Source organism: Ruegeria sp. ANG10 (assembly GCF_040705255.1).
Lineage (GTDB): Bacteria > Pseudomonadota > Alphaproteobacteria > Rhodobacterales > Rhodobacteraceae > Ruegeria.
On the sequence record NZ_JBFCVU010000003.1, the window covers coordinates 226,727 to 342,069 of the forward strand.

General features: G+C 57.9%; 107 protein-coding genes (1 of these 107 cut by a window edge). 59 read left to right on the forward strand and 48 right to left on the reverse strand.

The features are described 5' to 3' along the window. The 4 genes from AB1A64_RS08245 to AB1A64_RS08260 all read left to right on the forward strand — a co-directional run. On the forward strand, positions 1–483 hold the 3' portion of the coding sequence (locus AB1A64_RS08245) for a nucleotidyltransferase family protein (protein ID WP_366550967.1). It extends 117 nt beyond the left edge of the window; the window shows 483 of its 600 coding nt (coding positions 118–600); its start codon lies off the left edge, out of view; it ends in the stop codon at positions 481–483. A gap of 767 nt (positions 484–1,250) precedes the next feature. Beyond that, positions 1,251–2,687: a Do family serine endopeptidase gene (locus AB1A64_RS08250; RefSeq protein ID WP_366550968.1), complete on the forward strand. Its 1,437-nt coding sequence runs from the start codon at positions 1,251–1,253 to the stop codon at positions 2,685–2,687. A 181-nt stretch (positions 2,688–2,868) separates the two neighbouring features. After that, the gene (locus AB1A64_RS08255) at positions 2,869–3,549 is read left to right on the forward strand and encodes a response regulator transcription factor (RefSeq protein WP_366550969.1); all 681 of its coding nucleotides are present in this window, start codon (positions 2,869–2,871) and stop codon (positions 3,547–3,549) included. Beyond that, positions 3,542–4,912: an ATP-binding protein gene (locus AB1A64_RS08260; RefSeq protein WP_366550970.1), complete on the forward strand. Its 1,371-nt coding sequence runs from the start codon at positions 3,542–3,544 to the stop codon at positions 4,910–4,912. Before AB1A64_RS08255 ends, AB1A64_RS08260 begins: the two co-directional genes overlap by 8 nt. On the opposite strand, the gene AB1A64_RS08265 is transcribed toward AB1A64_RS08260, so the two are convergent. Genes AB1A64_RS08265 through AB1A64_RS08275 form a run of 3 tightly spaced genes read right to left on the reverse strand, consistent with a single transcriptional unit; the run spans position 4,909 to position 7,364 of the window. Continuing rightward, positions 4,909–5,376, reverse strand: coding sequence for a CYTH domain-containing protein (locus AB1A64_RS08265; RefSeq protein WP_366550971.1), 468 nt, complete (start codon positions 5,374–5,376; stop codon positions 4,909–4,911). The genes AB1A64_RS08260 and AB1A64_RS08265 overlap by 4 nt on opposite strands. Further along, on the reverse strand, positions 5,373–6,128 hold the full coding sequence (locus AB1A64_RS08270) for an AAA family ATPase (protein ID WP_366550972.1): 756 nt from the start codon (positions 6,126–6,128) through the stop codon (positions 5,373–5,375). The genes AB1A64_RS08265 and AB1A64_RS08270 overlap by 4 nt, the downstream gene beginning before the upstream one ends. 3 nt (positions 6,129–6,131) lie before the next feature. Further along, positions 6,132–7,364, reverse strand: a complete 1,233-nt coding sequence (locus AB1A64_RS08275) for a CHAD domain-containing protein (RefSeq protein ID WP_366550973.1) — start codon at positions 7,362–7,364, stop codon at positions 6,132–6,134. Between the two features lie 508 nt (positions 7,365–7,872). Between AB1A64_RS08275 and AB1A64_RS08280 the strand changes: the two genes are divergently transcribed. Next, a complete protein-coding gene (locus AB1A64_RS08280) occupies positions 7,873–8,220 on the forward strand; it encodes a TfoX/Sxy family protein (protein ID WP_366550974.1) in 348 nt (115 codons plus the stop codon). Between the two features lie 53 nt (positions 8,221–8,273). Here AB1A64_RS08280 and ndk read toward each other — a convergent pair whose 3' ends face one another. Together ndk and AB1A64_RS08290 are read right to left on the reverse strand one after the other, a co-directional pair. Next, the gene (ndk, locus tag AB1A64_RS08285) at positions 8,274–8,696 is read right to left on the reverse strand and encodes a nucleoside-diphosphate kinase (RefSeq protein ID WP_050603574.1); all 423 of its coding nucleotides are present in this window, start codon (positions 8,694–8,696) and stop codon (positions 8,274–8,276) included. A 102-nt stretch (positions 8,697–8,798) separates the two neighbouring features. Next, a complete protein-coding gene (locus AB1A64_RS08290; RefSeq protein ID WP_366550975.1) occupies positions 8,799–10,001 on the reverse strand; it encodes a multidrug effflux MFS transporter in 1,203 nt (400 codons plus the stop codon). A gap of 104 nt (positions 10,002–10,105) precedes the next feature. Between AB1A64_RS08290 and AB1A64_RS08295 the strand changes: the two genes are divergently transcribed. The 7 genes from AB1A64_RS08295 to AB1A64_RS08325 all read left to right on the forward strand — a co-directional run bounded on the left by AB1A64_RS08295 (position 10,106) and on the right by AB1A64_RS08325 (position 17,045). Beyond that, entirely contained in the window at positions 10,106–11,959 is a 1,854-nt protein-coding gene (locus tag AB1A64_RS08295; RefSeq protein ID WP_366550976.1) for an ABC-F family ATP-binding cassette domain-containing protein, read from the forward strand. Beyond that, entirely contained in the window at positions 11,956–12,579 is a 624-nt protein-coding gene (locus tag AB1A64_RS08300) for a MarC family protein (RefSeq protein WP_366550977.1), read from the forward strand. The genes AB1A64_RS08295 and AB1A64_RS08300 overlap by 4 nt, the downstream gene beginning before the upstream one ends. Positions 12,580–12,620: 41 nt before the next feature. Then, a complete protein-coding gene (locus AB1A64_RS08305; protein WP_366550978.1) occupies positions 12,621–13,202 on the forward strand; it encodes a TIGR02281 family clan AA aspartic protease in 582 nt (193 codons plus the stop codon). A gap of 59 nt (positions 13,203–13,261) precedes the next feature. Continuing rightward, a complete protein-coding gene (locus AB1A64_RS08310; RefSeq protein WP_366550979.1) occupies positions 13,262–13,882 on the forward strand; it encodes a hypothetical protein in 621 nt (206 codons plus the stop codon). A 64-nt stretch (positions 13,883–13,946) separates the two neighbouring features. Then, a complete protein-coding gene (locus AB1A64_RS08315; RefSeq protein ID WP_366550980.1) occupies positions 13,947–15,161 on the forward strand; it encodes an MFS transporter in 1,215 nt (404 codons plus the stop codon). Continuing rightward, positions 15,158–15,754, forward strand: a complete 597-nt coding sequence (locus tag AB1A64_RS08320) for a YceI family protein (RefSeq protein ID WP_366550981.1) — start codon at positions 15,158–15,160, stop codon at positions 15,752–15,754. The genes AB1A64_RS08315 and AB1A64_RS08320 overlap by 4 nt, the downstream gene beginning before the upstream one ends. 70 nt (positions 15,755–15,824) lie before the next feature. After that, positions 15,825–17,045, forward strand: a complete 1,221-nt coding sequence (locus AB1A64_RS08325) for an MFS transporter (RefSeq protein ID WP_366550982.1) — start codon at positions 15,825–15,827, stop codon at positions 17,043–17,045. A 30-nt stretch (positions 17,046–17,075) separates the two neighbouring features. Here AB1A64_RS08325 and AB1A64_RS08330 read toward each other — a convergent pair whose 3' ends face one another. Together AB1A64_RS08330 and AB1A64_RS08335 are read right to left on the reverse strand one after the other, a co-directional pair. Beyond that, the gene (locus AB1A64_RS08330) at positions 17,076–18,749 is read right to left on the reverse strand and encodes a flotillin domain-containing protein (RefSeq protein WP_366550983.1); all 1,674 of its coding nucleotides are present in this window, start codon (positions 18,747–18,749) and stop codon (positions 17,076–17,078) included. A 32-nt stretch (positions 18,750–18,781) separates the two neighbouring features. Further along, positions 18,782–19,498, reverse strand: a complete 717-nt coding sequence (locus AB1A64_RS08335) for an OB-fold-containig protein (RefSeq protein ID WP_366550984.1) — start codon at positions 19,496–19,498, stop codon at positions 18,782–18,784. Between the two features lie 254 nt (positions 19,499–19,752). Here AB1A64_RS08335 and metG point away from each other — a divergent pair, with 254 nt between their 5' ends. The 3 genes from metG to AB1A64_RS08350 all read left to right on the forward strand — a co-directional run bounded on the left by metG (position 19,753) and on the right by AB1A64_RS08350 (position 26,044). Then, entirely contained in the window at positions 19,753–21,471 is a 1,719-nt protein-coding gene (gene metG, locus AB1A64_RS08340) for a methionine--tRNA ligase (protein ID WP_366550985.1), read from the forward strand. A gap of 265 nt (positions 21,472–21,736) precedes the next feature. After that, entirely contained in the window at positions 21,737–22,903 is a 1,167-nt protein-coding gene (locus tag AB1A64_RS08345; protein WP_366550986.1) for an efflux RND transporter periplasmic adaptor subunit, read from the forward strand. Between the two features lie 3 nt (positions 22,904–22,906). Then, complete coding sequence (locus AB1A64_RS08350; RefSeq protein ID WP_366550987.1) at positions 22,907–26,044, forward strand: multidrug efflux RND transporter permease subunit; 3,138 nt, start codon at positions 22,907–22,909, stop codon at positions 26,042–26,044. A gap of 34 nt (positions 26,045–26,078) precedes the next feature. On the opposite strand, the gene glpD is transcribed toward AB1A64_RS08350, so the two are convergent. Further along, positions 26,079–27,665: a glycerol-3-phosphate dehydrogenase gene (gene glpD / locus AB1A64_RS08355; RefSeq protein WP_366550988.1), complete on the reverse strand. Its 1,587-nt coding sequence runs from the start codon at positions 27,663–27,665 to the stop codon at positions 26,079–26,081. Between the two features lie 188 nt (positions 27,666–27,853). On the opposite strand from glpD, the gene AB1A64_RS08360 reads away from it, so the two are divergent. The 6 genes from AB1A64_RS08360 to AB1A64_RS08385 all read left to right on the forward strand — a co-directional run bounded on the left by AB1A64_RS08360 (position 27,854) and on the right by AB1A64_RS08385 (position 32,599). Then, positions 27,854–28,615, forward strand: coding sequence for a DeoR/GlpR family DNA-binding transcription regulator (locus tag AB1A64_RS08360; RefSeq protein ID WP_366550989.1), 762 nt, complete (start codon positions 27,854–27,856; stop codon positions 28,613–28,615). Positions 28,616–28,729: 114 nt separating this feature from the next. Further along, positions 28,730–28,885: a DUF5993 family protein gene (locus AB1A64_RS08365; protein WP_366550990.1), complete on the forward strand. Its 156-nt coding sequence runs from the start codon at positions 28,730–28,732 to the stop codon at positions 28,883–28,885. A 9-nt stretch (positions 28,886–28,894) separates the two neighbouring features. Further along, a complete protein-coding gene (locus AB1A64_RS08370) occupies positions 28,895–29,461 on the forward strand; it encodes a disulfide bond formation protein B (RefSeq protein WP_366550991.1) in 567 nt (188 codons plus the stop codon). Positions 29,462–29,495: 34 nt separating this feature from the next. Then, positions 29,496–29,858, forward strand: a complete 363-nt coding sequence (locus AB1A64_RS08375; RefSeq protein WP_170348435.1) for a DUF3302 domain-containing protein — start codon at positions 29,496–29,498, stop codon at positions 29,856–29,858. A 21-nt stretch (positions 29,859–29,879) separates the two neighbouring features. Then, the gene (locus tag AB1A64_RS08380; protein ID WP_366550992.1) at positions 29,880–31,025 is read left to right on the forward strand and encodes an HlyD family secretion protein; all 1,146 of its coding nucleotides are present in this window, start codon (positions 29,880–29,882) and stop codon (positions 31,023–31,025) included. An 11-nt stretch (positions 31,026–31,036) separates the two neighbouring features. Further along, positions 31,037–32,599 carry an efflux transporter outer membrane subunit gene (locus AB1A64_RS08385; protein WP_366550993.1) on the forward strand — a complete coding sequence of 521 codons (1,563 nt, stop codon included), beginning with the start codon at positions 31,037–31,039 and terminating at the stop codon, positions 32,597–32,599. 3 nt (positions 32,600–32,602) lie between these two features. On the opposite strand, the gene mprF is transcribed toward AB1A64_RS08385, so the two are convergent. After that, positions 32,603–35,212, reverse strand: a complete 2,610-nt coding sequence (mprF, locus tag AB1A64_RS08390) for a bifunctional lysylphosphatidylglycerol flippase/synthetase MprF (protein ID WP_366550994.1) — start codon at positions 35,210–35,212, stop codon at positions 32,603–32,605. A 102-nt stretch (positions 35,213–35,314) separates the two neighbouring features. Further along, positions 35,315–35,743: an Lrp/AsnC family transcriptional regulator gene (locus AB1A64_RS08395; protein ID WP_058280995.1), complete on the reverse strand. Its 429-nt coding sequence runs from the start codon at positions 35,741–35,743 to the stop codon at positions 35,315–35,317. Positions 35,744–35,829: 86 nt separating this feature from the next. Here AB1A64_RS08395 and rocF point away from each other — a divergent pair, with 86 nt between their 5' ends. The 3 genes from rocF to AB1A64_RS08410 are packed head-to-tail and all read left to right on the forward strand — an operon-like array spanning position 35,830 to position 38,720. After that, complete coding sequence (rocF, locus tag AB1A64_RS08400; protein WP_366550995.1) at positions 35,830–36,750, forward strand: arginase; 921 nt, start codon at positions 35,830–35,832, stop codon at positions 36,748–36,750. Next, positions 36,750–37,670 (forward strand): citrulline utilization hydrolase CtlX, encoded by a 921-nt coding sequence (gene ctlX / locus AB1A64_RS08405; RefSeq protein WP_366550996.1) that lies wholly within the window; start codon positions 36,750–36,752, stop codon positions 37,668–37,670. Before rocF ends, ctlX begins: the two co-directional genes overlap by 1 nt. Before the next feature lie 9 nt (positions 37,671–37,679). Continuing rightward, complete coding sequence (locus AB1A64_RS08410; RefSeq protein ID WP_366550997.1) at positions 37,680–38,720, forward strand: ornithine cyclodeaminase; 1,041 nt, start codon at positions 37,680–37,682, stop codon at positions 38,718–38,720. Positions 38,721–38,773: 53 nt separating this feature from the next. Here AB1A64_RS08410 and AB1A64_RS08415 read toward each other — a convergent pair whose 3' ends face one another. The 3 genes from AB1A64_RS08415 to AB1A64_RS08425 form a co-directional block, all read right to left on the reverse strand. Then, positions 38,774–40,177, reverse strand: a complete 1,404-nt coding sequence (locus AB1A64_RS08415) for a TRAP transporter large permease (protein WP_366550998.1) — start codon at positions 40,175–40,177, stop codon at positions 38,774–38,776. 3 nt (positions 40,178–40,180) lie between these two features. Further along, positions 40,181–40,810 (reverse strand): TRAP transporter small permease, encoded by a 630-nt coding sequence (locus tag AB1A64_RS08420; RefSeq protein WP_366550999.1) that lies wholly within the window; start codon positions 40,808–40,810, stop codon positions 40,181–40,183. 63 nt (positions 40,811–40,873) lie between these two features. Further along, a complete protein-coding gene (locus tag AB1A64_RS08425) occupies positions 40,874–41,890 on the reverse strand; it encodes a C4-dicarboxylate TRAP transporter substrate-binding protein (protein WP_170349382.1) in 1,017 nt (338 codons plus the stop codon). 418 nt (positions 41,891–42,308) lie between these two features. On the opposite strand from AB1A64_RS08425, the gene acs reads away from it, so the two are divergent. The 8 genes from acs to AB1A64_RS08465 all read left to right on the forward strand — a co-directional run bounded on the left by acs (position 42,309) and on the right by AB1A64_RS08465 (position 51,722). Continuing rightward, the gene (gene acs / locus AB1A64_RS08430) at positions 42,309–44,273 is read left to right on the forward strand and encodes an acetate--CoA ligase (RefSeq protein ID WP_366551000.1); all 1,965 of its coding nucleotides are present in this window, start codon (positions 42,309–42,311) and stop codon (positions 44,271–44,273) included. 7 nt (positions 44,274–44,280) lie between these two features. Further along, positions 44,281–44,964 carry an adenylate kinase gene (locus AB1A64_RS08435; protein ID WP_366551001.1) on the forward strand — a complete coding sequence of 228 codons (684 nt, stop codon included), beginning with the start codon at positions 44,281–44,283 and terminating at the stop codon, positions 44,962–44,964. Positions 44,965–45,148: 184 nt separating this feature from the next. Continuing rightward, complete coding sequence (locus tag AB1A64_RS08440) at positions 45,149–45,433, forward strand: DUF4212 domain-containing protein (RefSeq protein WP_058274238.1); 285 nt, start codon at positions 45,149–45,151, stop codon at positions 45,431–45,433. A 5-nt stretch (positions 45,434–45,438) separates the two neighbouring features. Continuing rightward, positions 45,439–47,223, forward strand: a complete 1,785-nt coding sequence (locus tag AB1A64_RS08445; RefSeq protein ID WP_366551002.1) for a sodium:solute symporter family protein — start codon at positions 45,439–45,441, stop codon at positions 47,221–47,223. Positions 47,224–47,332: 109 nt separating this feature from the next. Further along, complete coding sequence (locus tag AB1A64_RS08450; protein ID WP_366551003.1) at positions 47,333–49,156, forward strand: DUF294 nucleotidyltransferase-like domain-containing protein; 1,824 nt, start codon at positions 47,333–47,335, stop codon at positions 49,154–49,156. 43 nt (positions 49,157–49,199) lie between these two features. Then, entirely contained in the window at positions 49,200–49,718 is a 519-nt protein-coding gene (locus tag AB1A64_RS08455; protein WP_366551004.1) for a hypothetical protein, read from the forward strand. A 1-nt stretch (position 49,719) separates the two neighbouring features. Continuing rightward, a complete protein-coding gene (locus tag AB1A64_RS08460) occupies positions 49,720–51,132 on the forward strand; it encodes a 3'-5' exonuclease (protein WP_366551005.1) in 1,413 nt (470 codons plus the stop codon). Between the two features lie 89 nt (positions 51,133–51,221). Beyond that, on the forward strand, positions 51,222–51,722 hold the full coding sequence (locus AB1A64_RS08465; RefSeq protein WP_366551006.1) for a flavin reductase family protein: 501 nt from the start codon (positions 51,222–51,224) through the stop codon (positions 51,720–51,722). 3 nt (positions 51,723–51,725) lie between these two features. Here the strand turns inward: AB1A64_RS08465 and AB1A64_RS08470 are convergent, their stop codons facing one another. From AB1A64_RS08470 to AB1A64_RS08480, 3 genes are read right to left on the reverse strand one after another with little or no spacing between them, the layout of a single operon-like run. Beyond that, positions 51,726–52,205, reverse strand: coding sequence for a DUF6505 family protein (locus AB1A64_RS08470; RefSeq protein WP_366551259.1), 480 nt, complete (start codon positions 52,203–52,205; stop codon positions 51,726–51,728). Beyond that, on the reverse strand, positions 52,205–52,900 hold the full coding sequence (locus AB1A64_RS08475; RefSeq protein ID WP_366551007.1) for a DUF4444 domain-containing protein: 696 nt from the start codon (positions 52,898–52,900) through the stop codon (positions 52,205–52,207). The genes AB1A64_RS08470 and AB1A64_RS08475 overlap by 1 nt, the downstream gene beginning before the upstream one ends. Beyond that, positions 52,897–53,958, reverse strand: a complete 1,062-nt coding sequence (locus tag AB1A64_RS08480) for an Mrp/NBP35 family ATP-binding protein (protein WP_366551008.1) — start codon at positions 53,956–53,958, stop codon at positions 52,897–52,899. The genes AB1A64_RS08475 and AB1A64_RS08480 overlap by 4 nt, the downstream gene beginning before the upstream one ends. A 108-nt stretch (positions 53,959–54,066) precedes the next feature. On the opposite strand from AB1A64_RS08480, the gene AB1A64_RS08485 reads away from it, so the two are divergent. Further along, complete coding sequence (locus AB1A64_RS08485; protein ID WP_366551009.1) at positions 54,067–54,795, forward strand: hypothetical protein; 729 nt, start codon at positions 54,067–54,069, stop codon at positions 54,793–54,795. On the opposite strand, the gene AB1A64_RS08490 is transcribed toward AB1A64_RS08485, so the two are convergent. Further along, entirely contained in the window at positions 54,789–56,741 is a 1,953-nt protein-coding gene (locus AB1A64_RS08490; protein ID WP_366551010.1) for a 4Fe-4S binding protein, read from the reverse strand. The genes AB1A64_RS08485 and AB1A64_RS08490 overlap by 7 nt on opposite strands. Before the next feature lie 221 nt (positions 56,742–56,962). On the opposite strand from AB1A64_RS08490, the gene AB1A64_RS08495 reads away from it, so the two are divergent. From AB1A64_RS08495 to AB1A64_RS08545, 11 genes are all read left to right on the forward strand, one after another. Continuing rightward, positions 56,963–57,517 carry a DUF3305 domain-containing protein gene (locus AB1A64_RS08495; RefSeq protein ID WP_170348414.1) on the forward strand — a complete coding sequence of 185 codons (555 nt, stop codon included), beginning with the start codon at positions 56,963–56,965 and terminating at the stop codon, positions 57,515–57,517. After that, complete coding sequence (locus tag AB1A64_RS08500; protein ID WP_366551011.1) at positions 57,514–58,101, forward strand: DUF3306 domain-containing protein; 588 nt, start codon at positions 57,514–57,516, stop codon at positions 58,099–58,101. Before AB1A64_RS08495 ends, AB1A64_RS08500 begins: the two co-directional genes overlap by 4 nt. 4 nt (positions 58,102–58,105) lie before the next feature. Then, positions 58,106–58,717, forward strand: coding sequence for a molecular chaperone TorD family protein (locus AB1A64_RS08505; protein WP_366551012.1), 612 nt, complete (start codon positions 58,106–58,108; stop codon positions 58,715–58,717). Between the two features lie 61 nt (positions 58,718–58,778). Continuing rightward, positions 58,779–58,967, forward strand: coding sequence for a ubiquinol-cytochrome c reductase iron-sulfur subunit N-terminal domain-containing protein (locus AB1A64_RS08510; RefSeq protein ID WP_170393361.1), 189 nt, complete (start codon positions 58,779–58,781; stop codon positions 58,965–58,967). Between the two features lie 132 nt (positions 58,968–59,099). Then, positions 59,100–61,994 carry a formate dehydrogenase subunit alpha gene (locus AB1A64_RS08515; RefSeq protein WP_366551013.1) on the forward strand — a complete coding sequence of 965 codons (2,895 nt, stop codon included), beginning with the start codon at positions 59,100–59,102 and terminating at the stop codon, positions 61,992–61,994. 12 nt (positions 61,995–62,006) lie between these two features. After that, positions 62,007–62,600 (forward strand): formate dehydrogenase FDH3 subunit beta, encoded by a 594-nt coding sequence (fdh3B, locus tag AB1A64_RS08520; RefSeq protein ID WP_037307340.1) that lies wholly within the window; start codon positions 62,007–62,009, stop codon positions 62,598–62,600. A gap of 110 nt (positions 62,601–62,710) precedes the next feature. After that, complete coding sequence (locus AB1A64_RS08525; RefSeq protein WP_366551014.1) at positions 62,711–63,061, forward strand: antibiotic biosynthesis monooxygenase; 351 nt, start codon at positions 62,711–62,713, stop codon at positions 63,059–63,061. A 27-nt stretch (positions 63,062–63,088) separates the two neighbouring features. Beyond that, positions 63,089–64,288 carry a formate dehydrogenase subunit gamma gene (locus AB1A64_RS08530; protein ID WP_366551015.1) on the forward strand — a complete coding sequence of 400 codons (1,200 nt, stop codon included), beginning with the start codon at positions 63,089–63,091 and terminating at the stop codon, positions 64,286–64,288. Beyond that, positions 64,289–65,566 (forward strand): c-type cytochrome, encoded by a 1,278-nt coding sequence (locus AB1A64_RS08535; protein ID WP_366551016.1) that lies wholly within the window; start codon positions 64,289–64,291, stop codon positions 65,564–65,566. Beyond that, complete coding sequence (locus AB1A64_RS08540) at positions 65,563–65,688, forward strand: hypothetical protein (RefSeq protein WP_366551017.1); 126 nt, start codon at positions 65,563–65,565, stop codon at positions 65,686–65,688. The genes AB1A64_RS08535 and AB1A64_RS08540 overlap by 4 nt, the downstream gene beginning before the upstream one ends. Further along, a complete protein-coding gene (locus tag AB1A64_RS08545) occupies positions 65,689–66,561 on the forward strand; it encodes a helix-turn-helix transcriptional regulator (RefSeq protein WP_366551018.1) in 873 nt (290 codons plus the stop codon). A 6-nt stretch (positions 66,562–66,567) separates the two neighbouring features. Here the strand turns inward: AB1A64_RS08545 and AB1A64_RS08550 are convergent, their stop codons facing one another. The 9 genes from AB1A64_RS08550 to AB1A64_RS08590 all read right to left on the reverse strand — a co-directional run bounded on the left by AB1A64_RS08550 (position 66,568) and on the right by AB1A64_RS08590 (position 75,457). Beyond that, on the reverse strand, positions 66,568–67,383 hold the full coding sequence (locus AB1A64_RS08550; protein WP_366551019.1) for an extracellular solute-binding protein: 816 nt from the start codon (positions 67,381–67,383) through the stop codon (positions 66,568–66,570). An 18-nt stretch (positions 67,384–67,401) separates the two neighbouring features. Next, a complete protein-coding gene (locus AB1A64_RS08555; protein ID WP_366551020.1) occupies positions 67,402–68,136 on the reverse strand; it encodes an ATP-binding cassette domain-containing protein in 735 nt (244 codons plus the stop codon). Continuing rightward, entirely contained in the window at positions 68,129–68,842 is a 714-nt protein-coding gene (locus AB1A64_RS08560; RefSeq protein ID WP_366551021.1) for an ABC transporter permease, read from the reverse strand. The genes AB1A64_RS08555 and AB1A64_RS08560 overlap by 8 nt, the downstream gene beginning before the upstream one ends. A gap of 154 nt (positions 68,843–68,996) precedes the next feature. Then, positions 68,997–69,986, reverse strand: a complete 990-nt coding sequence (locus tag AB1A64_RS08565) for an ABC transporter substrate-binding protein (protein ID WP_366551022.1) — start codon at positions 69,984–69,986, stop codon at positions 68,997–68,999. A gap of 56 nt (positions 69,987–70,042) precedes the next feature. Continuing rightward, on the reverse strand, positions 70,043–70,888 hold the full coding sequence (locus AB1A64_RS08570; RefSeq protein ID WP_366551023.1) for an ABC transporter permease: 846 nt from the start codon (positions 70,886–70,888) through the stop codon (positions 70,043–70,045). After that, entirely contained in the window at positions 70,885–71,802 is a 918-nt protein-coding gene (locus tag AB1A64_RS08575) for an ABC transporter permease (protein ID WP_170349379.1), read from the reverse strand. The genes AB1A64_RS08570 and AB1A64_RS08575 overlap by 4 nt, the downstream gene beginning before the upstream one ends. 7 nt (positions 71,803–71,809) lie before the next feature. Next, on the reverse strand, positions 71,810–72,604 hold the full coding sequence (locus tag AB1A64_RS08580; protein ID WP_366551024.1) for an ABC transporter ATP-binding protein: 795 nt from the start codon (positions 72,602–72,604) through the stop codon (positions 71,810–71,812). 56 nt (positions 72,605–72,660) lie between these two features. Then, positions 72,661–74,115, reverse strand: a complete 1,455-nt coding sequence (hydA, locus tag AB1A64_RS08585) for a dihydropyrimidinase (RefSeq protein ID WP_366551025.1) — start codon at positions 74,113–74,115, stop codon at positions 72,661–72,663. A 91-nt stretch (positions 74,116–74,206) separates the two neighbouring features. Beyond that, on the reverse strand, positions 74,207–75,457 hold the full coding sequence (locus AB1A64_RS08590; protein ID WP_366551026.1) for a Zn-dependent hydrolase: 1,251 nt from the start codon (positions 75,455–75,457) through the stop codon (positions 74,207–74,209). 171 nt (positions 75,458–75,628) lie between these two features. Between AB1A64_RS08590 and AB1A64_RS08595 the strand changes: the two genes are divergently transcribed. Together AB1A64_RS08595 and AB1A64_RS08600 are read left to right on the forward strand one after the other, a co-directional pair. After that, a complete protein-coding gene (locus AB1A64_RS08595; RefSeq protein WP_366551027.1) occupies positions 75,629–76,237 on the forward strand; it encodes a TetR family transcriptional regulator C-terminal domain-containing protein in 609 nt (202 codons plus the stop codon). A 108-nt stretch (positions 76,238–76,345) separates the two neighbouring features. After that, entirely contained in the window at positions 76,346–76,642 is a 297-nt protein-coding gene (locus AB1A64_RS08600) for an antibiotic biosynthesis monooxygenase (RefSeq protein WP_366551028.1), read from the forward strand. A gap of 212 nt (positions 76,643–76,854) precedes the next feature. On the opposite strand, the gene preA is transcribed toward AB1A64_RS08600, so the two are convergent. Genes preA through AB1A64_RS08615 form a run of 3 tightly spaced genes read right to left on the reverse strand, consistent with a single transcriptional unit; the run spans position 76,855 to position 80,395 of the window. Next, positions 76,855–78,159 (reverse strand): NAD-dependent dihydropyrimidine dehydrogenase subunit PreA, encoded by a 1,305-nt coding sequence (gene preA, locus AB1A64_RS08605; RefSeq protein ID WP_366551029.1) that lies wholly within the window; start codon positions 78,157–78,159, stop codon positions 76,855–76,857. Positions 78,160–78,177: 18 nt separating this feature from the next. Further along, entirely contained in the window at positions 78,178–79,014 is an 837-nt protein-coding gene (locus AB1A64_RS08610; RefSeq protein WP_366551030.1) for a methyltransferase domain-containing protein, read from the reverse strand. 46 nt (positions 79,015–79,060) lie between these two features. Beyond that, positions 79,061–80,395 carry an NAD(P)-dependent oxidoreductase gene (locus tag AB1A64_RS08615; RefSeq protein WP_366551031.1) on the reverse strand — a complete coding sequence of 445 codons (1,335 nt, stop codon included), beginning with the start codon at positions 80,393–80,395 and terminating at the stop codon, positions 79,061–79,063. 312 nt (positions 80,396–80,707) lie between these two features. On the opposite strand from AB1A64_RS08615, the gene AB1A64_RS08620 reads away from it, so the two are divergent. The 3 genes from AB1A64_RS08620 (at position 80,708) to AB1A64_RS08630 (ending at position 83,830) form a co-directional block, all read left to right on the forward strand. Beyond that, positions 80,708–81,703 carry a hypothetical protein gene (locus tag AB1A64_RS08620; RefSeq protein ID WP_366551032.1) on the forward strand — a complete coding sequence of 332 codons (996 nt, stop codon included), beginning with the start codon at positions 80,708–80,710 and terminating at the stop codon, positions 81,701–81,703. A gap of 72 nt (positions 81,704–81,775) precedes the next feature. Further along, complete coding sequence (locus AB1A64_RS08625; protein ID WP_366551033.1) at positions 81,776–83,068, forward strand: O-acetylhomoserine aminocarboxypropyltransferase/cysteine synthase family protein; 1,293 nt, start codon at positions 81,776–81,778, stop codon at positions 83,066–83,068. A 3-nt stretch (positions 83,069–83,071) separates the two neighbouring features. After that, complete coding sequence (locus tag AB1A64_RS08630) at positions 83,072–83,830, forward strand: GNAT family protein (RefSeq protein WP_366551034.1); 759 nt, start codon at positions 83,072–83,074, stop codon at positions 83,828–83,830. On the opposite strand, the gene AB1A64_RS08635 is transcribed toward AB1A64_RS08630, so the two are convergent. Beyond that, on the reverse strand, positions 83,786–84,481 hold the full coding sequence (locus AB1A64_RS08635; protein WP_366551035.1) for an SIMPL domain-containing protein: 696 nt from the start codon (positions 84,479–84,481) through the stop codon (positions 83,786–83,788). The two genes, AB1A64_RS08630 and AB1A64_RS08635, sit on opposite strands and share 45 nt — an antisense overlap. 164 nt (positions 84,482–84,645) lie before the next feature. On the opposite strand from AB1A64_RS08635, the gene AB1A64_RS08640 reads away from it, so the two are divergent. After that, on the forward strand, positions 84,646–86,538 hold the full coding sequence (locus AB1A64_RS08640; protein WP_366551036.1) for a hypothetical protein: 1,893 nt from the start codon (positions 84,646–84,648) through the stop codon (positions 86,536–86,538). Between the two features lie 41 nt (positions 86,539–86,579). On the opposite strand, the gene hppD is transcribed toward AB1A64_RS08640, so the two are convergent. Continuing rightward, a complete protein-coding gene (hppD, locus tag AB1A64_RS08645; RefSeq protein ID WP_366551037.1) occupies positions 86,580–87,677 on the reverse strand; it encodes a 4-hydroxyphenylpyruvate dioxygenase in 1,098 nt (365 codons plus the stop codon). Positions 87,678–87,822: 145 nt separating this feature from the next. On the opposite strand from hppD, the gene AB1A64_RS08650 reads away from it, so the two are divergent. After that, a complete protein-coding gene (locus tag AB1A64_RS08650; protein ID WP_366551038.1) occupies positions 87,823–88,278 on the forward strand; it encodes an Lrp/AsnC family transcriptional regulator in 456 nt (151 codons plus the stop codon). A 19-nt stretch (positions 88,279–88,297) separates the two neighbouring features. Beyond that, positions 88,298–90,178, forward strand: coding sequence for a monovalent cation:proton antiporter-2 (CPA2) family protein (locus AB1A64_RS08655; RefSeq protein WP_366551039.1), 1,881 nt, complete (start codon positions 88,298–88,300; stop codon positions 90,176–90,178). A gap of 28 nt (positions 90,179–90,206) precedes the next feature. Here AB1A64_RS08655 and cobT read toward each other — a convergent pair whose 3' ends face one another. Beyond that, a complete protein-coding gene (gene cobT, locus AB1A64_RS08660; protein WP_366551040.1) occupies positions 90,207–91,220 on the reverse strand; it encodes a nicotinate-nucleotide--dimethylbenzimidazole phosphoribosyltransferase in 1,014 nt (337 codons plus the stop codon). A gap of 79 nt (positions 91,221–91,299) precedes the next feature. Here cobT and cobS point away from each other — a divergent pair, with 79 nt between their 5' ends. Then, positions 91,300–92,064 carry an adenosylcobinamide-GDP ribazoletransferase gene (cobS, locus tag AB1A64_RS08665; RefSeq protein ID WP_366551041.1) on the forward strand — a complete coding sequence of 255 codons (765 nt, stop codon included), beginning with the start codon at positions 91,300–91,302 and terminating at the stop codon, positions 92,062–92,064. Here cobS and AB1A64_RS08670 read toward each other — a convergent pair. The 6 genes from AB1A64_RS08670 to AB1A64_RS08695 all read right to left on the reverse strand — a co-directional run bounded on the left by AB1A64_RS08670 (position 92,061) and on the right by AB1A64_RS08695 (position 97,957). After that, positions 92,061–92,831, reverse strand: coding sequence for an ion channel (locus AB1A64_RS08670; protein ID WP_366551042.1), 771 nt, complete (start codon positions 92,829–92,831; stop codon positions 92,061–92,063). The genes cobS and AB1A64_RS08670 overlap by 4 nt on opposite strands. Before the next feature lie 112 nt (positions 92,832–92,943). Then, on the reverse strand, positions 92,944–93,459 hold the full coding sequence (locus AB1A64_RS08675) for a CarD family transcriptional regulator (RefSeq protein WP_170348382.1): 516 nt from the start codon (positions 93,457–93,459) through the stop codon (positions 92,944–92,946). Positions 93,460–93,741: 282 nt separating this feature from the next. Continuing rightward, a complete protein-coding gene (gene fdxA / locus AB1A64_RS08680; protein WP_366551043.1) occupies positions 93,742–94,080 on the reverse strand; it encodes a ferredoxin FdxA in 339 nt (112 codons plus the stop codon). Between the two features lie 66 nt (positions 94,081–94,146). Further along, on the reverse strand, positions 94,147–94,512 hold the full coding sequence (locus tag AB1A64_RS08685) for an RNA-binding S4 domain-containing protein (RefSeq protein ID WP_366551044.1): 366 nt from the start codon (positions 94,510–94,512) through the stop codon (positions 94,147–94,149). Between the two features lie 6 nt (positions 94,513–94,518). Next, positions 94,519–97,326 (reverse strand): DEAD/DEAH box helicase, encoded by a 2,808-nt coding sequence (locus AB1A64_RS08690; protein ID WP_366551045.1) that lies wholly within the window; start codon positions 97,324–97,326, stop codon positions 94,519–94,521. Between the two features lie 22 nt (positions 97,327–97,348). Continuing rightward, a complete protein-coding gene (locus tag AB1A64_RS08695) occupies positions 97,349–97,957 on the reverse strand; it encodes a tetratricopeptide repeat protein (protein ID WP_366551046.1) in 609 nt (202 codons plus the stop codon). Between the two features lie 30 nt (positions 97,958–97,987). Between AB1A64_RS08695 and AB1A64_RS08700 the strand changes: the two genes are divergently transcribed. The 3 genes from AB1A64_RS08700 to AB1A64_RS08710 all read left to right on the forward strand — a co-directional run bounded on the left by AB1A64_RS08700 (position 97,988) and on the right by AB1A64_RS08710 (position 101,158). Beyond that, positions 97,988–98,278, forward strand: a complete 291-nt coding sequence (locus AB1A64_RS08700) for an SCP2 sterol-binding domain-containing protein (RefSeq protein WP_366551047.1) — start codon at positions 97,988–97,990, stop codon at positions 98,276–98,278. After that, positions 98,278–99,255 (forward strand): alpha/beta hydrolase, encoded by a 978-nt coding sequence (locus AB1A64_RS08705; protein ID WP_366551048.1) that lies wholly within the window; start codon positions 98,278–98,280, stop codon positions 99,253–99,255. The genes AB1A64_RS08700 and AB1A64_RS08705 overlap by 1 nt, the downstream gene beginning before the upstream one ends. 82 nt (positions 99,256–99,337) lie before the next feature. Further along, a complete protein-coding gene (locus AB1A64_RS08710) occupies positions 99,338–101,158 on the forward strand; it encodes a M3 family oligoendopeptidase (protein WP_366551049.1) in 1,821 nt (606 codons plus the stop codon). On the opposite strand, the gene AB1A64_RS08715 is transcribed toward AB1A64_RS08710, so the two are convergent. Genes AB1A64_RS08715 through AB1A64_RS08725 form a run of 3 tightly spaced genes read right to left on the reverse strand, consistent with a single transcriptional unit; the run spans position 101,159 to position 103,350 of the window. Continuing rightward, positions 101,159–102,034 carry a DMT family transporter gene (locus AB1A64_RS08715; RefSeq protein WP_366551050.1) on the reverse strand — a complete coding sequence of 292 codons (876 nt, stop codon included), beginning with the start codon at positions 102,032–102,034 and terminating at the stop codon, positions 101,159–101,161. A gap of 14 nt (positions 102,035–102,048) precedes the next feature. Beyond that, a complete protein-coding gene (locus AB1A64_RS08720; RefSeq protein ID WP_170348374.1) occupies positions 102,049–102,318 on the reverse strand; it encodes a DksA/TraR family C4-type zinc finger protein in 270 nt (89 codons plus the stop codon). Between the two features lie 57 nt (positions 102,319–102,375). Continuing rightward, positions 102,376–103,350, reverse strand: coding sequence for a Gfo/Idh/MocA family oxidoreductase (locus AB1A64_RS08725; protein WP_366551051.1), 975 nt, complete (start codon positions 103,348–103,350; stop codon positions 102,376–102,378). 153 nt (positions 103,351–103,503) lie between these two features. Here AB1A64_RS08725 and AB1A64_RS08730 point away from each other — a divergent pair, with 153 nt between their 5' ends. Further along, a complete protein-coding gene (locus AB1A64_RS08730) occupies positions 103,504–104,682 on the forward strand; it encodes a membrane dipeptidase (RefSeq protein WP_366551052.1) in 1,179 nt (392 codons plus the stop codon). Positions 104,683–104,889: 207 nt separating this feature from the next. Beyond that, positions 104,890–105,969, forward strand: a complete 1,080-nt coding sequence (locus tag AB1A64_RS08735) for a fasciclin domain-containing protein (RefSeq protein ID WP_366551053.1) — start codon at positions 104,890–104,892, stop codon at positions 105,967–105,969. Between the two features lie 48 nt (positions 105,970–106,017). Here AB1A64_RS08735 and rpoH read toward each other — a convergent pair whose 3' ends face one another. Beyond that, positions 106,018–106,914 carry an RNA polymerase sigma factor RpoH gene (gene rpoH / locus AB1A64_RS08740; protein WP_366551054.1) on the reverse strand — a complete coding sequence of 299 codons (897 nt, stop codon included), beginning with the start codon at positions 106,912–106,914 and terminating at the stop codon, positions 106,018–106,020. Positions 106,915–107,060: 146 nt separating this feature from the next. Further along, positions 107,061–108,095, reverse strand: a complete 1,035-nt coding sequence (locus tag AB1A64_RS08745) for an RluA family pseudouridine synthase (protein ID WP_366551055.1) — start codon at positions 108,093–108,095, stop codon at positions 107,061–107,063. On the opposite strand from AB1A64_RS08745, the gene AB1A64_RS08750 reads away from it, so the two are divergent. Next, positions 108,094–108,399: a DUF6476 family protein gene (locus tag AB1A64_RS08750; protein WP_366551056.1), complete on the forward strand. Its 306-nt coding sequence runs from the start codon at positions 108,094–108,096 to the stop codon at positions 108,397–108,399. The two genes, AB1A64_RS08745 and AB1A64_RS08750, sit on opposite strands and share 2 nt — an antisense overlap. A gap of 3 nt (positions 108,400–108,402) precedes the next feature. Here the strand turns inward: AB1A64_RS08750 and AB1A64_RS08755 are convergent, their stop codons facing one another. The 5 genes from AB1A64_RS08755 to AB1A64_RS08775 all read right to left on the reverse strand — a co-directional run bounded on the left by AB1A64_RS08755 (position 108,403) and on the right by AB1A64_RS08775 (position 114,472). Then, a complete protein-coding gene (locus AB1A64_RS08755; protein WP_366551057.1) occupies positions 108,403–109,386 on the reverse strand; it encodes a hypothetical protein in 984 nt (327 codons plus the stop codon). A gap of 31 nt (positions 109,387–109,417) precedes the next feature. Continuing rightward, complete coding sequence (locus AB1A64_RS08760; protein WP_366551058.1) at positions 109,418–110,377, reverse strand: glycosyltransferase family 2 protein; 960 nt, start codon at positions 110,375–110,377, stop codon at positions 109,418–109,420. Positions 110,378–110,550: 173 nt separating this feature from the next. After that, positions 110,551–112,545: a hypothetical protein gene (locus AB1A64_RS08765; RefSeq protein WP_366551059.1), complete on the reverse strand. Its 1,995-nt coding sequence runs from the start codon at positions 112,543–112,545 to the stop codon at positions 110,551–110,553. Further along, on the reverse strand, positions 112,542–113,483 hold the full coding sequence (locus AB1A64_RS08770) for a hypothetical protein (RefSeq protein WP_366551060.1): 942 nt from the start codon (positions 113,481–113,483) through the stop codon (positions 112,542–112,544). Before AB1A64_RS08770 ends, AB1A64_RS08765 begins: the two co-directional genes overlap by 4 nt. A gap of 5 nt (positions 113,484–113,488) precedes the next feature. After that, the gene (locus AB1A64_RS08775) at positions 113,489–114,472 is read right to left on the reverse strand and encodes a glycosyltransferase family 2 protein (protein WP_366551061.1); all 984 of its coding nucleotides are present in this window, start codon (positions 114,470–114,472) and stop codon (positions 113,489–113,491) included. Positions 114,473–115,343 lie beyond the last annotated feature (871 nt).

A 115,343-nucleotide genomic window follows, 5' to 3' on the forward strand; every position in this document is an offset into this window, starting at 1 on the left:
GCCGGGCAAGCCGCACCAGTCATCGTCGCATTACCCCCCGCCCCACATCCCCGATACGAAGCGCTTGATGGGCTGGACGTGCAAACGGTCGAAATTTCAGATGCCCAGAAAGGTATGAATGCCAGTCTGCGTGGCGCTCTGGCGTACGTGCCGCCCGAGGCCAAAGCCGCAATGATCTTGCTGGCAGATTTGCCGGACATCACAACCGAAGATCTGCTTGCAGTGCTATCGGCGGTCGAAGCCCACCCGGACAACCTGATATGGCGTGGGGCGACGGATGAGGGCAAACCGGGTCACCCGGTCATCTTTGACCGCAGCCTGTTTGATCAGCTCAGTCGTTTAACAGGAGACGAAGGCGCGCAATCCGTGGTACGCACGTATGAGGACAAGGTGCATCTGCACGTCCTGCCCGCCCAACACGCATTGCTGGATTTGGACACGCCTGCGGATTGGGCCGCGTGGCTCGCAAAACGCAGCGTCTAAATTCGACAAGTCTGAAAGTAAGTCGGCCCGGTCAATAACGACCGGGCCGGTACCCAAAACAGGACTACCACTTTTCATCAATCCCGGAAACGCGGCCAATAATGTCTGTCGACACTCTGGCTATTCCGCCGCCGAACCTAAACAAGACCCCCTCGTTAACATGCCGCTCAGCGCTTCCAGTGACTGTGACAAGCCTTGGGCACCCCCTAGTGCCTTTGGCTCCCCCTCGCTTGGGCACATTCATCGTCACCCATCCGTTGGATTCAAACAACGTAAAATTGGAAAGAACGGTTAATTTTGCCGATATCAGGATGGTTTTTCCGCAACATTTTTTAACGGAGAAACAACTTTAAGATGAGTGACGTTTTTGCCCGAAACACCACATTTCACCATTAAGCATAAACCTAATGAGCTATCTGGTCTAAATGTTATAAATTGTTTCCGGTAACCGCGTTAACACTTGCACGCCCACACAACCAAGACGGTATCACCTGAAAATCGGAGTTTGCGACGGCTGACTTGTTAACGATTTTGATTCAATTCAACCTTTTTCGCGCTTTGGCGTCCAAACCGGCAACAATCCACCGATTCGCGCTCAGTGATTCGCGCAAATCCTCCGACTCCGGCCCTCGAACGTCGCGATAGAACCGCTAGTTTGTGGCAAAATTAAGATATCTTAACAATTCGCTCAGGAAACACTCAGAGTGAAGGCGCATCTCCTGTTTCAACGCGCGGCCGCACCCGCGTGATATAAACAGGAGAAAAAAATGAGCATCCGCAAATCCTCACTTCTTTTGCCCGGGACAGCCAGTTGGGTTGGCGCTGGCGCACTGAGCGCCGCACTGCTGGCGACCACCGCCCTGCCCTCGATGGCCGACGAAGCGTTGGCCGATCTGGTGGAAAATGTGTCGCCCTCTGTCGTCACCATCATCGCCGAACAAGGTGCCACACCAGTTCCCGCGCAAGGGCAAGAGTTTGACTTTGAACAGCATCCGTTCGGAGAATTCTTCAAACGCTTCGGCGCGCCCGAAGGGTTTAACGCCCCGCAGCGTGGACCGGCACAAGGTCTGGGTTCGGGATTTGTCCTGGATGAAGCGGGTTACATCGTTACCAATCACCATGTCGTAGACAACGCTGAATCCGTAACGGTTCGCATGTCGGATGACCGTACGTATGACGCCGAAGTTATTGGCACCGACCCGTTGACCGACATCGCAGTTCTGAAGATCGACGCAGGTGAAATCCTGCAAGCGGTTAATCTGGGCGACAGTGACGGCATCCGCGTAGGCGAAGACGTCGTGGCCATCGGCAACCCGTTCGGACTGCATTCAACCGTGACGACCGGTATCGTATCGGCCAAAGGGCGCAACATATCGCAAGGACCATATGCTGAGTTCATTCAGACCGACGCAGCCATTAACAAGGGCAACTCGGGTGGACCGCTGTTCAACATGGAAGGTGAAGTCGTCGGCGTGAATTCGGCCATCTACTCGCCCACCGGCGGCTCAGTGGGTCTGGGGTTTGCGGTGACATCGAACATCGTGGAACACATCGCAGCCGACCTGCGCGATGACGGCCAAGTCAGCCGGGGTTGGCTGGGTGTGTCGATCCAGAATGTCAGCCCCGAGCTTGCGTCAGCCATGGGCATCGACAGCTCGACCGGCGCGCTGGTTGCGGACGTTGTTGCCGACAGCCCGGCCGAGGGCGTTCTGCAACAGGGCGATGTCATTCTGACCTTCAACGATGAGGTGGTTGATTCCAGCAGTGATCTTCCGGTCCTTGTCGGCACCACCAAAGTGGGCACTGACAGCGTTCTGACCGTTTTGCGCGATGGCAAGGAGCAACAGATCGAGTTGACCGTCGGCCAGCATCAAAGCGCATCGGCCCAGATCGATAAGTCAGTGGACGAAACTGTCTCGGGCACTGCTTTGGGCGTGACTATCGCACCGCTGACCGACACCAACCGCGCCGAAATGGGCGTGGCTGAAAATGTCGATGGTGTGATCGTCACTGACCTGAAACCCGACAGCCCGGCAGCCAAGGCTGGTCTGCAACGGGGCGATGTGATCGTGAAACTGGGCGGCCAGGAAACCGCAACACCGGACGCGTTGAAGGCCGCTCTGGACAGCGAGAAAACCGATCCCGCGCTTGTGCTGATCAATCGCGGCGGAAACCAGATCTTTGTAGCGGTGGAAATCGCCTGATCTGAAACCTGCGCGCGCCACGTGATGGGGAAATCTGGCGGGCGCCTCCTCGGTGGTTTGAATTGTCCGCAAACCTCCGGGACTGCCGGGTGCGATACACCGCACCCGGCAGATTAACTAACCAACCCATGTGCTTTGCCCAAAAATTGTGTTTAAATCCCGGTAGAAAGGAACTCGCATCATGAGCCGTCGCTTGCTGATCGTCGAAGATGATGAAGATACCCGAGAGTTCATCGCCAAGGGGTTTGGCGAAGAAGGTTATGTCATCGAGCAGGCCGAGGACGGCCGTGAGGGTCTGTATCATGCCACCGACGGCGGGTTTGACGCGGTCGTTCTGGATCGAATGTTGCCGGGGCTGGATGGGCTGTCACTGATCAAATCGATGCGTGCGGCGGGCGTCAAAACTCCGGTTCTGATGCTGACCGCCATGAGCGCTGTTGATGAGCGTGTCAAAGGGTTGCGTGCCGGGGCGGATGACTATCTGGTCAAGCCGTTTTCCTTCCAGGAATTGCACGCCCGGATCGAGGCCCTGCTGCGCCGTCCGCAAGAGGCTGAGGAAAGCCCGACCCTGAATTGCCGCGACCTTGAGATGGATCTGCTGACCCGCAAGGTCATGCGCAACGGACGCGAGATCACTCTCACCCCGCGTGAATTTCAAATCTTGGAGTTCTTTCTGCGTCGGAAAAACCGCGTGGTGTCGCGCACCATGCTGCTTGAGGGGGTTTGGGATTATCACTTCGACCCTAATACCAATGTGGTCGATGTCCATATCTCGAAACTGCGGCGTCAACTGGACGAAGGCGGCGAGCCGCCGCTGATTGAAACCGTCCGGGGTGCCGGTTACATGATATCTGATGGATAACCTGCGACTTTCCTTCAACAATTCACGCACACGCCTCGTACTGGCCAGCATGGTCCTCAGTACCTTGCTGACCGCGACCGTGTTGGCGTTGGTCTATGTAACGGCGAACCGTAGTATCGAAAGCGAGACACGCTCGGTCGTGTCGGCAGAGCTAACAGGGCTGGCGGATGAATACGAACGCCGAGGCCTGATCGGGTTGATGCGAGCGATCGAGCGGCGCCTTCCAACCGCCGCGGACCGCGATGCGTTGTATCTGCTGACCGACCGCTTTGGCGTCAATCTGGCTGGGAACCTCAAACAATGGCCCGAAAATATCGCAGCTGGCAGTGGCTGGGTCGATCTGGAAGTACGCCGGGCTGACAATGATGAATTGGTGCCCGTCTCGGCCGCCTCGGTTCGACTGCCCGGCGGTGAACGCCTGCTGGTGGGGCGCGATGCGCTGGCGCGGCAGCAATTCGACCGGGTTCTGTTGCGGTCGGTCGGCATTGCGCTGGCTATTGCCCTGGCGCTGAGTGTGCTGACCGGCTGGCTGTTCACCCGTCTGGTCTTTTCCCGCCTGTCCGATATCGCCAGTGCCGCCGAAAATATCGTGTCGGGCGATCTGTCCCGGCGCATGCCACTGCGCGGCACTGGGGACGAATTCGATCAGGTGTCCGGGACGCTCAACACCATGCTGGATCGGATCGAGGAGCTGGTCAGCAACCTTCGCACCACGTCAAACTCAATCGCACATGATCTACGCTCCCCCCTATCGCGGCTAAAGCAACGGGTTGAAACTCTGTCCGATCCATCGAAAACCGATCAAGAGCGCGAGATTGATATCGCGCGGGCCAGCGCGGAAATCGACCATGTGCTGCGGGTGTTGGGGCAACTGACCGAAATCTCACGCGCCGAAGCGGGTGTTGGTCGGGAACAATTTGAACCGGTCGATCTGCAGCAACTGGTGGCGGATGTGGTCGAACTGTACGACCCCGTAGCTGTCGATCAGGGTATCCAGCTTGAGGTCACGGGCACGGCTTCACCGATACCGGGGCATCGCCCGCTGTTGTCGCAGGCCCTGTCGAACCTGCTGGAAAACGCGATGCGCTATGCGCCGCAGGACACCACTGTCACGATCAACCTGTCCGAAGATGGTGCCTATACAAATCTGAGCGTTCGCGATCGTGGTCCCGGCGTTCCGCAAGAAGACTTGCCACGCCTGCAAATGCCGTTTGTCACACTGGACCCGGCACGAACCGAGCGGAATGCTGGTCTGGGTCTGGCCCTTGTCGCCGCGATTTCCCACATGCATGGCGGCGCGTTTGAGGCTAGCAATTGTAATCCGGGGCTTGAAGCGAAAATCAAACTGGCCCGCAAACCCTAGGCAGGTACGCCGTTGATTGCCATTGTCTTGTTTTTATAGCGTTTATCAGCGGTTACATCCTCACCGAACCAAGCCGGCGGAGTGTAGGCCATGGCCTCGGCCTCGGTCTCAAACTCCACCTCGACCAATTGCAACGGGGTCAGATCACCCAGAAACACGTCCAGCTCAAACACGCGCCCGTCGGACAGCTGGCCTGTGTAGCGTTCCTTTTCCACTCGGCGCCCATCTGTTTCTGGCCAGAACGTTTCGAATTGCTCGGCCGTGATTTCGGCCTCACGCTCAACCCGTACCATCGTGCCGCCACCTTTGAGGGTCAGGAAGAACCGATCGTTCTTTTGACGCAACCGCAGTTCGGTGGAATCATCAGGCGCTGTCAAATATCCCTGCCGCACAACAGCTTTCTCTGCGCCGCTGAGGTCCGGCAGGTCTGCGACCAAAAACTTGCGTTCAATTTCCAAGGTCATTTGCTTGAATTCACTCCGTTTTCCAATTCATCGAACAACGACTGATAGGCGGCGCTCGCGTCACTGCGACCAGCAAAGATACTGACCGGGGCGCGGTTCTGGCCCATACGTTCGATATCGGCGGCAAATGGTATTTCGGTTTGCAGGAACCGCTTTTTGTACTGCTTACGCATCTTCTCCATCGTTTCCAGATGCAAGGTCTTGCGCCTCTGCACCATTGAAAAGAACGCCCTAATCTTTTTCTTGGGCAGCTTCTGCTGGTCAAAAAAGGCCACCAACTGCGCAAGCGTCCGCTCAGACAGGGTGGTCGGAATGACCGGCACAACGATCTGATCCGCCGCCTTGAAAATGTTCTCGGACAGGGTCGAAAAGTTCGGTGGGCAATCCAGAATAATCACATCGTAATCGGTGCCTGCGGCGGCCAGAGCTTTTTTCAACCGGGATCGCTTGTTCCGCATGCGCGACAGGAACACGTCAAAGTCGCGGAAGGTCAGGTTCGCTGGCAACACATCCAGCCCATCGAAGTCACTGGCCCTGATCGAATTAGTGAACCGGGAAATATCCTCGAAAAATCGCGCGTCGGTCAGCTTTTTCGATGGTTTCACCCGAAAATAAAACCCTGCCGCGCCCTGCGGATCAAGGTCGCACAGCAACACGGTGTACCCAGCTTGCGCATAGGCGTAGGCCAGGTTTACCGAGGTTGCGGTTTTACCCACACCGCCCTTGTTGCTGTAGCAGGCAATGATCTTCACCAGTCAATCCTCCTTATGGCGAAACAGGGTTCGGAACAGGTTCTGAATCTCTGGGCTATCGAAATGCCCAAAATTAGCGATCACGCGGTCGCGCTCAGCTTTTTGGCGCTGATCGAGTACGGAGATCAGCCCTCCAACAGCCATGGCAAGCGGCGCACTTGTCCGGTTGCGGGCATCGCTCTGGGTGGAAACAAAATTAAGCAGCGCCTCTTGTTGCACCGAGTAGTCATTGAACAGGCCCAAATTATCTTGCATTTTTTTCAATGGCTTAATGAGCGTTTTGAAATCACTCTTGTCGAACAAAGGTGCAAAGAATTCCATTAGATAGCGCAGCTTCTTGCAATCTATCCGCAGCTCATGCACCGCCTCGTCTGGAGTTTTCGGGGTAATTCTACGGGCAAGCTTGCACAGTTTGCGGTAGCGTTTCCAGATCAGCGCACGAGCATAATCATACGCTTTGCGCTCGGCGTTGGGTCCGGATTCCAATCGCTTGGTATCAGCAAACAGCGCCTGTAGTTGCTTCATCTGCCTACCATAGGCCGAACTGCGCAAATGCCGAGTCAGCACAGCTAATTCGCGGTTACGTTCTTTTTCAAACTGCGCGAACATCGCCTCGATACCTTGATGAAGGTTGGGCGGTATCAGATTGAAGTAAATATCTTTTTCCAAAAGGTAGACATCCAGATCCCGCACTCGCCCGGTAGACGCCATCAGGCCCGAGAATTCGCGTTTTAGTGCGCTGGTCTGCTCTGGCGAAAACACGCCTTTGAACAGGCTCAGGACGGACCGAACACGCCTTAATGAGACACGGTAATCGTGCAGAAATTCCGTGTCTATATCCGCGACAATCCCCGCCTCGTTCTTGCGCGCAACTTCCAGATAGGTGCGGATGATATCCACCGCCACTTCGACCGAGGGTTCCTGCTTGCCCAACTTTACATCGGGCTTGGCATTGTAGGCAGGTAAATCTGCAAAAAGGCCTTGCATGACCACCTCTGCACCTGACGCGCCAGAAGCCATGTCCTCTAGCGCCGAACAGACCTTTTGAAAGGCGCGTTTATACCCCCGCATGGGTTGCACGGTCAGGATCGTCACCTGCCCGTGGTTTGCAACCAAAGTCAGAGCGCGACCGCGAACTTGTGTCTTTTGCACGTTGTCCAATACGGCAAAGGTGCTGCTTTTGATGGTGCCAGAGCCGATACACATAAACGCGCGCAGCTTGGGGAAATCTTTCAACGCCGCGCGAACTGGCCCATCCGGCAGGTCCTGTACGAACATGCCTGTGCCGCAGCCATCCTGAACCAAAAAATCCCTGTCGTTCAGCAGCTGCAACGAGCCGCCTGTTTCGATCAACAACCGCCCTTTGGCCCGCAGCGATTGATCATGGTTGTCTAGCAGGTCAAAAGGACGGGCAGCAGTTGGGGGTTCAACCGCGACTGTCAGCTCCTTAAGTAAACCAGAGAATCCGTCCTGGTCGAACTTGCCTGGAAAGACGAACACCCTTCGTTTCCGCCCCATCACCCGCGCCTCGTTTTCAAGGCATCAAGGCTCCGCAGTGCCGTGCCATCGAACTGCCAGCGCAGGTAATTGCCGTGTCTCTTGGCGTTCTCCCGGTTCTTAAACATCGGCACCCTCATGACAGCATGAGGCCATGAAATCGCATACTATTCCGTCTGGCAAGCTTGATGTCTTACTGACCGTGCGTCAGGTCGACAGCCCCGAAACACCCCGCTAAAAGTGGCGCATGTCCGACCCTATCTCCTCAATCCGCAACCTTGGCCCGGCTTACGAACAAGCCTGCGCCCGTGCAGGTATTCATTCGGCGCAGGAATTGCGCGAATTAGGTCCCGATAAAGCCTATTCCCGGCTTTTGCAGACAGGAACCAAGCCGCATTTCATCGGCTATTATGTGTTGGTCATGGGGTTGCAGGGCCGCCCGTGGAACGATTGCAAGGGCGATGAGAAAAAGGCCCTGCGGCAGCGGTTCGATGCCATCAAGGCCAGCGTCACCGCTATGCCTGAAACCCGGATGATCTCGGATCTGGATGCGATCGGCGTGCGCGTGTCAGCCGACGATCTCAAGCCGGAATAAAAAAAGCCGCGCCCGTTGCCGGGAGCGGCCCATGAATTCGATCTGACGGCGACTTAGCCGACCAGTTCGATGCCCGAGAAGAAGTACGCAATTTCAACTGCTGCAGTTTCCGGAGCGTCCGAACCGTGGACCGAGTTTTCACCAACCGATTCAGCGAACTCGGCGCGGATGGTGCCGGGGGCCGCGTCTGCGGGGTTGGTTGCGCCCATGACTTCGCGGTTCTTTGCAATGGCGCCTTCGCCTTCCAGAACCTGAACAACAACCGGCTCCGACGACATGAATTCGCACAGTTCGTCATAGAACGGACGCTCGGCATGCACGTCATAGAACTTGCCAGCCTGAGCTTTGGTCATGTGGATGCGCTTTTGCGCAACGATGCGCAGGCCAGCTTCTTCGAACTTGGCGTTGATCTTGCCAGTCAGGTTGCGGCGGGTTGCATCGGGTTTGATGATCGAGAATGTGCGTTCCAGTGCCATGTCGGCCTCTCCTTAACATAAGGCGCGGGGTCGCGCCGAAATCCATCGCGCGCCGCGTAGCACGGACTGTCTGATATGAAAAGCACTATGATGCGCTGCAGCTCAGATCGTCTCGGGCAGTGGGTCTTGACGGTCCACCCAGCGCACGTAAACGACGGCCAGCAGCCCAGCAAAACTGCAGGCCCACATCATGCCCAGAACCAGAAACGGCCCGTTGTCGGGGCTGACCCACAACCCGGTCAGCGAGGTCAGTACCGCCCCCAGCGCAACAATCATCGCACCTGACAAGCCCGCGGCGCTGCCGGCCAGTTTGGGCCGGACAGACATCAGACCGGCCGAGGCATTTGCGTTGGTCAATCCGTTGCCAAAGCCAACAAAGATGGCCGACCCGAAGAACACCCAGACCGAGCCCAGATCCGCAAGAAACAGCAGAAGACCCAATAGCGGCCCGGTTGACGCGACGATGCGTCCGATCAGGATCATGGTTGTTAGTGGTGTTCTGGCGGCGATCCGACCAGTGATGAAATTACCCACCATGAAGCCACCGGTGATGATGCCGATCCCCAAGCCTAGCATCGCGGGGCTTAGATCGAACCATGCCACCGCCACAAGGGGCGCGCCGGTGATGAAACTGTAGAACCCGCCGATCGAAAACGATGCACACAAGGCATAACCCCAGAACCGGCGGGCACGAAAAAGGTGTGGGTATTCGCGCAACTGCGCCGCGAAGGTCGACGAACGATTGGTATTGGTCTCACCCATATCGACCCACAGCAACAGCAGCATCCCCGCCCCCAGAACCGAGTACAGAACAAAGCCCGCGCGCCAGCCGAACAAGCTGTCCAGTGCTCCGCCCAACATCGGGCCAAGCATCGGGGCCAGCGCCATCGCCATTGCCACATAGCCCAGTTTACTGGCTGCCTCGTTTGGCGGGTGCATGTCCCGGATCGCAGCACTGGAAAGCACCGGCCCGGCCACCACAGCCGCCTGCAACAGGCGAAAGCCCAGAAAGGCCCAGATCGACTCGGCCAATACGCAACCAACCGAGGCCACAACAAACACCGTCATACAGATCAGCAAAACGGGCCTGCGACCAAATCGGTCGGACAGCGGCCCCATGATCAGTTGCAACACCGCAGACACCGCCAGATATCCAGCCACGGACAGGTTCACCAGCGCATAATCGACTTGAAAATCCCCGGCCATACGCGCCAGAGACGGCAGGAACATATTCAACGTCAGCACGGAAATCGCCGTGGCGAACACCAAAGAGACCAGAGAAGGAGGCGAAGAAGCCGCGCGCATGTTAAAACCGTCAAAATCCAACCGGACCAGCGCTAGCACATAGGCTTGTCGATGAACATGCCAACCCGCTGGCGGCGTCTGACAGGCTCTGTTATGAGCGGCCCATGTTACGGATCGAAGACATCACCTATGCGGTCGAAGGCCGCCCTCTGTTTGACGGCGCCAGCGCCACCATTCCCGATGGCCACAAGGTCGGTCTGGTGGGGCGGAACGGCACCGGCAAGACCACTCTGTTCCGTCTGATCCGGGGCGAGTTGGCATTGGAATCGGGCAACATCTTGCTGCCGAAACGCGCGCGGATCGGAGGCGTGGCGCAAGAGGTGCCGTCGTCCGACGTGTCGCTGATCAACACGGTTCTCGCTGCTGATACCGAACGCAGCGCCCTGATGGCCGAGGCCGACAGCGCCGAAGACCCCGCGCGCATTGCCGAGATTCAGACCCGCCTGGCGGATATCGACGCCTGGTCGGCCGAGGCCCGCGCGGCCTCGATCCTCAAGGGGCTGGGATTCGATGACGGAGATCAGCTGCGCCCCTGTTCCGACTTCTCGGGCGGTTGGCGGATGCGCGTAGCACTGGCCGCGGTTCTGTTTTCGCGGCCTGATCTGCTTTTGCTGGACGAACCGACCAACTATCTGGACCTCGAAGGTGCCTTGTGGTTGGAAAGCTATCTGGCCAAATATCCTCACACGGTGATCATCATCAGCCACGACCGCGGCTTGCTAAACCGTGCGGTGGGCTCGATCCTGCATCTGGAAGACCGCAAGCTGACCTATTACGCGGTACCTTATGACAAATTTGCCGAGCGTCGGGCCGAACGACTGGCTCAGGCGGAATCGGAAAACGCCAAGGCCAAGGCCCGCATTGCTCACCTTCAGAGCTTCGTGGATCGGTTTCGGTACAAAGCATCCAAAGCCGTTCAGGCCCAGTCCCGCCTGAAGATGATCGAACGCATCCAACTGGTCTCAACCCCACAAGAGGCCGCTTTGCGGGCGTTTTCATTCCCTGAGCCCGAGGAACTGTCCCCTCCGATCATCCAGATCGAAGGCGGTGTGACTGGCTATGGCGAAACCGAAGTATTGCGCCGTCTGAACTTGCGCATTGATCAGGACGACCGCATCGCGTTGTTGGGTAAAAACGGTCAGGGCAAATCGACCTTGTCTAAGCTGCTATCCGACCGCCTGCCCTTGATGGCGGGAAAGATGACCCGCAGCAACAAACTGCGCATCGGATATTTCGCGCAGCATCAGGTGGATGAGTTGCATGTGGACGAAACACCCCTGGACCACTTGCGCCGCCTGCGCCCGGATGAAGCTCCGGGAAAATGGCGTTCGCGTTTGGCCGGGTTTGGAATGAACGCGGATCAGGCGGAAACGCTGGTCGGGCGCTTGTCGGGCGGTCAAAAGGCGCGCTTGTCACTGCTGATCGCAACCATCGACGCGCCACATATGCTGATCTTGGACGAACCAACCAACCACCTGGACATCGAAAGCCGCGAGGCGCTGGTAGAGGCGCTGACTGAATACTCCGGTGCCGTCGTTCTGGTCAGCCATGATATGCACCTGCTGTCACTGGTCGCGGACCGGCTGTGGCTGGTCTCGGACGGAACGGTCAAACCCTTTGACGGAGATCTCGAGTCCTATCGCACCCTGCTGCTGGCCCGGGACAAACCGGTCAAAGAGAAACCGCAGACGGCGAAGCCCAAACGCGCCTCGCGCGAGACTGTATTGGCGCTGCGCGCCGACCTGCGCAAATGCGAGGACCGGATCGAGAAGCTGACGGATATGCATGAAAAGCTTTCGGCCAAGCTGGCGGACCCGACGCTGTACGAAGACGACAAGATCAACGATCTGGAAACCTGGAACCGTAAGTTCTCAGAAGTGGTTGAAGCGATGCAGAAAGCTGAAACGCTTTGGGTCGCCGCCGCCGAACGCCTTGAAAACGCCGAGAATGCCGCATGATGGATCTAGCCTTTTTCATTACTGCTTTCACCACCTTGTTCGTGGTGATCGACCCCTTTGGCACCACCCCGATCTTCGTGGCGCTGACGCAGGGTATGGATTCCCGCGCGCGGCGCAAGGTGGCGCTGCGCACCTGTGCCGTGGCCTCTGGGATTCTGATCGCCTTTGCGGCCTTTGGCGAAGCCGTGCTGGGCTTTGTCGGTATCTCGATGGAGGCGTTCAAAGTCGCTGGCGGGGCGCTGCTGTTTTTGACCGCGCTCGACATGCTGTTCGAGCGCCGCACAAAACGTCGCGAAGATCGGGTTGAAGAGGAAGAAGAACACCCCGACCCGTCAGTGTTCCCTCTGGCCATTCCGCTAGTGGCCGGGCCGGGGTCGATCGCGACAATCATCCTGCTGGCCGGTCAACATCCGGGCATTCTGGGCATTGCCGAGGCCATTTTGGTGATGCTGGCGGTTATGGCCGTGGTTCTGACGTTCTTTTTGTCGGGCGGTCTGATTGCGCGCATTCTTGGCAAGACCGGGCTGAATGTGTTGACCCGGCTACTGGGCATGCTGTTGGCAGCGCTGTCGGTTCAGTTCATTTTGGACGGACTCAAGGCCTTTGGTTTTGCGTCGTAAATCCCCATATACCTTAAAGTAAATATGGTAAGGGGTACGGTATGGACGGCGACAGCATTGGACGTTTGGTATATCTGGCCGTGCTTGGTGCGGCGGTGGTGGCGTGGTTCGTCTCGCAGAACCGTCAGTCTCTGAACAAGACTATGCAACAGGCGTTGGCCTGGGTGTTCATTTTCGTCGGTGCCATTGCCGTTGTCGGGCTTTGGGAAGACATCCGATCAACCGTTGGCCCTGCCCCGCAGATGACTGTCACCGGTGAAACGATCGCGGTACCTCGCGCACGTGACGGCCATTATTACCTGCCCGTTGTGGTGAACGGTGAGCCGATAACCTTTCTTGTCGACACTGGTGCCAGCCAGATCGTGCTGAGCGATCAGGACGCCCGACGCATTGGTATTGACCCTGACCAACTGAACTATCTTGGCCGCGCCTCGACCGCGAACGGAGAGGTGCGCACCGCACCCGTCCGGCTGGATAGCCTTGAGCTGGGGCCGATCACCGACCACGGCGTCTCGGCCTGGGTAAACGAAGGCGATTTGCGCCAATCACTGCTGGGCATGGATTATCTGCATCGCTTTTCGAATATCCAGTTTGCGGATGGCCGTCTGATCCTGTCTCGTTAAAGGTTCTGCGGCGGCATTTCCGAATTGAGAACAAAATGAGAACATGCTAGGCTGGCGGCATGTCTACAAACCTTCTTGGCCGCAAACCTGCGCGTGAGGCGCCAGGACTGACCCTGCACCCTCAGATCACTCTGCAACTGGCCCGCGTGCATGAGGCCTGCGGCCCCGCCCGGCGCAGCTTTGCCATGTGGTTGGCCGGTCAGGCGCAGGGGCCGGTGCTGTGGATTGCCCCCGCATGGGAGCCCGGGCAGCTGAACCCGGACGGGATGATGCCCTTTGCCGATCCCGCCCGGTTCCTGTTCGTCCGCCCCACCCGCGCCGAGGATCTGCTGTGGTGTATGGAAGAGGCACTGCGCAGTGGGGCCATTCCGCTGATCATCGGCGATCTGCCGGGCGCACCGGGGCTGACGCCGGTGCGGCGTATGCATCTGGCTGCTGAACAGGGTGGCACAATGGGGCGGGCGCCGCTGGGGCTGCTGCTGACGCCCGGCAACGGTGGCGCGCAGGGGGTCGAGACCCGCTGGCACATGGCCGCGAACCATCAGGGCGAGGCCCGCCGCTGGACCCTGACCCGCCGCCGCGCACGCGCCCTGCCCCCGGTCAGCTGGCACGCCACCCAGATCAAACCGCGCGCCGGGCTGAATCTGACCCGGACCGAAGCCGAAGATGTTTTGGTGTGACACATCACGCAGTTCACGCAACTTGTGACTGGCAAAAGCCGGACCCCCGCCCTAGCGTGCCAGCATGAGCCATCCAATCCATGACAGCCGATATTCCTGGCTTCGCCTTCTGATCACGCTTGGCATCGCCATGGTGGCGAATGCCGGTATGTGGGCGGTGGTCGTGGTGATGCCCGCCATCGAGGTACAGTTCAACGCCGGAAGAGCGGAAGTGTCGATGCCCTACACGCTCGCCATGATCGGCTTTGCGTTGGGTAATATGTGGCTGGGGCAACTGGTGGATCGGCTGGGCGTGACCAAAGCGCTGATCGGGGCTTCTGTGCTAAGTGCAGTCAGCTATCTATTGGCGACATTGGCCCCGAACATGTTGATGCTATCGGTAGCGCATCTTTTGATGGGCTTGGGCGCATCCATCGGGTTCGGCCCCTTGATCGCGGACATTTCCCATTGGTTCATGCGGCGACGCGGGATCGCCGTCGCGCTGGTCGCCAGCGGAAACTACCTGTCTGGGGCCATCTGGCCCACCTTGCTGGCCGGAATTCTGGCTCGGGAAGGGTGGCAGCAAGTCTATCTGACATTGGCCATCGTGACACTGGTCGTTGTTATACCTCTTTCCTTACTGCTAGGCCGTAAGGTTCCGGACGAAGCCCACAGTACTGCAGCTGCCACTGCCCAAATTAATACGCGCAGCGTTGGAATACCTCCGCGCACCCTTCAATACATCCTGGGTCTGGCCGGGATCGGCTGTTGCGTAGCTATGTCCATGCCACAAGTTCATATCGTGTCCTATTGCGTCGGGCTGGGCTATGGCCCTGCGGTCGGGGCCGAGATGTTGTCACTAATGCTGATGGGTGGTGTCCTCAGCCGGATCGTTTCGGGGTTGGTCGCCGACAAGTTGGGTGGGATCAGGACCTTGCTTATCGGTTCCACCTTGCAATGCATCGCCCTGTTTCTATTCCTACCCTATGACGGGATGGTCTCGCTTTATGTCATCAGTATGCTGTTCGGGCTGGCGCAAGGTGGGATCGTGCCCAGCTATGCCTTAGTGGTGCGCGAATACATGCCCCCGAAAGAGGCCGGCGCACGGGTGGGATTCGTCCTGATGATGACCATCATGGGTATGGCTCTGGGCGGGTGGATGTCCGGGTGGATATACGACGTGACGGGAAGCTATCAGTTGGCCTTCGTCAACGGCCTCCTCTGGAACGGGTTGAACATCGCCATCCTGCTGGTGCTGCTGCACCGCTCGCGCCCCCGCGGGCACGGGGCACTGGCGTGAGCCTGCTGTCCCGGCGCACCATTCTGGCCGGGTTGGCCGCCTTGCCCATGGCGCGTCCAGCCCAAGCTGCGCTTACTCAATACGAACTGGTGTCACAGGGCACATCCGTCGACTTTACCTTTGACCTGTCGGGCCTTGCGCAATCCGGTACCATGCCAATCCAGTCGGCGGATATTCAGATCGACCTGAGCAATCTGATCAACAGCCGCGTCAGCGTGACCCTGAACGCGGCTGAAGCCCGCACCAGATTACCCTTTGCCCGAACCGCAATGCTGAGCGCCGGAGTGCTGGACGTTGAGAACTTTCCAACCATTCACTTTACGTCAACCAAGGTGCAGCTTGGCGAAGGCGGTCGAATTTCGCGCGGGGCAGAGATTACCGGAGACCTGACCCTGCGCGGCGTGACCCGCCCAATCACCCTGCAAGCCAACCTTCATCGACCGCCCGGCAGCGCCGCAAATATCCTGGATATGCTCTCGATCCAATTGACCGGCTCGCTCAATCGCCACGACTTTGGGGCGTCCGGCTATGCCGATCTGGTACAGGACACCGTCGGGCTGGACATCCGGGCGGAAATCAAAAAGGCCGAATAGGCAAAAAACGACGCGCCCGCGTCGATTAGGCGCGCGCATCACCGGCAAATTCCGCCAAGGTGCCCCCATCATGCGTACGATCATTTCTTTTGCCGCCCTCTTTCTTTCAGTCATTCTGCTGCAACTTTCCACAGGTGGCGTCGGGCCGCTGGACGCCATCTCGGGCATTACACTGGAATTCACGACCGAGCAGATCGGTCTGCTGGGCTCGTCCCATTTCCTAGGCTTTTTCATTGGTTGCTGGTGGGCCCCGAGACTGATGGGGAATGTCGGCCACTCTCGCGCCTTCGCGGTCTGCACGGCTTTGGGCGCAATGGGGTTGATCGGGCACACCCTGACCGACAACCCCTATCTATGGGCCGCATTGCGGATCGCTTCGGGCACCTGTGTAGCGGGCTGCTATACCGTGATCGAGGCCTGGCTAAACGCCAAGGTCACCAACGAAACCCGTGGCCGGGCGATGGGAACTTATCGGTTCGTGGATATGGGGGCGTCACTGGGGGCGCAGTTGATCATCGCCGTACTGCCGCCCGCCTCATACGTGTCTTATAACCTGTTGGCGATCTTGTGCTGTGCCGCCCTGTTGCCGCTGACACTGACCCGCGCCAGCCAACCGAAAACGCCCGACGCCCCCCGCCTGCGACCCAAACTGGCTTGGCGCAGTTCGCCCCTGGCGGTGGCCGGTGTGATTGTTGCGGCGCTCAGCTCGGCCTCGTTCCGAATGGTCGGCCCGGTCTATGGCCAAGAGGTCGGGCTGGGCGTGGATCAGATCGCGTTCTTCTTGGCCTCATTTGTTCTTGGCGGGGCGCTGGCGCAATACCCGCTGGGATGGTTGGCCGACAAATACGACCGGCGCTGGGTACTGATCTGGCTATCTGGTGCTGCTGTTCTAAGCTGTGGCGTAACGATGGCTGCAAGCGGCACAGGCACTCTGGGCGTTATGCTGGCCGCTGGCATCTTTGGCCTGACAACTTTTCCGATCTTCTCGGTGTCGTCCGCGCACGCAAATGACTTTGCCACCACCGAGGAACGGGTCGAATTATCAGCCGCTCTGATGTTCTGGTACGCGCTGGGGGCAATTGCTTCGCCCTACATCTCGTCCACCCTGATCCAGCAATTCGGTCCAAGTGCCCTGTTTGCCTTTGTGGCCGCCGGGCATCTGGTTTTGATCGTGTTTGGCCTGGCCCGGATGCGGTCGCGCCCAACACCGGACGAGCGGACCAACTATGTCTACGCCCCACGCACTTCATTCACCATCGGACGGCTGTTGAAAAAGTCGCGCGAAGATTAAAGGGCCGGGAAATCCCGGCCCCTTAGTTAGTTATTGCTGCGTCGGCGGTGTATCGTCTTCTACCACCTCGACCACATTGGCGGGTTCGACGGTCTGCTCCAGCGCACCGTTCACCACGCCACCGACGCCTTGCTCCATCGACAAACCAAGCTCTTCACCAAGTTTCTTGAGCGCGGGCATCTGCACCGCCATACCCATGATCGAATCCAGCGCCTGATTGACCACCGGCTTGTCGCCATTCGCAACCCCGCCACCATTGGCAGCGCCGATTCCACCAACCTGATGGATCTTGATCGAGTCGATCTTTTCAGCCGGCTTCACCATTTCCGAGATGATCGATGGCATAGTTTCGATCCGGGTCAGATCAACCTTCATTCGGATCTGTTCGGGCGACAGGGCATTGTCTGCCTCAACAATCGCGCGCTTACCTTCCGCTTCGGCCAGCATGTCGTTCTTCTTGGCCTCGGCGCGGATATTCAGCGCGTCCGCTTCGGCCTGAGCCTCTTCGCGGCGGGCTTCGGCGCGGTCGGCGGCGGCCTCTTTCTCGGCCTGTGCGGCCAGACGGATCGCGGTCGCCTGACGTTCAGCCTCGCGTGTCGCTTCGATCAGCACGATCTGCTTCTGACGCTCGGCCTCTGCCACTTCGCGGGCGGTTGCCACGGATTCGGTCGCCTTGGTTGCCTCGGCACGGGCAAGATCAGCAGAGGCGCGCGCGCGGCTTTCCTCTTCGGATTTCTGCGCGATGATGATCTGGCGCTCTTGCTCGGCCACTTCCAGCTCCCGCTCTTTTGCGATCTCGGCATCGCGGATATTGCGCTCGCGTTCGATCTCAGCAGCACGGATGGCTTCTTCACGCGCGATCCGGGCGCGTTCGGTTTCGCGCACCGAGTCCTCGGTCCGGGCCGCAATCTCAGCCTCTTGCGCCACACGCAGGGTTTCAACCTGCTGCGTCTGCTCAATGCGCGCCTGCTCTTCGTCCTTTTCGATCAGCAGTTTCTGACGCTGAGCTTCCATCGCTGCACGACGTACCTCGACCTCAGCATCCGCATCAATCTGCGCACGCTCTTTTTTTGAGGTCGCAATGACCTCTGCCAGTTTGCGCATACCTACGGCGTTAAACGCGTTGTTCTCGTCCAACGCCTCAAACGGTGTCTGGTCCAACGCCGTCAGCGAAACGGATTCCAGCGACAAGCCGTTCTTCAACAGGTCTTCGGACACCGCATTTTGCACCTCTTGTACAAAATCAGCGCGGTTTTCGTGCAGACCATCCATGGTCATCTGTGCGGCGACAGCCCGCAAACCGTCGATCAACTTACCTTCGATCATCTCGCGCAATTGCTCGACGTCAAAAGTGCGACCACCAAGTGTTTGAGCCGCGCGCGAAATACCTTCTTCGGTTGCCATTACCGAGACATAAAACTCGACGCCCACATCCACGCGCATCCGGTCCTTAGTGATCAAAGCAGCCTCACCGCTACGCTGCACCTCAAGGCGCAAGGTCTTCATGTTGACCGGGCTCACCTCGTGCAGCAGCGGCACGATGATGACACCGCCATCCATGATGACTTTCTTGCCACCGGCCCCGGTTTTCACCAAACTGACCTCTCGGGTCGCGCGGCGGTAGAGACGGCCAAGCACAAGGCCGATGAACAAAACGACTGCTAATAAGGTCACAACTGTGACGGCCAGGAATGGTAGTTCCATGTTAAATCCTCCAAGTTGGGGTTTGAATTTTGTTAGTCTGACAAGCCGACCAGAACGAACCGGTCACGCCGTCGGTCACGCAAAACCAGCACTTCGGCGCCTTGTTTCAGCGCGTCCTTGTCCTGCAGCGGTTCGGCGCGCAGGTAGTGAGAGTTTCCAAAACGGTCGGTGACGCGAACCTCGGCCGGGCGCCCGCGCGAGGCCGTTCCTTGCGTGATCACGCCGCGACGGCGTGCAAGCATGCGTTCCGACATCGCCTCGGTCTCAGTTTTCGGCAACAGGCGGGCAAAGACACCACCAAAGCCGCGTGCAAACCAAAGGGCAAAGGCACCGGCCGGAAGGGCCGCCATCCAGCTTGGAAGATCAAAGCCCAGCAGATCGCGCAGCGCCAGTTGCAGGCCAATTCCCGACAGGCCGAACCCGGCCAGCAGAACCACCAGCCATATCATGAATGGCACCTTGCCGATCCCAAGCCAGCCCAACGGACCCGAAGGGGCTGCGCCCGGCGCGTCCGCCTCAACCTCGGCCAGTTCGAATTCGCCCAGATCAACGTCCGCGTCGACATCAAGGTCAAAATCACCAATGTCCAGGTCGGGAGCGTCCATCACGTCCAGATCGACCTCGGCCTCGCCTGCCATAAGACTCCCGCCCAGAACCAATGCGATCAGTTCCAGCCCAAGAAGACCGAACAGAAGCGCAAGCGCCAGGGTAAAGGGCACAAATGCGCCCTCTAGCAAAAAGTCAAACATCAGTAGGTTGCCCTCGTTTTATGTATACTTTTGTATACATTAGATAGGTAGCGACAACACAAATTCAAGTAGCCGTGATTCCATTATTCAACCTAGGGGTATTGTGGACCACCAGCCGGATGCAATCGCATTCCTCTGCCAGATGGATTTTCGGGGTTGTTGTTGTTTTAAATCGCCCCTGCGCGAAACCCGGGGTTTTGCTGGCCGGTTACATAAGGTAGACGGGCGCGCAGATAGATACGTGGAAACGCAAAATGGCTCGGATTCTCATCACCTCGGCGATCCCTTACATCAACGGGATCAAGCACCTCGGCAATCTGATCGGCTCGCAATTGCCTGCCGATCTGTACGCACGCTATCAGCGTGGCCGGGGGAATGAGGTCATGTTCCTGTGCGCCACGGATGAACACGGCACCCCCGCCGAACTGGCCGCCGCCAAGGCGGGTAAACCAGTGGCCGAATATTGCGCCGAGATGTATGGCGTTCAGGCCGACATCGCCAACCGCTTTGGTCTGAGCTTTGATCACTTTGGTCGTTCGTCCAGCGATCAGAACAAGAAGCTGACCCAGCATTTTGCAGGTAAGCTGGATGACGCCGGACTGATCCGTGAAGTGACGGAAAAGCAGGTCTATTCCAACGCCGATGGCCGCTTTCTGCCCGACCGTTATATCGAGGGCACCTGCCCCAATTGCGGCTATGAGCGCGCGCGCGGTGACCAGTGTGAAAACTGCACCAAACAGCTGGACCCGACCGACCTGATCGAGCCGCGCAGCGCGATCAGCGGTTCGACTGATTTGGAGGTGCGCGAAACCAAGCACCTGTATCTGCGTCAGTCGGCCATGAAGGATCAACTAGACGCCTGGATCGACAGCAAGACCGACTGGCCGATCCTGACAACCTCCATCGCAAAGAAATGGCTGCACGATGGCGACGGTCTGCAGGACCGAGGCATCACCCGCGACCTGGACTGGGGCGTGCCGGTCAAAAAAGGCGATCAGGACTGGCCGGGAATGGAAGGCAAAGTCTTCTACGTCTGGTTCGACGCGCCCATCGAATACATCGCCTGCGCCAAGGAATGGGCCGACGCAAACGGCAAAGCCGACGCCGATTGGCAGCGCTGGTGGCGCACCGACAAGGGCGCGGATGACGTGCGCTATGTGCAGTTCATGGGCAAGGACAACGTGCCTTTCCACACGCTGTCCTTCCCGGCCACCATTCTGGGTTCGGGTGAGCCGTGGAAGATGGTCGACCACCTGAAATCGTTCAACTACCTGAACTATGATGGCGGCCAGTTCTCGACCTCTCAGGGCCGCGGCGTCTTTATGGATCAGGCGTTGGACATTTTGCCCGCCGATTATTGGCGCTGGTGGCTGCTGAGCCATGCGCCCGAAAGCAGTGACAGCGAGTTCACGTGGGAGAACTTTCAGCAATCTGTGAACAAGGACCTCGCGGATGTTCTGGGCAACTTTGTCAGCCGGATCACCAAATTCTGCCGGTCTAAATTCGGCGAAGCCGTGCCTGAAGGCGGCAGTTTTGGCGAACGCGAGCAGACCCTGATCGACGACCTTACCAAACGTGTCCGCGCCTATGAAGGACATATGGAGGCGATGGAGGTTCGCAAATCCGCACAGGAATTGCGGGCGATCTGGGTTGCGGGCAACGAATATCTGCAGGCTGCCGCTCCGTGGTCAACCTTTAAGGAGGACCCAGAACAGGCCGCAGAGCAGGTGCGTCTGGGCCTGAACCTGATCCGTCTTTATGCCGTTCTCAGCGCGCCGTTCATCCCCGAAACTTCGGCCCGGATGCTGAGCGCAATGAACACGCTGGACACCAGCTGGCCCGACGATGTTGCGTCCGCGCTGAACGCCCTGCCCGCCGGGCACGCCTTTTCGGTACCCGACGTTCTGTTCGCCAAAATCACCGACGAACAGCGCGAAGATTGGGAAAACCGTTTCGCGGGCACGCGCGACTGATCCGGTGCAACATCTGAATTTGGAAACGGGGGCCAAACGGTCCCCGTTTTCAGTTGCCTCACCGGAGCCAACCATATGTCCGCAGCCAGATCGGCCTAAGTCAGCCTGTTACCGAGAAAATTCCTGCAGGTCTTCGCCCGTTCATCGTATTCAAGAAGCTTGAGATATAATCCTAAAACGGTCATCCTGACCTGAATTCAGTCGACTCGCCGGGGCGGCCAACCTGCCGTGGCGCAAAATCCTTAGAATGAACGAGGCGCCTGCCATGTCCCTTGCATTGAAGAACTTGAATATCCGTCACAGCGGACCGGTCCAGGCCTTTGCTGTCTTGGTCTGTCTGGGCATGGCACACGCAGCCACGGCACAAGACCAAAGCGACGCCCCGCCGCCCAAAGTGTCGATTGCAGCGGCCTATACCGAAGAAATCACCGAAGAAGCCAGCTTCATTGGTCGGGCCGAGGCATTGGATAAGGCTGACCTTGTGGCGCGTGTCAGCGGCTTTTTGGAAACTCAGAATGTCGAAGATGGCGCGCTGGTGAAACAGGGCGACTTGCTGTTCACCATTGAACCCGACCTTTATCAGGCGACCTTAGAGGCACGTAACGCCGACTTGGATCGGGCCGAGGCCAATCTGGAACTGGCAAAGGTTGAACTGGCTCGGAAACAAGAGCTGTATGAGCGGGACGCAACCCCTGAATCCGAACGCGACATCGCGCGCGCCAACGAACTGGTGGCAGAGGCCGAGGTGAAAGCCGCCAAAGCTGCGATCCAGCAGGCCGAACTTGATCTGAGCTATACCGAAATCCACGCCCCTTTTGACGGACGTATCGGTCGGGTGGCGATCAGCGTCGGAGACGTAGTCGGGCCAAACAACCCACCGCTGGTCAATATCGTCAGCGAAGCGCCGATCTATGTAAACTTCTCGGTAAACGAAAAGCAATTTACTTCGGTACTTGAAGCAGTTGGAGAGAATCCCTCATCCCTTGCCGAAAGCGACAAGAGCCCCAATGTACGTATCAACCTGCCGAACGGCTCAGAACTGGATGAAACCGGCAAGATCGTGTTTGTCGACAACCGGATCGACCCATTGACCGGTGCCATCGCAATGCGGGCCGAATTCTCGAACGCTGACCGGCTGATTGTCGACGGTGCCTTTTTGAATGTTCGGATCGAGGCGCTGCAACCCACGCTTGAGGTGCTGATCCCGCAGGCCGCGCTGCAACGCGATCAGCGCGGTGATTTTGTGTTAGTCGTCAATGACCAGCAGATGGTCGAACAGCGTTACATCACCACCGGCGACAACGAGGGCACAGCGGTGATCGTCAAGGACGGTCTGCGCGAAGGCGAAAGCGTCATTGTCGAGGGCCTGCAAAGGGTTCGCCCTGGGGTTGCCGTCGATGCCGTCGTGGCGTCTGAGCAGCCGGGAGAGTAACAGATGTTCTCAGCCCTGTTCATCAGCCGGCCTAAGCTGGCGCTTGTTATTTCGCTTGTCCTGACCATCATGGGCGCCATCGGCTACCTGGTTCTGCCAGTTGCCCAGTTCCCGGACATCACGCCTCCGGTCGTCAGCGTAACGACCACCTATACCGGTGCCAACGCCGAGACCGTTGAAAACACCGTCGCCGCGCCCATTGAGGCGCAGGTAAACGGTGTGGATGACATGATCTATATGACGTCCACCTCGTCCGATAACGGCTCGTATTCACTGAATATTACCTTCGAGGTCGGCACTGACCCCGATATCGCCTCGGTGAACGTGCAGAACCGAGTAGCGCAGGCCATGTCCTCATTGCCGGCTGAGGTGACATCCTCGGGTGTCGTGACGCAGAAGGCGTCGACCAACATGCTGCTGCTGGTGACGCTGACCTCACCCGAAGGCACGTATGACAGTGTGTTTCTGTCCAACTATGCCTCGATCAACCTGAAAGACGCCCTGGCGCGGGTTCAGGGGGTCGGTAAAGCAGACGTTCTGACCAATCTGGAATACGCCATGCGGATTTGGATGGATCCGGACCAGATGGCCGCCCTGTCCATTACACCGGGTGACGTCATCAACGCCATCCGTGAACAGAACGTCGAAGTGTCGGCAGGCTCGATCGGTGCGCCTCCGGTGCCCGAGGGGCAGACGTTTCAGTACACGATCAAGACCAAGGGCCGCCTGACCTCGCCCGAGGAATTCGGCGATATCGTCATCCGTACAGGTGACGCTGGGTCTATCGTACGGGTCAAGGACATTGCCCGGGTGGAACTGGGTGCGGAATATTACGCGGCCTCGGGTTATTTCGACAGCGTTCCGGCAACCGTCATCGGCATCTATCAGGCCCCCGGCGCGAACGCGCTGGCGGTGTCAGAACGTGTCGAGGCCGAGCTGGAGCGGCTGTCGCGCACTTTCCCTAACGATGTGGAATATGACGTTCCCTTCAACACCACTGATTTCGTGGAACAATCCCTGAATGACGTGGTCACAACCCTGATCCTGACGTTCACTCTGGTGATTTCGGTTGTGTTTGTTTTTCTGGGCAGTTGGCGGGCGACGATCATTCCGGCGGTTGCGATCCCGGTCTCTCTGATCGGCACGTTTGCGTTCCTGCTGCTGTTTGGAATGTCATTGAACACGATCTCGCTGTTCGCTTTGGTTCTGGCCATCGGGATCGTGGTGGATGACGCGATTGTTGTGGTCGAAAACGTCGAACGGATCATCGCGGACGAAGGATTGCCCCCAGCCGAAGCAACCCGCAAGGCCATGGGGCAGATCACCGGCCCAGTGATTGCTACCACGCTGGTTCTGCTGGCCGTGTTCGTACCGGTGACCTTTATGCCCGGCATCTCGGGGCGGCTGTATTCACAGTTCGCGGTAACCATCTCAACCGCCGTTGTGATTTCGTCGATCAACGCGCTGACACTGTCGCCAGCCTTGTGCGGACTTGTACTCAAGGCGCGTTCGGGGCCACCCAAAGGGTTGCTCGCGGTATTTGAACGGTTCATCGGCAGCATCCGTAGCGGCTATGTCGCTATCGTACGCAAACTGCTGATCCTGCCGGTCGTTGGCCTGGGCGTCATTGTTGTACTGGCAATGGGCACTGGAACTATCATGTCCAACACTTCCAGTGGCTTCTTGCCGCTTGAAGATAACGGTTATCTGTTCGTCGACATTCAGCTGCCAGACGCGGCAACGCTGGAACGGACCGAGGTCGTCTCGGCCCGTGTGGATGATCAGATTCAGCAGATCCCCGGCGTTTCAAGCACCGTTCTGATCAACGGCTTCTCGATCCTGAACGGCACCACCACAAATGGCGCGGCGATCTTTGTGAACCTCGAAAACTGGGATGATCGTCAGGATGATGACCTGAGCGCGGATGCTATCCTGCAAAAAGTGCTGGCCATTGCCTATGGAGAATCTGCGGCCTCGATCGTTGCCTTTAACCCGCCGCCAATTCAGGGCCTGGGCAATTCGGCCGGTGTCGAGATGGAGGTACAACAAACCGGGGGCGGCACGCCTCAGGATCTGGCCTCGGCCGTGGGGTCGTTCGTCTACGCGGCGAACCAGCGGCCCGAAATCGGGCAGTCCTATACGACCTTCCGCGCAAACGTGCCGCAGCTGTTCGTCGATCTGGACCGCGAAAAAGCCAAAACACTGCAAGTGTCCGTGGCCGAAGTGTTCCAGACCATGCAGGCGCAGTTGGGGTCGTACTACGTCAACGACTTCAACCTGTTCGGACGGGTGTATCGCGTGATGATCCAGGCCGATGGGAGCTATCGCGACAATGTCGAAGATATCTCGAACCTCTATGTCCGCTCGGAACAAGGTGAGATGGTGCCACTGGGCACGCTGATCGACGTGGAAAACGTGCTGGGACCAGTGCTGCTTAAGCGGCACAACCTGTTCCGGTCGGCGACCGTTACAGCTGTACCAGCGCCGGGCTTATCCACTGGCGATGCGATCAACGTGATGACCGAGGAATCTGCGACCGCCCTGCCCCCGGGATATGCGTTCGAATGGACTGGTACGGCGCAACAGCAGTTGGCCTCGGGCAGTCTGGTGATTGTGATCCTAGGGCTGGCAATCCTGTTCGGCTATCTGTTCCTCGTTGGCCAGTACGAAAGTTGGACAATGCCGGTATCGATCCTACTGTCGGTGATCGTGGCCCTGTTCGGGGCGGTGGCCGCTGTGGCGATCGTGGGCAGTGATATCAACCTCTATACGCAGATCGGGATGATCATGCTTGTGGGGCTGGCATCGAAAAACGGCATTCTGATCGTTGAGTTCGCGATGGAGCAACGGGCTAATGGCCTTTCGATCCGGGATGCCGCCGCCGAGGCAGCCTATCAGCGTTTCCGCGCGGTGATGATGACCGCCCTGTCCTTCCTGCTGGGCGTTGTACCGCTGCTAGCAGCGAGTGGTGCGGGTGCGGCCAGCCAGAAAGCGATCGGTGTTGCCGTCTTTGGCGGGATGCTAGCAGCCACGCTGGTTGGTGTCATTCTGGTGCCGGTCCTCTATGCCCTGATGCAGAGTCTCAGGGAATGGATCAAGGGAACCAAAAACGATCCCGAACCATCTGAGGAAGCCGCATAAAAGAAAAACCCCGCCATTTTGGCGGGGCTTTTTCCTAGGCTGCAGCCTGCTCGCTGCGTTGATCCATCCAATCTTGTATTCGGGCGATCTGTTCGGCGCTCAGACGCAAGCCCAGCTTGTTTCGACGCCAGACGACATCCTCGGCCGTGCGGGCATACTCCTTGTCCATTAGCCACTCCAACTCTCGCGCAGTCAGTGTGGCACCGAAGTCCTCACCCAAGTCTTGGGCGGATTTCGTATCCCCTAGAATGATCCTGGCCTCGGTGCCATAGGCGCGCACAAGACGCTCGGCCCAGGCGCGATCCAAGAAGGCAAAGTCAGCTTCCAACCCGGCCACCAAATTTTGCACACCATCGACAGGGAAACCCCCACCGGGCAAGGCAACGCCCGCCGTCCACGGGCCTGGTAGATCGGGGAAATGCTCGGCTGCTTTCTCCAACGCACTCTCGGCCAGCCGTCGGTAGGTTGTGATCTTGCCGCCAAAGACGTTCAGCACCGGCGCCCCGCCCTGCGCGTCTACCTTCAACGTGTAGTCCCGCGTCGCGGCGGTGGCGCTGCTGGCACCGTCATCGTACAGAGGGCGGACACCGGAATAGGTCCAAACGATTTCGTCTCGCTTCACCGGTGTCTTGAAATACTTGGTCGCAAACGCGCACAGGTAATCCTGTTCCGCCTCGGTACACACCGGAATTTCAGAAGGATTCGGATGATCCTGATCCGTGGTGCCAATCAGGGTGAAGTCACGTTCGTACGGGATTGCGAAGATGATACGCCTATCCTCGCCCTGAAAGAAATAGCACTTGTCGTGGTCGAATAGCCTGCGCGTCACGATATGGCTACCGCGCACCAACCGGACGCCCTCGCGAGAATTCACACGGATTTTCGACTGAATGATGTCTCCGACCCACGGACCGCCGGCGTTGATCAGCACTTGGGCTTTGATCACGCGGGTCTCGTCCCTGTCGCGGTCTCGAACCGTTACCTCCCACAGGTCGCCAACACGTTCCGCTGACAGAACTTCAGTGCGGACCATAATTTTAGCACCGCGCGCCTCGGCGTCGCGGGCGTTGAGGACGACCAGACGCGAATCCTCGATCCAGCAATCTGAATACTCATAGGCCGTCTCAAACTTGTCCTGCAGCGGCCGTCCTTCTGGTGCGGTATTCAGGTTCAGGGACGCTGTGCCCGGCAGGATTTTACGCCCGCCCAGATGGTCATACATGAACAGGCCCAACCGGATCAGCCAGGCCGGGCGACGTCCCTTCATCCAAGGCATCACGGTGCTTAACAGGCGCGAGGTTGGCGTTTCGGAATCAAACCGCATGTCTGCGTGGTACGGCAGCACAAAGCGCATCGGCCAGCTGATATGCGGCATAGCCCGCAGCAGGGTTTCGCGTTCGATCAGGGCCTCACGCACGAGGCGGAATTCGAAGAACTCCAAATACCGCAACCCGCCGTGAAACAGCTTGGTCGAGGCTGACGAGGTTGCCGAGGCCAGATCGTTCATCTCGGCTAGTGTCACCGACAGCCCGCGCCCCGCCGCGTCGCGTGCGATGCCGCATCCATTGATACCGCCACCAATGATGAAAAGGTCTGAGATCTGGTCGTGTGACTGTTCCATATCTGGATGATTCCCGTTTGTGGAAAACGCGCGCTCATTAACCGTACAGGTCCGCGCTTCGTCAATGTTTGTTTTCGTTTTTGTTCGTTTTATCACGTAAACTTGGATTATTCGTGTAATAGCCCAGTATATTATTGCAATTCAACGAAAACAGAACAAAAACGAACACATCACTTTTGGAGCCAACCGTGTCCCTTTCCTTTCGCCAGTCAGACATTCTGAACATCGCCAGACAAGATGGCCGCGTGATGGTCGAAGACCTGGCGCTGCGGTTTGATGTGACGGTTCAGACCATCCGCCGCGATCTCTCGGAACTTGCTGACATGGGGAAGCTCGATCGCGTGCATGGTGGTGCTGTCCTGCGTTCGGGGGTGTCAAATATCGGGTATGAGGATCGCCGGGCGCTTAACGCAGACGCCAAGGCGCGCATCGCGCAGCTCTGCGCGCAGGATATCCCCGATGGCGCATCTGTGTTCCTGAATATCGGCACCTCGACCGAGGCTGTTGCCCGGCAATTGCTGGATCACAAGGACCTGATGGTGGTGACCAACAACATGAACGTCGCCAATATTCTGGTCGACAACCCAAACTGTCAGATCGTTGTGGCGGGCGGCGTGCTGCGCCGTTCGGATGGGGGGTTGGTCGGCAACCTGACGATTGCAACTATCGAGCAGTTCAAGTTCGACTATGCCATCATAGGGTGTTCAGCATTGGATGCCGAAGGTGATCTGATGGATTTTGACTTTCAAGAAGTTCGGGTCAGTCAGACCATCATTGCCCAAGCCCGCCGAACCTGCCTGGTGGCCGACCACTCCAAATTCCAACGCACAGCCCCCGCCCGAATTGCTTCATTGTCCGATGTCGATGTGTTCTATACCAACAAAGCCCTTCCCAATGCACTGACCAAGAAATGTTCCGAATGGCGAACAAAATTAAAGCTGTGCGCCTGACCCCAAGTAATTCGCATTAAACGGGAATTTCCTTCGCGAGTTCTTGCCAGAACCAAATTCACCTGACACACTCCCCCATATTGCAATCGTCGCACGGGAGGGGAGAACCGAGCCATGATAGCGCTTTTATTTGCGTTACTTACAGCCACGATGGGGCTGAATTATTTTCAACGAACCACCGCGGCCAATGCGCTGTTCTTTTTCACGCTGGCGTTGAGTGTATATTGGCTGAAATTTCACGCCACCAGCCAACTGACCATCCAATTGTAGGGGGCAGTGATGACGCCGGAACTTTCACGCAACCTCAACGCTCTTGGTATGTTGGCCGTCAGTCTGGTGTTGGTGCTGGCCTATGTCTACCAACTGAAACTCTATGAACTCCCCTGCCCTTTGTGCCTGTTGCAAAGGGTTGGGTTTGTGGCCGTCGGGGTTGGGCTGGGCCTGAATTTGCTGTACGGCGCGCGACCGCAACACTATGCCATCATGTTGCTTGCGGCGCTGTTCGGCGGCAGTGTGGCCGTGCGCCAGATTCTGCTGCATATCGTACCGGGGACTGGTCACTATGGCTCGCCGGTTTTGGGGCTGCACTATTACACCTGGTCTGCGATCTGCTTTTTCCTGATCTTGCTGGGCACAGCCTTCATGCTGTTGTTTGACCGGCAATACGCCGAAAACTCCCAACAACCGCGTTTTGGTGGAAGCATTTTGGCCAAAAGCGCGTTTTTCATCATGCTGGGGCTGGCGGTGCTGAATGCGGTGTCGACCCTAGTGGAATGCGGGCCAGGAATTTGCGCAGACCCTCCCACCAGCTACAAATTGATTGACGAACTGGGCACCAACGGCTGAGGATAGGGTAACCTTCCCAAAAGGAGGCACGAGCATGGGACTATTGGGGCAGCCGCTGGGCTATTACGACTACCTGACTTTCGTGGCATTGATCCTGCTTCTTGCGGCAGTAATGGCGCTGATCCTCTTTATCATGGGGTTACCGGGGCGGATTGCGATCAAACGCAACCACCCTCATGCCGAAGCCGTCAAGATCATGGGGTGGATGGGCTTTCTGGCCGTTGTGCCGTGGGTGCATGCCTTTATGTGGGCTTTCCACGATGGCGTCACAGTCGACATACGGCGCACACCTGACGATGAAAAAGATGCTATTCGCAAGGAAATCAAGCGGTTGGGCGGAACGGTGAACGAAGAATACAGCGACCCGTTGGATCCTGACGAGACGCAGAAAAGCTAAGGCCAAAGGAAGTCACAGAATATGTTTGTCGCCCTCGGCATTACGCTGTTCTACATCATTTTCGTCTGGTTCATTTTCTTCAAAGCGAAGTTACTGAAGTTCAACATCACCTGGGGTGTCGTTTCATTCTGGGTCGGCGCGCATCTGCTGCTGATCTTCCTTGTCGCACTGCGCTTTTTTCAACCGTTTTCTATCGACAGCCACGTGGTGCGTTCGACCATCCAAATCGTGCCGCGGTTGACCGAGCCTACGATCCTGACCGAAGTGCTGGTCGAACCGAATACCGCGGTTAAAAAGGGCGATCCCCTCTATCGCTTTGACGACACTGTGTTCGCTTTGGAAGTTGAAGAGGCGACCGCTCAGCTGGTGGCAGCCGAGCAGAATGCCAAAATCCTGGAACAGGACGTGATCGCGGCGTCCGAGGCCATCGAGCGCGCAAATGCGCAGCTGGCTTACGCGCTGACCCAACAGGCGCGGTATCAGAACCTCGTGCCTGCAGGTGGCGCGCGGCAGGACGAACTGGATCGCTGGGATGAGCAGGTTACCGAGGATCAGGCGCAGGTCAAAGAGGCCGAGGCCAATCTCGAAAAGGCCCAACTAGCTCTGGATTCCCAGATTGACGGGGTCAATACCGGCATCCTTCAGGCGCAGGCTCAGTTGGAAAAGGCTCAGTATTTCCTTGATAACACGACGATCTATGCGCCCGAAGACGGCATGATTGTCTCGCAACAGGCCCGCCCCGGTCTGGTTGTTGGCGATATCCGGCTGGGCGCAATTGCCAGTTTCGTGACCAAGGACAATCCCTACATTCTGGCTACCTATCGCCAGCAGAACCTGAAATTCGTGGAACCAGGTCAGGAAGTAGAGGTCGCGTTGGATCTTTACCCCGGCGAGATTCTGACCGGCAAGGTCGAAGCGATCTGGTGGGCCACACGTCAGGGTCAGTACCTGCCCTCGGGCCGCCTGCCGGGTTTTGAGCTGCCGAAGCTGCCCGGGCGTATTGCGGTACAGATCTCGGTCGATATTCCGGACAGTCACACCTTTCCTGCCGGTGGTCACGCAGCGGTGGCCATATACACCGGTCAGGGCAAAAGTTTCGAATTCCTGCGGCGCATCAATATCCGCCTCTATTCCTTCGCCAACTTCATCCGACCACTGGATATTTGAGGACGCATGACATGACCCGGGCCAGACTTCACCGCAGACTGATCGGAACCGCCCTTTGCGCGGCCCTGCTGATCGGTTGCACTCCGGTTGGCCCGGATTTCGTGCGTCCGAACTCTCCGGTCGTGAAGGAGTGGATCGAGGTGAACAGCCCCAGCGCTGGCCCCAGCGGCCTGACCTCGCGCAGCGCGCCGGTGGTGAAATGGTGGGAGACGTTCAACGACCCCACCCTGAACAAACTGGTGGCCGAGGCTTATGCCCAAAACCTTGACCTGCAGGTGGCCGGTGCGCGCGTCCTGCAAGCCCGCGCTCAGCTAGGTATCGCGTTCGGAGAGTTGTATCCGCAATCTCAGGCCATCGGAGGCTCGATCGAGCGGCGGCAAATTAGCGACAACCTTGGACCAATTTCGGACGTTCAGCGGATCATCCCCCTCGACACAGAATTCTCGACCTCGCAAGTTGGGTTCGATGCGCAATGGGAGCTGGACGTCTGGGGCCAGCAAAGGCGCGGCGTTCAGGCCGCGCGGTCAAATCTGGCGCTGCAGGTGGCGAATTACGACGACGCGCTGGTGACGCTGACCGGCGATGTCGCCGCCCTCTACGTGAACATCCGCGCATTGCAAGAATCTCTGGCGGTGGCACGCGAGAACATTCTGCTGCAACAAGCATCCGCCGACTTGACCCAACTGCGCTTTGACAACGGTGTGACGACCGAGTTGGACGTGCAGGAATCTACTGCCCTGCTGAACAACACCAAGGCGCTGGTCCCCGAGATTGAAAGCGATCTGCAACAGGCCAAGAACGCGCTGGCTGTGTTGCTGGGGGCGACGCCCTCGCGCATGACCAGCTTGCTGGGTAATTCGGGGCGCATCCCCTCGGCCCGGTCGAATGTTGCCGTGGGTGTTCCGGCCGAGTTGCTGCGTCGCCGCCCGGATGTCCGCGCGGCCGAGTTGGCGGCGGCAACGCAATCGGCCGAGGTCGGCATTGCGATGGCTGATCTGTACCCGCAATTCATCCTGTCAGGGTCCATCGGCCTGCAAGCGTCGGGCGGGCGGGATTTGTTTTCCGCAGCCAGCTCAACCAGTCTGGCCAATGCAGGTGTGGTCTGGAACGTGCTGAATTACGGTCGGATTAAGAACAACGTGCGTGCGCAGGACGCGGCCTATCAGGCGCTGATCGCCAATTACCAAAACACCGTTCTGACCGCCTATTCCGAGGTGGAAAGCGCGATGGTCGCCTATGCTCAATCGCGCAAGCAGGTGGGTTTTTACGAAAACAGCGTCACCGCATCACGTAAGGCCGCCCAGATCGCGGTCGATCAGTATCGAGACGGTATTGCCGACTATTCCCGCATTCTGAACACTCAGACCGCGCTGCTGCGGTCGCAGGCCAATCTGATCGAGGCACGGCAACAGGTCTCAGGCAATCTGGTTGCCGTATACAAGGGGCTGGGCGGTGGTTGGCAAATCCGTCAAAATCAGGAATTCCTGCCTGAAACCGTGCTCGCCGAGATGGCATACCGCACCGATTGGGGCGACCTGCTGCAACAAGATCCAACGCGGGCAAGCCTCAACTAATCGCTACTTGGTCAATCCGCGCAGTCCGCCGGAAATCAGGATGTTCACTTCATACAGGATGCGCGGCGCTGCAAAACCGCCCGGGCTGGCCAGATAATTCGGACTCCATTCCGGGTCGAATTTCTGCTTGAAGGATCGCAATCCTTCAAAGTGATAAAACTGTTCGCCATGCTCATAGACGAACCCGCCGACACGGTTCCAGAACGAGGCCAACTGCCGGTTCTCGATCCCTGAAAACGGTGCCGCGCCCAGCGAGAACCAGTGGAACCCCTGCTCTGCCCCCCAAGACATCATTTCGGCAAACAGGGCATCCATGACAAAGCTGGGGCTGTCGGGTTCATAGCGCATCAGGTCCAGCGAAAGCTCGGACTTGTGGCCGCCCTGGAACAGGTTGGCGAACGCAACGATCTGGCCGGTATCCCCGTTCCGCAGTACCGCATGGTCAAAGTATGTCAGGTAGTCATCATCGAACCCACCAAGAGCAAACCCCTTCTCTTCCCCCGCTTTGTTTTCCAGCCAATCATCCGAGATTTTTCGCAGTTCCGACAGCACAGGGGCCAGTTCTTCTTTCGGGATGATTTCGAACACATACCCTTCACGCTCGGCCCGGTTTTTGGCCTGTCGGAACCGTTTGCGGGATTTCCCATCCAGCGAGAAGTCTTTCAGCGGCACACGCGCGACCTCACCGATTTTCAGGATAGACAGACCCAAGTCCAGAAAGGTTGGCAGGTATTTGGTCGAGACGCTATAAAACGCACAGAGTTTGCCCTCTCGGTCCGCCATTTCGCGCAGTTGCCAGATCAGCTGCTGGCCTGCCTTTTCATCACCAACCGGCTCTCCCTTGGTGATCAGCGCATTGCCGGTGTCGGCATAGGCCAGAAATGCGGTTTCATCCGGCGCGATCAGAAACTGCTTGTCCCCAGTCAGCGAGATCTGCGCTTCGGTATCTTCGCTTTCCAATGCCAGCCGTTCGACGACAGGCGGTATTTCTGTGCGTACCAGTTCAGGGATTTCCCGCCCGAACAGCGAATTCACGGCCACCACACCTAGGATGACTGCCACCACAAGACTGGAACGCAGGAACCGCGAGGCGTCACCATTCCACGCGAAATCCCACCACAGGGCGTTCTGATATTCGACATGCGAATAGGCGAATAACCCAATCCAGAAAATGACGGCCAACAAAGCTACGACGCTGACCAGCCACGGGATGTTCAACCGAAAAATCGACGCGCCGCTGACCCGGTAAAACGCACCCCGGAATGTGGCCAGCACCGCGATTGAGGCCAACATGCCGATCGCCTCGTGCGTATCCAACCCTTTGGTCAACGAGGCAACGAAACCGGCCACCATCAGCAACATCGCCACAATCCAGGCACGATAAAGTTTGCGGAACAGACCGCGCGAAATCAGGATCAGAAGAACACCTATTGCGCTGCCTGCCAGATGTGAGGCTTCGACAAAGGACAAAGGTAGAAAATCCCTCAGAACACCAAGACTTTGGCTGCTGGACGGTAAGGCCCCGGACACCAACAGGATGATCCCGGCAACCGCCGTCACGCCTGCGGCCACCATCGGCACAATTGGACGGATCGCGCGATAGACCCACGTGGCCGCGCCGCTGATGTGGTGGCGATGCGTCAACGCCGAGGCCACGGCAATCGACAAGGTGGCAATGGCAAAGGGCAGGAATGTGTAGACCAGCCGATACAGCAGCAATGCGGCGATCACGTCGGATCGGCCAGAGGCACCCAAACCTGCGATCAACGTCGCCTCGAACGCTCCAATGCCACCCGGAGCGTGGCTGACGATGCCCACGGCGATTGCCCCGATATAGATCGTGAAGAAATAGGGATAACCAACCCCAAGGTCGTCGGGCATCAGGGTATACAGGACCATCGAGGCGCCAAACAGGTCTCCGATTGCGGCCAGAGTCAGCAGGCCGGCCAGTTTGCCGCCAGGCAGGTTGAACCCGAACCCGCCATAGGCCAGCTTGCGCCCGCCCCGAGCGAGCCATAGGAACAAGGCCACCAGCGCGGCCAGCATGCACAGCCCGATTATCGTTTCAGTTGTATCGCTGATCGGCAGGACCTTTGAGATCCCGTCTGGATGCAGGGTCAGCAAAATCCCCAGTAACAACACCAGCCCCGACCAGAACGCGATCCAAGAGGTCGCGATGACCCCGGCAACCCGGCTTAAATCCAACCCTAGCGAGGCGTATATGCGATACCGGATCGTCGTCCCGGTGATGTAGGAAAAGCCAAGACAGTTCGATACGGCATAGCCACTGGCTCCGGCCATACCCGCTACGGTCAGGGGAACCTCGCCATCCGCCACGCTTTGCACAGCCAGCACGTCGTACATGGACAGGGACAAAAAACTGAAACAGGTCCAGCACAGGGCGATGAACATCAGTTTCCAGGATGTGTTTGCCACATCCACCTGAACATCTGCCCATTTCACGTGCTGGGACAGTTCGTGCAGTACAACCAGCGCAATCAACGTCACCAGTATTGGAACCGCAATTCTGACCGCTGGCTTTTCAAGGAATCCTGTGACCCGCTCGGCCAGACGAACGGCCCAAAGCTCTTTGTCAGTCTCCTGCGTGGTCATGGTTTCCCCCTGCTCTGAGGCACTGCAACGATCCTGTGCATGGTTCAGCGACGCAGGGCAACCTTGGCACAATTTCGTTGAACGTCAAAGCACTACAAGGGATCAGACCCGCCCTTTACGTGTGGACAGCAACAGATTGGTCTCGGACCGCGTTATCCCCTCCATCCGCCTGATCTGGAACAGGACTTCGTCCAGTTCGGCCAAGGTTTCGGTTCCGATCTCGGCAATCAGATCCCAACTGCCGTTTGTCGTATGCACGGCGCGTACTTGGCGCAGGGCCGCGATTCTGGCCATCGTGCGTTCGGTCCCGCGGCCTTCGATCTCAAGCATCATAAGGCCCCGCACCGGGCTTTCCGCCACGTCCAACCGGGTCAGGACAGTAAAGCCCACAATCTCACCCGATTGTTTCAGACGTTGCAGACGGCTGCGCACCGTGGTGCGGGTGACGCCCAGCGTCTCGGCCAGTTCAGACAGCGAGGCCCGCGCGTCCCGGTGCAGGGCATTCAGCAGCCTACTGTCCAAATCGTCCATAGTTATTTCTCATTTCGTTTATTGAGGTTTCATTTTGAACATTTTGTCCTCTTTTCGCAACCCACCCTGCGGAACTAAACAAACATATGGACAACAAACACGTTATATTGGTCGGCGCCCCGATGGACGCCGGCAAGCGCCGTCAGGGCTGCCGCATGGGGCCTGACGCTTATCGGGTGGCCGGTCTGGATCAGGCTTTGGCCAATCTGGGTCATCAAGTTTCGGACATTGGCGATGTCCAGCCGGACAGCACGGATGTGGCTGAGGACACACATCTGTTCGCCCTGCCCGAAGTTATCGGCTGGACCAACGCGCTCAGTCGTGCGGCGCAAGAAACTGCCCCCAAGGGTCTGCCGATCTTTATGGGCGGCGACCACGCGCTGTCGATGGGAACCGTTGCAGGCATGGCCGCCCATGCCCAGCAGATCGGACGCCCCCTTTTCGTGCTTTGGCTGGATGCCCATAGCGACTTTCACACCCCCGACAGCACTGGCAGCGGCAATCTGCACGGTACTCCTGTCGCCTATTTCACCGGCCAGGCGGGTTTTGATATTTTTCCAACCGTACCCGCCCCGGTTCCAACCGACCGCGTGGGCATGATTGGCTTGCGTTCGGTCGATCCTGCCGAGCGCGCACGGCTTGAGGAAGATCACGCCATGCTGGCCGATATGCGCAGCATTGACGAACACGGTATCAAAGCCCCATTGAACGCGTTTCTTGATCGGGTCCGGGCGGCGAATGGCATCCTGCATGTCTCGCTGGATGTCGACTTTCTTGACCCCTCGATCGCCCCCGCCGTGGGCACCACCGTCCCCGGCGGCGCGACCGAACGCGAGGCGCATCTGGTGATGGAGCTGCTGCACGAAAGCGGTCTTGTCTGTTCGCTGGACCTGGTCGAGCTGAACCCGTTTCTGGACGAACGCGGGCGCACCGCAAAACTGATGGTCGATCTGGCTGCCTCATTGCTGGGCCGCCGCATCTTTGACCGCCCAACACGGAGCTTCTAATGCACTCTCTGCAAGCCCCCCCTGCCGTCGTGATGATCCGGCCCCATGCGTTTGCTTCTAACCCTGAGACGCGCGACGACAACGCGTTTCAGACATTGGCCAACCGCTCGGCCGCGGCCACCTCTGCTCAGGCGCGTGATGAACATGATCAGGCGGTCGCATTGCTGCGCGATGCGGGTGTAAAGGTTCATGTCTTCGACGATCACGGGGACCTCGACACACCCGACAGCGTATTTCCGAACAACTGGTTCTCGACCCATCCCGGCGGGCATGTGGCGATCTATCCGATGTTTGTACCGTCGCGCAGGCGGGAACGCCGCGCGGACGTTATTGAGATGCTGAAACAGGAATACCGTGTTCAGGACGTGATCGACTATTCCGGGCTTGAGCAGGACAAGCTGGCGCTCGAAGGCACCGGAGCAATGGTTCTAGACCACGTTGGCCGCGTCGCTTACACGGTCAAATCCAACCGCGCCGATCCCGTTTTGTTGGAGCGTTTCTGCACTCATTTCAACTATGAGCCTATCGTGTTCGAAGCACGTGATGCCGAAGGGCGCGATGTCTATCACACCAATGTTCTGATGGGCATCGGCAGCGAGTACGCGCTGATCTGTCTGGACATGATCACCGATCCGAAACGGCGCGCGACCGTAAAAGCCCGGTTGGAAGAATCCGGTCGCACGGTCATCGACCTGACCCACGAACAGATCGCAGAATTCGCCGGTAACGCCATCGAACTCAGTGGTCGGGATAGTCTGGTTTTGGCACTGTCCAGCCGGGCGCTTGCCGCCCTGACCCCGGATCAACTCGCAACAATCGAAGCCAGCGCAACGCCGTTGCCGCTGTCCGTTCCCACAATTGAAACTGCCGGTGGATCCGTGCGCTGTATGATTGCAGGCATCCACCTGTCCCGTCGATAGGAGACCCCAATGCAACCATCTGAAAAGGCACTTGTGCCGTTTGTATCCGTCGACAACATGATGCGTTTGGTGCATCACGTCGGGCTTGAGAAGATGATCACCCAAATCGCGGCCCAGATCGAAGCCGATTTCAAACGGTGGGAGAGCTTTGACAAAACCCCGCGCATCCCGGCCCATTCCCCGCATGGCGTGATCGAATTGATGCCCACATCGGACGGAGAGGCCTACGGGTTCAAATACGTCAACGGCCACCCCAAGAACACCTCCGAAGGGCTGCAAACCGTGACTGCCTTTGGCCTGCTGGCCGACGTCTACACCGGCTACCCCACCCTATTGACGGAGATGACGATGCTGACGGCGCTGCGTACGGCGGCGACCTCGGCCCTAGTGGGCAGCTATCTGGCGCCGAAGTCTTCGTCGGTCATGGCAATGATCGGCAACGGTGCTCAGTCGGAATTCCAATGTCTGGCTTTCAAGGCCATGTGCGGGATTGATACGGTTCGTTTGTACGACACCGATCCGAATGCCACCAAGAAATGTGCCGCGAACCTGCAAGGCAAAGGTCTGACAGTGGTGCCCTGCAAAACCGCCGAAGAGGCCATCGAAGGCGCGCATATCATCACGACCTGCACCGCCGACAAGAAATACGCCACGATCCTGACCGACAACATGGTCGGCCCCGGCGTTCACATCAACGCCATCGGCGGGGACTGCCCCGGCAAAACCGAATTGCACCGTGATATCCTGTTACGCTCGGAAATCTTCGTGGAGTACCCCGAGCAAACCCGGGTCGAAGGTGAGATTCAAGCACTGGACGACACCCACCCAGTGACGGAGATGTGGCAAGTCATGACCGGTCAGGCCAAAGGGCGCAGCGACGACCGGCAAATCACCCTGTTCGACAGCGTCGGCTTCGCGATCGAGGATTTCTCGGCCCTGCGCTATATCAAGTCCGCGATTGAGGACACTGATTTCTTTGAACCTTTGGACATGCTGGCCGATCCTGACGATCCGCGCGACCTGTTTGGGATGCTGATGCGGGCAAGCTAAAGAACCCGCAAATGGCATTACCTCGCCCCCGGTTCACGCCGGGGGTTTTTTTTCTATCCGGCCAGTGACGGCAGGTAGAGGACGATGGCCGGGAACGCCACAAGCAACGCGATGGTAATCGCGTCGGCGATGAAGAACGGTGTCACGCCTTTGAAGACGTCCTGAACGCTCAGGTCCGGGCGCACGCCAGCGACGACAAAGCAGTTCAGGCCAATCGGCGGCGTGATCAGGCAGAATTCGGCCATTTTCACGACCAGAATACCAAACCAGATCGCACACATCGGCCCCGACATGCCAAAGGCACTTTCTGCGGCGCTGACGGTTTCCCCACCGTTCAACGCCATGACCGCTGGGTACACAACTGGCAACGTCAGCAACAACATCCCGATGGCATCCATGAACATGCCCAGGACCGCATAGGCCAGAAGGATGCAAATCAGGATCAGCATCGGCGACATCTCAAGCGAGGTGATCCAATCGGAAAACGCGCCCGGCAGATCGGCAAATCCGAGGAACCGCACGTAGATCAGCACGCCCCAGATGATCGAAAAGATCATCGCAGTCAGTTTGGCAGTTTCAAGCAGCGCGGATTTCAACTCGGTCCAGCGCATGCCGTGGAACAGAGCAAAGCAAAAGACGATGAAGGCGCCGATGGCACCACCCTCGGTCGGGGTGCCCCAGGCCTTTTCCCCGAATGGATTGTAGACAAAACAGATGATGATCAGGATCACAGCCACAATCGGGAAAGCACCGGGCAAGGACGCAAAGCGCTGCTTCCAAGTAAAGCCCGTGACCGGAGGCCCTACGGTTTTGAAAATCACCGCGATACCCACGATCAGCAGGCCGTAGATAACCGCCGAAAACGCCCCCGGGATGAACCCGGCCAACAGCAGCTTGCCCACGTCCTGTTCAACGATGATGGCATAGATTACAAGAATGGCCGACGGCGGGATCAGCGAGGCCAACGTGCCCCCGGCAGCTACAACCCCGGCAGCGAATTGCTTGTTATAGCCGACCTTCAACATCTCGGGGATGGCGATGCGCGCGAATACCGCGGACGTGGCGACCGACGCGCCCGAAACGGCGGCAAACCCCGCCGTCGCGAACACAGTCGACACTGCCAACCCGCCAGGCACCCACGCCACCCAGCGTTTGGCCGCCTCGAACAATGCCTTGGTCAGGCCCGCGTAATAGGCCAAGTATCCGATCAGGATAAATGTTGGGATCAGGCTGAGCGTATGGGCGGCCACCTTGGAATGCGGCACCTGCCCGGCCGTTTTCACGGCCACCGTTAAGGCTTTGCCAAACCGGTCGGGGTCGTATCCGAATTTGGCCCAAAAGATCCAAACCAGCCCGACCAACCCGGCAAGAGCCGCGGCAAAGGCGACCCGCATACCAGTGACGACCAAAACCAGCAGGCCACCTGTAACCCACAGGCCGATGTCTATCGTGTCCATGCGCTAGTCCTGCCCTTCGAATTGGTCGGCCTCGGCAGCGGCCTGCGCCGCCGCATCCTGGATCAAAGGCACGGCCACCGGATGTTCGAGCCCAAGCACAAAAGCGCGCCCATACCCCCAGACCTGCAGCACCAGCCGCGCGCACAAAACCGAAAAGGCCACCGGTGCCAGCAGCTTGGCAGGCCAAAGCGGAATGCCGATGTCAATGGAACTGTCGCGGCTCCACAGCGGTGCGCCAAAATCGAAAGAGCGGTCGAAATGGGACCAGCTGCCCCAGACCAGTGCCAGCATAAGCACAAGGATCAAAACCACCGAGATCAGTTCGAACAGCCACAGCGCCCGCCCGTGCAGACGCGCGATCACGATATCCATACGAATATGACCGCCGTCGCGCTGCACGTATGAGATTCCAAGAAACGCTATCAGCGGCATGGCCTGTTCAATCCAGTCCACATAACCGGGCAAAGGCGCGTTAATCGCGTTGCGGCCACTGACCGAAACCACCGCCAGCACCATCAAGCCAAAGACGGCCAACCCGCTGATCAATGCCAGAAACTGCTCTAATCTCAAAAGGTGACGGTCCAGCCGACTGAGCCGGCTGCCGTCCTCAAGCACCGTGGCCTGTCCTGCCATTCCGGTGATCCCCTGTTTTATGATTGGTGTCCGGGTGCCCGGTCAGGCACCCGGATCGGACGATCAGTTGCCGCCACGCTGTTGTTTTAGGGTTGCTTGAACCAGATCATAGAGGTCCTGCGCTGGCAGACCCTGTGCGGACATATCCGCAATCCACTGTTCACGGATCGGATCGGCTGCCTTAGCACGGAATTCTTCAAGAACGGCATCATCGATTTCAACTTTTTCAACGCCCTTCTCAGACAAAACGCTATCCCACTGCTCAAGCAACCCGCCGTAATTTGCAAGGTAATGGTCAATCGCCTCGTCGATCGAACTGTTCAGCGCTTCCTTGTGCTCGGCAGGCAGCGCTTCATAGGCTTCGATATTTACCACCACCGGGCAGTTGACGGTGCCGGGGTTCAAGTTCGCGGTCCACCAGTCGGCCTCATTGATGGTGCCAAATGACAGGTGAGCGTGCTGGGCAAAGGCGACGGTGTCGACAACACCCGATTCCATCGCGTTGAACGCCTCAGTTGCCGGGACAGAGGTTGGCACACCGCCGACAGCTTCGAACGCCTGCCCCAGGCCACCGGTGGCACGTACACGCATACCGTCGAAATCCGCCAATTCGTCGCGCGGATCACCGGTGCCGACCAGGTTGTATTGCGGCATTGGTGAGGTCATGATGATGCGCGCGTTCCACTGCGCCATCTCGTCCTTGACTGCCGGGTGATCGTAGACCGCGTGGCTGACAGCCACTTCTTCGTCAAGATTGTTCACACCCAAAAACGGCAGCTCAAGCACGGTGATCGCACGGTTCTTGTCGCGGTGATACCCTGCGCAAAACTGGGCCATTTCAAACGCGCCGATCTCAATCCCGTCCAGATTTTCCTTGGGCTTTGACAGGCCACCATAGCTGACGTTGATGGTGAACTCGCCACCTGTCTTTTCGCCAACCAGTTCGGCCAGCTTTTCGACATGTTCAGTAAAGGCGCGCCGTTTACCCCAAACCGAGGCATTCCATTCGGTTGCCGCAGCCTCTGAGACGAATGCAACACCCAAGGCGGCGACGGCCGCGCCGCTCAACATCTTTTTCATCATGATTTCTCCCTTTGTTGCGCTTCTTGTGCAAGCGCTTGTGTTCAAAGCTAGCGCCAACATTGGAATGTGCCAACCCCGGACAGTTTCACCAAGCAACAGCAGGCAGCGCTAACAACTAAAAGGTGAATCCTAGATTCAGAAAATTGCAGCCGAACATTTGCGGCACCCAGTTAAAAATCTGTGACAATTACTGCGTTGTTTTTTATAATCCAATCAACATATGACAAAAGTTTTTTTACAGTATTTTACGTTTGAGCAAAATTTCTTTACAAACAAGTCTAAAGAAATCGGTAATTTATTTATTTGTTTTCAAATTCGCCTATTATTTGACGTGGGGAGGAAACGGGTCGACATCGCCCGTTCCGCGGGCAAGATTTGGCCCAGTGAAATAAAGTCCAGAGGGAGGAGCCTCAGAATGACAACCGCTGCTCAAGCAGGTGCCAACGTCTATCCGCCGTCCGCAGAAACCGTTGCCCACGCCCATGTCGACGCCGACGCATACACCCAGATGTACAACGCCTCGATCGAAAATCCCGTGGCGTTCTGGGATGAGCAAGGCAAACGAGTCGACTGGATCAAGCCTTATACCCAGGTCAAAGATGTCAGCTATGATTTCGGCTCGGTTGGGATCAACTGGTATGCGGACGGCACGCTGAACGTCGCAGCCAACTGCCTGGACCGCCATTTGAAGACCCGCGGCGACCAGACCGCAATCATCTGGGAACCGGATGATCCGAACGACGACGCCCAACACATCACCTATGCCGAGCTGCACCGCCGCACCTGCCGCATGGCAAATATTCTGGAATCTCTGGGTGTGCGCAAAGGTGATCGGGTGGTGATCTATCTGCCGATGATACCCGAGGCGGCCTATGCCATGCTGGCCTGTGCACGTATTGGCGCAATCCATTCGATCGTATTCGCAGGCTTTTCGCCTGACGCCCTGGCAGCCCGCGTCAACGGGTGCGACGCCAAGGTTGTCATCACTGCGGATGAGGCCCCGCGCGGAGGCCGCAAGACGCCGCTGAAGTCAAACGCCGATGCGGCCCTGCTGCACTGCAAGGACACTGTGAAATGCCTTGTGGTCAAGCGCACCGGCGGCCAGACCACTTGGGTTGACGGCCGCGATTTCGATTACAACGAAATGGCGCTAGAAGCGGATGATTATTGCGCACCCGCCGAGATGAACGCCGAAGACCCTCTGTTCATCCTGTATACTTCCGGTTCAACCGGTCAGCCCAAAGGTGTGGTGCACACCACTGGCGGCTATCTGGTCTATGCGGCTATGACGCATCAGATCACCTTCGACTACCACGATGGCGACGTGTATTGGTGTACTGCAGACGTAGGCTGGGTCACCGGCCACAGCTATATCGTCTATGGCCCACTGGCCAATGGTGCGACGACCCTGATGTTCGAAGGCGTTCCGACCTACCCCGACGCCGGCCGTTTTTGGGAGGTTTGCGCCAAGCATAAAGTGAACCAGTTCTATACCGCCCCCACAGCGATCCGCGCCCTGATGGGTCAGGGCAATGAATGGGTCGAAAAGCACAATCTGAGCGATCTGAAAGTGCTGGGCACCGTAGGTGAACCGATCAACCCCGAGGCGTGGAACTGGTACAACGAGGTTGTTGGCAAGGGCAATTGCCCCATCGTCGACACATGGTGGCAGACCGAAACCGGCGGCCATCTGATGACCCCCCTGCCCGGCGCACATGCGATGAAGCCCGGCTCGGCGATGAAGCCGTTCTTTGGCATTCAGCCCGTTGTTCTGGACCCGCAATCAGGCGTAGAGATCACCGGAAACGGGGTCGAGGGCGTGCTGTGCATCAAAGACAGCTGGCCCGGTCAGATGCGCACCGTCTGGGGCGATCACGAGCGGTTCGAGAAAACCTATTTTGCAGACTACAAAGGCTATTACTTCACGGGCGACGGTTGCCGCCGGGATGAGGATGGCGACTACTGGATCACTGGCCGCGTCGATGACGTGATAAATGTCTCGGGTCACCGTATGGGTACGGCCGAGGTGGAAAGCGCGCTGGTGGCGCACGCTGCCGTGGCCGAGGCTGCTGTTGTTGGCTATCCCCATGATATCAAAGGGCAAGGCATCTATTGCTATGTCACTCTGATGAATGATCGCGAGCCTTCGGATGAGCTGCTGAAAGAGCTGCGCACCTGGGTCCGCACGGAGATTGGCCCGATTGCCAGCCCCGATGTGATCCAATGGGCCCCCGGCCTGCCAAAGACCCGTTCCGGCAAGATCATGCGCCGCATCCTGCGCAAGATCGCCGAAAACGACTTTGGCTCGTTGGGTGATACTTCGACCCTGGCCGATCCGTCGGTGGTCGAAGACCTGATCGAAAACCGCGCAAGTAAGTGAGGTTGTGATGGACGCTGCCACGACCACCACCCCCGCCGTTCTGATCCTTCTCGGCCCTCCGGGCGCCGGGAAGGGCACGCAGGCGCGGATGCTCGAAGACACGTTCGGGCTTGTACAACTCAGCACCGGCGACCTGTTGCGCGCCGCCGTTGCTGCCGAGACCGAGGCCGGTCTTGCCGCCAAGGCCGTGATGGAAGCCGGCGATCTGGTCGGCGACGACATCGTCATCGCGATCCTGCGCGATCGACTGGATGAGCCGGACTGCGCCAAAGGTGTCATTCTGGACGGCTTCCCGCGCACGACCGTACAGGCCGAGGCGCTGGACGGTTTGCTGTCGGAGAACGGCCAGAAGATCAGCGCCGCAATCAGCCTCGAGGTCGAGGACGCCGAAATGGTCACCCGCATCTCGGGCCGCTACACCTGCGCGGGCTGCGGTGAAGGGTTCCATGACACGTTCAAGGTCCCTGCGGTCGAGGGCAAATGCGACAAATGCGGCCATACCGAGTTCAAACGCCGCGCCGACGACAACGCCGAAACCGTTGCCTCGCGCCTTGCTGCCTATCACGCCCAAACCGCGCCGCTGATCACCTATTATGAAACCCACGGCGTTCTGCAACGCACCAACGCAATGGGCAAGATCGAAGACATCGCGAGCGACCTCAAGGATATCGTGGGTAGCGCGATGAGTTAAGGGGAGGAGAAAAGCCCCCCAAGGCTTTGATCCAACAACAGAATACTTCAATGGAACCGCCTTGGCGGACCAGAGGAGTTTTGCCTGATACCACATCGGTATCCGGCACAATCGAGAAGCGGCCCGCGCCACTGGAGGAATTGGGCACGGGTCGCCCAACGAGGAAGCGAAGGAGGAACCCGCGATGGCGGATCAATCAACAAACTCCGCGCAGACTGCCGAGGCCGACAAGGGCTATTGGCAGGCTAACCTGCGTCTCATCTACATCAGCCTCGTGATCTGGGCGCTGGTGTCTTTTGGATTCGGCATTCTGCTGCGTCCGTTGCTCTCGGGCATCGCCGTTGGCGGCACCGACCTGGGCTTTTGGTTCGCTCAGCAGGGATCGATCCTGGTCTTTCTGGTGCTGATCTTCAACTACGCCTGGCGCATGAACAAGCTGGACGCCGAATACGGCGTGGATGAGGAGTAAACCCCATGGATCAGTTTACCATCAACCTGCTGTTTGTCGGCGCGTCCTTTGCGCTGTACATCGGCATCGCGATCTGGGCCCGTGCGGGTTCCACATCGGAATTCTACGCCGCCGGTCGCGGTGTTCACCCGGTCACCAACGGTATGGCAACAGCGGCAGACTGGATGTCAGCCGCTTCGTTCATCTCGATGGCGGGTCTGATTGCCTTCACCGGCTATGACAACTCGACCTTCCTGATGGGTTGGACCGGTGGCTACGTGCTGCTGGCACTGTTGCTGGCGCCCTACCTGCGTAAGTTCGGCAAATACACCGTATCGGAATTCATCGGCGACCGCTTCTACAGCCAGACCGCACGTATCGTTGCGGTGATCTGTCTGATCGTGGCCTCTGTGACTTACGTGATCGGTCAGATGACCGGCGTTGGCGTGGCCTTTGGCCGCTTCCTCGAGGTGTCCAACACATCCGGTCTGCTGATCGGTGCCTGTGTCGTGTTTGCTTACGCGGTGTTCGGCGGGATGAAGGGTGTGACCTATACTCAGGTCGCTCAGTACTGCGTGCTGATCACAGCCTATACCATCCCGGCGATCTTTATCTCGCTGCAGCTGACCGGCACTCCGATCCCGGCATTGGGTCTGTTTGGCGACACTGCCAGCGGTGAACCCCTGCTGACCAAGCTTGACGCGATTGTGACCGAGCTGGGTTTTGCCGATTACACTGCGCACCATTCGAACACGTTGAACATGGTGCTGTTCACACTGTCGCTGATGATCGGTACCGCCGGTCTGCCGCACGTGATCATGCGCTTCTTTACCGTGCCGAAAGTGTCTGACGCCCGCTGGTCCGCTGGCTGGACTCTGGTCTTCATCGCGCTGCTGTACCTGACCGCCCCTGCGGTTGGCGCAATGGCTCGCCTGAACATCACCGACATGATGTGGCCCAACGGTGGCATCGACGGCGGTGCTGTTTCGGTCGAAGAGATCGACACCGATCCGCGGTACGACTGGATGCAGACTTGGCAGAAAACCGGTCTGCTGGATTGGGAAGACAAGAATGGCGACGGCAAGATCCAGTACTACAACGATCAGAACGCCGATATGCAAGCACTGGCCGAGGAAAAAGGCTGGGTTGGCAACGAGTTGACCAAGTTCAACCGTGACATCCTGGTTCTGGCCAACCCCGAGATCGCCAACCTGCCGGGTTGGGTCATCGGTCTGGTTGCTGCGGGTGGTCTTGCGGCTGCTCTGTCGACCGCTGCGGGCCTGTTGCTTGCGATCTCGTCAGCTGTGTCCCACGACCTTGTCAAAGGCGCGATCAACCCGCAAATCTCTGAAAAAGGAGAGCTTCTGGCGGCGCGGATTGCAATGGCTGTGGCCATCGTTGTTGCGACCTATCTGGGTCTGAACCCACCGGGCTTTGCGGCGCAAACCGTGGCCTTAGCGTTCGGTCTGGCAGCGGCCTCGATCTTCCCGGCGCTGATGATGGGGATCTTCTCGACCCGCATCAACAACACCGGTGCAGTCTGCGGTATGCTGGCTGGTCTGATCGTAACCCTTGTCTACATCTTCCTGCACAAGGGCTGGCTGTTCATTCCGGGCACCAACTCGTTCACCGATGCTGACCCACTGCTGGGGCCGATCAAGTCGACCTCGTTCGGTGCAATCGGTGCGATGATCAACTTCGGTGTCGCCTACGTGGTCGCTGGTATGACCAAAGAGACCCCGCAGGAGATCGTGGAATTGGTCGAAAGCGTTCGCATTCCCCGTGGCGCTGGCGCAGCTCAGAATAAATGAGCATGATGCGGCATATGGATAACACCCGTGTGCCGCGTCTTTCGACCAACTGTTCCCGCCCGGCATTCCACCGGGCGGGATTTTTCAAACGGAAGCCCAGGATTGTCTGATGCCCCTGTCCCATGACCAGATCACCCGGTTTCTGAAATCCGTACACCCCTATGACGCCTTGCCGCCTGACACGCTGGACGATCTGGCCAACCAGATCGAGGTGTGGGAGGTCGATGAAGGGTTTCCTGTGTATGAGCTGGGCAACACCCTACCCGGCATATTTGTGATCTATGAAGGACAGGTTGAGATCACGGATGAAAACGGCGCTGTTGTTTCGCATCTGGGGCTGCGCAATTCCTTTGGGGAACGTGGTCTTCTGAAGGACGGCAAAGCTGCAACCCATGCACATACGCATACGCCGTCCGTTCTGATGGTTCTACCTCCGAATGTGGTGCGCGGGCTGATCGACGGTCATGACGTTGTTGCCAATTTCTTCAACCGCACGCGTGGGGAACGTGCCGGTCCACAAAGCCTAGCGACCAGTGCGATCGACGTTCTGATGGCCCATAACCCGGCCACCTGCCCCCCTGAAATGCAAGTTCGCGAAGCGGCGCAAATAATGCGCGACCGTCATATCTCGTCACTTTGTGTGACCAAAGGCGACGGGCTGCTGGGCATCGCGACGCTGCGCGATATTTCTGGAAAATACGTGGCGGACAACATGCCCGAGACCACGCCCGTTTCGGCGATCATGACACATGATCCCATCACTCTTTCACCCTCCGATATCGGATCGGACGTGTTGCATGTGATGATGGAGCGCGGGATCGGCCACATCCCGATCTGTGAAGGCGGTAAGCTGGTCGGCATCGTCACACAAACCGACCTGACACACTATCAGGCCGTGAACTCGGCCGAACTGGTTCGGCGTATCGCTCATGCCAACTCTGCGGGTGAAATGGCGTTGGTCACGGCTGAAATCCCGCAACTGCTGGTGCAGCTGGTAGCCGGTGGCAACCGGCACGAGATCGTTACCCGTCTGATCACCGACATCGCCGATACTGTGACCCGCCGTCTGCTGTCTTTGGCCGAGAAAAAATTGGGAGCGGCGCCCGTGCCCTATCTGTGGCTGGCCTGTGGTTCGCAAGGGCGGCAAGAGCAGACCGGCGTATCGGATCAGGACAATTGCCTGATGCTGGACGACAACGTGTCTGAGGCCGACATGGCTTATTTCGCTGAACTAGCAAAATATGTCTCGGACGGTCTGGATACTTGCGGATACTTCTATTGCCCGGGCGACATGATGGCGACCAATCCCCGCTGGTGTCAGCCGGTGCGGGTATGGCGGGATTATTTCAACGGCTGGATCGCCAAACCGAACCCCGAGGCGCAGATGCTGGCCTCGGTCATGTTCGACCTGCGCCCCATCGGCGGCGCGTTTGAGCTGTTCGAGGATCTGCAAGCCGACACATTGGCTGCAGCCAACGCGAATTCGATCTTCGTCGCGCATATGATTTCCAATTCATTGAAACACACGCCCCCACTGGGACTGCTGCGAGGTTTTGCCACCATCCGTTCGGGCGAACATCGCAACACGCTCGACCTGAAACATAACGGTGTGGTGCCCGTGGTTGATCTGGCCCGTATCTACAGCCTTCAAGGTCAGCTACCCGAGGCCAACACCCGCGCCCGCCTAAAAGCCGCCGAAGCGGCCGAGGTACTCAGCCCTTCCGGCGCTCGGGATATTCTGGACGCCTATGACCTGATCGCTGAAACGCGGCTGGAACATCAGGTGAGGCTGGTCAAATCCGGCAAAAAACCCGACAACTATCTTCCACCATCGACTTTGTCGGACTTTGAGCGGAGTCATCTACGAGACGCCTTTGTTGTCGTAAAAACAATGCAGTCGGCAGTAGGTCATGGCAAAGGTATGCTGAACTAGGCAAACCCAAACGGGCGCAAAAGCGTTAAACCAGGAGAAAAACATGTTTCTGGAACTGATCGGCACCATCTTTGCAGGGATCGCCTTTGCAGGTGTGGTGATGGGAGTGAACAAACTGACAGGTGGCCGCCTGCCCCGCTGGGCCGCTCCGGTGGCGGCCGGGTTGGGTATGATCGGCATGACCATCGCCAGCGAGTATTCCTGGTACGACAGAACAACTGAAACGCTGCCGGAAGAAATGGAAATCGTGCAAGAGGTCGAAAGCCGGGCCTTCTATCGCCCGTGGACCTACGCCGTACCTTTCGTCAATCGGTTTGCTGCAATCGACACCGCATCGGTCCGCACCAACGAACAAGTACCGGATCAACGCCTTGTGGACATGTATTTCTTCGGCCGCTGGTCACCGATCTCGAAACTGCCGGTGGCTGTCAACTGCGCCACCAACAGCCGTGCCAGCCTGGCCGACGGGGCCGAGTTTGGTGACGACGGCCAATTGCTAAATGCCGATTGGCTGACTGTCAACGCCGAGGACCCCATCGTCGAGGCCACCTGCGGAGTGTAACATGCTGACCCGGCTTAGCCTGCGCGTACGTATCTTTCTGTTCTTCTGCCTGATGGCAGTGGGCGCGCTGGCCGTTAGTTCGGTGGCACTTTGGGTAAGCTATCTGCGTGTCGCTGATCCTGCATTGGCAAGTGCTTTTATCCTGGCGGAAATCCTTATGGGCTTTGGCTTCATTGCCCTGATCATCGCCGTGTGGCTGCTGTTCGATGACAATGTCGCCAAGCCGATTGAACGGTTGTCGGCGCAATTGCGCGCCCGCGCACATGCTGGGGTCAGCACGGACATGGATATGCAGGCCGCGCGTTATCTGGGCGACCTGGCCCCTGCGGCCGCCGGGCTGGCGGATCAGCTGTCGGGCAAGACTATGGATGTCGCTCAGGCCGTGGCTGCTGAGACTGCGCATCTGTCCGCTGAAAAACAAAGACTGACGGCCCTCCTGACCGAGATTCCGGTGGCGATGGTGCTGGCCAGCCCTACACACAAGATCGTGCTGTATGATGGACAGGCCGCCGGAGTGCTGGCCCAAATCGCCCATCCCCGCTTGAACGCTTCGCTTTACGAATACCTGCAACCCGTACCACTGCAACAAGCCTATGAGAAACTGTCAAAAACCGGGCTTGAGGTCGATTGCACCCTGACCAGCATCGACGGCGCACAAACCTATTCCGCCCGTATGAAGCCGCTGGGCGACGCGCCCGGCTATCTGCTGATATTCGACGAAAGCGCCGCCAATATCGCACCCGAGGCTGCGCGCCCGCTGGTATACGACTTTGACCTGCTGAACAGCGCGGCCGCGGGCGAGTTCGAATCTCTCGCCCTTCGCGATCTGTGTTTTGTGGTGTTTGACACCGAAACTACAGGCCTGCTGCCGCACAAGGACGAAATCGTCCAGATCGGCGCGGTTAGGGTCGTGAACGGACGCATCGTTCAGGGCGAGCGGCTGGATATTTTGGTTGATCCGGGTATGCCGATTCCGCCAGCCTCAACCAAAGTTCATCATATCAGCGACCACATGGTTCAGGGCGCGCCGGATATTGCGGCGGCAGGGCGCACCTTTCACCAATTCGCGCGGGATGCGGTGATCGTGGCCCATAACGCGCCATTTGACATGGCCTTTCTGCGGCGCCACGCCAAACGCATGGATGTCGATTGGGATCATCCAATTCTCGACACCGTTTTGCTGTCCGCCGTTCTGTTCGGCGCCAGCGACAAGCACACCCTGGATGCGTTATGTGACAGGTTAGAGATCGCCATTCCGCACGACCTGCGCCACACCGCCCTTGGCGACGCTGTCGCCACCGCGCAAGCACTGGTTAAAATGCTGCCGATGCTGCAAGCCCGTGGCATGACAACCTTTGGCGCAGTCATCGAGGCAACCCGCCAACATGGCCGCTTGCTGGAAGATTTGAACTGAACGTCAAAATATTCGCTCAAGATTCAGCTTTTCATGGACAATTCCGGCAGACCATGGCACCTGATGCGCGGCCACTGCACGAGCGGACAATGACTGAAAAGACCTTCACCCCAACTCCTGACCAAAATGCTGCTTTTCGCGAGGCGCTGGGGTGTTTCGGAACAGGTGTCACCGTCATCACGACGAACACCGATAACGGACCGCGTGCGATTACCGTCAACTCTTTCTCATCGGTCTCGCTGGACCCGCCGTTGGTGCTGTGGTGCTTGGCAAAAGACTCGTTTCGGTTCAATTCTTTTAATGCCTGCCAACACTATTCCATTCACGTGATGGCACAGGAACAGCAGGATCAGGCACTGCAGTTCGCCCGTGATGGGTTAGATTTCTCGCACGTGGAATGGGACGCGGATCACAAAGGCAGACCGCAATTGAACGAGTGTCTGGCCCGGTTCGATTGCCAATTACATGCCAAGCACGAGGCTGGGGATCACCTGATCCTGGTTGGTGAGGTCGAACAGGTGATGTATCGCACGGGCAAAGGCCTGATCTTCAAACGAGGTCAGTTCGGCGGCTTTGCGGACCTGCTGTAACCTTCATTCATCAAGCGAGCCGTGAACGGCCAGCGCCTCAAGCTGTGTTTCCTGTGGGGTAATGATACGGAACGCTTCATGCACGCCCGTGTCGGACAACTCGCGCGCGACCGTCAACAGTGTGTTCGGCGCGTGTTCTTCGCAAAGATCACTCATGTGGACGATTTCGGCCTGCGCAACGCCCAAGGCAGCTTCGACCGACGGCGCACCGTAGAATTGCACAAAATGCTCGGCCAGAGTTTGCACGATCTGGTCCAGCTCGGCCTGTTCGATCTGGGTCACGGCGACAAATGTCACGCGTCCAAAGGTTTCAACACCCAACCAACCGTTTGAAAACGCCTGCCGCGCCTTGCCTTCCAGATCGGCCTCCCCCCAGTTAGAGAATTCAAACCCGCCTGATATGCACCACTCGCCGGTTCGTGCCGGTGAATGAAACACGTTCATGTCGCTCTCATCAAAATGGATCGCACGGGCCAGTTTCATCATCGGTTCTCCAACAGTTCGGTCAGCGGGCGTAAACGTGTTTCATCGCCGTCACGGATCAGCATGCCGAACCGCTCATCCGTGCCCAGAAACACGCCTGTTTCTCCATGGGGCTCTCCGACGCCGCGCAGCAGCCCCATCCATTCGCCATGCAAAGGGGCGTTGCCGTCCTCTTGCCAGCGATTGAGCCAAGTCAGCATATGCCGCGACCAGCTTTCAACCAGTTGTACCGCCGAGACATCGGCGCAGCCTTCGTCATACAGCGCGGTTACATCCGGCGTTTTTCCCGGATCATCTCCGGTTTGCAACAGCGCCAGTTCCCAACTGACCACCAGCCAATCGGGTTCTTGCCCGGGATCGCAGCCTGAGGCGGCGGTGCGGAACATTCCACACTTCGCCCCGTTAACGCAAATCAGCCCCTCCCAGCCCAGATGCACGGCAACCTCGGGCGGAGCCAGCGCGCCCAGCGCGTTCTGAAACCCCACAGCACACAGGGGTAGCATCGCCATAGCGTCCTGCAAAGGCACCTCGGGCGCAAAGACGATGGCAACGCGAAGACGGTCGGCCTGAATGTTGTAAACCACTGTCCCTGCGTCGCAGCCCAGCGCAGCCATGGCCTGGGCGCGATCATACGGGTCTTCCCCACCCTGCACCGGATGGCCCGTCAGCAAGGGCGGAAAGACCGGTTGGTTCATGCGTTGCCCTTGGCAATCATGTCGCGGGCGATTTTGCGGAATGCCTCAGCTTGCGGGCTGTCGGGCTTGCTTACAACGATGGGCGCGCCCCCGTCTGCAGCGACCCGGATGTCCAGATGAAGCGGGATTTCCCCCAACAGTGGAACGCCCAGCGTTTCGGCCTCGGATTTCACGCCGCCATGGCCGAACACGTGTTCCTCATGCCCGCAGTTAGAGCAGATATGGGTCGACATGTTTTCGATCATGCCAACGATAGGTGTCTTAAGCTGGTTGAACATGTCGATCCCTTTGCGGGCATCGATCAAGGCCACATCCTGCGGGGTTGATACGACAATGGCTCCGTCCACCTTGAACTTCTGGCTCAGCGTCAGTTGCACGTCGCCGGTGCCGGGTGGCAGGTCCACGATCAGCACGTCCAAAGCGCCCCATTGAACCTGGCTCATCATCTGTTGCAGCGCGCCCATCAGCATTGGGCCGCGCCAGACAACCGCCTGGCCTTCGTTGGTCATCAGACCCATCGACATCATGGTGACGCCGTGATTGCGCAGCGGCAGGATCGTTTTGCCATCGGGGCTGGCCGGACGGCCCGAGACACCCAGCATCCTGGGCTGGGACGGGCCATAGACATCTGCATCCAACAGACCGACACGGCGACCTTCGGCCGCCAGCGCACAGGCAAGGTTGGCCGAAACGGTGGACTTACCTACCCCACCCTTACCCGAAGCAATTGCGATGATCCGATCCACACCCGGTACTGCTTGCGGCCCGGTTTGCGACGGCTTGGGTTTCGGTTTCAGATCTGGCGGAGCCTTTTCCGAATGTGCGGTCAGCAGGGCTGACACATTGACTACGCCATCCGCCATCTTCGCGGCCTGCTCGGCAGCGGCGCGGACGGGCTCCATCCGCTCGGCCTGTTTCGGATCAATCTCAAGCACGAACCGAACGGTGTCACCTTCGACATTCAGCGCGCGCACCACTCCGGCACTGACGATATCCTGCCCCGATACAGGGTCAGTGATCTTTTTCAGGTTTGTCAGAACCGCGTCACGAACACTCATGCCATTACCCTTTTAATTCGACCCACGATGAGGTTGCGTTTCATTGCATGTGTCTCCGTCTCATTCAGTTCATTTGACGCAATCGGGACCAGACCGTTAGGTTGGGTCATGCGCTTTGTCCTTTTGTGCCTGAGCCTGACGCTCTCTGCCAGTCCCTCTTGGTCGCAGGAGGCCATTGGCCTTGCCGCCCCGACGGAAGTAACAGACTCTGGTCTGCTGCAACATATCCTTCCTCGCTTCTCTCTCAAGACCGGGATACGCGTTATTGCGGATGACCGGGGAATTTTGGTGTTAGAAACCGCCCCGCCGGGTGATCCGGTCTTTGCGCGCGACGGTGTGATCTATCACCTACGTATCGGGGACAACGCCCGGCACGAAAGGTTTCGCGACTGGCTGCTATCCGACATCGGCAAACGAACAGTGGAAAGCTTTGTTCCCGAACAAGGAACACCCTTCTCCGCCAGTTTCGAAGCAACGGCAACCCAGCAGGAAACCGTGATCGAAGGCGACGCTGCCCGGGGCGCGGAACTGTCGATGACACATTGCGGCCGGTGTCACGTGATTGGGCCGCAGAACCGGATGAACGGTCTGGGCTCAACCCCATCATTCGCGGTGCTGCGATCGATGCCGGACTGGTCTGAACGGTTTGAGGCGTTCTTTGCCCTCAACCCCCATCCCGCCTTTACACAGATCGACGGGCTAACACCGCCGTTTGACCCAGAACGCCCTTCGCCCATTTACCCGGTCGAGATGACGCTGGAAGAGCTGGAGGCCATTCTGGCGTTTGTCTCAGCCATCCAGGCTGCTGATTTGGGCGCGCCGCTACAGCTTCAGTGATCCTTTCGCTTTGAGAAATAATCCTCGGTCGTGACAACCTTGGGTCTTGGATTGGACTGGAACGGATTGTCTGATTGTTGAAACTGCGCGTTCACCCGGCAATTGTCGCACATCTGGATCATCCGTGCCTTGTCCGAGGTGGCAAACATCGGATGCGTGCCCGACAGCTTTTCCATGATCCGTTCGACCGTAGATTTCACGCCGAACAACGCACCGCATTCAACGCAGGCAAAGGGTTCTTCTTCATTCAGCACCTGCTGGGACAAGGCTGCGTCGCTCAGGTCCAGTTGCGGGACAAGGGTAATCGCATCCTCGGGGCAAACGCCCTTGCACAAGCCACATTGCAAACAGGCGTCCTGCTGAAAGTTCAGCTGCGGTTTATCCGGGTTGTCGACCAATGCTCCCGAAGGGCAAAGCGAGACGCAGCTGAGGCACAATGTACAGGCGTCCGTATTCACCGCCACCGCCCCATACGGAGCATTTTCGGGCAACGGCAAAGGCGTTTCGGCCTGCGGATTCAAAGCTTGCGCCGACAGCCGTGCGATTTGCCTGCGGTTACCCAGTGGCAGCACCGGATCGGCCAGCGGTGACGGAACGTCCTGTGCATACAGGAAATCTGCCATCGCGTCGGGGTCGGCCTGATCAATCAAGGACAATCCATCCGGTCCGGCAATCGCCTGCGCCAACGCCAATTCGCGATCCAAGGCGTCGCGCTCGGTGGTTGGGGCCAGAAGGATATCGACCCGGGCGAACCCATGCGCCAACGCAGCAAGCATCTCGGCGTGGCCGAACCCCGAAATCACGTTCAGCTCGAGCGGGATGACATCCGCTGGCAAGCCGCGCCCAAAACGAGCGGCCAGCCGGATCATCTCGGCCCCGTGGGCATCGTGGACCAACAGCCGGGGCGATGTGCCCCCTGCCCGCCGATAGGTACGCGCCAGAATATGCATGCGTGACAACAAGGCAGAAACTGGCGGGTCCTCGTACGTTATTGCGGTCGATGGGCACACCGCCGCACATTCTCCGCATCCGGCGCAGACCATTGGGTCAATGGACACATGTTCCCCCGCCGGCACGATAGCGCCCGTCGGACAGATATCCAGACAGTTGGTGCAGGCGACCTGCTCGGCACGGGAATGGGCACACAGCGTTTCCTGGAGCCGCACGTAAAGCGGCTTTTCAAACGTGCCAACCAGTTGCACCGCCTCATAGGCCAACCGTTCCACGGCAAGCGGGTCCTTGGGATCTGCGCGCAAATAGCCTTCGCGTTTGGCCGGGGCCTGCACGAACGCGGTGCCGCCGGTCAGGTCGATGATGATATCGCAGGCCGAGTGCGCCCCATCGCGGGCCTCGGTCCAGGTAAACGCCCCACGACCGCCCGGCTTTAGCTGTTGCAAGGCGTCCAGCCGCAATGTGAACCCGCCCAGTGCGCCGTTCAGCGACCGAAGCTGACCGCGCACTACGTCAAAAGACCGCGAAACCGGCGACGCGTCATCGGTCACCAGCACCGTCACCGCCAAAGTGTCCGACAGCCGGGCCGCCAGATCAAAACTCACATCGCCTGACCCAACAATGAAACAGGTGCCTTCGCTAAAGACGTCAACGCTGGGCGTGATGGGCTGGGGTAGCAGTGCCTCGGCGGCCAAGGCGGCCATCTTGGGGGTCGCATCGCTGCTCTGCTCTGACCAACCGGCGCGGTCACGCAGGTCGACAAACCCCGGCATGTCGATATTCAATTCGTCTGCAAGGTCCCGGAACACATCTTGCTCTTGCCCGCAGGCAATCACCGTATCCCCTTCCTGCATCAGGGACGCAGCGGTCTCCAACTCAGCCGTACACAGGGCCGTATGAACCTTTGAGCAAGCGATCTCACAAGCGGATGCGATCTTCTCGGCCTCCAGATCCTGCGTTCCGGCGCAATCGCATAGTATTAGTTTTGTGCCCATGGCATCCCCTCCCCATCTTGGTTTCAGCTTAGGGTGTCTTGGAAAAGTGGCAATGCCCCATGGCAAATCTTTCAGCGTGGCCGGGTCTTCAATGCCTCTCGGGTTTGTAAATAATCGGTGATCAGATCATTAGCCCAGCAATTCAGACTTGGCACATGGTTGCTTTGTGTACCATAGTGGACCCAGGGGAAGGCAGGGGAGAGCCTTCCGGGGAGGAATAAGTGGCCAAGGCCGCAAGCCAGATTGAAATGCCAATCGGCGTCGTCGTGCGCAAAACACCCGGTGTTACCCGCTGGGCGAAATGGAACTGGCGCGCCGTTGCTGTGCTGCCCGGTGCCGGGCCAGCGGATTGGCTTGAGATGCGCCGCGAAGGTGAAGCCGTGGAATACCACGCTGCCACCCTTCCCCTGACGCTTTGGGCCGATGAAACTGAGGCCTACATGGTCAACCTGTCCGACGGACAACCTTCGATCTACCTTGTTCTTCGCGATGCGCTGGATGGCGAACGCCCGATGGATGCGGTGCTGGTCACGGCGTCCCCGTTCGAAGGGCAGGATTATGCAGATACCGGTGAAGAGATCGTCGAAAAAATCCCGATGACTGAAGGGCTGATTGCCTGGGTTCGGGATTTCGCGCTGGAACACCACCGCGATGAGGTTTTCGTCAAACGCCGCCGCGACAAGAAACGGACGGACCTTGTCGAGGACGGCAAAGGGGATGCACGTATCCGGCAGACCTCGGACGTTTACCGCGCACCGCGGAGGCTGCTGCAATGACCCAAGCTCGCGATTTCTGGTCCCGCCGCAAAGCTGCCGTTCAGGCCGAAGCCGAGGCCGAGGTCATCGCGAGTGAAGAACAGGTCATCGCCACGCAACACGCCGAGTTGGAAGAAAAGAGCGACGCCGAGGTATTGGCACAGTTCAACCTGCCCGACCCCGATCAGTTGCAGGCTGGGGATGATGTTTCGGGGTTCATGGCAAAAGCCGTCCCTGACCGGTTGCGTCGCCGTGCCTTGCGGCGGTTGTGGCGGCTGAACCCGGTACTGGCGAATGTGGACGGGCTTGTCGACTATGGCGAGGACTATACCGACGCGGCCTGTGTGATCGAGAACATCCAGACTGCCTATCAGGTTGGCAAAGGAATGCTGAGCCACATCGAAGCATTGGCTGCAGAGGCCGAAGAGGATGCCCCCGAAACCGAACCCTCGGTGGATGAAGATGAAACCCTAGCAACCGAAGAGGAACCGGAAGTTGTTCCAGCCCCTGCCCCTGCTCCGATGGACGTCGCCATGACCGATGAGGCTGACGAGACAGCGCCGCAGGTTGTCCCGCGCCGCATGAAATTTGAATTCGAAGGATGACGAAATGACCGCAGGCAATGCGCAAAATCTGGAAGTCTCAGCCGAAGATCGCCTGCGCGCGGATTTCTACAATTTTCTGGGTCTGCTTCTGTCAGGCCCACCAGATCAGATGCTGCTGGATCAGGTCGCAGGCCTGACCGGAGATAACACGGATCTGGGGCAAGCCATTCAAGCCATGGCACGGGTGGCCAAAGTCACCAAACCCGCTGCGGCGGAACGGGAATTCAATGCGCTGTTCATCGGTCTGGGCCGGGGTGAGCTGCTGCCCTATGGCAGCTATTACCTGACCGGTTTTTTGAACGAGAAACCCCTGGCGCAGTTGCGCAATGACATGGCCGTTCGCGGGATCACCCGGGCACAGAACGTGTTCGAGCCCGAAGACAACATTGCCTCGTTGATGGAAATGATGGCGGGCATGATCGTTGGCCGCTTTGGCGCACCCGCGACGGTCGAGGATCAAAAGGCGTTCTGGAACAAACATATCGGCCCCTGGGCCACACATTTCTATTCGGATTTGGAAGCAGCCGAAGCCTCGGTTCTCTATGCCTCGGTCGGCACAGCCGGCCGGGTGTTTATGGAAATCGAACGTGAGGCCTTCCGAATGACGGCGGTGTGAACCACCGCAACTCGCCAGCGCTCGAATTGGCGCTAGATCGCAAATGGGAAAGGAGAAGCCCATGAGCAAGACCAAGGAAGAAGGCGCAACGCGCCGCGACTTCCTCAAACTGGCCGGAACCGCAGCACCCGCTGCTGTTGCCGCAGCCAGCCTAAGCGGAAAAGCCGAAGCAGCCGAGCTGCCCACGGACGAAACCCGCATGCAGGACACAGCGCACACCCGCGCTTACCTGGACAGCGCGCGCTTCTAAGCCGCCTCGACTGCGCCCGGTTTACCGACCGGACGATGTCACCAACCGACTGACGGTTGCGATTGGCCCTGACGTCGGCATCAGCAGTACCAAGCCAGCCGTGGCTTACACGGCGCGCAAGGGAGGAAAACAATGCTAAGGAAAAAGACCAACGGGGTTGCGAGACGCCCCCAGCGGACAAGTATCCTGTCCCAGGTCGGCGAGAAAACCGTCGATCGCCGCGCATTCCTGCGTGGATCGGGCCTGACGATCGGCGGCCTTGCCGCGATCAGCGCCACGGGTGGAACCGTGACGCCAGCCAGCGCCCAGACGGCGGCCAATCAGGCCGTTGAAAACATCAAATCCGTATGCACCCATTGTTCGGTCGGCTGTACAGTCGTCGCCGAAGTGCAGGACGGCGTCTGGATCGGGCAGGAACCCGGTTGGGACAGTCCGTTCAACCTGGGTGCACACTGCGCCAAGGGGGCCTCGGTTCGCGAGCACGCCCATGGCGAGCGCCGCCTGAAATACCCGATGAAAAAGGAAGGTGGCGAGTGGAAACGCATCAGCTGGGAAGAAGCGATCAACGAGATCGGCGACGGCATGATGAGCATCCGCGAAGAGTCGGGGCCAGACAGCGTTTATTGGCTGGGTTCCGCGAAGCACAATAACGAACAGGCCTATCTGTTCCGCAAGTTCGCCGCCTACTGGGGCACGAACAACGTGGACCATCAGGCGCGTATCTGCCACTCGACCACTGTTGCGGGTGTTGCGAATACATGGGGCTACGGCGCCATGACCAATTCGTATAACGACATGCACAACAGTAAGGCGATCTTCATCATCGGCGGTAATCCGGCCGAGGCGCACCCCGTCTCGCTGCTGCATATTCTGCGCGCGAAAGAGCAGAACAACGCACCGCTGATTGTCTGCGACCCGCGTTTTACACGCACCGCGGCCCATGCAGATGAATATGTCCGCTTCCGTCCCGGTACAGACGTCGCGCTGATCTGGGGTATCCTGTGGCACATCTTCGACAACGGTTGGGAAGACAAAGAGTTCATCCGCACCCGTGTCTGGGGCATGGACCAGATCCAGGAAGAGGTTGCCAAGTGGAACCCGGAAGAGGTCGAGCGTGTCACCGGTACGCCCGGCTCGCAGCTGAAACGCGTTGCCCGCACCATGGCCAACAACCGGCCCGGCACAGTCGTCTGGTGTATGGGTGGCACCCAGCACACCAACGGCAACAACAACACCCGCGCCTACTGCGTGTTGCAGCTTGCGCTTGGCAACATGGGTACCTCGGGTGGTGGCACCAACATCTTCCGCGGCCATGACAATGTGCAGGGCGCGACGGACCTTGGTGTTCTGTCCCACACCCTGCCCGGCTATTACGGCCTGTCCGCAGGTGCGTGGGGCCACTGGGCGCGTGTCTGGGGTGAAGAACCCGAATGGCTGGCTGGTCAGTTCGCTACGATCAAGGACAAGGAAGGCAAGGATAAACCGCTACAGAACGAACGCGGCATCCCTGTTTCCCGCTGGATCGACGGTGTTTTGGAAGACCCAGAGAACATGGATCAGGACAACAATGTCCGCGCCATGGTTCTGTGGGGCCACGCGCCAAACTCGCAAACACGCGGGCCGGAAATGAAGACGGCGATGGAGAAGCTGGACATGCTGGTCGTGATCGACCCGTACCCCACAGTCTCGGCCGTTCTGCATGACCGCACCGATGGCGTTTATCTGTTGCCTGCCTGTACGCAGTTCGAAACCCGTGGCTCGGTCACGGCCTCGAACCGTTCGCTGCAGTGGCGCGACAAGGTGGTTGATCCGCTGTTCGAAAGCTTGCCGGATGAGGTCATCATGGCCAAATTCGCCAACAAGTTCGGCTGGGCGGATCGGTTCTTCCGCAATATCGAGATGGAAGACGCCGAAACCCCGAATGTTGAAAGCATCACACGTGAGTTCAACTCGGGCCTCTGGACCATCGGCTACACAGGTCAATCGCCAGAACGCTTGAAAAGCCACATGGCCAACCAGCACACGTTCGACAGAACGACGCTGCAGGCCGTTGGTGGACCAAACGACGGCGAATACTACGGTCTGCCATGGCCTTGCTGGGGCACGGCCGAGATGGGTCATACGGGGACTCCAAATCTCTATGACATGTCCAAACCGGTGGCCGAGGGTGGCCTGACCTTCCGCGCCCGTTTCGGGGTGGAACGCGATGGCGACAACCTGCTGGCCGAAGGGGTCTATAGCGTTGGGTCGGAAATTCAGGATGGATATCCTGAATTCACGATGCAGATGCTGATGGACCTTGGCTGGGATGGCGATCTGACGGATGACGAACGCGCGGCAATCGACGCCGTTGCGGGTCCGAAGACCAACTGGAAAACCGACCTGTCCGGCGGCATCCAGCGGGTCGCGATCGAGCATGGCTGTGCGCCCTTCGGGAACGCCAAAGCCCGGGCGGTCGTCTGGACTTTCCCGGATCCGATCCCACTGCATCGCGAGCCGCTATATACCAACCGGCGCGATCTAGTGGAGGACTATCCGACCTACGAAGACCGTCAAGCCTATCGTCTGCCTACCCTTTACGCTTCGATCCAGAAGAACGACTTTTCAAAGGATTACCCGCTAATCCTCACGTCTGGTCGTCTGGTCGAATATGAGGGCGGTGGCGAAGAAACCCGGTCGAACCCGTGGCTGGCCGAGCTGCAACAGGACATGTTCGTCGAGATCAATCCGCGCGATGCCAACAACCTTGGTATTCGTGACGGATCGCAGGTCTGGGTCGAAGGTCCCGAAGGCGGCAAGGTCAAGGTGATGGCGATGCTGACCAACAGGGTCGGTGCCGGTGTGGCCTTCATGCCATTCCACTTTGGCGGCCATTTCCAGGGGCAGGACTTGCGGGACAAGTACCCCGCTGGCGCTGATCCCTACGTGCTGGGTGAAAGTTCCAACACCGCCCAGACCTATGGCTACGATTCCGTAACCCAGATGCAAGAGACCAAAGCGACTCTCTGCAAAATCTCGGCAGCGTAAGGAGGACGATTTATGGCTAGAGCAAAGTTTCTCTGCGACGCTGAACGCTGCATCGAGTGCAACGCCTGCGTCACCGCGTGCAAGAACGAGCACGAGGTCCCATGGGGCATCAACCGCCGCAGGGTGGTGACGATCAATGACGGCAACCCGGGCGAACGCTCGATTTCGGTGGCCTGTATGCATTGCTCGGATGCGCCTTGCATGGCGGTATGCCCGGTCGACTGCTTCTATCAAAACGAAGAAGGCGTCGTCCTGCACTCCAAGGACCTGTGCATCGGTTGCGGTTATTGCTTCTATGCGTGCCCCTTCGGCGCGCCGCAATACCCACAGGCCGGTAACTTTGGATCGCGCGGCAAGATGGACAAATGTACCTTCTGCGCCGGTGGTCCCGAGGAAACACACTCGACCGCAGAGTTTGCCAAGTACGGTCGCAATCGGATCGCCGAGGGCAAACTGCCCATCTGCGCCGAGATGTGTTCCACCAAGGCCCTGCTCGCCGGTGATGGCGATGTGGTTTCGGCCATCTACCGTGAACGCGTCGTGGCGCGCGGGTTTGGCTCGGGCGCCTGGGGTTGGGGCACGGCATACGACCAGAAAGACGGTTAGTCCCGTTTCGAAATTGGCGGTTCCGTAGTGTCAGCTACGGGACCGTCCTAGCCCGGCCAAACCACTTGGCCGGGCATAAGTTGGCGTGACCAACCTGAACGGAGTATTTCATGACCGAAGATGTTTATTGGCTGCTGAAACTTGACCTGCAAGCAGATCAGGATGACCTATTCGATGCGCTAATGGCTGAAATGGTGGATGCAACACTGAATGAAAGCGGTGCGAAGTCCTATGAATGGCACCGCAGCGGATCGGCAGTCCACATATTTGAACGATACGCCAGTTCTGATGATGCGATGATCCACATGCAAAACTTCGGGGCAAATTTCGCAGATCGCTTTCTGGCAATTCTGACACCAACTCAGCTGGACGTTTACGGCCCCGCTAAAGAAGACCTGCACGCGGCGCTTACGCCGGTTGGAGCGGTCTTTCACAAACAAGTCAGCGGCTTTGACCGATAGACACGAACGACACAGGAGATTCGACAGATGCGCCTGATCTTAATGCTGCTGTTCCCCCTATTCCTCACCAGTGTTGCCTGGGCTCAGGAAAGCGCGGACGTCCCGGCGGAGTCTGATCGCAGCACCACCGGTGGCGCAACAACTCTGGAAGATATTCTCGCCCGCCAGCGGGGCGAAAAGGTCGACAATAGCTATCGCTCGGACAACACCGGTCAGGGCAATGCTGAAGGTCTGCTGGGTCAGTTGGGCACACGCGGCGTTGCCTCAGACAGTGATGTCTATCGCGCGATCCGATACGGTTCGGCCGATACAACGGTTTCATCCAAAGGGCCCGCGGCTGGCATTCTGATTCAGGACGGCGGCATGTGGTGGCTGAACTTCCGCACAGGCCCTTTGCGCGAATACGGCACGTATATCCTGGGCGGAATGGCGGCCATTATCGTATTGTTTTTCCTGATCCGCGGAAAAATCCGCATCGACGGGGAAAAAACCGGCCGCACCGTAACCCGCTTCAACGGTTTTGAGCGGTTCGGCCACTGGCTGTTCGCCGGGTCTTTCCTTGTACTTGGCCTGACCGGCCTGCTGACCCTTTATGGTCGCGATTTCCTGATCCCTCTTTTCGGGAAAGAAGGGTTTGCGACCATCGCACAAGGCTGCAAATGGCTACACAACAATCTCGCATGGGCCTTTATGCTGGGTCTGGTCATCGTCACCGTAAACTGGATCGCCCATAACATTCCCAACCGGGTGGATCTAAAATGGCTTGCTGCCGGTGGTGGCCTTTTCACCAAAGGCAGCCACCCGCCTGCCAAGAAGTTTAACGCCGGTCAAAAGGTCATCTTCTGGGCCTGCATCCTGCTGGGCGTTTCGATCAGCCTGTCCGGGCTGTCGTTGCTGTTCCCGTTCGAATTGCCGATGTTCGCCAAGACCTTCTCGGTCGCCAATTCCACCGGTATTCCACAGATGTTTGGCCTAAACCTGCCAACCCAGATGTCCCCGCAGGAGGAGATGCAATACGCGCAGGTTTGGCACGTGATGATCGCCTATGTGTTCATCGCCATCATTATCGCCCATATCTATCTGGGTTCGGTCGGCATGGAAGGTGCCTTTGACGCAATGGGCACCGGTGAGGTCGAAGAGCAATGGGCGCGCGAGCATCACTCGCTTTGGCTGGAAGAGGTGCAAGAAAAAGAGGCCGGTAAGGCAGCGGCCTCACCCGCGGAATAGATGCGCGGGCTGGTTCTGGCCCTGGCGCTGTTCCCCCTGCCCGCCATGGCCGAGTTCTTCACGCTCAAGGGTCACGGCGGGCCGATCATGGGGATCGCCACAGCACCGGACGGACGGATCGCTACGGCCAGTTTCGACAACTCGGTCGGCTTGTGGTCGAACCGTACGCCCGAATGGCTGGAAGGGCACGAGGCTGCGGTCAACTCGGTCGCGTTTAACGGGCGCGCGGTCTATTCGGCAGGCGATGATTTCACCCTGCGCCGCTGGCCGGGCGGAGACGTTGTTGGCCAGCACAAAGGCAAGATCGTGGGGGTTGCTGCCTCCAAAACCCATGTCGCCACTGCGAGTTGGGACGGCACCATTGGACTTTGGCCCGAAGATGGATCAGCCGCGCAAACGCTTACGGCGGGCAGCGGCGTCAACGCCGTCTCTTTTTCACCGGATGGTGCAACGCTGTACTCGGCTGGCATGGATGGAACACTGCGGGTGTGGGATGTAGCCAGTGGACAGGAAATCCGGCGACTGGTCGAACACGGGTTCGGGATCAATGAACTGGTACTGAATATCGCCGACAATTGGATTGCCTATGGCGCGGTCGACGGTGTGACCCGCATTCTGGACCTGACCACCGGCGAAGAACGCGATTTTACCCTGGATCGCCGCCCTATTCTGGCCCTGGCGCTGAGCCCGGATCGCAGCCTGTTGGCCGTGGGCGATGGCGAGGGCTACATCATGGTGATCGACACGGTCGAATGGAGCATCGCGCAGGATTTCCGCGCCACCCTTCGCGGGCCGGTCTGGGCACTGGCCTTTTCTGCGGACGGTCAGAACATCCACGCGGGAGGCATTGACGAGGCGATGTATAGCTGGCCGGTTTCACCCCTCGGCGATCGCGAACAGATGGCAGCGGCCGAACCCAGTTTCCTGAAGAACCCCGAAGAAATGAGCAACGGGGAACGGCAATTCTCCCGAAAATGTTCGATCTGCCACAGCCTTACGCCTGATGGGCAAAGACGTGCAGGGCCGACTTTGTATGGTGTCTTCGGACGCAAGGCCGGAACGCTGGCTGGATATTTCTACTCGGATACGCTGCAAGACTCTGATATCGTTTGGAATGACGAGACGATAAATGCCCTTTTCGACGAAGGGCCAGATCACTACATACCGGGATCGAAGATGCCGATGCAGCGGATTACTCAGGCCCAGGACCGCGATGACCTGATCGCCTTTTTGCGCCGCGCAACGGCACCGGAGAATAAGACCGGAGGAGACCAATGAAAGCCTTTCTTGCCGCTGTGGCCGTAATGGTCGTAATCACCGTCGCTGCGCCCTATGCGCTGCAACAGGCCGGTTTCAGCGCCGCCGATGCAGGAACCGGTTCGGCTGTGCGTCTCGACTGAATGTCTGAATACCTGACCACCAAAGAGCTGGCCGACCTGCTGCGCATTGGCGAGCGCAAGGCCTATGATCTGGCCTCATCCGGCGCGGTCCCCTGCGTGCGCGCCATGGGCAAGCTGCTGTTTCCACGGGCCGAGGTCATCGCCTGGCTGAACGCGTCCCGGTCGGGTCCGCAAGTGGCGGAACCGGCCCTGCCCCCGATCATTGCCGGCAGCCATGATCCGCTACTGGATTGGGCTTTGCGCGAAAGCGGTTCGGGTCTGGCCACGTATTATGACGGTTCCTTCGACGGGCTGACCCGTCTGAAGGACCGCAGCGCGCAAGCTGCGGCACTGCATATTCATGAGGATCAGGGGTTCAATACGCAATCCCTGCGCGCCAACCTGGGTGAAGCCCCGGTGGTTTTGTATGAAATCGCGCAGCGACAACGCGGATTGCTGTTGGCACCAGGTGTCTCCGGCATCACCGGCTTTGCCGATCTGAAAGGACGGCGGGTGATCCTGCGGCAGGACAGCGCCGCCAGCCAACGGCTGTTCGACGCACAGCTAGAAGCCCACGATTTGACACGCGACGATCTGGATGCCCTACCCGCCTGCGCCCGCACCGAAGAAGAACTGGCCATTGCCCTTCATGACAGCAAGGCTGAGGCCGGGTTTGGGTTGGGTGCCCTGGCCAGCCTATACAATCTGGGCTTCGCGCCTACCCATTCCGAACGGCTGGATCTGGCCATCTGGCGCCGCGCTTATTTCGACGACCCGATACTGAAACTGCTCAGTTTTTTTCAGTCTGAGAGTTTTACCACCCGCGCGCTTGAGTTTGGCGGTTATGACTTGTCTGGATTGGGCACGATCCACCACAACGGCGCAAGCGGCTGACCCCGATCACTCGGCGTTGGGAAAAAACAACTGCTCACCATCCAGCTTGTAAGACGCAATGGCCGCCTGCCCGTCGGGGCCGATCAACCAGTCAATGAACCGTTGACCCGCTGCGGCCCGAACCTGCGGGTGCTTATCCGGGTTCACTAGGATGATACCGTATTGATTGAACAGACGCGGGTCACCCTCGACCAGAACCTCTAGATCCCCCCTGTTGCCAAAGGATTGCCACGTGGCGCGATCTGTGAGTACATAGGCCCCCATCCCGCTGGCCACGTTCAAAGTCGCCCCCATGCCCGAGCCGGTCTCTCGGTACCACGTCCCCGATGCGGCGGTCGGATCGGCGTCCGCCCAGTCCCACAGGCGCATCTCGGCCTTGTGCGTTCCGCTGTCATCCCCGCGCGAGGCAAAGGGCGCTTCGGCCCCGGACACCGCAACCAGCGCCTCCACGATATCCATACCACCCCGCACCTTGGCCGGATCGGATTTCGGCCCGACCAGAACAAAATCGTTGTACATCACGTCAAACCGCTCGACCCCCCAGCCGTCGTCAACGAATTGTTCTTCGGCCGGTCTGGAATGCACCAGCAAGACGTCCCCATCCCCGTTAATCGCGTTGCGGATCGCCTGACCGGTGCCCACGGCAACAACACGTACGTCAATACCCGTCTCGGCCTCGAACCCCGGCAGGATGTAATCCAGCAAACCCGAATTCTGAGTGGACGTCGTCGATTGCACGACGATAAAGGGTTCCTCGGCGTTGGCGGACGCAGCGGTCAGACCAACGGCGAAAAAAGCTGCCCGAATGAAAATACGGATCATTTAGATCTCCGTTATTGTTTAAGTGACCAGCCCGCCAGCCAGATATCGGCGCGCGGCGTCGCTTTTGGGGGCACCCAGTACCTGTTTGGCCGCCCCATGTTCAACCACGTGACCGCCTTGCATCATCACGATATCGGCGGCTAACCGCCGGGCCTGCCCGATGTCATGCGTCACCATTACGATGCGGACACCCCGGGTTGAGGCGCGCAGGATCATCCTTTCGATCATTTGCGTGGCGTTGGGATCCAGCGCGCTGGTGGGTTCGTCCAGAAACAGCGTCTCTGGGTCCAGTGCGAGGGCGCGCAGAATGGCCAGCCGCTGCGCCTCTCCACCAGACAGGGACCGGGCGGACTGCCGGGCTTTGCCGTCCAGGCCACCTTCAGTCAGCAAATCCTCGATACGGGATTTGCGAGTGCTGCGCGGCATCCCCTGGCGTTTCAGTACAAAATCCAGATTGGCCGCGACGGAGCGGCGCAACAGCACGGGCTGCTGAAACACCATCGCCTGCCGCACCTTGTGATCGGCATTTAGCGCAACACCATCCTGCCGGACCTGCCCGCGATCCGGCACGATCAGCCCGTGCAGACAGCGCAGCAGCAGGCTTTTACCCGATCCATTCGGCCCAAGGATCAGGGTTGGCCCCGGACCATCAAGGATAAGCTGCGGCACATCCAACAAAGCCTTGCCCTTGCGAGTGATCCGCATCCCATCCACCGACAAGCAACTCGCCATTTGCAAAGTCAGATCACGCATGGCGCAACCCCTCCTGCTCGGCCCGCAGGCTGAGCGTGCTGACCATGGCATTCACCGCCACCGCAATACCGATCAGGATCGCCCCCAGCGCCAGCGCCAGCGCCAGATTGCCCTTTGACGTCTCTAACGCGATGGTCGTCGTCATAACACGCGTTACGTGGTTGATGTTGCCGCCAACGATGATCACCGCCCCGACCTCGGCAATGGCCCGACCAAACCCAGCCAGCAGTGCGGTCACCAGCGCCAATCGCGCATCCCACAATAGAACCGGCACAGATGCCAGCCGGGACACGCCAAGTGATCGGAGCTGTTCCGAGTATTCCTCGGCCAACATTTCGACCACTTGCCGGGTTAGCGCGGCGATGATGGGCGTCACCAGAACCACTTGCGCAATGATCATCGCGGTCGGAGTATACAGCAACTCAAGCACACCCAACGGTCCCGAGCGCGACAGCAACAGATAGACCAGCAGCCCGACAACGACCGGCGGGAACCCCATCAGAGCGTTCATCAAAACGATCAGAATCCGCCTTCCGGGAAAACGTGCAACCGCCAAAGCAGCCCCAACGGGCATGCCAATCAGCGCGGAAATCAGTACAGCGAAAATGGAAACTTTCAGGGACAACAGCACAATCGCCCACAACTCTGCATCCCCATTCAGGATCAGAGACATCGCCGAACTGAATTCTGATGCAAATCCCTGCATTTATTACCACATACTGTGCATTTCGTACAAAATGCGCCTGATTTCATAAGGATACTAGACCATTTAATCGCCAAGTACAGACACGATTCCGACATCCCCAAACGAAAACGCGGCCCCGGTTGGGGCCGCGCGTGTTCAGGCATTTGAACTGGGATCAGTTCAGTGCAGCATCGGTAATCTGATGTGTCCAGGCCCCATCGGGCTGTTTGGTGATCACTGGGTCAGACCCACCTGCCAGCAAGGTACCCACGGTACGTTCAAAATCGGCCGGATCCAATGCGCCATTCGAACCGGCAGTCAGCTTGGCGATCTCACCCATCATACGCTTCTGATGCTCTTCGGTCTGGGCACCGGTCGCGTCATTCTCAAGCACGATGTCGGCCGCCTCATCAGGGTGTTCTTCAGCGTATTTCCAGCCTTTCATCGAAGCACGAACAAAACGCTCCATTTTGTCGACGAAGGCCGCGTCACCCAAATTTTCCTCAAGCACATACAAACCATCCTCCAGCGTGGCCACGCCTTGGTCTTCGTACTTAAAAGTGACCAGCTCATCCGGGCTGACACCGGAATCGATGACCTGCCAGTATTCGTTGTAGGTCATGGTACTGATGCAATCCGCCTGACGCTGCAGCAAAGGATCAACGTTAAAGCCCTGTTTCAGAACCTCGACGCCGCTTTCACTTTTGCCACCGGTGTCGATACCCAACTGGCTCATCCAGCTCATGAACGGGAATTCATTACCAAAGAACCAAACACCCAGCGTGCGGTTCTTTAGATCTTCGGGCGAGGAAATCCCGGCATCTTTCCAGCACGTCAACATCATACCCGAGCTTTTGAACGGCTGCGCGATATTCACCAGGGGCAGACCCTTTTCGCGCGCGGCCAGTGCGGCGGGCATCCATTCGACGGTCACATCCGCACCACCGCCTGCAATGACCTGAGTCGGTGCGATATCCGGGCCGCCGGGCAGAATAGTGACGTCCAACCCCTCTTCCTCGTAGAACCCTTTGTCTTTGGCCACGTAATAACCCGCGAACTGCGCCTGGGTGACCCACTTGAGTTGCAAAGTCACCTCATCCGCCGCCAGCGCTGCGCTGGCAGTCAGGCTAAAGGCAGCAATCACCCCGCTAAGAAGTTTGTTCATCTTCATATCTCCTAGTTGTTGTTGGCGCCCCATTTTCGGGGTCTGTTAATTTCCTTTTATCCGCGTTGCGACGGGTGCCAGAATGTCACCCCCTTTTCGATCATGGCGACCAGGCCATAAAACGCCGTCCCAGCCAAAGCAGCCACGACAATCTCGGCCCAGACCATATCCAGTGACAGTTGCCCGACACTGGTTGATATCCGAAAGCCCATGCCCAGAGTTGGCGAACCAAAGAACTCGGCCACGATAGCGCCGATCAGCGCCAGAGTGGTAGAAATCTTTAGCCCGTTGAAAATAAACGGCATCGCGGCGGGCAAGCGCAGTTTCAGAAAGCTCTGCCAATAAGTCGCGGCATAGGTCTCCATCAAGTCGCGCTGCATGGCTGTCGCTTCGCGCAGCCCCGCCACGGTGTTCACCAGCATGGGAAAGAACACCATCACCACGACCACTGCTGCCTTGGAATGCCAGTCGAACCCGAACCACATCACCAGAATGGGGGCCGTCCCCACGATCGGCAGGGCCGCCACAAAGTTCCCGACCGGCAACAATCCGAGGCGCAAGAAATCCCAGCGATCCACAGCAATCGCCATCAGGAAGGCCGATCCGCACCCGATGATGTAACCGCTCAGCGCGCCTTTGATAATGGTTTGCACGAAATCAGCCCATAGGATTGGCAGACTGTCGGCAAAGCGCACAGCGATCACTGACGGCGCAGGCAAAATGACCAACGGCACATCAAGTCCACGCACCAGCAGTTCCCAAATTGCAATCACGGTCAGGCCAAAGATCAGCGGCGCCAAAAACCGAACCGTTTTTGTATCGGCGTAGGGGCCACAGGCCAGGCGGCTGTTCAACCACCAGCCAAACAGCCAGACGCCAATTGCACCAAGAACAGGTATCATTGCGCCATCCCCATCCGTTTCAGGACCGCCCGCTCGATCAGGCCCAACAGCCCGACCAGACATGCCGCCAGGATGGCCGCCGCAAACAACGCCGACCAGATTTGCACGGTCTGACCGTAATAGCTGCCGGCCAGCAGCCGCGCACCCAAACCAGCCACGGCCCCTGTCGGCAGCTCTCCGACGATAGCCCCGACCAGAGAGGCTGCGATACCAATCTTCAGCGAAGTAAACAAATACGGCATCGACGCTGGTAAGCGCAGTTTCCAGAACCCCTGAGACCGACTAGCGTTATAAGTGCGCAACAGGTCCAATTGCATCGCATCGGGGCTGCGCAGCCCCTTCACCATACCGACCACGACGGGGAAAAAGCTTAGATAGGCCGAGATGATCGCCTTGGGGATGATCCCCTGAATACCTATCGAATACAGCACCACGATGATCATCGGAGCCAGCGCGATGATCGGAATGGTTTGGCTAACAATGGCCCAGGGCATGACCGACAGGTCCATAACCCGGCTGTGAACAATCCCCACTGCCAGCAAAATGCCCAACCCCGTGCCAATCGCAAAGCCCAGAATAGTCGCGCTAAGCGTCACCCAGGAGTGATAGATCAGTGATCTTTTCGAGGTGATTTTCTTCTCGACCGTGGTGTCCCACAGCTCTTCGGCCACCTGATGCGGTGCGGGCAAACGCGGTCGGTCCTGTTCCCATGTCTCATCAATGGCGTAGGGGTTGTCGATGACCAGCTCAAACTCGCTCATGTCGCGGCGGTCAACAGCTTTGGGCGGATCGACCTGTTCCCCGGCTCGTTCGAATTCAGTCAGAACGCCCTTGATGTTCATCGGCACACTGGCCGCATACCAGAACAGGATAATGACGCCTACTACGGTCAAGACGGCCCAGACAGCTTTGATCCCTGCACTAGTCATCCGTATGCCCCGCCCGCAGCCCCTCGCGCACACGATGGGCGACTTCGATGAATTCCGGCGTGTCGCGGATATCCAGCGGCCGTTCCTTTGGCAGCGGGCTGTCGATCACATCAGTAATCCGCCCCGGTCGCGGGCTCATAACCACGATCTTAGTGCTCAGATACACCGCCTCGGGGATCGAGTGTGTCACGAAACCGATGGTCTTTTCCGTGCGCGCCCAAAGCGCCAGAAGCTGTTCGTTCAGATGATCACGCACGATCTCATCCAGCGCGCCAAAGGGCTCATCCATCAAAAGGATATCGGCGTCAAAAGCCAGCGCCCGCGCAATACTGGCGCGTTGCTGCATGCCACCAGATAGCTGCCAGGGGAATTTTCCGCCAAATCCTTCTAGGTCAACGAGTTCCAGAACCTTTTTAACTCGATCTCCCTGCTCGCTGGCTGAATAGCCCATGATTTCCAAGGGCAGCTTGATGTTCTTGGCAATGGTCCTCCAAGGGTACAGCCCCGCAGCCTGAAACACATAGCCATAGGCCCGGTTCCGCCGCGCCTCATCCGGGGTCATCCCGTTGACGGTTAACGTTCCCCCTGTCGGCGTTTCCAACGCCGCAATACAGCGCAGAAAGGTGGTTTTGCCACAGCCCGAGGGGCCGATGAAGCTGACGAAATCGCCCTTGTCGACCGTTAGGTTCACATCCTTGAGCGCATGGATTGGCCCGTCGTTTGTTTGGAAGGTAAGGTCCAACTGCCTTGCCTCGATTACGGGCTGGGTAGTGCTTTCAGTATTCATTCCATTGCCTTGAAAAGGTTTGGCTTTAGGGTGCCTTGGTGACAATCCCTGCGCAATCAGACACCTGTCGCCGGAATGCCCGTCCGCTCAACCGGGCGCGGCGCTGTCAATTCCTTCCACGTGCTCAGCGCCTTGTTCACGTGACCATTGGGTTCACGCGCTACAAACTCTCCGTGTCCTTCCTGCGTGCGGATTTCGCCGTCATGCACGGCCACCTGTCCGCGGGTCAAAGTAAAGCGCGGCAGGCCTTTGACCTCTTTGCCCTCGAACACGTTGTAGTCGATCGAAGATTGCTGGGTATCAGCGCTGATCGTTTTGGTCTTCTCAGGGTCCCACACAACGATATCGGCATCCGACCCTACAAGGATCGCACCCTTTTTAGGATAACAGTTCAATATCTTGGCGATGTTTGTTGAAGTCACCGCGACGAACTCATTCATCGTCAGACGCCCGGTATTCACACCATGGGTCCACAGCATCGGCATCCGATCCTCCAGCCCACCGGTCCCATTCGGTATCTTGGTAAAGTCACCGACGCCAAAACGCTTTTGGTCGGTGGTAAAGGCGCAATGGTCAGTAGCCACAACGCTCAAAGTACCAGAATGCAGCCCGTTCCACAGACTGTCCTGATGCTGCTTATTCCGGAACGGGGGGCTCATGACCCGGCGCGCCGCGTGGTCCCAATCCTGATGGAAATACTCGCTCTCATCCAAAGTCAGATGCTGAATCAAGGGCTCGCCCCACACCCGCTTTCCATTCATCTTGGCCCGACGAATGGCTTCATGCGCCTCTTCACAGGATGTATGCACCACGTAAAGCGGCACGCCCGCCATATCGGCAATCATGATGGCCCGGTTGGTCGCCTCGCCCTCTACCTGCGGCGGACGAGAATATGCGTGTGCCTCGGGGCCTGTATTTCCTTCGGCCAGCAACTTGGCGCTTAGCTCAGCGACCACGTCACCATTCTCGGCATGCACCATGGCGATGCCGCCCAACTCGGCCAATCGCTTGAAGGAGGCAAACAGTTCATCGTCATTCACCATCAATGCGCCCTTATAGGCCATGAAGTGCTTGAACGTGTTGATGCCGCGCGTCTCGATCACCGTTTTGATGTCATCAAACACCTGCTCGCCCCACCAGGTCACCGCCATGTGGAAGGAATAGTCGCAATTCGCCCGGGTCGACTTGTTATCCCAGCGCTTCAGGGCGTCCAGCAGGCCCTCACCGGGGTTCGGTAACGCGAAATCCACAACCATCGTGGTGCCCCCGGCCAACGCCGCCCGCGTCCCGCTTTCGAAATCATCGCTGGAATAGGTTCCCATGAACGGCATCTCAAGATGCGTGTGCGGGTCAATCCCACCGGGCATCACGTAACAACCTGTTGCATCCAGCACCTTGTCGCCCTTCAGATCCATTCCGATCTCGGTGATCACGCCACCTTCGACCAGCACATCCGCCTTATAGGAAAGATCGGCGGTCACGACGGTTCCGTTTTTGATAACAGTGCTCATTTTAATCTCCCTGACGCGGTCTGCGCCGCTTGCTTCATCTGGCTAAAAATACCTCGGGGGAGTCGCCCAAGGGCGACGGGGGCAGTGCCCCCTATTCCACGATCTCGGCCGTCTCGACGACCGCATGAAACAGAACATCCGCACCGGCAGCAGCCCAGTCTTTGCTGATTTCTTCCGCTTCGTTATGGCTCAGCCCATCCACGCAGGGGCACATCACCATCGCCGTTGGTGCTACGCGGTTGATCCAGCACGCATCATGCCCCGCGCCCGAAATGATGTCAGTGTGCGAATACCCCAACCTCTCAGCCGCATCGCGTACGGCCTTTACGCACCCTTCGTCGAAGGTCACCGGATCAAACCCACCGACCTTCTCGAATTCGATCTGCAGACCCATCTCTTCAACGATATCCTCGGCGGCGACACGCAGGCGGTTTACCATGTCTGTGATCACGTCCAGATCGGGTGAGCGGAAATCGACCGTGAACACAACTTTGCCGGGGATCACGTTGCGTGAGTTCGGATAGACATCGATATGCCCTGCTGCACCGACCGCATGCGGCGCATGCGACCAGGCGATTTCATCCACTTTCTCAAGAATACGCGCCATCGCCAAGCCAGCATTTTTGCGCATTGGCATCGGGGTCGACCCCGTATGGGCGTCTTTGCCGGTCACGGTGATCTGTGTCCAGCTCAGGCCCTGCCCGTGAGTAACAACGCCGATGTCCTTACCCTCGGCCTCAAGGATCGGTCCTTGTTCGATATGCAGCTCAAAGAACGCGTGCATCTTGCGGGCGCCGACCTCTTCGTCGCCCCGCCAGCCGATGCGATTCAGTTCGTCGCCAAACTTTTTACCCTCGGCATCTTCGCGGTCATAGGCCCAGTCCTGCGTGTGCATCCCGGCAAAGACGCCCGAGGCCAGCATGGCCGGGGCATAGCGCGTGCCCTCTTCGTTGGTCCAGTTGGTCGCCACAATGGGGTGTCTGGTTTTGATGTCCAGGTCATTGAGTGTGCGGATGATCTCCAACCCACCCAGCACGCCCAGCACGCCGTCATATTTCCCGCCGGTCGGCTGCGTATCCAGATGTGAACCCACATAAACCGGCAGAGCCTCGGGGTCAGTGCCCTCGCGACGGGCAAACATGTTGCCCATTTGATCCAGGCCCATTGTACAGCCTGCGTCCTTGCACCATTTCTGAAACAAGGCGCGCCCTTCAGCATCCTCATCCGTCAGGGTCTGGCGGTTGTTGCCCCCTGCAACCCCGGGGCCAATCTTGGCCATCTCCATCAGGCTGTCCCAAAGTCTGTCGCCATTGATCCTGAGGTTCTGCGCCGGAGCTGCCATTGGTGTCTTCCCTGTTGCTTGCGATTTGGCTCGCTTTTGGTGTCTTGATTTGACCATCTGGTCAAACTCACGCTATCACGGGTTCGAGATCAGTCAAGAAATTGCATGGTGCCGCCGGAAATTTCGGCATAATTGGCCCCCGCATGGCAAAAAAAGAGACACGCTGGAAACATGCCCAAGGATCGCGCCCCGACCCGAATACAGAAAAAGAACCGCGCCGCGATTCTCGAGGCTGCGTTGAACGTGTTTTCCGCCCACGGTTTTCGCGGCGCAACCGTGGATCAGATTGCTGCCGAAGCTGGGCTAAGCAAGCCGAATCTACTGTATTATTTCCCGTCGAAAGAGGCCATCCATACTGCCCTGCTTTCGGGCCTGCTGGACACATGGTTGGCCCCCTTGCACGAGTTGGATGCCGATGGTGACCCGATGGAGGAAATCCTGTCCTACATCCGCCGCAAGCTGCAGATGAGCCGCGAGTTGCCCCGCGAAAGCCGCCTGTTCGCGAACGAGCTTGTTCAGGGCGCCCCGCGCATTCACGAGGCTTTGTCGAATGACCTTAAGGCGCTGGTGGACGATAAAACCACGATCCTGACGCAATGGATGGATGAGGGCAAAATTGCGCGCCTGCATCCCTATCACCTGATCTTTTCGATCTGGGCCCTGACGCAGCACTACGCCGATTTCGATGTGCAGGTCCGTGCCATTCTGGGCAACGAGGATCCGTTCGCAGGTGCTGAACCGTTTATTGATACGCTCTATCGTAAACTGCTGAAACCCTAGAAAAGCAGTCACACAGAACCCCTGGCAGACCATCCCTCCTTGCCATGATATACTGGGCTAATTGAGGTGACTTTCATGCGGCAGCCACACCAAAAGGAAGGTGATTGCATGATCATTCGCATATTTCAGGTCGTGACACGCCCCGGGAAAGAAGAAGAGTTTGGTAAATTCTTTTACGAGACGGCGATCCCCCTCATGAAAGGAACCAAGGGGATTGTTCAGGTCATACCGGGGGCTCCGCATGCCGACACGCCCAGAGAGTTTAGTTTTGTCATGGTTTGGGAAGACCTTGAGTCTCTGAAGGCTTTTGTAGGCGACGATATTTCCAGCCCTCATATTGATCCTATGGAAGCCGAACTGGTCGAGGCGCGCTCAATCAAACATTATGAGTTTGTCGACGGTTAGCTTGCGGCGGTTGTCCATCTCGCTTGCGATTCTCAGTTGACGGCTTTGGAAAAAAATCGGTCGCGCTTCAAAGGAGTTTCGTTCGAATTTAGGTCCCGATATTCTATTGGGAACTTTCAATGACCGGACCTGCAGGATCGCTCAAATTTTCTGCGACATTTGAAAAAGGGCTGTTGTACACCAGCCCTTTTTCTTTGTTTCAGTCAAACAATCTACTCAGCCGCTTTCGCCATTGGATTATTAGGATGCGTCGTCCAGTTGGCATAGCCAGGCTGCACCTCATTTCCAGTGCGCGGATCGACCTCACCGGCAGCCATCGGCTCCATCGAGATACACCCGTCCACCGGGCAAACGTCCACGCACAGATTACAGGCGACGCATTCGTCATCCATGACCTCAAAAACCCGATCGTCAGACATTGAAATCGCCTGGTGGCTGGTGTCTTCACACGCTGCATAGCAGCGGCCGCACTTGATGCACTGGTCCTGATCGATCTTGGCCTTGGCGATATAGTTCAGGTTTAGGTACTGCCAATCGGTCACATTCGGCACCGCAAGACCTACGATTTGCGATACGTCTGTATAGCCCTTTTCATCCATCCACTTGGACAGTCCAGCAGTCAGTTCGTCGATGATCTTGAAGCCATAGGTCATTGCGGCAGTACAGACCTGCACGGTGCCACATCCCAACGCCATGAATTCAGCCGCATCGCGCCACGTGGTCACGCCTCCGATACCGGATATCGGCAGACCGTGCGTGGCTTGGGCACGGGCAATTTCGGACACCATCGAAAGGGCAATCGGCTTCACCGCTGGACCACAATACCCACCATGGCTACCCTTGCCATCAATCGACGGTTCCGGGCTGAAGGTGTCCAGATTGACGCTGGTGATCGAGTTGATCGTGTTGATCAGCGACACGGCATCTGCGCCGCCGTTTTTGGCTGCCTCGGCCGGCTTGCGGACATCGGTGATATTCGGCGTCAGCTTCACGATGACCGGGCGGTCATAGTACATCTTACACCAGCGGGTCACCATCTCGATATATTCCGGCACCTGTCCCACGGCCGATCCCATACCGCGTTCGCTCATCCCATGCGGGCAGCCGAAGTTCAGTTCAATCCCGTCTGCGCCGGTTTCTGCCACACGCGGCAAGATGGCTTTCCATGCCTCTTCTTCGCACGGCACCATGATCGAAGCGATAAGCGCGCGATCAGGGTAATCCGCCTTGACCCGTGCCATTTCTTCAAGGTTCACCTCAAGCGGGCGATCAGTGATAAGCTCGATGTTGTTCAGGCCCAAAAGCCGACGATCAGCGCCATAAATCGCGCCATAGCGCGGCCCGTTCACGTTGACGACCGGCGGCCCCTCGGCCCCCAGCGTTTTCCACACAACACCGCCCCATCCGGCCTCAAAGGCGCGGCGGACGTTATATTCCTTATCCGTAGGTGGCGCCGACGCCAGCCAGTAAGGGTTTGGGCTGGAAATACCCAGAAAGTTTGTTGTCAGATCGGCCATGGCTTCTCCCTTCCCGGCTCAGCCGGATTTCTTGAATATCATTTCGGTCGGGCGAATGCGCCCGGCCTTGAGGTTCGTGACGTAGTTTTGAAACTTTTCGGGCGCCGTCTCGCCCATCATCAGGTGGATGCCCAACGGGGGCGGGCCGCTTTCGGCGATGCGCGCGAAGACGTCCTCGAAAAAGGCAAGCGCGAATTCGGTCCGGTCTGTCTCGGCCACAAGCTCAAGACCCGCCGAGGCCGCTGCGTTCTTGTAAACCTCTGGTGTATCTACAAAAGAGGTCTCGGCAACAGTTGACCAGGGCAGAGGATAGGCCAGCGCCTCATCCACGTCCCCCCCCATCACGTCAAACAGCGCAAAGGATCCATCCCAGGCCAGAGCGCGCGAGACTTCCGCGAAAAGGCCCGCCTTATCTTCGATGTTCATCCCAACGTGCATCATAACGGCAAGATCAAAACCCGCATCGGGCACGGGCATATCCAGTGCGCTACCCACCACAAAACTTGTTTTGTCGGAATGCCCGACAAGTTCACTCAAAGCAGTGGCCGTTTCGACAAATTCAGGCGTCAGGTCGACCCCGGTCACTGTCGAGTCATAGCGATCCACGATGTAGCGCGACGTCCCGCCGATGCCGCTTCCGACATCCAGCACGCGGGTCGCATGGGTCGGCGAAAGCTGAGCAAACAGGTTGTCAGTAGCCAGAACCCCGCCTGTGTGGAACTCATCACCAGCTTTGAGGTCTGCAACCGTGGCCGCGTTTGGATCAATGCCACTTGCCTTAAGCGCCTCACGCATACGCTCTGTGAGGGCGCCAGTTGTATAGTGTTGTGCAACAGCTTTTTCGATCTGGGACATGAGAATACCTCAGCAGCGAATGGGATGGGGTGAATGCCCCATCCTATCACGAAACGAGCGTTGCGTGGATATCCATGGCCGCGTCTCGCCCCTCGGCCACGGCGGTTACGGTCAGATCTTCGCCACCCGCCGCGCAATCGCCACCGGCCCAGACGCCATCCATAGAGGTACGTCCAGAACCTGTCACGGCGATCTTGTTGCCGTCCAGCGTCAATCCATCCGGTGCGCCATCCAGCGTCTGACCAATCGCCTTGAGGACCTGATCGGCAGGCACGCGGATGACTTCTCCGGTCCCCGAAAGTTGGCCGTCATGGCTGGATGTATACTCCAATTCGATCTCTGCCGCCGCGCCGTTTCCATGAACGGCAACGGGTTGCACGTTAGTCATGATCTTGACGCCATGGGATGAGGCGAGGTCCTGTTCATATCTACTGGCCCCCATCGCATCGCGGTCACGCCGATAGGCGATGGTGACATGCTCGGCCCCCAGCAGTTTTGATTTCACCGCGGCGTCAACTGCCGTCATACCGCCACCGATCACCACGACGTTGCGACCAACCGGCAGATGCGCAAGATCAGAAGCCTGGCGCACATCCGAGATGAAATCGACGGCAAACCGCACGCCATCCAGATCAGCCCCTTGCGCACGCAGGGCGTTCACCCCGGCCAATCCAATAGACAAAAAGACAGCGTCGTAATTTTCGACCAGACCGTCCAGCGAGATACCTTCACCCAGAACCGAGCCGGTCTCGATCGTGATGCCGCCGATCTTCAGCAGCCAGTCCACCTCGGCTTGCGCAAAGTCATTGGTCGATTTGTAAGCGGCAATCCCGTATTCGTTCAGACCACCCGGCTTGGGTTTGCCTTCGTGGATCACCACGTCATGCCCCAACATCGCAAGACGGTGCGCGCAGGCCAGACCAGCGGGCCCTGCCCCGATCACAGCAACGGTTTTACCCGTTGATGCGGCGCGTTCGAACGGGTGATCCCCAGAAACCATCACGCTGTCCGTCGCATAACGCTGAAGTCGACCAATCTCGACCGGGGCACCCTCGGCCGTTTCGCGCACGCAGGCCTCTTCGCACAATGTCTCGGTCGGACAGACGCGGGCGCACATGCCGCCCAGAATGTTCTGCGCCAGAATGGTCTCGCCCGCTGCTTCGGGTTGCCCTGCCTGTATCTGGCGCATGAACAACGGAATATCGATATCCGTCGGACAGGCCGTCACACATGGCGCGTCATAACAGAAATAGCACCGATCTGCGGCCACTGCGGCCTCGTGCGCGGCCAATGGCGGGTGCAAGTCCGTGAAATTCGATGTCAGCTCATCGCTGGAAAGCCGCCCGGAGACAATGCCGGGGGCAATCTGGCCCTGTGCCATCGCTCTACTCCCTGTAGATATGTTCGTTATGATCTCAGCTTGCCACAATCTGATTTTTTATCAATTGGTAAAATTTATAAAATGACCAAAAATTCAAAAAACCAGCAAATCCCGCCTGTTTTATTGAGGAAATCGCCTGTTTTATTGGCAATCGACAACCCTGTTGTGCCCAAAGACCGATTGTACAGGGCAAACCGCAGCCACGAATTCCGATTATTCGGGCATCTGGTTTTGACGGAGCCCGCTGCGTAATGTAGGTCAAACTCAACCCGAGCAGCGCCGGTCAACGGCCAGATACCTGAAAGTCACCCGATGCAGGCTAGCCCTTTGAAGTTCAACATCGTCATCATCGGGCAAAACAACCGGCTACAGTATGAGGCACTGCTTTTTGCCGCGTCCCTGCGCCACAGCGCGCCGAATTTCGCAGGCCGTTTGTTTGTGGCCGTCCCGCAGCCCGGCCCGCACTGGCCGCAAGACCCAAGCATCCGGAATGAGGACGTGCTGAAAGCGTTGCGGCAACTGGATGCGGAAATCCTGCCATTCGACAATCATGTCTTCGGCAACAGCTATCCCCACGGTAACAAGATCGAGGCGCTGCTGGCCCTGCCCGAAGGCGAGCCATTCGTTTTCTTCGACAGCGATACGCTGATCACCGGCAATCTAACCACGGTGCCGTTTGATTTTGACCGACCTGGTGCCTCGCAAAAGGTCGAAGGGACGTGGCCCAAACCCACCCTGTATGGCCCCGGTTTCGATGGTATCTGGAGCGCCCTCTATCACCGGTTCGAGCTGGACTTCGAAAGCTCATTGGATACCAGCCAGCCCGAGAATTACTGGCGGCGGTATTTGTATTTCAACGCGGGCTATTTCTACTATTCATGCCCGCGCAAGTTCGGCGCGCGTTTTCTGGACTTTGCCCGCACGATCCGGGATGGGAATATCCCCGAACTGGCCGGGCAGAACCTTGACCCATGGCTGGATCAGGCCGCCCTGCCGTTGGTTGTCCATTCCTTCGGTGGCGGGCGGGATACCCTGCCCCCGGGCCTGCTGGATGGATCCGTCAGCTGTCACTATCGCCTGTTCCCCCTGCTCTATGCCCGCGAATGCGACCATGTGATTGAGGTGCTTGAAACCGTCGTTGCCCCCAACCGGGTCAAGAAGGTCCTCAAGGGATATGACCCGATCAAAAAGCTGGTTTTGCAGCGTAAGGGCCACAAGATCAGGGACCTGTTCGATCGCGAGAACCTGCCCCAGCGCGAACAGGTCATTCGCAATACGATCAAGAACAAGGGCCTGTGGATGCGCTGACAGGATTGTTGTGCGCGCGCGCTCAATCGCCTAGAGATTCAGCAACAAACATTCCAACAGGAGATTTTAGCGATGTCTGACGGCCCTACCTACGGTTTTGACACACTTCAGATTCACGCGGGCGCACGGCCCGATCCGGCAACGGGCGCGCGTCAGACTCCGATCTATCAAACAACAGCTTATGTGTTCCGCGACGCAGATCACGCGGCGGCGCTGTTCAACTTGCAAGAAGTTGGCTTCATCTATTCCCGCCTGACCAACCCCACTGTGGCCGTGCTGCAAGAACGTATCGCCACGCTTGAGGGCGGAGTGGGCGCGGTCTGCTGTTCTTCTGGTCACGCGGCGCAGATCATGGCGCTGTTCCCACTGATGGGACCGGGGTGCAACGTGGTATCCTCGACGCGCCTTTATGGCGGCACGGTCACGCAGTTCAGCCAGACGATCAAACGCTTTGGCTGGTCGGCCAAGTTTGTCGACACCGATGATCTGGACGCCGTAAAAAATGCCATCGACGAGAACACCCGCGCGATATTCTGTGAATCCGTCGCCAACCCGGGTGGCTATGTCACCGATATCCGTGCGATGGCCGATATTGCAGATGCAGCAGGTATCCCACTGATTGTCGACAACACATCGGCCACACCGTACCTGTGCCGCCCCATCGAACAGGGCGCGACGCTGGTGGTGCATTCAACGACCAAGTACCTGACCGGCAACGGCACGGTCACCGGCGGCTGTATCGTGGATTCGGGCAAGTTCGACTGGTCGGCGAATGACAAGTTCCCCTCGCTCAGCGAGCCGGAACAAGCCTATCACGGCCTGAAGTTCCACGAGACCTTTGGCCCGCTGGCCTTTACCTTCCACGGTATCGCCATTGGCCTGCGTGATCTGGGTATGACGATGAACCCGCAAGCCGCGCATTATACGCTGATGGGGATCGAGACTCTGTCCCTGCGGATGGAGCGCCACGTGGAGAATGCCCAAAAGATCGCCGCCTGGCTCGAATCTGATGACCGCGTGGATTACGTGACCTATGCGGGCCTGCCCTCGTCGCCCTACCATGACCGGGTGAAAGCACACTACAAAAAGGGTGCCGGCGCGTTGTTCACCTTTGCTGTCAAAGGCGGCTATGACGCCTGTGTCAAACTGGTGAACGCGCTTGAGATTTTCAGCCACGTTGCCAATCTGGGCGATGCGCGGTCGCTGATCATCCACTCAGCCTCGACTACCCACCGGCAACTGACGCCTGAACAGCAAGAGGCCGCAGGTGCAGGCCCCGGCGTCGTCCGCGTGTCCATCGGCATCGAGGATGCAGACGACCTGATCGCCGATCTGGATCAGGCGCTGGCCAAAGCCACGGCCTGAGTCATGAGCGGCCACGACACCAACAAACTGGGCCAACCCGTCGGTCTGCCGGTATCGGGCGAATTCCCGCGCCCGACGCCACCCTATACGCCGATGGAAGGTCAGTATTGTTCCGTCGTGCCGCTGGACGTAAACCGGCATGCGCCCGGGCTTTACCGGGCGTTTGCCAACGATAGGGATGGGCACAACTGGACCTACCTGCCCTATGGACCCTTCGACAGGGAACAGGATTTTGAGGATTGGACCCGCGCCACATGCATGGATGCCGATCCGATGTTCCACACGGTGTTGGACGAAGACGAAACGCCGATCGGCATGGCTTCGTTCTTACGGATCGAACCCGCGGCAGGTGTGATCGAGGTCGGCCACATTCACTTTTCACCCCTGCTGCAGCGCAGCCCGAAATCGACCGAGACCATGTATCTGATGATGCGCCGCGTCTTCGACGAACTGGGCTATCGCCGCTATGAGTGGAAATGCGACGCCCTGAACGCCGCTTCCTGCCGTTCGGCTGAACGATTGGGTTTTACATTCGAAGGCATCTTTCGGCAGGCCACCCATTACAAGGGTCGGAACCGGGATACGGCCTGGTATTCGATCCTCGACAGTGAATGGCCGCGGATCAAGGCCGCGTTTGAGAATTGGCTTTCGCCAGACAATTTTGACCAGACGGGCCAACAGCGGCAATCGCTGCAGGCCCGCAGTCAAGGCAAAGGATCACTCGGCCATCCCGAATTCCATCGACACGTTGACCGAGATTGAAATCTCACCCCCCGCGACCGGCACACCGCCCCCTTCGGCCATAGCCATCGCACGCATCTGCGGTGCGGGGTTGATTCCTCCGACCCGCTCGCTGATCTGCTGAACCTGGCCCAGAGTTACGTTGGCCGCCTGCGCCAGTTGTTCCGCCTTTGCAGTTGCTTCGGCAACAGCCTTGGCCCGCGCCTGCGCCTGCAGCGGTGCGGGGTCCTGCACACCAAAGCTGAGACCACCAAAGTCATTCGCACCGTCCTGAATGACCCCATCCATGATCGTGCCCAACTGTGTCAGATCACGAACACGGACCTGCACATTGTTCGATGCCACAAAGCCGGAAATCTCGGGCCGCTCGCCACTTTGATTGTTGCGCCCGGACCAAACCGGCGACAACGACAGATCGCGAGTTTGTACATCGCGGGATTCGACGCCCATATCCTCAAGCCGTTTCAGAATTTGCGCCACCGCATCAGATGTCGCCTGCATCGCATTTGACGCCTGTGGATCTTCGTTGGTGACGCCCAAAGTGATGGTTGCCATATCCGGTGCAGCCAGCACGGTACCGGTTGCGTCCACGGTGATGCGACGTTCTTCCGCATGGGCCATACCGGCGGCTGTCACGGCCAGCATTGCGGCCAGAAAAGCGATTTTCTTCAAGGTCTTCCCTCCAATTTCTTCTGTACCAAGATGGGGCCGCCGGGGTTTATCAGACAAGGGGAAGCGTTGGCTTTTTCTTTCCCTCGGCGAGATCCTGCTTTAATGTCAGCCTGCGGACGAAAAGTCGTTTGCATCGATGCTGACAATTATGGTTCCTCGGGAATATGAAACCCGCCTTTGCGCTGTCTTTTTCTGCAACCGGAATATCTTTGCACCACCAATCCGATGACGATTGGTTTTGCATTGGTAACGTTGCATTGGACGCGCCGGACCTGAATTCGCATCTTCACGCCCTGCGGGAAAAAGCCTTTGCTTTGGAAAACAACCTGCGGTGCAAGGTCATAATCCCGACCAAGCAGGTGCGTTTTTTGTCGGTGGAAACTGACAATCAGCCATTGGAAGAAGACATAAAGGAAAAGCTGGCCAAGGCTACGCCATATACGGTCGAAGACTTGGTTTTTGACACCGCGACCGTCGGCCCCACCACCTATGTCGCCGCCGTGACGCAACAAACACTGGATGAGGCACGCGAATTTGCAACCGAACACGGTTTCATACCGGTTCAGTTCACAACCGAGACCGATCCCGAGTCTTTCCCTTCTGAGCCATTGTTTGGGACCTCAGAATCTGCGCCTTTTGCGACCGAGGCCAAAGATGAGGTTCAATCGGACGCAGCAGAACCAAATGTGCATCCTATCGCTGAAGAAGCAGCCCCGGATGTGTTCCGATCTGCGCCGGCGACCTCCGCCCCCAGCAAAATACCTACTGAGGTATTCACAAAACAGAATGTTGTTCCAGCCGCGGCCGCACTGGGGATAGCGGCAGTGTTGGGCGCATGGGCGCTGATCGGATCAAACGAGATACAAACAGCCGAACCGGAAACGGCACAGGTAGAAGACGCCCTGCCCGCATCCACCCCTCAGGCCAGTGTCGAAACCGAGAACCCGACCACGCCCGGAGTAGCACCTGCCGAAACGGCCGAGCTTGATACGGACGCCACCCTTTCTGAACAGGATACACCCGCCCAAAACGAGGATGTTCAACCGGAGCTTTCGCCCACGGACACAGCCATTCTCGAGGCGTTAAACGTCGCCCCGACAATCGTGGAAGAGGTTGCACGCGACCCCGTGATCCAAGCAACCTCAGCCCAGCCCGGCCTTGAGATCATCGCGCCCGATCCCCTGTTGCCCCCGGTTTTACCCCCGCAGGATGAGCTGTATCTGGCTTCGGTCGACAACTCCAACCTATCGACTGACGCCGTTGCTCTGCCCACAGCGCAAAGCTTTGCCACAGATGAACCCTTTGACCAGGTTGCACTGCCCAGCACTGCCGGCGCCCAGTTCGAGCTTGATGATCGCGGCCTGGTCACACCCAGTGCCGAGGGCACGCTGAACCCGGACGGTATTGTCGTCTATCTCGGGCGTCCTTCGAAGACACCACCCGAGCCACCTGTCCGGTTCGAAGAGGAACCCACCCTTGAGGAAACCCCCGACAGGCTGGCCGGGCTGCGCCCAAAGCCCCGCCCCAGCAATCTGATCGAACAGTTCGAACGTCAACAGCTGGGCGGACGTACGCGTGAAGAACTGGCGGGACGGCGCCCCAAACTGCGCCCTGCCTCACTGCAACAACAGCCGCAGATTGACTATACCCCCACCGCGCTGGCGGTGGTGCGCGTGCCGCGACCAAAATCCCGCCCGGCAGGTCTTGCACCACCTACCGGGACGCAAACCGCCAATCTGGGGTCAACGGCGGCCATCAGTCAGGTCGAGGCCGGGTCATTCCAACCCAAAGCCGTTGCCCCAAAGATTCCGTCTGCCGCTTCGGTCGCGCGTCAGGCGACAATCGACAACGCGCTGAACCTGCGTAAACTAAATCTGATCGGGGTTTATGGAACACCCGCCAACCGCCGCGCGCTGGTGCGGCTGCCCAGCGGTCGCTACAAAAAGCTGAAGATCGGCGACAGGTTGGACGGCGGCAAGGTCATCGCAATTGGGGACAGTGAACTGCGCTATCAGAAAAAAGGTAGGAACCTTACACTGAAGATGCCACGCAGTTAAAGCGGGCGAAATCGCCCGCTTTTTTGCATTAGTATACGGCGTTAAGCCGCTGAAATTTCACCGCTTTCGATCTGCTCGCGCTCGATAGATTCGAACAGGGCTTGAAAGTTCCCTTCGCCAAACCCATCGTCGCCCTTACGCTGAATAAACTCGAAAAAGATCGGGCCGATCACGGTTTTCGAGAAGATTTGCAGCAAGATTCTGGTCTCGCCGCCATCCAGAACACCTTCACCGTCGATCAGAATGCCGTGTTTCATCATACGGTCCAGCGGCTCGTCATGGTCGGCAACCCGATCCTTGGACATCTCGTAATAGGCCTTGTTCGGGCCGGGCATGAATTTCAAACCCTTCTCGGCAATCGCGTCGGTCGAGGCGTAGATATCCTCACTGCCCACCGCAATATGCTGAATACCTTCACCTTTATACTTGTTGAGGTAGGACACGATCTGCCCGGTTTCGCCCCGATCTTCGTTGATCGGAATGCGGATACGTCCGCAAGGCGACGTCAGGGCGCGGCTGAATAGGCCGGTAAATTTACCCTGAATGTCGAAAAATCGAATTTCGCGAAAGTTAAACAGAGTTTCGTAGAATTCGAACCACTTATCCATATTCCCGCGATAAACATTGTGCGTCAGGTGATCGAGGTAATAGAACCCATCACCGCGCGGTTTGGACTGTGTCGTCCAGGTGAACTCTTGGTTGTAAGGCGAAGTGTCGTGGTACTGATCGATGAAATAGATCAATGAGCCTCCGATCCCCTTGATCGCCGGAACATTCATCACTTTGTCCGCCGCGTCATAGGGTTCTGCACCTTTGGCCACAGCGTGTTCATAAGCTTTTTGCGCATCCTCAACGCGCCAGCCCATCGCCGAGGCACAGGGGCCATGTTCGTCAGCGAACCGGGCGGCGAAACTTTCAGGGTCAGCGTTGAGGATATAGGTCACGTCGCCCTGCTGCCACAGCTCGACCGTGGGCTTATCCTTGTGGTGGCCAACTTTTTCATAACCCATTCTGGCAAACAGGTCGCGCAACTCCTGCGGTTCGGGGTGGGCGAACTCTACAAATTCAAACCCGTCCGTACCGACCGGGTTTTCTTTGCTGATCACAGATTTTGGGGCGTTGTGGGGGAAAGGACCCATGGCGCGTCTCCTTAAAACAGGAATTTCTTTGCTGATTCCAAAATACGCCTTAACTGGCGCTGTTTCTGCGCATAGTTTTCGTGTAAACTAGGAAATAACGCGCAAAATCCGCATGTTTGCGCAAAATTTTGGAGATTTTCCGCATATGCTGGATACCACCGATATGCGCCTGTTATCCGCTTTGCAGGTGGATGCCCATCTGACTGCACATCAACTGGGTGAGATGCTGAACCTGTCGCCCAGCCAGGCCGGGCGGCGGCGGCAACGGCTGGAGGCCGAAGGATACATCACAGGGTATGCAGCGCGGCTGGACCCGCTGAAACTTGGGCTGCACGTTCAGGGATTCGTTCAGGTACATCTGGGCACCCACGGCCCCGAACAATCGCAAAGCTTTGCCCGTATGGTGGACACCCGACCTGAGATCACCAGCGCCTGGACGATGACAGGTGAGGCAGATTACCTGCTGCATGTCTATTGCGACGATCTAGCCGCGCTCAACCGCTTGCTTCACCAGGTGATCCTGCCGCATCCTGCCGTGGCGCGGGTTCAAAGCCAGATCGTAATGGACCAGCTCAAACGCGACGCCCCGTTGCCCACCTGACCCAACCGAAAGGACCGACATGGACGACTTCCTCTATCAGGCTTCGATCTATCTGGCAGCAGCCGTGATCGCAGTGCCGTTATCGGCACGTCTGGGATTGGGGTCGGTGTTGGGGTATCTGGCCGCCGGGATCGTAATCGGCCCCATATTCGGGCTTGTCGGCGCCGAAACCGAAAGCCTGCAGCATGTGGCCGAGTTCGGCGTAGTCATGATGCTGTTCCTGATCGGGCTTGAACTTGAGCCGCGCGCGCTTTGGGACATGCGCGACAGGCTTTTGGGGCTGGGCGGCCTGCAGGTCGGTCTGTCAACTGCCGCCATTGCTGCTGTTGCTATTTATTCGAACCATCCATGGTCCGTGGCGTTGGCCGTTGGTCTGACCCTGTCGCTATCCTCGACGGCGATTGTGCTGCAAACGCTGTCCGAGAAAGGGTTGATGCAGACAAACGGAGGTCGTGCCACGTTTTCCGTGCTGCTGACGCAGGATATCGCGGTGATCCCCATTCTGGCCTTGCTGCCGCTGTTGGCGCTGCCAGCCATGCCACATATCGAAAGCGACGGGTCAATCGACCGCGGCGCGAAGGACTTGCACGACACGGCGCATCACAGCTTGTCTCTGGTCGAGGGCCTGCCCGGTTGGGCCGTCACGCTGGTCACCCTTGGCGCCATTGCGTTTGTGATCCTGGCCGGCGTCTACCTGACGCGCCCCCTATTCCGTTTCATCCACGCCACCCGTCTGCGCGAGATGTATACTGCGCTGGCCCTGATGATCGTCGTTGGGATTTCCTTCCTGATGACCCTTGTTGGTCTGTCCCCCGCCCTGGGCGCTTTCCTGGCAGGCGTTGTTCTGGCCAGCTCGGAATTTCGGCACGAGATGGAAAGCGACCTTGAGCCCTTTAAGGGTTTGTTCCTTGGTCTGTTCTTCATCACCGTTGGTGCCGGAATTGACGTCGCCTATTTCTTCAACGACCCGCTTGAGCTGATCGGACTGGCGCTGCTGGTCATTCTGACAAAGGGGGCCATCCTGTATTTGGTCGGGCGCGCCTTCAAGCTGCGCGGGCGTGATCACTGGCTGTTCACGCTGGGTCTGGCGCAGGCGGGTGAGTTCGGATTTGTCCTGCTGGCCTTTTCCACGCAGCAGAACGTCATCCCACCTGACTTGTCGCAGAAACTGTTAATGATCATCGCTCTGACCATGCTGATCACCCCGCTGTTGTTCATCATCTACGACCTTATGTCCCGCCGGATCGGAGACAACGCCCCGCAGGTCGAACCCGACGAGATCGACGAAAAAGGCCCGGTGATCATCGCGGGCATCGGTCGTTTTGGTCAGATCGTCAACCGGTTGGTGCGGGCCAGCGGCTTCAAGACCATCGTTCTGGATCATGACATCGAAACCATCCAGCTGATGCGCCGCTTTGGGGTCAAAGGGTTCCTGGGCGATCCAACACGGCCCGAGTTGCTGCGCGCAGCGGGGCTTGAGAAAGCCGCCGTTCTGGTGGCCGCAATGGACGACCGCAAGACTGTGACCCGTCTAGTCAGCTATGCGCGACGTCAGCGCCCGGACCTGCACATCATCGCCCGTGCCCATGACCGCACCCATGTTTACGAACTGTATCAGGCAGGCGCGAATGACATCGTGCGCGAGATGTTTGACAGCTCACTGCGAGCTGGGCGCTATGTGCTCGAGAATATCGGTCTCAGCGAATATGAGGCTGCACAGGCCGAGCAAACCTTTTACCACCACGACCGCGCCTCGATCCGGGATCTGGCCGAGCTGTGGATTCCCGGTATGCCCACGGCGGAAAACAAGAAATATATCGAGCGCGCTCAGCAGTTCGAGAAAGACCTGGAAACCGAACTTCTGGAACTGGCTGAAAAACACGCGCAGAAATCGGCCTGATCCTTTTTGGCGGATCAGGCCGTAAGGGTCAGCCGCCGGACACGCCGGCCTGGGCAAAGGTCGCCATGCCTGAATGACAGGCAACCGCGCTTTTGACGATATTGATCGCCAGCGCACCGCCCGACCCCTCGCCCAGGCGCAGCCCAAGGTTCAGCAGCGGCTGTTTGCCCAGCTTTTCCAATACCGCACCATGTGCGCCCTCGGCGCTTTGATGGCCCGCCACGGTGTGATCCAACGCTCCGGCAGATACATCGGCCAAACAGGCCGCAGCCGCCGAGCAGATAAAGCCATCCAGAATGACCGGAATGCGCAGAATGCGGGCCGCTGCAATGGCTCCGGCCATGGCTGCGATTTCGCGCCCGCCCAGACGACGCAGGGTTTCCAGCCCGTCACCCGAGTTCGCATGAAGCGCCACGCCTTCATCCACCACGCGGGTTTTGTTCGCCAACCCGGCGTCGTCTACACCTGTGCCACGCCCGGTCCAGTCCGAGGCGTCCCCGCCGAACATCGCACAGGCGATTGCAGCGGCCGGGGTGGTGTTGCCGATCCCCATCTCTCCGACCACCAAGAGATCAGCGTTGGGGTCAACAGCTGTCCAACCGGTGCGCAAGGCGTGCAAAAGGTCACCCTCGGACATCGCCGGACCAGCGGTGAAATCCGCCGTTGGCCTGTCCAATTCCAACGCATGCACATCCATGGTGGCACCTGCGGCCTTGGCCAATTGGTTGATTGCCGCACCACCATGTTCAAAGTTCATGACCATCTGCACGGTTACATCGGGTGGAAAAGCCGACACACCCTGTGCCGTCACCCCGTGATTGCCCGCGAACACAATAACCTGCGGTGCCGCGATTTCTGGGCGGGCATCGCCACGCCATCCGGCATACCAGATCGCCAAATCCTCAAGCCGCCCCAGCGCGCCGGGCGGTTTGGTTAGCTGTCCATTTCGGTCAGCCGCGCCCTGCAATGCGGCATCATTCGGACCCGGTGCATGACACAGGGCATCGCGGAGTGTTTTCAGGTCTTTAAGTTCGGGCAGCATCCAAAGCCTCGTTGCATCAGAGTGGTCCTGTGTGTTTAACCGAAGCGTCCGATCCAACAAGACCCCGAAAGGCGCGGGAGTGCATAAAAACGACACCAAGCTGTTTTCCGTGTGGGATATACCACTGGCGCTGGTCTTGCTGACCCGCCTACCGCTGCCGCGCCTGCCGGAAAGCACCTTTGCCCGGCAGGCCAGCGCCGCCTGGGCGTTTCCCGTGGTCGGTTTGATTGTAGGGCTGCTGGCTTGTGCGGTGGGTTGGGCCGCGATGGCTTTGAATTTACCCGCTATGGTCAGCGCTGTATTCCTTGTTGCGGCTCTGATCACGACCACGGGTGCTATGCACGAAGATGGTTTGGCCGATACCGTAGACGGGCTATGGGGAGGGTTCACCCCAGAGCGCCGATTGGAAATCATGAAGGACAGCCATATTGGCGCCTATGGCGTGCTGGCTCTGATCTTCACGCAGTTGATACGCGTCGCTTTGATTGTAACCCTGTTAACGGCAAGCGACTATGCCGCAATTCTTGCAGCCTGCATCTTGTCCCGCGCGGTTATGCCGGTTCTGATGAATGTCCTGCCAAATGCGCGCGATAGCGGTCTGAGCCACTCGGTCGGAGGGCCGCGAGGTGCGACAGTTGCGACAGGTTTTGGATTGGCTTTGCTAGGCGCGGTACTTTTGATGGGCGCTGCGGCCATTCCACCAACTCTCGTCGCTGCGCTGGTTGTTGCGGTGCTCGCCGGGGTCGCAAAGGCCAAAATCGGTGGTCAGACCGGTGATATCCTGGGGGCTTCGCAGCAATTGGCAGAACTGACATTTTTGACCGCGGTCGTAGCCGCGCTTTAGGCCGTACCACCGGTTTCGATCCTCAGCGTTTCACCGCAGTGCTTGCAATGCACCGCGTCAGGATCATGCCGATAAAGGCCACAGCTAGGGCACTTGTGGCGCACTTTCTGCGGCATGAAAACAGCCTGCGCCAGACGTACAAACAGCGCCACACCCACAACCATTATGAAGACTGAGAACAACTTGCCCGCCGGTGTTGCCAAGGTGATGTCGCCGAACCCTGTCGTCGTCAGCGTCGCCATGGTGAAATAAAGCGCATCAATATAGGCATGCGGGCTGCTATCAGGAATGAAAAACACCAGAACCGCCGTTGAGGTTGCGAACACGAATACAAGCAGGTTGATCGCCGCTATGACCGCATCCTCATGCGTTCGGAAGAACTGACTGTCACGTCGCAAATCCCGCAGCAGGTGGTAGGAGTGGATCAGGCGCAGGGCGCGCAGTATTCGAACGAAGGCCAAGTTTCCGGGCAAAAACGGCTCAAGCAGCAGCGAGGCGATCACGACGATATCGGCCAGTGTGTAAATCTTGCACAGAAGTTTCCAGCGGTCTTTCGCAATCCATAACCGGGCCAAGAAATCCAGCAGGATCAGAAATCCGACGCACAGGCTGGCCAGCGTGATCCCCGGCCCATGCGGCACATTCGCCGTGGACACGAAGAACACGATCGACGCGGCATCAAACAGGATCAGACCATAGCGGAACCAGACCGAAATCGGGTCATGCGCGATGTACAGAAACTTAACGGTTTGCTTTATCATGGTCATGTATCCGCCTCTGACTACTGGAAAATTAGCGGCAAATGCGGATTTCACCAAGTCCAGACACGAAAAAGGCCGCCCCTTTCAGGAGCGGCCCAAATTTCAGGATTACCCGCTATCAGGCGGCAGCAGCGCGCGAGGTCAGCACCTCATCGACTTGCTTGGCGGCTGAAACCTCACCGGCGCCGGACACGGCGGCCACTTCCCGGGTCAGACGCTCAAGCGCGGCTTCGTACAGCTGACGTTCGGAATAGCTCTGCTCGCGCTGATCATCTGTGCGGTGCAAGTCGCGCACCACTTCGGCAATCGAAATCAGGTCGCCCGAGTTGATTTTTTGTTCATATTCCTGCGCCCGGCGCGACCACATGGCGCGTTTCACCTTGGCCTTACCCTTAAGCGTCTTCATCGCTTGGCTGATGACATCGGGCGAGCTGAGCGACCGCAGGCCCGACTCGGTGACTTTGTTGGTTGGCACCCGCAGAGTCATCTTGTCTTTTTCAAAGGAGATGACGAACAGCTCAAGCGAATATCCCGCGACTTCTTGTTCTTCGATCGAGATAATCTGCCCCACACCATGCGCAGGGTAGACAACATAGTCATTCGGGCGGAACTCAAGCTTTTTCGACTTAGACATACAGGTTCATCCTTGGTTACAGAGTAAGATGCGGACAACAAAACAGCCTAGCCGGTGCCATTTCGGCCCCGTCAGGTGGCTCGTTTGTCACAAAATCAGAACTCCAAAGCACACATACTTACGGAGTACATCCCCATCTCATTCATCATTCAGCTTTCGATTATACCACAAAATTACGACACCTGAAAGGGCACGCCCAAAAACGGCCGTGAAACCTTATAAGTTTCAAAGCATTGCAACTTGTTTCTACACCTGAACCGTCAAGTTCAGAGAGCGAATCGCTTAGCCGCCTTCGCCGGGCGCTTCCGAGAAATACTTCTCCATCTTACCCTCTTCGCCGTCGCGTTCTTCGGCCTCGGGCAGCGGGTCTTTCTTGGTTACGATCACTGGCCATTGTTCTGAGAACTTACGGTTGAATTCCACCCACTGGTCCATCCCCGGCTCAGTATCGGGGCGGATGGCGTCGGCAGGACACTCGGGCTCACACACGCCGCAGTCGATGCATTCATCGGGATGAATGACCAAAGTATTCTCACCTTCGTAGAAACAATCCACCGGGCATACTTCGACGCAGTCGGTGTATTTGCAGCCAATGCAGTTTTCGGTGACAACATAGGTCATAGTCGGATTCCCATTTGCGGTTTGGGCGTTTAGCTAATCCAGTATTATACTGTCTTCAAGGGCGGATCAGCCCCTAGAGGTACGAGAAAGATCAAGCGCGCGCCGATCTTTCTTGGTTGGACGACCCTTTCCTTCGAATCCGGGGTTTCCGGGCGGCGCGTCCTTCTTTTCGGTCATATCGAAGTACAATGTTTGCGCCTCGAGTGCAGGGCCACGGCGTTCGCCCAGCTTTTCCACGCGAACGACGCGGACAATTCGCCCTTGTGGGAAGGTCAGAACGTCACCGGGCCCTACCGCTTGCGCTGGCTTGAGAACCCGGTTTCCATTCAACCGAACATGGCCGCCGCTGACCTGTTTGGCGGCCAGGCTGCGGGTCTTGAAGAACCGCGCCTGCCACAGCCATTTGTCGATCCGCAGCTTGGCCTCAGCCATCGGCGTTTAGTTACCGTCTTTCAAACCCATCAGCGCAGCTGCAAACGGGTTATCGGGATCGATCGCCTTTTCTTTCTTGGGCGGTCGGGATGAGAAGGTTTTCGCCCCTTGCGGCTTGCCACCCTTCTTACCTTGCGGTTTACCGCGACCATCCTGCGGCTTGCCGCGCGGCTTGCCTTTGCCTTGCCCCTGCCGCTGTTCACGGCGCGGGCCACGGTTGGCCTGGCGCTGACGGCCCCAGGTGAAGGTATAGAACACCTCGACCTCAGGTTCGTCCGTTGCCGGGGCCTCGGCTGCCGCCTCGGTGCTGTCGGTGGCCTCGGCTGACGCCTCGGCGGGGGCGGCGACCTCTTCGGTTGCTGCTTCCGGTGCCGGGGTTTCTTCGACAGCAGGTTGCTCGACCGCATTGGTCTCAGGAGTTTCGGCAGGTGCCGCTTTCACCTTTTCACGCTCGCCACGCTCAGCCTTGTAACCCAGGCCCTGCATCAGGTCGGCGAACTGTTCCAGCGTCATACCGGTGATCGACAGCATGTCGGGCTTGGCTTCAAACCCGCCACGGCTGTCTTCGGCGCGCAACATGTCGGCCAGACGTTCCAGCATGTCGATCCGGATCGAGCGCTCACCCGCATCGCGATATCCGCACATAGTGTCGTACCCTGCGGGCGCATCCTTGGCGACCGGAACGGTGACCAGCCCCGGAGGCGGTGCTTCGGGGAATTCCTGCAACCCATTGGCCAGTGCCCACAGAACCAGACGCAGACGCGTCGGTGCAGGTTTAAGCAGCAGCGGCATGAAGATGGTGAACTGACCGAACCGGATGCCGTGCTTGCGCAACGCGCCACGAGCGTCCTGATCAAGGTCCTTGACCTCTTGCGCGACGCCGGCGCGCGGCAGCACGCCCAGCGCTTCGACCATGCGGAAAGCGAACCCCTTGGCCACTCCGGACAGTTCCTCGTCGCGCGACAGGTTCAGCAGCGGTTCGAAAAGTGCGGCCACTTTACGGTCGATGAAATGCTGCAAACGGCGCTGCACTTTCTGCTCGACATCTGGGCCTGCGGCCTCATCCACAAAAACCTCGACCAACGGCTTGAGGGGCTCTGCGCCAGCAACCAGTTTGCCAACAGCATATTCGCCCCACATCAGGCCGCCCTGATCGGTAAAATCAATTTCGGTATCGGGCGCATTGTAGAAGCGATCGGCGCGCAGATGGAATTGCGGCGCAAGTGCTTGCAAGGAGGCCGTTTTCAATGCTTTCGCCTCGGTTCCTTGCGCGCTTTTGTCCGGAATAAACCGGAACCCTTCCAGACGACCGACGAATTCGCCTTCGACGGTCACTTCACCCTTGTCATTTACTTCGGCCAAAAGGGCCTCCTTCTGTTTGAGCCGGCGCAGCAACACAGATGTGCGCCGGTCCACAAATCTCTGAGTCAAACGATCATGCAATGCGTCTGACAGCCTGTCTTCTACAGTGCGTGTTTCGTCACGCCAATGTGATTCGTCATGCACCCAACTGTTTCGCTGCGCAACATATGTCCAGGTGCGAATATATGCCAACCTTTTAGACAAAGCATCGATATCTCCGTCGGTTCTGTCGATCCGGCGGATTTGGCGTGCCATGAAATCATCTGGGATTGAACCGCGTTCATGCAGGTGCCCATAGATCACTTCAAGCAGGCTGGTGTGTTCTGCGTGGCTGATACCGCGAAAATCGGGGATTCGGCACACATCCCACAACAAACGGATCGATTGGCCGTCACTGGCGCGGGCGGCAACTTCGGTCACTTGCGAGAGCGATTTCAACACATTCAGGTCATCTGCGGGCCGCGCTTTGATCAGATGTTCGTCATTCGGGCTGACCTCAAGCGAGTCGATCAGTGCGTCGATTGAGCCAAACCGTAGAGCGGCGTTCCGCCAATTCAGCTTTTTCATCGGCGTAAAGCGGCTGTCCATGATCGCCTGCGCCACGCCGTCGTCCAACGGAGGCGCCTCACCAGTCACGCCAAAAGTACCGTCCGACATGCCGCGCCCTGCCCGACCTGCGATCTGCGCCAATTCGTTCGGGGCGAGCGGGCGCATTCTGCGTCCGTCAAATTTGCTCAGGGACGAGAATGCTACATGGTTTACATCCAGGTTCAGGCCCATCCCGATGGCGTCGGTGGCAACCAGATAGTCGACCTCGCCATTCTGATACAGATCGACCTGCGCATTCCGGGTACGCGGGCTGAGGGCGCCCATGACCACGGCTGCCCCTCCCTTTTGGCGTCGCAAAAGCTCGGCAATCGCATAGACACTATCAACCGAGAATCCGACAATTGCGCTGCGCGCGGGCATACGGCTGATCTTCTTGGAACCCGCATAGACCAGCTGCGACATCCGCTCACGCCGAACAAATTGCGCCTCAGGGACCAAAGCCGCGATCGAGCCGCGCATGGTGTCCGAGCCCAGAAACAGCGTTTCGTTCGTGCCGCGCGCGCGCAGCAGGCGGTCGGTGAAGACGTGACCGCGTTCTGGATCGGCGCATAGCTGGATTTCATCCACCGCCACGAAATCTGTGCCCATACCTTCGGGCATCGCCTCGACCGTGCAGACCCAATATTGGGCACGGGGCGGCACGATCCGTTCCTCGCCCGTGACCAGCGCCACGACAGAAGGGCCGCGAATGGCGACGATCTTGTCATAAACCTCACGCGCCAGCAGACGCAGCGGCAGACCGATTACTCCAGTCCGATAGCCCAGCATCCGCTCGATCGCGTAATGGGTTTTACCTGTGTTGGTCGGGCCAAGTACGGCCACGATTCGGGATGACCCGCTCACCTTTGCCCCCTGCCCCGGTTCTTTAGAGGGCCGAGCCCTCGACCTGAGGCTTTAGTCGATTCACCGCATTGGTTACTTCTTCATGATGAGGATGTATAGCCAGCGCTCGCTCATACGCATCCAGTGCCTTGTCGGGCTGTTCGATGATCTCAAAAATCAGGCCAAGCCCGAAAATGGCCTCGTAATTGTTCGGGTTCAGAGTCAGCGCGTGCTCCAGATCAGCGGCGGCCATGCCAAAGCGATCCATCCCAAAAAACGCCGAGGCACGCAGATGCCAACCTTCGGCAAAGCCGGGCGCGTGATCAGTCAGGGCCGTAAGGTGTTCAACCGCGGTCAACACATCCCCGTCATCCAGCGCCTCGCGCCCACGTTCCAACAGCAAATCCGCCGAAGCGGACCCCGATTGCGACCACAGAGCCTTGAGTTGACGGTCGATACCAATCGCCTGTTCCGGCGTGGAAAGCGCCAATTGCTGAAGCAAGACGGCCTCGTCCCGCGAATCCGCCTGTTGTGCCACCGAACTGGTGGAAAACATGACCGTGACAAAAAGTGCCGTGACGGTACGTTTGAGATTGTTGATTGCAATGCCCATAACAATGTTGAGTGTAGCGTTGCGACCGGGGATGTCCATTCACGGCGCAGAAACAATATGAGGAACACCATGAGCGACATTCTTGAAAAAGCCGCAGCCGCGCTGAACGAAAAACTATCCGGCGGCGATTTCGACGCATCGGCCAAATTTGCCATCGCCGATTTGGGTGCTATCGTACTGGACGCGGACGGCGCACGCGTCAGCGATGACGACGCAGATGTCACCCTGACAGCGGATGCGGACACGTTCGAACAAATCCTCAGCGGCGACCTGAACCCCACGGGTGCGTTCATGTCGGGCAAGCTGAGCGTGGATGGAGACATGGGTATTGCCATGAAACTCGCCTCGGTGCTGGCCTGATGAAGTTCTCGCCGGCCCCTTTCTTTGAAGACGTGGCCGGCGGACCTGCCGGTGGTGCGGCCCATTGGGTGACGACTGCGGACGATACGCGTATCCGTGTGGGTCACTGGCACCCCGAAGGTGCAACAAACGGCACGGTGATGATGTTCCCCGGCCGGACGGAATACATCGAAAAATACGGCAACACGGCGGTTGAATTTATCGACCGTGGGTTTGCCTTTCTGGCCGTCGATTGGCGCGGTCAGGGTCTGGCAGACCGTTTGCTGGACGATCCCCGGGTCGGCCATGTCGACCAGTTCACCGACTATCAACAAGACGTGCGTGCCGCCTTGGAACTTGCCGCCCAACTTGATTTGCCCAAACCCTGGTACGTGATCGGCCATTCGATGGGCGGGGCAATTGGTCTGCGAGCGGTGCTGGAGCGTGATGTCTTTGCAGCCTGTGCCTTTACCGGCCCAATGTGGGGGATCTTTTTCACACCGATCATGAAACCGCTCAGCCGGTTGACGGCCTATTGGGGGCCACGGATTGGGCTGGGAGAGAAAACGCCTCCGACCACGTCGCTGGAAAGTTACGTTGCTTCACAACCCTTTGAGGGCAATATGCTGACACGCGATGCGGCGATGTATCAAATGATGAAAGACCAGCTTGAGGCGCACCCGGAACTGGCCCTTGGCGCGCCTTCCACTATTTGGCTGCGCGAGGCGCTGGACGAATGCGCCTGGCTGATGGAACAAACCGCTCCAGCGACGCCCGCCCTGACCTTCCTTGGCAGTCACGAGCAAATCGTTGACCGCAAAGCGATCCGGGCGCGGATGGCCAACTGGCCCAGCGGCACACTGGTTGAAATTCCCGATGGCGAACATGAGGTACTGATGGAGGCGCCCGATGTGCGCGGGCCCGTCTTTGATCAACTGACGGCACATTTTTTGACCGCCCATTCGGACGCACCGACCTCGGCTGCTCTTTCCAGCTAAACAAAACCTCACGCAAAGGCGGCTTGTGATCCTGGTCGCCCGGGCCTAGATGTTTGCCAAAGCAGATATTCCGAGGTGATCCATGCGCGACCTTCCCTTTCCCGTCCGTGACGCAAACGCAGCCGGAGGCGCCGGCGATCTTGGCAACCTGCCCGAATGGGATCTGACTGATCTGTACAGTTCGGAAGTAGCGCCGGAACTGGACCGCGATCTGGAATGGCTTGAGGGTGAGTGCGCGTCCTTCGCCGCCGACTACGAAGGCAAGCTAGCCGATTTGGATGCCGAAAGCCTGCTGAACTGCGTGCAGCGCAACGAAAAGATCAACGCTATCGCGGGCCGCATCATGTCCTTTGCCGGTCTACGCTATTACCAACTGACCACAGATGCCGAGCGCGCCAAATTCCTGTCGGATATGCAGGAAAAGATCACAATTTACACCACGCCGCTGGTGTTCTTCACACTTGAAATCAACCGCATCGACGATGACGCGCTGAAAGCGAACTTCGACGCAAAAGCCGATCTGGCCCGATATGAGCCCGTCTTCCGCCGCATTCGCGCGATGAAGCCCTATCAACTGTCTGATGAGTTGGAAAAATTCCTGCACGATCTGGGCGTTGTAGGTGACGCTTGGGAACGCCTGTTCGACGAAACCATTGCCGGGCTTACATTCACCGTGGACGGTGAAGAACTAAACATCGAAGGCACCCTGAACTTGCTGACCGAACAGGACCGCGCCAAACGTGAAGCTGCGGCGCGCGAACTGGCGGCTGTGTTTCAGGAAAACGTCAAAACCTTCGCCCGCGTACACAACACGCAGGCCAAGGAAAAAGAAATCGTCGACCGCTGGCGCAACATGCCCACGGCTCAGACCGGTCGCCACCTGTCGAACGACGTGGAACCCGAAGTGGTCGAAGCGCTGCGCGAGGCCGTCGTGGCTGCCTACCCCAAGCTCAGCCATCGTTACTATGAACTCAAACGCAAATGGCTGGGGCTGGATGTGATGCAGGTCTGGGACCGCAACGCGCCCCTTCCGATGGAAGACACCCGCATCGTCGGCTGGGATGAGGCCGAGAAAACGGTGATGGACGCCTATAACGCGTTTGATCCGCGTATGGGTGAAATCGCTGCCCCTTTCTTCAACAAGGGCTGGATCGATGCCGCCGTAAAACCCGGTAAGGCACCGGGTGCATTCGCACATCCAACCGTGACCGAAGTGCATCCTTACGTGATGCTCAACTATCTGGGCAAACCACGTGACGTGATGACCCTTGCGCATGAATTGGGCCATGGCGTGCATCAGGTTCTGGCCGCAGATCAGGGCGAGATGCTGTCATCCACCCCGCTGACCCTGGCCGAAACCGCCAGCGTATTCGGCGAGATGCTGACTTTCCGCAAAATGCTGGATCAGGCCGAAACGACCGAACAGCGCAAGGTGCTGTTGGCCGGCAAGGTCGAGGACATGATCAACACGGTCGTGCGTCAGATCGCCTTCTACGACTTTGAATGCAAACTGCACGCAGCCCGGCGCGAGGGCGAATTGACCCCCGACGACATCAACGCCCTGTGGATGAGTGTTCAGGCTGAAAGCCTTGGCCCGGCATTCGAATTCATGGATGGGTACGAGACCTTCTGGGCCTATATCCCACACTTCGTCCACTCGCCTTTCTACGTATACGCTTACGCGTTTGGGGATGGTTTGGTAAACGCCCTCTATTCCGTTTACGCGAGCGGCTCGGACGGATTCGAGGACAAGTATTTCGAAATGCTGCGCGCCGGTGGGTCCAAACACCATAAAGAATTGCTTGCCCCGTTCGGGCTGGACGCCAGCGATCCGAAATTCTGGGACAAGGGCTTGTCGATGATCTCGGGCTTTATCGACGAATTGGAAGCGATGGAAGACTGATCACTTCTGGCTTTTGGTCGTCAGGAACACGGCGGCCACGATCAGCACCGCCCCAAGGGCTGCAATCGGTGTGATTGCGGCCCCCAAAAACAGCGCCGAGTTGATGAACGTGAACACGACCGAAGCGGCGAACATCAGGGTCGCCGTCAGCGTCGACACTCGCGCGGCGGCCTCATACCACAGGTAATAAGCCAACGCGGTCGGAAGAATCCCAAGCAGGAAAAGGAAAACCACGTCATTGGCCGTTGGTACTTGCAGTGAAAACGCAGCCAGCGGCAACAACAGCACGCCTGCGCACAGGAATATCCCGAACAGGAAATTCAAACGCTCTGCGGTTGACACGGAATTGCGCATCGCGCGGCTACTTGAGATCAGGAAAACCGCCCAACTCAGGCCCGCACCGATTTCAAGCAGATCGCCAAACAAGGGGTCTCCGCCCCCTTGGAAATCCTGATAAACCGTTAGAAAAACGCCCAGAATGGCCAACGCTGTGGCCAGAACATCCGTACGTGTGACAGGTGTGTCAGCAAAGAAATACAAAAACACCAGCACGAAGAACGGCGCCGTATTTTCAAGCACCATCGCATTGGCCGCACCGGTATATTCCAACCCGATATGGAACAGGATGTAGTTGACGACCGTCGACAGAACCGCCAGCCGAAAGTTCCAATCGCTCAGGCGGATCGACACAGACACCCGCATCACACGTAGCATGCAATAGATGGCCACAGCCGCAATGAACACGCGCGTCACCGCGATCTGAAGCCCGCCCAGATCACTGGTCAGATAGCGCACGATGACGCTATGCGTGCCCCAAAGGAAGGCGGCCAGAAACCCAAGCACCAGACCATTTTGAAAAAGCTTGGTGTCGGGCATCCCTCGGACCCTGCTTACTTCAACTGACTGTCTTTAGAGCCGCGCCGATTGATCCCAGAACGCGCTTTGAAGGCCCCGTCCCGTTCCTGCTGGCAATCCAAACACAGCTTGACGCCCGGCAAGGCCAGACGCCGTTTTTCAGGGATTGGTTCCTCGCATTCTGCGCAATGGGTCAGGCTTTCGCCCACAGGCTGCTTCTGCGCCTGCATACGGGCAAGCTCGTCTGAAATGGATGCTTCGATCTGTTCACTTACCGCGCCGTCGCGCGCCCAACCGCCTGCCATGGCGTCCTCCTGATCAGGTGCCCGCCAGATTAGCCGAGCCGGGCGCGGCGTGGCAAGTCAGAGGGAAACCGCCCCCTCCAACACGCGGTCGATCATCTCTTGCGTGCCACGAGAAAATTCCAGCGGGCACGGGTACTCGACACCTTCGCGCACGGATCGGCAAAACGCCTCGACCTGAAGCTTGTAGTGGTCATCCCCGGGAAAGCGCGTGACCTGAACCTCAAGACCCGGACGGTGCAATTCCACGCGGGCCTCACCAAAAACGCGCGCGTTGAACGGAGCGGTCAGGCGAATAACGCCACCTTCGCCATGAAACACCATCTCTTGATGCGGATGCATGCGGATCGAGACATAGGCGGAATAGGTAAAATCCGGAAACTGAGCGCAAATTTCCGTGAAGGTGTCGATCCCGTCCTGCCAACGAATGGCCGACTCCACCCGTACCGGCTCCTGCCCCGTCGCAAATCGCGCCCCGCCGATCACATAAACACCGATGTCACGCAGCCCGCCACCGCCGGTCTCGGCACGGTTGCGGATGTTTCCGGTATCCGCGCGGTTGTCGAAACTGAAAGCACCGGTCACATGCACCAGTTTGCCGATGGCCCCATCTGCAATCAGCTTTCGCACCAATTGCCACTGCGGATGATGAACGATCATGTAAGCCTCGGCCGCCAGCAACCCGGTCTCATCGCATTTTTGGATCAGAGTGTCGAACTCGGCTCCGGTCATGGCCATCGGCTTTTCGCAAAGGACATGCTTGCCCGCATCCAATGCTTTGAGACTCCATTCCACATGCAGGTGGTTCGGCAAAGGAATATAGACAGCTTCAATTTGAGGGTCCGCAAGCAACGCGTCATAGCTGTCATAAACAGTTAGATCGGGGCAAAAGGCCCGAAACGGGTCGGCCTTGGCAGTATCCGACGTGGCCAACCCGGCCAAACGCGCGCCGTGGGCTGCATGAATCGCCGGTGCCATGAATTGCCGCGCGAATTTGGCAGCACCCAGAACACCCCATTGAACTGGTTTATGCATAATCTCCTCCGACATGTGTAATCAGGGGCGAATCCCTGCGTTATCGCTAACAGCCCCATTTCCTGACCTTCTAGCAACCATCCGACGTTAAGTCAGGCTTTTATCTGCATGGAACCTTCGTAGTCTGCCCCCAATGGTTGAAAGGGAGTGAGAATGAAACGGGTCTTCAACTGGATTGGTGGTCTGCTGTTGCTTGCAGTTGTGGTCGGTGCCGTCGTGTTTTTCGGATTTCTTCCGTCTTACATTGAAGCTGATCGGAACAACGTGATCGCCCATGCCCCCTATGCGGTATCCGACGATGCCGCCGCATTGCACGAAACCCTGATCGTCGGCGACTTACACGCGGACCCCCTGTTGTGGAGCCGTGATCTGACCGAACGCGGTACACGTGGGCAGGTAGATATCCCACGACTGATCGAAGGCAACGTCGCGCTACAGGTCTTTACCGCCGTCACCAAATCCCCCGCCGGACAGAACTATGAGGCGAACTCGGCTGAGTCTTTTGATAACATTACCCTTTTAGCAATCGGACAGTTATGGCCATTGCGCACGTGGGACAGCCTGAAGGAACGCGCCGTCTATCAGGCTGAAAAGCTGCATCAGTTCGAAGCGGCCTCGGACGGGCATCTGAAGGTCGTCAAGACAAGGGCCGATCTGGATGCCGTGTTGGCTGCCCGTGCGGCAGGTCAACCCGTTGTCGGAGGTATTCTGGGCATTGAAGGCGCGCATGCGCTAGAAGGAGATCTGAACAATCTGGACGCTCTGTTCGACGCCGGCCACCGAGTATTTGGACTGCACCACTTTTTTGACAACGAACTTGGCGGATCATTACATGGGGTGGGCAACGCTGGCCTCACAGAGTTCGGCCGTCAGCTTGTGGCAGACCTAACGCAACGGCCCGTAGTGATCGATTTGGCCCATTCCAGCCCTCAGGTCGCGCGTGACGTGATCGATATGACTGATGTTCCCCTGATCGTCAGCCACAGCGGCCTGCACGGATTCTGCCCGGTCAAACGCAATTATCCCGACGATCTGATGCAACAGATTGCCGCCACCGGCGGTGTAATCGGCATGGGCTATTGGGCGGACGTTACCTGCGGGGACATTACCCCGACCGGCATCGCCAAGATGATAAAGGCAGCCATCCAGACCGTTGGCGAAGACCACGTCTCACTGGGATCAGACTATGATGGCTCAGTAGAAACCGCATTTGACACATCGGAATTGGCGGCCTTGACCTCGGCATTGTTGGATCAGGGATTGACCGAAGCTCAGGTTCGGAAAGTGATGGGTGAGAATATGGTGAGAGTTTTCCAGCAACAATTGAACTAGTTGCACCTTGTGATTCAAATTGTTGAAATTTAAATGAGATCCGGTGTCGCCAAACCGGATCTTATCCGGGCTCTCAATTGATAAATCCGAATTTCGTGATCCGTTTTCCAACTCTCCCCGTAACAACTTTATCGCCGGGGAGAGAAACCTGACCTGTCAGCATTACTCCCGACCAAAGGCGCGCAACCGGGTGGGAGATAAACCGATATGCCAGCTAATACAGAACTACCTTCGATTACCGGAAAAGTCTTGGAACTAAGCGGGGACCCGGGAACCTTCGACCATAACGCTCATGATTTCGACATCCTTCGCGAGGCTGTTCTTGCAGCTGGTCTGGACGGAGCGTTGGCCGACCCCAACGCCGATCTGACCGTTTTTGCGCCGAAAGATGCGGCTTTCATCGGATTGGCTCAGGCTTTGGGCTTTGAAGGCTCGGACGAAGCCGGAGCGCTCAATCACATCGTGAAAGCCCTGACCCTTTTGGGCGGTGGCGATCCGATACCTCTGCTGACCGAAATTCTAACCTATCACGTCGTCGGTGAGTCATTCACGAAAGAAGAAGTCGTCAGTCTGGGCGACGGTGCGGCAATCGAAACGCTGCAGGGTGGTGAAGTGGAACTGAACCTTTCCAGCATGCCACCCAGCCTGGGCGATGCGGACCCGGGAATCGACGATCCAGGTCTTGTCGGATTCGACGTTCCCGCCTCGAACGGGATCATCCACGTTTTGGATGGGGTACTGCTGCCAGTTTCCGTGACCGGTATCCTCGGCCAGAAGAATACAGATTTCATTCTGGGAGATGACTCGGACGAATTCCACTTCACCGGTCGTGGCAAGGATTTAGTGCATGGTGGTGGCGGAAATGACGTCATCGGCGCCGGTCGCGGTAAAGATATTGTTCTAGGTGGTGATGGCAATGACACCATTTTCGGCGGTCGTGGCATGGACATTCTGCGCGGCGATGACGGGAACGACAAAATCTTTGGAGGTCGCGGCAAAGACCTGATCGATGGCGGCGCTGACGATGACTTTTTAGTCGGCGGCCGTGGGCGTGACACCTTTTTCTTCGAAGAAGGCGACGGAGAAGATACCATCCTCGACTTCCAGATCGGCAAGGACAAGGTCGACCTCAGCGCCTATGACGGCATCGACAGCTTCGAGGATATCGAAGACCACATCGAAAGCGGGTTCTTCCGCACCACAATCGAGTTGGGAGATGGCGACAGCATTGACCTGCTTGGCGTTGGAAACGGTCAACTGTCGGAAAGCGATTTTATCTTCGCGTAAACAAAAAAGCCCGCCATCTAAGGCGGGCTTTCTTTGCTTGGGTCCGTCTCAGACGCTGCCCAGCATCCCTTTTTCACGCGCCAATTCGCGCATTTTCTTTTGCAGCTTCTCAAACGCACGGACCTCGATCTGACGAATACGCTCGCGGCTGACATTGTACTGCGTACTCAGATCTTCCAGCGTGACGGGCTGATCCATCAAGCGGCGCTGAGTCAGGATGTCCTTTTCCCGATCATTCAGGACTTCCAGAGCAGCCGCCAGAAGCTCGCGCCGGGCGTCCAGCTCGTCGCGGGCTTCGTAATCGCCAGCCTGATCGGCATCCTCATCCTCAAGCCAATCCTGCCACTGCATTGTGCCTTCACCTTCGGACCCAACGGTCGCGTTCAGCGAGGCGTCACCACCGGACATACGGCGGTTCATGCTGATGACTTCTTCTTCGGTCACGCCCAGATCATTGGCGATCTGCTTGACGTTCTCGGGACGCAGGTCGCCTTCTTCCAGCGCACCAATGCGGGCCTTGGCTTTGCGCAGGTTGAAGAACAGCTTTTTCTGCGCGCTGGTCGTACCCAGTTTCACCATCGACCACGACCGTAGGACGTACTCCTGGATCGAGGCCCGAATCCACCACATCGCATAAGTCGCCAACCGGAAACCTTTTTCCGGGTCGAACTTTTTGACCGCCTGCATCAGGCCAACATTGGCCTCGGAAATCACCTCGGCTTGGGGCAAACCATAGCCGCGATAACCCATGGCGATCTTAGCTGCCAATCGCAGATGCGAAGTGACCATTTTATGAGCCGCTTCAGTATCTTGCTCTTCGACCCAACGCTTCGCCAGCATGTACTCTTCTTCCGGCTCCAGCAGCGGAAACTTGCGAATTTCCTGCATATAGCGGTTCAGGCCGCCTTCTGGCGTCGGCGCGGGGAGATTTGCGTAATTTGCCATGATTCATGTCCCTCCGACAAATGTTTAATTCGTTAACATGGGATATGGGAGGTCATCCCAATCCGTTCAAGAGGTACCGTTAACAGCTTGGAATTAACGATAGATAAAGGAAACCAAAGAAAGTCTTAATCACGTAACTTTGCGCATTATGTCAGCGGTGCGCGAAGCTGTTCAATCAGTTTCTGCATATCTTCAGGCAATTCAGCCTCGAACCGCAGGTTTTCGCCAGTTACCGGGTGTTCAAAACCCAACACAGCGGCGTGGAGCGCCTGCCGCGGAAAGGCTCGCACGGCCTCGGCTATGGTCGGGCTGAACGCCTTGGCGGCCAGTTTTCGCTTGCCGCCGTAAACCGGATCGCCCACCAGACCGTGCCCGGCATGGGCCATGTGTACGCGAATCTGGTGCGTGCGCCCGGTCTCCAACCAGCATTCGATCAGCGCTAGCCCTCCTGGTGACCCAAAAACCTCAACCAGACGTGCCCGCGTCACCGCATGACGCCCGCCATGAAACAGCACCGCCTGCCTTTGCCGGTCGGTCTTGTGCCGTGCCAGCTGCGTGGTCAAACGCATGATGTTTCCGGGCTCAAAACTGACGCCCTTCACACCGCGCAAACGAGGATCATTTGCATCCGGCACACCGTAGCAAATCGCGCGATAGTAACGCTCGACCGTGTGCGCCTCGAACTGTGCAGCCAGACCGTGATGGGCCGCATCGGATTTCGCCACCACCAGCAGACCGCTGGTTTCCTTGTCGATACGATGCACGATGCCGGGGCGTTTGACCCCGCCTACCCCGGACAGGTCGTCACCGCAGTGATGCAGCAACGCATTGACCAGCGTCCCGCTCGGAGACCCCGGCGCAGGATGCACCACCATACCCGCCTGTTTGTTGATGACGATCAGGTCAGCGTCCTCAAAGACAATCTCCAACGGGATATCTTCGGGACCAATATGGCTGTCTTTTGCCTCAATCACAGTAATCACCACGGATGCGCCCTCGGCCACTTTGGCCTTTGGGTCGCGCGCCTCGATACCGTCGATCAGAACAGCGCCCTGATCAATCAACCGGGCCAACCGCGTGCGCGATAGGTTTTCATCGGCTGGCACATCCCGCGAAAGCGCCTTATCAAGACGAGGCGGCGGATCGGCCGCAATCTGAAATTCAATCTGGCGGGTGCCCATGACTGTCCCTTCCGAACCCCAAGAACCGCAGGAAACACCGCAGCTTCGCCTGCTGCGGAGAATGGTCATGTTGTTGACCGCGGTGATGATTGGCGGGGTTCTAGTGACATTCGCGCTGATTGTCATCCGACTATCGGACAGAACCCCCTCCCTGCCGGATCAGGTCGAACTGCCTGACGGTGCCAAGGCGCAGGCTGTGACCATCGGCAGCAACTGGTATGCGGTAGTGACCGATGACAACCGTATTTTGATCTTTGACAAGACAACCGGTCGCCAGCGTCAGGAAATCACTATCGAGCGGTAGGGTTCAATCCTCTAACGCCATACGAAAAACGATCTCGGACGCGCGGCGCAGGGCGTCGTATTCCTCGGGCGTGTCGCGTCGGAATTTCTGGTCTTCTTCGCTTAGCTCAACCGGTTCAAACAGCCTTGCCCGGTCGGGAAAGAACTCTTGCTGGAACGTGAAGTCTTGCTTGGTCAAATATTCATCCAGCCAGGCTCGCTCGTCCGGCTCCAGCACATCATAGCGCCGGATCATGACCGGATCGCTGACCACACGCCGACGCAGCTGGCGACTTTCCTTGCGACCCATGGAACGTGAGACAATGCCAAAAGCTTCGCTGGCCACGCGCGACTGAGATTGGTTAGCGGGCCGTTTAGCCGCCGCGCCGTCCGGTAAAGGCACGCCTATGCGCGACATGAAATCATCCACGATATGGCCTTGGACCATCTGCGCGCGATCATACATCATCGGGACAATCGTAACGCCCGGAAAAGCCTGCCGGATTTGGTCCAGTTTCGCCGAAAAGGTGAAGGTGCCGGGGTCATCCTTGATTTTCGCCAGCCTGTCCCGGACATATTCCGACGCGCTGGTGCCCATACGGCCATTCTTAGCGCGCTGTTTGTAGTCGGCTTCAAAGAAATCCGAGTAGCGGCGGCAGTAATAGGTGATCCTTAAGTCGCGCGAGGGGATTTCCGCGAAAACCTGTGCCAACTTGTTCAAGTCACAAGAATAGAACATCTCTGAAGACACTAGGCAGGTCTGATCGCTGTGCGCCTCATACTCGGTGGCCATCAACGCACGGAACGGGTCCATCGAATCGTTGGTCTGATTGATGCGAAAGGCGATGATGTTGTGGCTGATCGCCAGACGTCCGCTCCCTTCCAACCGACGACGGCCCGCCTCAAGATAATGCAAACCGACATCAGCAAGCGGGGCCTTGTTCTGACGCACATATGCCTGCAACGCAGTCGTGCCAGTCTTGGGCATACCTATATGCAGCCAAAGCATCACAGGCCTCCTGTTTCAAAGAGAATTCCGCTCATTCCCCGTGACTGGCGGCAAAGTCGGCCGTCATCTGCTGCATAAGGTCCTGCATCTCGGGCAGCGCCCGGAGGTCGGAAATCTTCTGCCTGTGCAGATCGCAGGACAAATGATGCAACCGGGCCGTTTCAGGATCTGACAGCAGCTCGTAATAATGTTCGCGCTTGCGATCCAGGATGACGTCGATCGAGCCATCTTCCTCGGCGTTTTGGTTCATCATGTTCCAATAGTCCATGCCAAGGCTTTCCCCCAGATGGTGGGCCCGCCCGCGCATTTTCTTGACCAGATAGCTTTCACAGGACTTTAGCGCATAGTGATTGATCTGAACCAGATCATACCCAATAGAATCCCGCGCCGAGCGCCAACTAGCGCTAAAATACCGGTCGGGCATCAATTGTCCCGATCCATTGTACCAGTGGCAATCATCCATGGTCTCAACTGTCGGGCGTTTGGGCCGATGAACCCCCAGCGCACTCCAAAGTTCGCGCTGAAACATCGTTTTGAAACCCCAGGCTTGCGGTGGACGGTACTTCTGCTCTTGCGCCGCTCGTCGAAACTGGTCCGACAGGAATCGATCCTCATATCGAACGACCCCAGCATTTCCAAACAGGCGCCATGTCATCGAAATCATCTTGGCGTCCGGAACGGCATCGGTCAGCGCGCACAGAGTGTTATCCCCAGTTTTGACGTTGATATGTTCATCGGCGTCAATCACGATTACCCAATCCTGTGGGCGCGCAACTTCCATCTTCAGGAATTTTCTGTAGGCGCGTTTTTGCGGGCTAGTCTGGCGGCGAGAATTATTGTCGACGTGGGTCAGGATGCCACGCTCATCCAACCGCTTTAGCAATTCATCCGTGCCATCGGTGCAGTCATTGGTCATCACGACCATCTGGTCGACCCCGATTGCCCGGTTATGCGCGACCCATTCCAACACAAACGGGCCCTCGTTCTTCATGGGAGTTACGCTGATGTAACGGGGGTCCTGATCAGACACTTATTCGCCTCGTGTTTTATCGCTTTTTGAACCTGCGCCCGACATCCTGCGGTGTTCGTTCGGATCACAGACTAGGCCTACTGGTCCCGGCAGCCAAGAGCAATCGAGCACAGTTGAGAAATCCTGTGCCATTCTCACCGCGTGCGTGCCAGTTGATTGGCAAAACGCTTATACGGCGGGAAAAGGTCATGTGCTTTTTGCAAGTACGGCCTTGCTTTACCTTTATTTCCTCGACGAAGGTAAATTTGCCCGGCCATGCCTTGAATCGATGCAGTTGCCTCGTCGAGGTCCGCTGCCTGCAGAATCTGACTTTCGCCCTGCTCAGACGCGCCGTTTCTTTCTAAAAAACGCCCCATCGCAAAGATTAAAAATGGATTGTCCGGATCGCATGCCAACGCTTCTGCCATAGTCAGCCTTGCCCGCTGTTGATCGCCCTCACCCTCATAAAGTTCCGCAAGCCTTTTATAATACAATGAGTTATCTGGCCTAACTGAAATGACCTCGCGGGTGATATCGATGGCTCGAGACCTTGGGAATTCCCCCGTATGCGCGCGCAAGACAGCTTCGAAGCTCATCCTTCGAGGATCGTCGCCCGGTACATCCGTTGCTCTCTCCAAACTTTCTGCAAGCAACGCAATCCGAGCCGGATTGCTAAACAACCTTTTTGCTTTCTGATCCAAAGCGAGGTCCGACCAGTCAAACAGAACAAAGTCAAAGTTACAGGGCAATCTGACAAGCGCCTTTCGCTGTGCCAAATGAGAATTAAAGTTGAACCACGGCCGCCTTATGAGTTTTTGCAGTGACCAATCTGTTGGCGGCAACACACGCAAGGCTAACTGGTCCCGATAAAAAGCACGCGACCCAAGCACAACGACATCAGGCCTTAGTGGTTTTGCCCAGAATGCCTGACTAAAGGCCCTTGCTGCGCGCCATCTCTTTTTCAGCCGCCCCAGGACTGCGCATTGCAGGGCACAAAGAACGGCATAATCTTCCGGCCACAGGTTCTCGTTTCTCAGTGCCTCTTCGGACATCGCGAGCGCTTCACGCCATCGGCTGAGATAGAACAGATTCAAAGCCTGAAGTAGCGGCATAAAAGCGTTTTCCGCTCCGGCTTTCAACAAGGGGTCGGCCAATTCCAACGCCTCTTGCGAGCGATCATCCGATCCAAGTTGATATATATGAAATAAAGTCTTCGCATAAATATGGGACGCCTCGGACACATTCAAAAACCCACCTGCCCCGCCTTTCAGGCGTTGGACCACACGCTCATTTGCGGCGTGAAATTCTTCTTCGTTCAACACGTCGCGAAACACTAGGCGTTGCTGGCCAGAGATCCGCGCAGCCGCCATCGAAAAGGCCGAGATAACTGGCGCTATAACCTGTTGGGCGCGCGACATTGTGTACAGCTCAAGAAAATCACGCTGCGCACGGGTCATGCCCGACACATCCGCAATGTCGGACATCTGCAGCAATCGCGGAAACCGGTTTTGAAACCGGGTGATCAGTTCGGGCTGGTCGGAAAACATGATGGACGTTTGTCCAGCAGTTTTCTCCAGATGCGCCTCGTACAGCTCTTCGGGTTCGATCTTGGCAGGCCAGGTTGTGTGCTTCCACGGCAGCCCGTTCAGAATGTCACCCCGCCGGATGTGATAGGCCGATACCCCCTGCCCTGACAGCTTTTCATCCGCCCGGTCCATGATGGTCCGGATTTCGTCATTAAAGCCGATCTGATGGATGAAATCCCGATACCGCGGACGTATGGCCTCGACATCTTCCCAGGGAAAGGCCAGCACTTCGAACCCTTCCTCAACCACAACCGACCGGCCCGAATTGAGATGCGCAATCAGGCGGTCTGGGGTTTTGTCCCCCTGAAAGGTCCAGATTGGCAAAGCCTTGTCGCTGAGTTTTTCAAACGCCTTTTCACTGAGGAATTGCGCATCCATCCAATCCTGGGCAAACAGTTCCTGCGGATGATCCAGCTCGGGTGCATCCGATCCTTTCGGAAACCAATTAACCTTGTAAGTGGTGTCAAAATCCTCGGCCAGACGAATGCAGGTCAGCATCATCAGCAGGCGCGCGCCCATGCGGTCTTTGCGCTGGCCGATGAACACTCCTTTCGCAGGCGTCATTGGGACTTCTCTGCCTCAACCAATGCGGCGCGACGCATTATGCGGAACTTATGGCGCGCCTGACCCACCAACTTTGGGTGACGTTCGCCTGCCTGCGCCTCAATCGCGCGCATCACCATCGGCAACCGGCGCCGTGCGCGCATCATTTTATAGAAATCACCTGCCTCAAGCGATCCGTCCATAGCCTTCTGCATGACGGGCTTGAGGATACCCAGCTTGCGCAACATAGGGGCTGCAAAATGGTTCGAAAACCATGTCTTAAGCAGCATGACATTTTCACCCTTCAGCCGAGTGACCTGCTGCCGGTCAAGGTCGAAAAACGGGTCATAGAAGACATAGGCCTTACCCGCCTGCTTCACAGTCTGCGCGGCGTCACCATATGGCAGATCCCAATCCTGCACCCGCCCGAAACGATACCGCGTTTCCCACGGGACCAATCGTTCATCCAGTGACGTCTGAGGGTTAAATGCGATCACATTTGCACCCGGGACCAATTCAGAAAAGGTCAGCGCCCCGAACCCGCCCATCGAGGCCCCGGCAAAGACGACCTGATCGAACTGGTCGAAAAACCCTTCGGCTGCGCGGTTCTGAAAATACGTGATGATCTCTGGATCTCGATACCAGGCCTTGGTGCGCGCGAATATCCCCATATGCGACCAGCCCTCATCACGGAAGAATTTCCAACCCCAAGGTTCGCGAGCAAAGGATAGGTCGTTCGCATTGGCGATATTGTCAAAGCTGACAACCAGTTGCGAGGCAGAGCGTTGATGAAACAGCACCGAATGACGTTCCAACTTTTGCAGGAAACCGACCCCATCTCCACCAGGATAGAGTTCGACAAACCATGGCGGCGCCGGATCGGTCAGAATACGTTCATACCCCGTCTTGCGGTCGGGGTGATCGGGTTTCAACTGCTCTTTCGAAAGGTCGTCTGCCATGATCTTCAGATGAGATTATCCGCCAGCCAAACCCGAAAATCCACCCAGTCTGGCCGCATTTTTATCTCGGCAATCTTGGCACGGTGCCAGTCACAGGCCTGCGCGTGAAGTGCGCCCAGCGTTTCGTCCGCCTTAAGCTCTGCCAACAATGGTGCCGCGCGCCGTGCGATGGGCTGAATGGATTGGTCAGCTTCTTTGTTGGCATTCATGTCCTGCCAGTAGGATTGCCCCTGATCCACTTTGATATGGTTGGTCCGTCCGCGGTCGCGTTTGATCAGAAAACCGTCCAGCGATCGAACCGAGTAATGATGCAGTCGCCCAAGTGAATGATCGAAGCCACGCCAAGCGCGCCACCCCACTTTTTCGGCCGGAAACAGCTTGCCCCCGGCGTCGGACCAGGCAATCTCACCTTCCTTGCCTTCTTCCATACCCTTTGGGCGATGCGGGCCAAACCGGGTGAATTTGCCATTGTTGCGAAACAGGGTTTTAAGTCCAAACGCCCGGCTTGAATGGTAAGGAAACTCTTGATCTCCCATCGCGAAGGTTTCGGTTACGGGTCTGTCTTCAAAGCTGATATTGCCGGAACTGCCAAACAGTTTCCACGCGAATGAAATCGCATCCACCGGCTGCTCCGCACGGTTTTCAACCTCGGTGATCAACGCGTCAAAGCTGTTGTCGCCGTGGCGAATGTTCCAGAACTCATCCACATCCAGACATAACAGCCAATCAGCTTCCTTGACCTTAGGATGACGCCGCGCCCGACGCAGCATCTGATGCTGTGGATTGCCTCCCTCTTTCACCTCGTTCGAGACGTGGGTGGCCACCCCCAACTCCTGCAGTCTGCGGGCAATATCGTCGGTGCCATCGTCGCAATCGTTGGTGAAGATCACAAAGTGATCGACCCCCAATGTTTTATGAAACGCGACCCATTCCAGCATATAGGGGCCTTCGTTCTTCATCGTGGTGAATACGGTAATGGCCTGAGACATAAATACTTCCCGACTTGCGTTGACCTTCGTCATACACAACCCAGAGGGCGCGGGCGAGACAGGAATTGGAGTAATCAGCAATCCGGCGCAAACTGGTGCAACTCTACCCCGATCCATGGGGCTGATCGCCATAAATTCAGAAGAGAATGGTGCGGTCGAGATGCATTGAAGACTTGAACACGCATACTTCTGACCGTTTCTGGTTGCTTCAAGAAGTCGTCTAACTTACTGCAAAATAAAAAAATATGGTTTCATTTCGCCTCAGAGTGGTTCACTGTGTCTCACACTAAAAGGTGGACCATAGGGTGGACCAAATTCCAGCACTCAACAAGCTATCATCATTGCAAGTGAAGAACACTCAAACCGGCTAGTGCTTGGATGGCGAGAACCCCTGGCTGCCAAAAACGACGGTGATGCTGGCAAGTAGTGCTTCGGGTTCATGTCCACAGGCTTCGCAGAGAGATGGGGTTGGGTGCTCTGTCAGCCATAGCTCTAAAGATTCACGCCAAGAAGTAGAGAAATGGCGACCCGTAGCCCGTAAAGGCAAAGACCCCATCAAAGAACAAGAACGGATACGCCGGGAAGCTGCTTAGACCGATCACGCTTTGACCGTGGTTGCGAAAGAAACCTTCAGGAAATTAGAGAGAGGCGAATACGCCAGATCTCGCATCAGATCAAATTTCGAGAAGAAGCTTACGGGTTCTTTCTCCGAGTTGTTGCCGCCCGGTAGGCACTGAGAACGGACAAAGTAGGCCAAAAGCACAAAGGTTGAACGTCTGATGAACGAGCGCGCGGATCGATTTAAATCAGCAAAATGAAAAACTCAGGGCGTTCTAATGTATTTTTTACACCAACAGCCTAGTCTCAATCA

Excerpts from the sequence above, each read along its gene's own strand:
- ndk (WP_050603574.1), bottom strand. The coding sequence starts at position 8,696 with ATGGCACTGGAACGCACATTCTCGATCATCAAACCCGATGCAACCCGC.
- AB1A64_RS08305 (WP_366550978.1), top strand. The coding sequence starts at position 12,621 with ATGGACGGCGACAGCATTGGACGTTTGGTATATCTGGCCGTGCTTGGT.
- cobT (WP_366551040.1), bottom strand. The coding sequence starts at position 91,220 with ATGCTGCCCGAACTTAAAGACCTGAAAACACTCCGCGATGCCCTGTGT.
- AB1A64_RS08755 (WP_366551057.1), bottom strand. The coding sequence starts at position 109,386 with ATGCTTTGGCTGCATATAGGTATGCCCAAGACTGGCACGACTGCGTTG.
- AB1A64_RS08250 (WP_366550968.1), top strand. The coding sequence starts at position 1,251 with ATGAGCATCCGCAAATCCTCACTTCTTTTGCCCGGGACAGCCAGTTGG.
- AB1A64_RS08640 (WP_366551036.1), top strand. The coding sequence starts at position 84,646 with ATGAAACCCGCCTTTGCGCTGTCTTTTTCTGCAACCGGAATATCTTTG.
- AB1A64_RS08620 (WP_366551032.1), top strand. The coding sequence starts at position 80,708 with ATGCAGGCTAGCCCTTTGAAGTTCAACATCGTCATCATCGGGCAAAAC.
- AB1A64_RS08735 (WP_366551053.1), top strand. The coding sequence starts at position 104,890 with ATGCCAGCTAATACAGAACTACCTTCGATTACCGGAAAAGTCTTGGAA.
- AB1A64_RS08695 (WP_366551046.1), bottom strand. The coding sequence starts at position 97,957 with ATGGACATCCCCGGTCGCAACGCTACACTCAACATTGTTATGGGCATT.
- AB1A64_RS08440 (WP_058274238.1), top strand. The coding sequence starts at position 45,149 with ATGGCGGATCAATCAACAAACTCCGCGCAGACTGCCGAGGCCGACAAG.
- AB1A64_RS08420 (WP_366550999.1), bottom strand. The coding sequence starts at position 40,810 with ATGGCAGGACAGGCCACGGTGCTTGAGGACGGCAGCCGGCTCAGTCGG.
- AB1A64_RS08760 (WP_366551058.1), bottom strand. The coding sequence starts at position 110,377 with ATGAAGAACGAGGGCCCGTTTGTGTTGGAATGGGTCGCGCATAACCGG.
- AB1A64_RS08450 (WP_366551003.1), top strand. The coding sequence starts at position 47,333 with ATGCCCCTGTCCCATGACCAGATCACCCGGTTTCTGAAATCCGTACAC.
- AB1A64_RS08625 (WP_366551033.1), top strand. The coding sequence starts at position 81,776 with ATGTCTGACGGCCCTACCTACGGTTTTGACACACTTCAGATTCACGCG.
- acs (WP_366551000.1), top strand. The coding sequence starts at position 42,309 with ATGACAACCGCTGCTCAAGCAGGTGCCAACGTCTATCCGCCGTCCGCA.
- AB1A64_RS08570 (WP_366551023.1), bottom strand. The coding sequence starts at position 70,888 with ATGATACCTGTTCTTGGTGCAATTGGCGTCTGGCTGTTTGGCTGGTGG.
- AB1A64_RS08535 (WP_366551016.1), top strand. The coding sequence starts at position 64,289 with ATGCGCGGGCTGGTTCTGGCCCTGGCGCTGTTCCCCCTGCCCGCCATG.
- AB1A64_RS08745 (WP_366551055.1), bottom strand. The coding sequence starts at position 108,095 with ATGGGCACCCGCCAGATTGAATTTCAGATTGCGGCCGATCCGCCGCCT.
- AB1A64_RS08370 (WP_366550991.1), top strand. The coding sequence starts at position 28,895 with ATGACGCCGGAACTTTCACGCAACCTCAACGCTCTTGGTATGTTGGCC.
- AB1A64_RS08415 (WP_366550998.1), bottom strand. The coding sequence starts at position 40,177 with ATGGACACGATAGACATCGGCCTGTGGGTTACAGGTGGCCTGCTGGTT.
- hydA (WP_366551025.1), bottom strand. The coding sequence starts at position 74,115 with ATGAGCACTGTTATCAAAAACGGAACCGTCGTGACCGCCGATCTTTCC.
- AB1A64_RS08600 (WP_366551028.1), top strand. The coding sequence starts at position 76,346 with ATGATCATTCGCATATTTCAGGTCGTGACACGCCCCGGGAAAGAAGAA.
- AB1A64_RS08265 (WP_366550971.1), bottom strand. The coding sequence starts at position 5,376 with ATGACCTTGGAAATTGAACGCAAGTTTTTGGTCGCAGACCTGCCGGAC.
- hppD (WP_366551037.1), bottom strand. The coding sequence starts at position 87,677 with ATGGGTCCTTTCCCCCACAACGCCCCAAAATCTGTGATCAGCAAAGAA.
- AB1A64_RS08615 (WP_366551031.1), bottom strand. The coding sequence starts at position 80,395 with ATGGCACAGGGCCAGATTGCCCCCGGCATTGTCTCCGGGCGGCTTTCC.
- AB1A64_RS08300 (WP_366550977.1), top strand. The coding sequence starts at position 11,956 with ATGATGGATCTAGCCTTTTTCATTACTGCTTTCACCACCTTGTTCGTG.
- AB1A64_RS08630 (WP_366551034.1), top strand. The coding sequence starts at position 83,072 with ATGAGCGGCCACGACACCAACAAACTGGGCCAACCCGTCGGTCTGCCG.
- AB1A64_RS08655 (WP_366551039.1), top strand. The coding sequence starts at position 88,298 with ATGGACGACTTCCTCTATCAGGCTTCGATCTATCTGGCAGCAGCCGTG.
- AB1A64_RS08710 (WP_366551049.1), top strand. The coding sequence starts at position 99,338 with ATGCGCGACCTTCCCTTTCCCGTCCGTGACGCAAACGCAGCCGGAGGC.
- AB1A64_RS08470 (WP_366551259.1), bottom strand. The coding sequence starts at position 52,205 with ATGAAACTGGCCCGTGCGATCCATTTTGATGAGAGCGACATGAACGTG.
- fdh3B (WP_037307340.1), top strand. The coding sequence starts at position 62,007 with ATGGCTAGAGCAAAGTTTCTCTGCGACGCTGAACGCTGCATCGAGTGC.
- AB1A64_RS08770 (WP_366551060.1), bottom strand. The coding sequence starts at position 113,483 with ATGGCAGACGACCTTTCGAAAGAGCAGTTGAAACCCGATCACCCCGAC.
- rocF (WP_366550995.1), top strand. The coding sequence starts at position 35,830 with ATGGACAACAAACACGTTATATTGGTCGGCGCCCCGATGGACGCCGGC.
- rpoH (WP_366551054.1), bottom strand. The coding sequence starts at position 106,914 with ATGGCAAATTACGCAAATCTCCCCGCGCCGACGCCAGAAGGCGGCCTG.
- AB1A64_RS08515 (WP_366551013.1), top strand. The coding sequence starts at position 59,100 with ATGCTAAGGAAAAAGACCAACGGGGTTGCGAGACGCCCCCAGCGGACA.
- AB1A64_RS08490 (WP_366551010.1), bottom strand. The coding sequence starts at position 56,741 with ATGGGCACAAAACTAATACTATGCGATTGCGCCGGAACGCAGGATCTG.
- AB1A64_RS08475 (WP_366551007.1), bottom strand. The coding sequence starts at position 52,900 with ATGAACCAACCGGTCTTTCCGCCCTTGCTGACGGGCCATCCGGTGCAG.
- AB1A64_RS08510 (WP_170393361.1), top strand. The coding sequence starts at position 58,779 with ATGAGCAAGACCAAGGAAGAAGGCGCAACGCGCCGCGACTTCCTCAAA.
- AB1A64_RS08560 (WP_366551021.1), bottom strand. The coding sequence starts at position 68,842 with ATGCAGGGATTTGCATCAGAATTCAGTTCGGCGATGTCTCTGATCCTG.
- AB1A64_RS08670 (WP_366551042.1), bottom strand. The coding sequence starts at position 92,831 with ATGACCATGATAAAGCAAACCGTTAAGTTTCTGTACATCGCGCATGAC.
- AB1A64_RS08280 (WP_366550974.1), top strand. The coding sequence starts at position 7,873 with ATGTCCGACCCTATCTCCTCAATCCGCAACCTTGGCCCGGCTTACGAA.
- AB1A64_RS08425 (WP_170349382.1), bottom strand. The coding sequence starts at position 41,890 with ATGAAAAAGATGTTGAGCGGCGCGGCCGTCGCCGCCTTGGGTGTTGCA.
- AB1A64_RS08455 (WP_366551004.1), top strand. The coding sequence starts at position 49,200 with ATGTTTCTGGAACTGATCGGCACCATCTTTGCAGGGATCGCCTTTGCA.
- AB1A64_RS08410 (WP_366550997.1), top strand. The coding sequence starts at position 37,680 with ATGCAACCATCTGAAAAGGCACTTGTGCCGTTTGTATCCGTCGACAAC.
- ctlX (WP_366550996.1), top strand. The coding sequence starts at position 36,750 with ATGCACTCTCTGCAAGCCCCCCCTGCCGTCGTGATGATCCGGCCCCAT.
- AB1A64_RS08555 (WP_366551020.1), bottom strand. The coding sequence starts at position 68,136 with ATGCGTGATCTGACTTTGCAAATGGCGAGTTGCTTGTCGGTGGATGGG.
- AB1A64_RS08700 (WP_366551047.1), top strand. The coding sequence starts at position 97,988 with ATGAGCGACATTCTTGAAAAAGCCGCAGCCGCGCTGAACGAAAAACTA.
- AB1A64_RS08290 (WP_366550975.1), bottom strand. The coding sequence starts at position 10,001 with ATGCGCGCGGCTTCTTCGCCTCCTTCTCTGGTCTCTTTGGTGTTCGCC.
- AB1A64_RS08295 (WP_366550976.1), top strand. The coding sequence starts at position 10,106 with ATGTTACGGATCGAAGACATCACCTATGCGGTCGAAGGCCGCCCTCTG.
- AB1A64_RS08610 (WP_366551030.1), bottom strand. The coding sequence starts at position 79,014 with ATGTCCCAGATCGAAAAAGCTGTTGCACAACACTATACAACTGGCGCC.
- AB1A64_RS08550 (WP_366551019.1), bottom strand. The coding sequence starts at position 67,383 with ATGATCCGTATTTTCATTCGGGCAGCTTTTTTCGCCGTTGGTCTGACC.
- AB1A64_RS08260 (WP_366550970.1), top strand. The coding sequence starts at position 3,542 with ATGGATAACCTGCGACTTTCCTTCAACAATTCACGCACACGCCTCGTA.
- AB1A64_RS08730 (WP_366551052.1), top strand. The coding sequence starts at position 103,504 with ATGAAACGGGTCTTCAACTGGATTGGTGGTCTGCTGTTGCTTGCAGTT.
- AB1A64_RS08365 (WP_366550990.1), top strand. The coding sequence starts at position 28,730 with ATGATAGCGCTTTTATTTGCGTTACTTACAGCCACGATGGGGCTGAAT.
- AB1A64_RS08325 (WP_366550982.1), top strand. The coding sequence starts at position 15,825 with ATGCGTACGATCATTTCTTTTGCCGCCCTCTTTCTTTCAGTCATTCTG.
- AB1A64_RS08330 (WP_366550983.1), bottom strand. The coding sequence starts at position 18,749 with ATGGAACTACCATTCCTGGCCGTCACAGTTGTGACCTTATTAGCAGTC.
- AB1A64_RS08720 (WP_170348374.1), bottom strand. The coding sequence starts at position 102,318 with ATGGCAGGCGGTTGGGCGCGCGACGGCGCGGTAAGTGAACAGATCGAA.
- AB1A64_RS08750 (WP_366551056.1), top strand. The coding sequence starts at position 108,094 with ATGACTGTCCCTTCCGAACCCCAAGAACCGCAGGAAACACCGCAGCTT.
- AB1A64_RS08530 (WP_366551015.1), top strand. The coding sequence starts at position 63,089 with ATGCGCCTGATCTTAATGCTGCTGTTCCCCCTATTCCTCACCAGTGTT.
- AB1A64_RS08705 (WP_366551048.1), top strand. The coding sequence starts at position 98,278 with ATGAAGTTCTCGCCGGCCCCTTTCTTTGAAGACGTGGCCGGCGGACCT.
- fdxA (WP_366551043.1), bottom strand. The coding sequence starts at position 94,080 with ATGACCTATGTTGTCACCGAAAACTGCATTGGCTGCAAATACACCGAC.
- AB1A64_RS08385 (WP_366550993.1), top strand. The coding sequence starts at position 31,037 with ATGACCCGGGCCAGACTTCACCGCAGACTGATCGGAACCGCCCTTTGC.
- AB1A64_RS08395 (WP_058280995.1), bottom strand. The coding sequence starts at position 35,743 with ATGGACGATTTGGACAGTAGGCTGCTGAATGCCCTGCACCGGGACGCG.
- AB1A64_RS08345 (WP_366550986.1), top strand. The coding sequence starts at position 21,737 with ATGTCCCTTGCATTGAAGAACTTGAATATCCGTCACAGCGGACCGGTC.
- AB1A64_RS08335 (WP_366550984.1), bottom strand. The coding sequence starts at position 19,498 with ATGTTTGACTTTTTGCTAGAGGGCGCATTTGTGCCCTTTACCCTGGCG.
- AB1A64_RS08595 (WP_366551027.1), top strand. The coding sequence starts at position 75,629 with ATGCCCAAGGATCGCGCCCCGACCCGAATACAGAAAAAGAACCGCGCC.
- AB1A64_RS08590 (WP_366551026.1), bottom strand. The coding sequence starts at position 75,457 with ATGGCAGCTCCGGCGCAGAACCTCAGGATCAATGGCGACAGACTTTGG.
- AB1A64_RS08445 (WP_366551002.1), top strand. The coding sequence starts at position 45,439 with ATGGATCAGTTTACCATCAACCTGCTGTTTGTCGGCGCGTCCTTTGCG.
- metG (WP_366550985.1), top strand. The coding sequence starts at position 19,753 with ATGGCTCGGATTCTCATCACCTCGGCGATCCCTTACATCAACGGGATC.
- AB1A64_RS08525 (WP_366551014.1), top strand. The coding sequence starts at position 62,711 with ATGACCGAAGATGTTTATTGGCTGCTGAAACTTGACCTGCAAGCAGAT.
- AB1A64_RS08580 (WP_366551024.1), bottom strand. The coding sequence starts at position 72,604 with ATGAATACTGAAAGCACTACCCAGCCCGTAATCGAGGCAAGGCAGTTG.
- AB1A64_RS08725 (WP_366551051.1), bottom strand. The coding sequence starts at position 103,350 with ATGCATAAACCAGTTCAATGGGGTGTTCTGGGTGCTGCCAAATTCGCG.
- AB1A64_RS08350 (WP_366550987.1), top strand. The coding sequence starts at position 22,907 with ATGTTCTCAGCCCTGTTCATCAGCCGGCCTAAGCTGGCGCTTGTTATT.
- AB1A64_RS08765 (WP_366551059.1), bottom strand. The coding sequence starts at position 112,545 with ATGACGCCTGCGAAAGGAGTGTTCATCGGCCAGCGCAAAGACCGCATG.
- AB1A64_RS08480 (WP_366551008.1), bottom strand. The coding sequence starts at position 53,958 with ATGAGTGTTCGTGACGCGGTTCTGACAAACCTGAAAAAGATCACTGAC.
- AB1A64_RS08380 (WP_366550992.1), top strand. The coding sequence starts at position 29,880 with ATGTTTGTCGCCCTCGGCATTACGCTGTTCTACATCATTTTCGTCTGG.
- AB1A64_RS08715 (WP_366551050.1), bottom strand. The coding sequence starts at position 102,034 with ATGCCCGACACCAAGCTTTTTCAAAATGGTCTGGTGCTTGGGTTTCTG.
- AB1A64_RS08460 (WP_366551005.1), top strand. The coding sequence starts at position 49,720 with ATGCTGACCCGGCTTAGCCTGCGCGTACGTATCTTTCTGTTCTTCTGC.
- AB1A64_RS08650 (WP_366551038.1), top strand. The coding sequence starts at position 87,823 with ATGCTGGATACCACCGATATGCGCCTGTTATCCGCTTTGCAGGTGGAT.
- mprF (WP_366550994.1), bottom strand. The coding sequence starts at position 35,212 with ATGACCACGCAGGAGACTGACAAAGAGCTTTGGGCCGTTCGTCTGGCC.
- AB1A64_RS08775 (WP_366551061.1), bottom strand. The coding sequence starts at position 114,472 with ATGTCTCAGGCCATTACCGTATTCACCACGATGAAGAACGAAGGCCCC.
- AB1A64_RS08675 (WP_170348382.1), bottom strand. The coding sequence starts at position 93,459 with ATGTCTAAGTCGAAAAAGCTTGAGTTCCGCCCGAATGACTATGTTGTC.
- AB1A64_RS08540 (WP_366551017.1), top strand. The coding sequence starts at position 65,563 with ATGAAAGCCTTTCTTGCCGCTGTGGCCGTAATGGTCGTAATCACCGTC.
- AB1A64_RS08685 (WP_366551044.1), bottom strand. The coding sequence starts at position 94,512 with ATGGCTGAGGCCAAGCTGCGGATCGACAAATGGCTGTGGCAGGCGCGG.
- AB1A64_RS08465 (WP_366551006.1), top strand. The coding sequence starts at position 51,222 with ATGACTGAAAAGACCTTCACCCCAACTCCTGACCAAAATGCTGCTTTT.
- AB1A64_RS08500 (WP_366551011.1), top strand. The coding sequence starts at position 57,514 with ATGACCCAAGCTCGCGATTTCTGGTCCCGCCGCAAAGCTGCCGTTCAG.
- AB1A64_RS08435 (WP_366551001.1), top strand. The coding sequence starts at position 44,281 with ATGGACGCTGCCACGACCACCACCCCCGCCGTTCTGATCCTTCTCGGC.
- glpD (WP_366550988.1), bottom strand. The coding sequence starts at position 27,665 with ATGGAACAGTCACACGACCAGATCTCAGACCTTTTCATCATTGGTGGC.
- AB1A64_RS08255 (WP_366550969.1), top strand. The coding sequence starts at position 2,869 with ATGAGCCGTCGCTTGCTGATCGTCGAAGATGATGAAGATACCCGAGAG.
- preA (WP_366551029.1), bottom strand. The coding sequence starts at position 78,159 with ATGGCCGATCTGACAACAAACTTTCTGGGTATTTCCAGCCCAAACCCT.
- AB1A64_RS08375 (WP_170348435.1), top strand. The coding sequence starts at position 29,496 with ATGGGACTATTGGGGCAGCCGCTGGGCTATTACGACTACCTGACTTTC.
- AB1A64_RS08565 (WP_366551022.1), bottom strand. The coding sequence starts at position 69,986 with ATGAACAAACTTCTTAGCGGGGTGATTGCTGCCTTTAGCCTGACTGCC.
- AB1A64_RS08545 (WP_366551018.1), top strand. The coding sequence starts at position 65,689 with ATGTCTGAATACCTGACCACCAAAGAGCTGGCCGACCTGCTGCGCATT.
- AB1A64_RS08505 (WP_366551012.1), top strand. The coding sequence starts at position 58,106 with ATGACCGCAGGCAATGCGCAAAATCTGGAAGTCTCAGCCGAAGATCGC.
- AB1A64_RS08485 (WP_366551009.1), top strand. The coding sequence starts at position 54,067 with ATGCGCTTTGTCCTTTTGTGCCTGAGCCTGACGCTCTCTGCCAGTCCC.
- AB1A64_RS08315 (WP_366550980.1), top strand. The coding sequence starts at position 13,947 with ATGAGCCATCCAATCCATGACAGCCGATATTCCTGGCTTCGCCTTCTG.
- AB1A64_RS08310 (WP_366550979.1), top strand. The coding sequence starts at position 13,262 with ATGTCTACAAACCTTCTTGGCCGCAAACCTGCGCGTGAGGCGCCAGGA.